The sequence below is a fragment of the Muricauda brasiliensis genome, from assembly GCF_003057865.1.
GTDB lineage: Bacteria > Bacteroidota > Bacteroidia > Flavobacteriales > Flavobacteriaceae > Flagellimonas > Flagellimonas chongwuensis.
This window is the reverse complement of the sequence record NZ_QBTW01000001.1, coordinates 1-115,343: the sequence shown is the minus strand read 5'-3', so window position 1 is coordinate 115,343 and position 115,343 is coordinate 1. Positions and strand designations below refer to the sequence as shown.

Genomic DNA, 115,343 nt, shown 5'->3' with positions numbered 1-115,343 from the left:
GAAAGGTGTTAGTAATAAGCCTACAATATTGGTTAGTATTATACTAGTATAGTTAAGAGCAGCCCCCTTTTTGATTTGGCTCATATGCTTTTAATTATTTGGTTGGGCTTAGTTATTATAACCTAGCCTCTACAGCTTCCTTAATAATGCCCTTCACGTCATAGAGTACACCATCTTGTTTGAGCAATGGCCTTAACTCCATTTCCAAAAACTTTTGATGGGCGACGGTGAGCACAACGGCATCAAACTTTTCATCAGGAAGGTTTTTAGTGATGGATAAACCATACTCATGTTCCACCTCGGCAGGGTTGGCCCAAGGGTCATATACAGTGACATCGGTGCCATAATCCATCAATTGCTTGATTACATCTACTGCGCGCGTATTTCGTACATCCGGACAGTTCTCCTTAAAAGTAATCCCCAACACCAAAACCTTGGCCCCTTTGATGCGCAGGTCTTTTTTGACCATCAATTTGATAATCTCGGAGGCAACGTAGCCTCCCATACTATCATTCAATCGTCTACCTGCCAATATAATTTCCGGATGGTAACCAAATTCCTGTGCGCGCTGTGCCAAGTAATACGGGTCTACACCGATACAGTGTCCACCGACTAACCCTGGTTTAAAGGGCAAAAAGTTCCATTTGGTACCAGCTGCCTCCAAAACAGCATGAGTATCAATGTCCATGAGATTGAAAATTTTGGCAAGCTCGTTCACAAAGGCAATATTGATGTCCCTTTGGGAATTCTCAATAACCTTGGCTGCTTCGGCAACTTTTATGGTCGGCGCCAAATGTGTGCCAGCGGTTATGACAGAGGAGTAAAGCTCATCCACAACTTTTCCGATTTCTGGGGTGGAGCCAGAGGTTACCTTTAATATTTTTTCAACCGTATGTAATTTATCCCCCGGATTGATTCTTTCCGGAGAATATCCTGCATAAAAGTCCTCATTGAACGTTAATCCACTTATGCTTTCGAGTACAGGAATACATTCCTCTTCGGTTGCCCCAGGGTATACGGTAGATTCATAAATAACAACATCTCCCTTTTTCAATACCTTGCCCACGGTTTCACTGGATTTTTTCAATGGAGTCAAATCGGGCCTATTGTTTTTATCAACAGGGGTGGGGACGGTAATTACATATATATTGGCATTGGCAATATCATTGATTTTATTGCTGCAGTAGAGCCCGTTGGTTTCCAATGGTTTGTCTGTCAATACAGATTGCAACACCTCGTTTTCCACTTCCAGTGTGGAGTCCACTCCGGTCTGTAGTTCTTTAATCCGGGATTCGTTGATATCGAAACCGACAACAGGATACTTTGTGGCAAACAATCGTGCCAAAGGAAGGCCTACATATCCTAATCCTATTACAGCTATTTTATTGTTGTTCATGTTAGTGTTTTTGTTATACTGCGATGCTTTTGGACAGCGTATCTTGTTTTTCTTTGAATCCTATTTTTTTCCGATTTGATAATACTTGATTCCAATATTTTCCATTCGTTCCCCATCATACTGGTTACGACCATCAAAAATTAAAGGGTTCTTAAGGTTATTCTTGATTGCCATAAAATCTGGTGATCTAAACTCCTTCCATTCTGTCAAAAGCAACAACGCATCGGCATTTTCCAATGCTTCGTACCTAGAGTCGGCGTACTCAATATTTTTGTTGTCCTTTAAATAAAATTCTTTGGCTTCGTGAACCGCTTTGGGATCATAGGCCTGTATTTTAGCCCCGAGTTCTGTAAGTTTATTTATGATATAAATTGAGGGGGCTTCCCGCATGTCATCAGTTCCTGGTTTAAAGGATAGACCCCATACAGCAAATGTTTTACCAGATAAATCGTTCCCAAAATGTTCGATTACCTTGTCTGCAATGACCAACTTCTGTCTATCGTTAACATCCTCTACGGCATTGAGCAATTGTGCTTGATAACCGTGTTGTTGAGCTGTCTTCTTAAGTGCCTTAACATCTTTTGGAAAGCAGGATCCCCCATAGCCACTACCGGGATAGATAAAGCTGTAACCAATTCGGCTGTCGGACCCAATTCCAATTCTCACTTTGTTTACATCGGCGCCCACCAGTTCGCAAATGTTCGCCACCTCGTTCATGAACGATATTTTTGTGGCAAGCATGGCATTGGCAACATATTTGGTCATTTCTGCAGAACGCACATCCATGACCAACATCCGGTCCATGCTACTTCTAAAGAATGGAGCGTAGAGCTGGCGCATTTTCTCTGCAGTAGCTTTATCCTCGGTACCTACAACAACCCTGTCCGGTTTCATAAAGTCACCAATGGCGTCCCCTTCTTTTAGGAATTCAGGGTTTGAAACCACATGAAAATCGATGTTGGCATTTCTTTTGTTCAATTCATCTTGGATAACATCCTTTACTTTATCGGCCGTCCCAACGGGTACAGTGGATTTGTCTACAATGATGAGAGGTTGGCTCATGTGCTTTCCAATTTCGGAAGCAACATTGAGTACGTATTTCAAATCCGCAGAACCATCTTCCCCCATCGGAGTGCCAACGGCGATAAAGGCCATGTCGCAATCTGCCAAACAATCCTTCAGCTGGGTGTTGAAGAATAAGGTTTTATTGTCAACATTGCGTTGTACCATAGCCTCAAGACCAGGTTCGTATATGGGGATAATTCCTTTTTTTAGGTTCTCTATTTTCTTTTCATCAATATCGACACAGGTAACTTTGTTTCCCATTTCGGCAAAACAAGTTCCTGTTACCAATCCAACGTATCCAGTTCCTATTATCGTTAAGTTCATTTTGTTCTCGTATTTTATTTAAGATTCTTCCAGTACCAATTCACGGCTTCTTTGAGACCTGATCTCATATCGTATTTGGGACTGTAGTTAAGTAGGGTTTTTGCCTTTTCAATAGAGGCTAGGGAATGGGGCACATCTCCTTGTCTGTTAGGACCATATTTTGGTTCGATTTGTTTTATCTGGGCATCAAACTCCCCTAAAAACTCCTTTAGAAGCCCAACAAGTTCATTTAGGTCGGTCCGCTCTCCAAAGGCTACATTGTATACTGTGTTTACAGCTTCTTCATTGGTACTTGTCAATGCCCTTACATTCATTTCGATGACATTATCAATATAGGTGAAATCCCTTGAAAAAGAACCATCTCCATTAATGACCGGTGACTCGTGCTGCATTAAATGCATAACAAACTTTGGGATTACCGCGGCATAGGCCCCATTTGGGTCTTGCTTTCTTCCAAATACGTTGAAATAACGTAGTCCTATGGTTTGAAGCCCATAGGTTTTGGAAAAGATATCCGCATAGAGCTCATTTACATATTTAGTAATCGCATAAGGGGATAGGGGTTTTCCTATTTTGTCCTCAACCTTTGGCAGTGACTCGGAATCGCCATAAGTTGAAGAGCTGGCAGCATATACAAAACGCTTCACCTTGGCATCGCGCGCTGCAACCAACATGTTCAAAAAGCCAGAAACATTCACCTCATTACTTGTAATAGGGTCGTTTATAGATCTAGGGACCGATCCCAAAGCGGCTTCATGTAAAATGTAATCAACGCCCTCACATGCCTTTTGACAATCGGCAAGGTTTCTGATATCTCCTTCTATCAATTTAAAATTGGGATTGGATTGTAAGTGGGAGATGTTTTCTCTTTTACCTGTGGAAAAATTGTCCAGACAGGTTACTTTGTTTCCATTGTCCAACAATGCTTCACATAGGTTGGAGCCAATAAATCCAGCTCCTCCCGTAACTAAAATAGTATGTTCTTTGTTTAGGTTAAGGTGTGATATATCCATGGGTGTTTAAGAAAATTTCGAGCAAATATGAAGAAAAGTAATTAGAACCACGCTGGTTTTAGGTGAACTTTTGATAAAACGGATAAAATACATGTTTAGTGTTAAAATGAGTGTCTAATTAAGGAAAGAGGTGTTTTGGAGATCAAACCATTTATAGGGTAACGAGCTTATAATTCCATATTATTCATTTGAATTGCCATAATACGTTTTGTACCAGGCAACAAATTTTTTTACGCCGGATTTGATGGGTGTGTTTGGCCGGTAATTGTAATCTCTTTCCAGTCCTGATACATCGGCCCACGTTTTTTCCACATCCCCTGGTTGCATGGGCATCATTTCTTTAGATGCTTTCAAGCCAATTTCATCTTCAATAGCTTCGATAAAGTCTAGCAATTTGACACTTTTACTGTTTCCGATGTTATACAGATGATAAAGGTTGTTGGAATTATAGGCAGCCGTATGCCTGTTTTCCACTATTTGAGTGATTCCTTGTACAATATCATCTATATAAGTAAAGTCCCTTTCAAGTTTTCCATGGTTGAAGACTTTTATTGGTTTATGCTTTAGGATGGCGTCCGTAAACAAAAACATAGCCATATCAGGTCGCCCCCAAGGACCATATACGGTAAAAAATCGCAACCCGGTGGTTCTTATCCCATAAAGATGACTGTACGTATGGGCCATTAACTCGTTGCTTTTTTTGGAAGCAGCGTAGAGACTTATGGGTTGATCCACCGAATCGGTAGTGTTAAAGGGAACTTTTTTGTTCATTCCATATACACTGGAACTGCTGGCATACACCAAATGTTCGATGTTATGGTTCTTACAACATTCCAAAACATTCAAAAACCCTACAATATTACTATCCACATAAGCTTCCGGGTTTTCAAGACTGTAACGTACCCCGGCTTGCGCGGCCAAATTGCAAACGACATCAAAATGATTGTGATCGAACAATTGTGGCAAATTTTCACGGTCTTCAATGGACATTCTAACAAATTTGAAGCCTTTAAAAGAATCACTTGCCACGGTCTTATTTTGATGAAGTGCATTATCCGAATCGATTCCGAGCTCTTTTAAACGGTCCAATTTTAATCTGACATCATAGTAGTCATTGAGATTGTCGATACCCATCACATTATGGCCATTTTCAATCAGCTTTAGGGTTAGATGATATCCTATAAATCCTGCACACCCGGTTACCAGAATTCTCATAGTTGAAAAGTTTATACAAAAATGGGGAATTAATGGAATTCGCAGACTACTTTTTAGTAAAACTAATTTGTGTTCTTATTTTAGATAGTATGGAGGGTTCTGTATACACTGTAAAAAGTACAGTGCCGTAAACCGAGATTTTCACGTTTCACCGGATTGTAATTCTTTCAACTTACCATCATTCCAACACTTAATCGATTATTTTTTGTGTTTGGCGAATAGTAAAGCGAAATGGATTCCAGCCCCAATTTTACTATTACATTTACTTTCGAGAAGAAATTCTTGTCCTACTTATATCAACCCAAAACTGATAATGGAAACCACAGTATTAAAAAAAATTTGGTTGTCACCGCCACACATGGGCGGAAATGAGGAAACCTATGTAAAGGAAGCCTTTGAAACCAATTGGATAGCCCCTTTGGGCCCCAACGTACAACAGTTTGAAAAATCAATTGAAGATTTTATAGGTAACAATGTCCACGCAGCCTGCTTGAGTTCTGGAACGGCAGCTATACATTTAGGTCTTGAGCTTTTAGGTATAGGCCATGGTGATGAGGTAATTTGTCAGAGCTTTACTTTTGCCGCCTCTGCAAATCCGATTACCTATTTGGGTGGCACGCCTATATTTGTGGACAGTGAAGAAGAAACCTGGAATATTTCCCCTGCCTTATTAAAGGAAGCCATTGAGGATAGATTGGCAAATGGTGAAAAACCCAAAGCCATTGTAGCGGTACATTTATACGGTATGCCCTATAAGGTGGATGAAGTCCACGCCATAGCAAAGGAATATGACATTCCTGTGATAGAGGACAGTGCCGAGGCCCTGGGAAGTTCATATCAAGGATTTAACTGCGGAAGTTTTGGTGACATAGGAATCCTATCTTTCAATGGAAACAAAATTATTACCACATCAGGTGGAGGTGCCCTACTTTGCAAAGACCAAAAGACAAAGGAGAAGGCAGTTTTCTTGGCCACACAGGCGAGAGATAATGCTCCCCATTACGAACACTCCCACATAGGTTACAATTACAGAATGAGCAATGTGCTAGCTGGTATTGGGCGAGGGCAAATGGAGGTTTTGGGAGATAGAGTGGCCGCAAGAAGAAAAAATTATGAATACTACAGGGAACACCTGTCTGACCAGTCCAAAATCACTTTTTTGGAAGAACCTAAGGGTAGTATATCCAACCGATGGCTCACATGTATTTTAACCCCTTCTTTTGAGGACAGGGAGGGTATACGCATTGCCCTTGAACACGAGAACATAGAATCAAGGCCCTTGTGGAAGCCAATGCATTTACAACCAGTATTCAAGAATAACAATTCGTATGTAAACGGTGTCAGCGAAGACCTGTTTAACCGTGGACTATGTTTGCCAAGTGGGTCTAGTTTGGAGACCAGTGATTTGGAAAGAATTTGTGGAATTATCAAAAGTGAACTAAAATGATAAAGGAATTCTTTTTTAGGACCGGACAGCGATACGCATCAAAGTGGACCGTACTTTTGATAGACCTTTGTATAGTTTCATTTTCCTTTATTCTTGCCTACTTTATAAGGTTTAACCTGAGCTTCGATTTTGATGTGGAGCAGTTGTGGATGCAATTGCCGGTGGTAGTAGTATTATTCTTTTTGGCATTTCTTATTTCCGGTAGTTATAAGGGTGTGGTAAGGCACACGGGTATAAAGGATGTTTACGCTATTTTTAATGCTGTATGTTTGGCAAGTATAGGTGCCATCGGGGTGGTAATGTTTAATAGGTATATGGTGTTCTTTGAAAAATTCACCATCCCTTTGTCCATAATAATCATTAACAGTTTGCTTACATTCATAGCATTGTCTGCATCTCGAATGGTATTTAAGATTGCATTTGAAAGTTTGATGAAAGGTAATCAAGTACCTACAAAGAACTTGATTATTTATGGTGCCGGGGAATCAGGAATCATTACTTACAATACATTGACCAATCACTCTAAAATGGGAGCTAAGGTCATTGGTTTTGTGGACAATAACTTGCAAAAAGTAGGAAAACAGATCAATGGGGTCAAGGTATATGACAAGTCGATTTTGACCGAGGACTTTGTCAAGTTCCACAATATTTCCGAAGTAATTTTCTCCATACAGAGCATCAACCCCAAACAATTGAGAATCCTTGTCAATGAGATTGTAGATCTTCCAGTAAAGGTAAAGATTGTACCTCCCGTAGAGGATTGGATCAATGGAGAGCTCAAGGTTTCGCAAATCAAGCGTGTACAGATTGAGGATTTATTGGACCGTCCACCTATTGAGATCAAGAACAGTAAGGTGATGAAGGATTTTGATGACAAGGTGATCATGGTGACCGGGGGCGCTGGTTCTATAGGAAGTGAATTGGTAAGGCAGATTTGCAAATACAACTATCGCTCTTTGATTGTAATCGATCAAGCGGAATCTGCACTGTATGATTTGCAGCAAGAGTTGAAACAGGCCGGCTTTTTCAATTATGTTCCAATTGTAAGCGATATTAGGGATAAGAACAAGATGCGTGTGCTTTTCGAGCAATATCAACCAGATAGGATTTTCCATGCTGCGGCTTATAAACACGTGCCCCTTATGGAGCAAAACCCATATGAGGCGATCAAGATCAATGTTGCCGGTACCAAGACTATTGTTGACCTTGCCTGCGAATATGAAGTGGAGAAGTTTGTGTTCGTATCAACCGATAAAGCGGTAAACCCTACCAACATTATGGGGGCTACCAAGCGAATTGCGGAAATGTACATCAGCTGCAGACAGCAAGAGGGCAAAACAAAATTTATTACAACAAGGTTCGGAAATGTACTCGGGTCAAATGGCTCGGTAATTCCTTTGTTCAGAAAGCAAATCGAGAAAGGTGGCCCATTGACCGTTACCCACAAAGATATTACCAGGTATTTTATGACCATTCCGGAAGCCTCGCAATTGGTATTGGAGGCCGGAGCCATGGGCAAAGGTGGTGAAATCTTTATTTTTGATATGGGAGAATCCGTTAAGATTATGGATTTGGCCAAGAATATGATACGACTCTCAGGTCTCCATTATCCGGATGATATTGATATAAAGGTAACAGGACTCAGGCCAGGAGAAAAGCTTTATGAAGAACTTTTGGCAAATGGAGAAAATACGCTTCCGACCTATCATGATAAGATTATGATCAGTAAGGTGCGTGAAATCGATTATGTGGGAACTCGAACCATGATAGACGAACTTTGTATTTCCAATTTGTTCTTTAAGGACAATGTGGTAAAATTAATGAAGGACATAGTTCCGGAATATATATCCAACAATTCAGATTTTTGTAAATTGGACAAGAAAACACCAATAAAGGAAACACCGAAAACCTCTAAGATTGGATATCCTCAATTCAATAACTAAACACTTTCCCGATGTATCAAAAAATTAAACACGCCATAATACTGCTTGCCATAGCCTGTGTTGTAGTCTCCTGCACATCATCAAAAAAAGTTGTGTATTTTCAAGATTCACAGGATTTTGAAACAATTGTTACCGAAAACAGATTTGAACCCAAGTTTAAGGTGGATGATGTGATTAGTATTTATGTGGCGACCCTAAACCCTGAGGCTAGTGCTCCTTTTAATCTAACCATAGGGGTTGCGGCCAACGGACAATCGGAATCATTGGACTATATCGTCGATAAAAACGGGGATATCGAATTCCCTGTGATTGGAAAAGTAAATGTACTGGGATTGTCCCCAGAGGAACTTAAGGTTGATCTTAAGGAAAGGCTTTCATCTTACTTAAAGGATCCAATTATTAATGTAAGATTAAGAAACTTCACCGTAACTGTATTGGGTGAGGTACGTAGTCCGGGAACATACCCGATTATTGGAGAACAAGTGACCATATTGGAAGCGCTTGGATTGGCTGGAGATTTAACCATTAAAGGTAGAAGAGAAAATGTGATGGTGATTCGGGATTTTGATGGCGTAAAGGTGTATAATAGGTTGGACTTGACTTCCAAGAATGTAATGAACTCTCCTGCCTATTACCTCACACAAAATGATGTGGTCTATGTAGAACCAAACAAATCGGCTGCTGTCTCTTCTTCATTGGACAATAGAACAACGATAGCACTTTCAATACTTTCTTTAATCGTAACAACTACGTTGTTTTTGACACGTAATTAATTTACAATACCATTTCTAAATCTTAAATAGTAATCTTTGGAAAACAAGTTTTCATTTAAAAGTATTGATTTCAAGGAAATAATTAGACAGTATACGAGCAAGTGGTATTTGTTTTTGCTCGCAGTTATATTTTGTTTGGGTATAGCTTTCCTTTACAATCGCTATACGGCACCGCTTTATGATGCCCAGGCTCGAATCAAAATAGAGATGGAGGGAAACAATAACCCCGAACTTGCGGTTTTTCAGGATTTGGGTGCTTTTCAGGGACAGATGAATCCGATTATCGATGAGATTGAAATCATCAAATCTCGGTCTAATTTTGTAGAAGTTGTAAAAAAGCTTCAGCTGAACACACAAATTTTTAGATTGGGTAATATTCTAGATTCTGAGATATACAAAGACTCTCCTTTCAATTTGAATTTTAAAGAGTCGGATTCCATAGTAAGTCAATCTGGATTCAGCTTTTATTTAAACGTGATGTCAGATGCGACATTTGGTTATAAGAGGCAAGAAGATGAGCCCTATAAACAAAACACTTTTGGATCTAATATTTCAACTCCCTTGGGAGATATGATTATAACACCAAGTGTTGAAAACATAAAGATTTACAAGGATAATGAATTTAGAATTGTAATCAGACCTGCTACCGTGGTTGCTGATAGTTATCGAGGCCGTGTTCAAATAACTCCATTGGAACGGTCCTCTAATATTTTGTCCCTTTACCTTCAGGACAGGATTCAGCAAAGGGCACAGGACATTATCAATGCACTTATAGCAGTTTATAACGAAAATGCAATTGAGGATAAAAAGATTGCAGCGGACAAAACCTCCAATTTTATTGATGCCCGTATTACAGAGATTTACTCTAATCTTTACAGTGTGGATCAATCCGCGGAAGAGTTCAAGACCAATCGTGGAATTACGGATATTTCATCCGAATCCAATATCAACTTAAGTGTGGGTATGGAGAACCGGCAACAGTTGGAAAGTGCTTCTTTGCAATTGAATATGGCATCTTCCATGAAAGATATGGTCGAAAACCAAGACGGTTATGAAATTTTGCCATCAAACCTTGGCCTCTCCGACCAAACGATTACAGGAACTACCGCACGGTACAATCAATTGGTTGCAGAAAGAAACAGGTTGTTGGAAAGTTCCAGTAATCTGAATCCAGTGGTTCAAAATTTGGACAAGGAACTTAATACCTTAAAAAGTAGTTTGCTTTCAAGTTTGAACAATACCACAGGAAACCTGGAACTGCAGATCAATAGTTTGGCTCGGCAACAATCCCGAATCAACAGTAGGATTTATTCAGCTCCCGGAAATGAACGCGAACTACGTGATATTACACGGAAATTGGAGACCACGGAGTCTTTATACCTATATCTTCTGGAAAAGCGGGAGGAGGCTCAAATAGCCTTTGCCTCAGCTTCTCCACCATCATCCATTGTGGATGCTGCTTATAGCACCAGTTCTGCCCCCGTAGCACCTAACAAGATGATCAATTATGTGGCGGCCTTGTTCCTTGGGTTTGTACTTCCGTTCATGTTTATTTATGTGTCTGGGTTATTGGACAACACCTTAAATAGCAAACAGGATTTGGAAAGTGTCATAGGGAATAATATCCCAGTTATTGCCGAACTCCCTAAAATTGGAAAAAAAGACAGAAAGATTGTAAAGAAGGACGACCGTTCAGTGTTGGCGGAGTCCTTGAGGATTTTAAGGACCAATCTCAACTATATTCAAAAGAGCCAGAAATCGAAGCCGGACAATCTTATATTTATAACTTCCAGCGTTCCTGGGGAGGGTAAAACATTTATTTCATCCAATCTGGCCAAGATTTATGCCGATACTGGAAAGAAGGTCTTATTGGTGGGAGCTGATATCCGTAACCCTAAGCTTTATGATTTCTTTTCCAGTGACGAAAATGTGGAAGTGGGAAAGAATGTTCAACCCAGAAGAAGTACAAAGGCAGGACTAACAGAGTTTCTTGTCAATTCTGACTTAAAGGTCCAGGACATCACCGTTCCGGCACACATCAATGAAAACGAAATAGACCTTATATTTTCTGGAAAAATACCGCCAAACCCAACAGAGCTACTGATGAATCCTAGAATGGGCGAATTATTTGAGAAGGTATCCAAAATGTACGATTACGTTATTGTGGACACTGCACCATTGATGGTAGTAACCGACACGTTGCTTATTAGTGAGTACGCCAGCCAAATCCTATATGTGGTCAAAGCAGGTGCTACTGAACTTAAGGTCATCGATTTTCCGTTAAAGCTTAAAGAGGAAGGTAAGTTAAAAGGACTATCCTTTGTGGTCAATAATGTAAAGCAATCCGAATTGGGCTATGGTGGAAAATATGGGTATGGTTACGGAAAGTCCGTTAAGAAATGGTGGAGCTTCTCCTAATGATTAATAAAACGTCTGAATGGTATTTTCAATAATCGGGAAGAGATGATCTAATGTCTTTTTTGATATTTTGGTTTCTTTCAGCAGCTTCAGTTGTCTGATGTTGTGGACATCACTTCCAACAAAATCGATCATACCATCGTTCAATAACCTTTCAGTTGTTTTATGCACCGCCTTTCCATAGGATTTAGGGGCCAACGACAGTAGATTGAGCTGGAACAATACTCCTTCAGATTTTAAGGACGCATACTTCCCATATTTACCGTGATAGTACATATACCTTTCCGGGTGTGCCAATATTGGAAAATATTTGTGCTTGGCGATTTGGTCAACAGCCACATCAAAATTAAAGGATGGCTGTAAATAGGACATTTCAATAAGTAAATAGTCTTTGCTCAAGGGCATTACCTTGTTGGCTTCTAAGATATTTTCAAAATTATCATCGATCATGTGTTCTGCTGCATACTCAAGATTGACTTGCCATCCATCATTTTTTTGCAATTCATCAGAAAGTTGGCCATATGCCTTTTTGATTGTACTAGGGGTGTTGTCATAGTAATTGTGCATGATATGGGGCGTGCATATAAAATTAGTCACACCGAAATGAGAAAATCCTTTGATTAACTCCAACGAATCCCCAATAGTTTTGGCGCCATCGTCAATACCAGGTAAAATGTGGTTGTGGATATCCACAAGGCCGCTCAAATAATCGACCAAGTAAATTTTCTTCTGAAAAATACTTATCATGCATAAAATTTGGAATCCAAAGATAAAGTATATAAAAGCTTAATCCATAGCGGAAAATGAAATTAGAGCTTCCAGTTGCATTAAAATAAAAAAAACCGACCTAGAATAGGTCGGTTTGAAGATTTGCTACTTTATATGTCTTAACTAAACTCAATGCTAATATAAACTATGTGTTTAAGCACAGGAACTAATGAAAGATCAAAAAGGTTAATGAAAGACTAATAGGGTTAACCATTGGGTAATTAGCTGGTATATTTTTGTTTATTTAGCGGTATGCTGACCAAAAGGAACCTCTATGTTATTTTTTTTATAATCGCAGTTGTCGGTTTGTTGGTGGTGCAATACCAATATCTGAGAGTGGGACTAGGTCTGGCCCGTGTCCAATTTTCTGATAAAATGGATAGGGCCAGGGACAATATCAACAGTGAACTATCAGCGGTAAACTCATTGACCTATACACTAGGGAACACTATCAGAAAAGATACTTCCGAGGTTAAGATTGGGTTGGATAGCCTAGAGAAGGCCTCCCAATATTACCTGAATGACTATATATCTTACCAATTAAACCTTTCCGGAATTGATGCCCCTTTTACCTATAAACTGTATTCCCGCGATTCCACAACGTATTTGAGTTCCGTTCGCCCTCACATCAAAGCGCAAGAAGACCTTACTTACCCAATTAAAGTGAAGGGATATTTACCAGAATTGCTCGAAAAGGAAATTATTCTTGAGATTGGTTTTGAAGATTTGAACAGGTACTTTTTGGGCCAATTGCGAGGACTGATTGTTCCAGGACTATTATTCTTATTGATGATAATCATAGTGGTAATCTGGGTCCTTAGATCATTTTATTTGCAACGAAGCATCAATACTACCACGAACGATTTTATCAATAACCTGACACATGAATTAAAAACACCTGTATTCTCCATAGGATTGGCAAGTAAGATCTTGGAAGAAGATGTGCCTGAGAATAAAAAAGCCGTGGTGGAATTGATCAGGGCCGAATCGAACAGGCTTAAAAAACATATCGATAAAGTGTTGGAGCTGGCCAGCATGGAGTCCGGAAATAAACTGTTACAGTTTCAGGAAATCGATTTTAAACCAGAATTAGAGCGAATTTGCGAAGGTTTTAGTTTGTTGGCTAAGCACGAAGAAATCCAGTTTGAGTTCGAACTCGAAGAAGGTCCATACATTATTAGGGCTGAAAAGTTCCATCTGGAAAATGTGGTGGGCAACCTATTGGAAAATGCAAAGAAGTATTCGGACAATCCCCAAATAAAATTGACCGCAAGCAAACAAAAGGGACGATTGTTTATCAGGATTATCGATAATGGACAAGGTATTGCCAAGGAGGATATGCCCAAGATCTTCAAAAAATATTATCGGGTTAAAAATGGAGATGTCCACAAGGTAAAAGGATACGGATTAGGACTGTATTATGTGCAAAAAATAATCAAAATACACCGTGGAAAAATTACGGTGCAAAGCGAACCGGGACATGGAACCACATTTACCATGTCCTTTAAATTGACCAAAAATGGATAAAAAGTATAAGTTGATATTGGTTGAGGATGATAATTCCCTAGGGTATCTATTATCAGAATATTTAGGAATGAAGGGTTTTGTGGTCACTTGGGCCAAAGATGCTTCGGAAGCTGTGCTAAAAACCAAGACCAATGTTTTTGACTTGGCTATTTTAGACGTGATGCTCCCCGATATGGATGGATTTGAACTGTCTCAAAAGATAAAAGGAATCAATCCCGAACTGCCCTTTATTTTTTTAACCGCAAGGTCACTCAAAATAGATGTTCTCAAAGGATTTTCATTGGGTGCTGTGGACTATCTTAAAAAGCCCATAGATGAAGAAGAACTCGTTGTGCGTATCAATGCATTATTGGCCAGGTTGGTAAAGGATGAGGAACAAGAAGTTCAAGTGTCCGAATATGAGATTGGTGATTACGTTCTCAACATGGACAATTTTGAACTCAAACACAACGGGAAGCCTATCAAATTGACAGGAAAGGAATTTGACCTTTTGGCATTATTGGCAAAGAACAAAAATCAATTGTGTACTCATAAAGAAATCTTGACCACGGTTTGGGACAAGAATGATTATTTCAACAAAAAAAGTCTCAATGTTTTTATATCGCATTTACGTAAACATCTGGCGCACGACCCCAAACTGAGCATAGTAAATGTAAGCCGTCGTGGATTTATGCTGAGGGTGGAGGGCGAGTAGCAAAATACTGTGGCTTGATTTTTGTGACAGTATTGTGTGACGAGATTATCTGTTTGATTTATGTTGAAGATTTTTAAAAATAGTGCCCCGACCCCTTCCTTGAGCCAATTGGACAATTTATACGGCCAGACCATCTGTAAATGTCCTTTGCAAGAACAAATTTCCTATTGTCAAAGAGTTATAGAAAGCTCCGAATATCATCTGGGACAATCTTGCCCCAAAAAGGATTCCAATCGATTAAAACAGCTTAAACAGGCAGCCAGAGATGAACTTAAGCGATTACGTTCACAAATTGGTTCGTAGCAATTGAATTGGGATAAAAATCGGATTTCCTCCCTGAGAACTTTTCAAAAGCCTTAATTTTAGGATTGAAAAATCAACCAAAATGAAGAAATCAATTTTATCCCTAACATTACTTCTTATCTGTTTAAATGGTTTTGCCACCGAGACAAAACTCATGGTACGTGCCAAGGCAAAGGATGCCAAGTTCGTTGGAAGTTCCATTGGAGGAGCCCACATAATCGTCCGTAACAGTTTGAACGGTGAGATCATGGCCGAGGGCAATACTACAGGCGCTACGGGAAACACGGATTTGATCATGAAAAGTGCCCATGAACGTTACACGAAACTTAGCGATGATAAAACTGCCGGGTTTATGGCAATTTTGGATATTGCCGAACCCACTTTTGTAAGCGTAGAGGTGATTTCACCAATCAATAAGAAAAATGCGCGTGTACAGGCCAGTACGGAACTTTGGTTGATTCCAGGCAAACACATTTTAGGAGATGGTATAGTATTGGAAATACCCGGTTTTGTGGTGGACATTTTGAAGCCGAACACCCATCAATATATTGATTTGAAATCCATACCAACCTCTGGGTTGCCCATAGAGGCCCATATCGTTATGATGTGCGGTTGCCCAATAGAAGTAGATGGAATTTGGGATTCCAAATTAATGGAAGTCAAAGCCATGGTCAAAAAAGATGGAGAAATTATAGGGGAGGTCAAATTGGAAAATCCGTCCCAAAACAGCTTTCAAGGCCACTTTGGAATCAAGGAAGCTGGATATTATCAAATCACTGTTTATGCCTACAACCCAAAAACAGGGAATACGGGAGTAGATATAGTCAACTACGTTATAAGAGATTAAGTATTTGCTTTTTAATGCTTTATCACCATGATTTTAGCTACCTTGATGGGCAAAAGGGAACGAAACCAACCAAGTTTTATGAAAAGAAGCATTCTGGCCTGTGCGAGTTTATTGATAATTTCAACCTCCTGTGAGTCAACAAAAAAAGAAGATTTATTGGCAGAGGGTATTCCGCTGCAACTGGCAGAGTACCGAGTTGGCCAGGTGTCCAATGTGGTCTATGGACTTTCTTTTGATATCCCAGCGGATAAAAATCGTCCAATAGCCTCAAAATTAAAGTTGGATGTGGACCTTAATGATCTTTCGCAACCCCTATATCTTGATTTTAATGCAGCCGCTTCATTGTTAAAAACCATTCAAGTAAATGGTCAAGAGCAAGACGTTGTTCATCAACAAGAACATATTATTATTTCGGAAAACCTTGAGGAAGGGCCCAATACGATTGAAATTACCTTTAATGCGGGGGAACTGTCCTTGAACCGGAATGAAAACTATTTATACACCCTTTTGGTACCAGATCGTGCCAGTACATTGTTCCCTTGTTTTGATCAGCCCAACATCAAGGGACGTTATGTGGTGGATGTTATGGCACCTGCCGATTGGAAAGTTCTTTGCGGAGCACCATTAAAGGAAGCGGAGCTAAAAGGCGAAACGGTACATTACTCATTTGAGGAAAGCGATTTTATGAGCACTTATCTGTTTTCTTTGGTTGCAGGGAAGTTTGAATCGATTACCGAAAACCCAGGTGTGTTTGATATGACAATGCTTTATCGTGAAACAGATTCCGCAAAAATTGCTTACAGTGTTGCCAAGATTTTTGACTTGCATCAGCGATCAATCGATTTTTTAAAAGATTACACCCAGCATGAGTTTCCCTTTAAGAAATTGGATTTTGCAGCCATTCCGGGGTTTCAATACGGAGGAATGGAGCATGTAGGAGCTATTCAATACCGTCAATCTTCTATCTTTTTGGATGAAAGTGCTACGGAACGCCGTCGTATGGGCAGTGCCAAGCTTATAGCACATGAAACATCACATATGTGGTTTGGGGATATGGTCACCATGGATTGGTTCAACGATGTATGGATGAAAGAGGTGTTTGCCAATTTTATGGCCGATAAGATCATGAACCCGACCTTTCCCGAAATCAACCATAAGCTCCAGTTTATGATTTCCCATTACCGTGGTGCCTACGGTGAGGACAGGACGCGTGGTACCAATCCTATACGGCAACATTTGGATAACCTAAAAAATGCCGGTAGTCTTTACGGGGGCATCATATATAACAAAGCACCAATTATGATGCGACAATTGGAGGCTGCAATAGGGGAGAAGGCTTTCCGAGATGGTATACGCGAATACATACAGACCTATGCCTATGGGAATGCTACGTGGAACGATTTGGTGGAGATTTTGGATGAAAGGACGACCATAAACCTAAAAGATTGGAGTGAAGTATGGGTAAATCAATCGGGCAGACCGATCATAACAGAAGAGATTGAGTATGAAAATGAGAAAATAGCAAGATTTACACTTTCTCAAAAAGCAGAAGATGGAAGCGATAAATTATGGCCGCAATCCTTTGAGATAACCTTGGTATATCCGGATAGCATCAGAGTCATCCCAGTGACGATATCAGATAGTGTTGTAAATGTGAAGTTAGCGGAGGGACTCCCACGACCCGAGACGATAATTTATAACTCCGATGCCTTTGGCTATGGAATTTTTCCTTTGGATTCGTCCAAATTGAACGTAATCCCAACGCTAAAAGATGAGGTCGCACGTGGATATGCCTATCTCAATGCCTATGAGAACGTTCTATCTGGGCAAATCCCTCCTCTTCAGGTTTTTGATCTATACATCGATGTAATCCTACAAGAGGACAACGAATTTGTTCATGGTATGGTCAGTGGTGAAGCTTCACAATTGTTTTGGAGTTACTTTACCGAAGAACAGAGAGCGGAAAAACAGCCATTGGTTGAAAACTTGCTATGGAACGAACTGCTTAAGGATACATATGGGCCCAATATCAAGAAGAATATTTTTGGACTTTGGAAAGGTTTAGCATATTCCGAAAAAGCTAAAGAAAAACTGTACTCGGTTTGGACCAAGCAAGTGAAAATTCCAGAATTAAAGCTCAATCAAGATGACTACACCGATATGGCCATGTCACTTGCCCTATATGATCACCAACAGGCTCCAGCAATTTTGGAGACGGCCAAGACCGAATTGGACAACCCGGATAAGATAAAACGTTTTGAATTTTTGTTGCCGGCATTATCTTCCGATGTTGCCGTAAGAGAGACCCTCTTTAAATCTTTCAAGGATGCCAAAAACAGAGAAAAAGAATCTTGGGTAGGTACTGCCTGTGGATATCTGCACCATCCGTTAAGACAAAAAACCGCAATACAACAACTTCCGTTGGCATTGGACTTATTGGAGGAGATTCAAAGGACAGGAGACATTTTCTTTCCCAAAAGGTGGTTGTCCGCTACGGTTGGACAATATCAGTCCAAGGAAGCTTATCAAATGGTAGAAGAATACCTGAAGAGTCACCCGGACCTTGAACCTTCATTAAAAGGAAAACTCTTGCAAGCTTCCGATGATCTCTATCGATTTGTAAATATGTAGCCGATTATCTGAACCTCAAAACGGACGATATTCTTATGTTTTTGAAATTTTGAGTATGGACAAAATAGATGATTTGTGGATATTTGTATCACAAGGTCGGGAATTGATTTCACCACCTAATCTTTAATAAACAAAATCATAATGAAGAAAGCTTTTTTTGGCGTTTTGGCCATCGTGCTATTATGTAGTCACGATATGTTCCTAAAAATGGACAATTATTTCCTTGAGCCTGATACACAGGCAGTAATCCAACTATTTAACGGCACTTTTGAGAAGAGTGAAAATGTTATCGACAGGAACCGTATGCTCGATATGAGCTTGGTTGGGAATGGTCGGCGTATCCAAGTAGATTCAACTCAATGGACCGAAAAGGACAGTATTACATTTTTGAATTTTAAGACAGGTGCTCCAGGTACTTGGGTGGCAGGTGTTTCAACTGCAGCAAATAATATCGCATTGGATGCAAAATCGTTCAACGATTATTTAGAGCACGATGGAGTTGTAGACATGTTGGAATGGAGAAAAGAGAACAACGCTTTGGACCAGGATGCGGTTGAGAAATATTCCAAGCACGTGAAGACCATTTTTCAAGTAGGAGAGGAGTTGTCCAACGATTGGGGAACTGTTTTAGGATACCCTATTGAATTTGTTCCAAAGGAAAATCCCTATGATATTCACCCAGGCCATTCTTTAAAGGTTCAATTGCTATACAAAGGAGAACCATTGGTCAACCAGTTGGTCATTATTGGTACGGATGTATCTGGAGAAAGCAGTATGGTTGAGCATAGCCATGATGGAGGGGAACCGCATACGCATAAAAGTGGGGAAACCCCGGACCATGACCATAATTCTGGTTTGCAACTTCGTACTGATGACACTGGTATTTTAGAGTTTGAAATAACCAATGCAGGAGTATGGCATATGAGAACCATTTATATGGTACAGTCGGAGGAAGAGGGTCTCACCCACGAGTCCAATTGGGCCACACTTACCTTCGCGATAGGTTCTGGGCATAGTGCAGCACATGGTAGCGGTACCAAAGATGACCATCACGCACATGAAGAAGAAAGTTTTCCTAGCTACATTTTTCTTCTTGTTAGTTTGATCATTGTTGCTGGTCTTTTCTTCTACTTTAAAAAGAAGAAATAATGCCTATAAAAGCCATAAGGACTAAAACATTTATTTTAACCACACTGTTTTTTCCAACCCTTTTGATGGCTCACGATGTGAGCTCCAGCGACCAACTACTATTGGATAACGGAGGGCTTTGGTCCTACATTTGGGTAGGAGCTAAACACATGGTCACTGGGTACGACCATTTGCTTTTCTTGGCAGGGGTTATCTTTTTTCTGAAAGGATTTCGGGATATTATCAAGTTCATAACTGTTTTTACACTAGGACATAGCATTACGTTATTGGGTGGCACCTATTTGGGTATTCAGGTAAATGAATATCTAATTGATGCAATAATTGCATTGAGTGTACTGTATAAGGGTTTTGAAAATTTGGAAGGCTTTAACAAATTGGGAGTTAAAGTACCTAATTTGTTATTCATGGTATTTTTATTTGGACTTATACATGGTCTGGGACTTTCCACACGATTACAGACCTTTGATATGGGACAAGATCAATTTTTGTTGAAAATCATTAGTTTCAATGTTGGTGTAGAGTTAGGACAAATCGTCGCTTTGATTCCAATTATTCTTCTGATTAATATATGGAAAGGTAAGTCTAGCTATGAAGCATTTTATAAAGCATCCAATGTCTATCTGATCATTGCGGGATTCGGTTTGTTTGCTTATCAGGTTTATGGCTATTTTAATGGGCATTGATATAATCTATGTACCAATTTATTATATAAAAAGCCCCTCGCGAGAGGGGCTTTTAAGATTATAATCAATCATCGTCTTAGTTTTGGTCAGACGGTGACAAGTTTGGATTCGCATCGAGCTCGGCCTGTGGAATTTTAAATATCCAATCATCATTTACCGATGGGCGTTCCACTTGAAAAACATTTTGATATAGCACCTCGGATGCTCCCGAACCTCCATCTGCAGCGTGGTCTATACCTTCATCCCATCTGATATGGTCGGTATAACCAAAACCTTCTCCCCAAAGCTCCAATCTTCTTTGGAACTTAATATGTTCCATCAAAGCTTCTTGGGTGTTGTATACAGATACATCGTAGGCACTGTCACGCTCTGAACCTAAAGGCTCTAAAGCTTCTTGAGCTCCGGAAATATCATTTAACATGGTCAATGCTTCAGCCTCTATGAGATACATTTCCGAAGATCGCATGTAGATAATATCATCGGGATCTGTAGATCCTGGGTTCGCATTTTTCAATTTAAAGTGCATGTACGGGTGCAAATTAAACGAGTTTGTAATGCCATAAGTTGAATTTATTTCTTCAATTCTATCATTGTAGGCATCCAAATCATCATCATAATTAGGATCCCTAGGCAAACCGGTATCCCCATCAATACCACCTTGGTTGTTGGCAGCTGAGCTGTTAGTATTGGGAGCATCAATAATGAACACATCTTTTCTATAATCCGTGTCAGGAGTTGCATCAATCAACCTTCTGTCAGCAATCTTAGGGTTATTTCTAATTTGGCTACCATTAAATGTGTTGCTTGCCAAATAGAAATAAGACCGGAAGAAAGTGGTCTCTGCAGCAATTACGTTACTTCCCCAGATAACCTCTGAAAGGGTGGTGGTGTTAAATCCAGACTTCCAATCATCTTCGCCCATTAAAGGATAGTTTTGGCGAGCCATAACCGCTGCATCCGCAGCTGTCTGCCAATCTCCTTTTGATAATGCGGTACGAGCCAATAGGCCGTATGCAGTATCAATATTCAATTGGGATTTTGTTTCGGCACCTCCACTTGGTCTACCTGTTCCATTTTCGAAAGCGGCTATTGCAGCTTCAAGGTCGGCCTCAATTTGGTCATAAACTTCCTGAACTGTAGACCTTGGCTCACTAGTAAATGGTGACTCTGAGGAAAACAACAATGGAACACCTGGGTCGGTTGCTGGCTCACCAATAAGATAACCCTTTGCATAGTGCTGAATCAATGAAAGGTAAGCGTATGCCCTATAGGTATAGGCCTGACCCAAAATTTCATTGAGTGTTGGCGATTCCACCAAAGTGCCATCCGTAGCTCTATTGATGAGCAAGTTAGCTCCCAATATAATGTTGTAGCGGTGGTACCAAAGGAGTTCAGTGGTCAATGATGTTTGATCTGTATGTGAATTCCATTGCATTTCGTCCCTCCATCCCAAGTTGTTCGCATTGGCTGAATGGATAAGGTCTCCCGTAAGGTTGTCTCCCATAGGTATCCAATAATGGTTACCGGCCCTGTTGCTACTACCACCTGGTAAAATGGTCTGTAACTGTGCGTATAAACCACGGTGCAATCCATTCAATACCAGTTGCATGTTCTCTTCGTTGGCCAGCGCATCTGATGCGGAAATCGCATCTGTAGGCGTTGTTTCCAAAAAATCGTCGTCACAAGAAGTTATGGTAATCCCTAGGAATACCAATAACAATAAATTTATTTTTCTTAACATAATATTTTTTTAAAAAGTTACGTTCAATCCCAAAGAGATGATTCTTGCTGGGTTAAAGTCGTTACCTGAACCTGTTCCAGCTAGATTAAACTGTGGGTTAAGTCCTTTTCTTTCACTTTTGGTATATAGATTTTCTCCAGATACGGAAACTCTTAATTGATCTAGGCCGAGCTGATTGGCAATTCGAGTATCGAATGTATATCCAAGATTTACGTTTCTAAGTGACCAGAAAGACGCATCTGTCAAGAAACGTTCAGATTCTGTTCTTACCAAACCATTATTCCCGCTTTCCAACCTAGGCACATTGGTGATGTCTCCGGGTTGTCTCCAAGCATTCAATATGTCCGGATGAAAGGATCTACCATAAGTACCACTGTGCATCATAGCAGAATACCCATTGTCCAAAACAGAACCTCCTATTCCGTAATTGATTAAGAAATCGAAAGAAAATCCTTTGTAGCTGATGCTGTTTGCAACAGACCCCAAAAGATCAGGAATGGAGCTGTCACCTGTATAGGCACGTACTGTTTCCTGCCAATCATTGGTTGTGGCTATTTCACCATTCTCATCTAGTACGGGAACACTATTACCATCCTCGTCAAATTCGTACTGGAGGTATAATTGATCCCCAGTTTGTGGGTCGACCCCAGCAGTCCTTAAAATGTAGAAATCAAATCTAGAACGACCTTCTTCCCATCTTTTGGTATCATTTACAAATGGATCGGGTAAACTGGTAATCTCGTTTTTAAACGTTGAGGCCTGTAAAGTAACATTCCATTTAAAATCAGGTTTATTGATAAAATTGGCAGTCAATGCCATTTCCCAACCTGAGTTGAACATGTCACCCACGTTTACCGGCACTTCGTTTAGACCATTACTTGGAGCAATGGGCAAGTTGTACAATAGGTCGGATGAGTTCTTTTTATAGTATTCTATGGAACCGTCCAAGAAATTGTTGAACAAAGCAAACTCCAATGCTACATCAAAATTCTCGATAGTTTCCCATTGCAGGTCGGCATTACCTATATCGGTGTAAATAATTGCTGGGTCAGCAGCATTTGAAGTAATGGAAAATCTTGGTTGAGAAAGGAAAAAGTCCAAAAGGTCATCGTTACCGACTTCACCGTAAGAGGCTCTTAACTTCAATGAATTGATTACGGATGAATTTTCAAGAAAAGCTTCTTGGTCGATTCTCCAAGAACCGCCAATGGAGTAAAAAGTACCCCATCTTGTATCTGTGTCAAATACTGAAGAACCATCTCGTCGTACTGAACCACTTATATAATATTTGTTCTTATAGTTGTAATTAACCCTTGAGAAATATCCTTCAAGAGATTTTCTCGTTGATGCTCCCCCTAGGCTTACAAGATTCGAGAAGTTATCAAACTCGTATATACCATTAGCAGCTTGAATCGTGGCCGTACCACTGTTTTCTGAATATGTTCTGTCGAAACTTTCATGACCAGCAGTAATATCCAAATTGTGGTCACCAAAACTTTTGGTATAGGTCAAGAGCTGGGTAAAGTTCTCAACTTGTCTTCTGGCGCGTTCTTCGCTATACCTTCCGTCAGGCTGAGCATCCCCAATTACGGCATTCTCATATTCTTTGGTAAGTATCTCGTTGATATCCCTACCGTAGTTCAATCTTACACTTAAACCATCAAAGATTTCTTGCTCAGCAAAAAATCGAAATCCATAGGTATTGTTTCTATTGCGCTCATCGTTCAATAGAAGTTCTTGTAGTGCATGACGCCCTTGGTTAACAGGTCTTGACCCTATGTTGTACTCAGGGAATCCTTCACCGCTATCAAAAACCGGGTTGCCAAAAACATCTGTCACAATATTCCCTTGTAAATCGTTAACATACACGGGATAAATGGAGCCTATGCCTTTAGCAAAGCTAAATGGGTTTACAATACTTCCCGACCCTGCAGAACTTGGAGCGGCAGCTTCTGTAATGGCAATATTTGCGCTACCACCAATGGTCAGTTTATCATTGACATCAAACTCTGCGTTCAACCTTGTTGTTAAACGATCGAAGTTAGAGGTTATAACATAGCTTTCTTCATCCAAATATGATGCAGAGAAAAATACCTTATGATTGTCCCCGCCACCGGAAACATTCACATTGTAATTTTGTCGAACCCCGGTTCGTGATAAGAAGTCGTACCAATCAAGGCTATCATATATTACGTTTGCATTTGGATTCAATCTTCCGTTTGTCCCTACAATTTGATCGTTGGGTACATCGAACGGATTATAGCCCAAAGTATTATAAATGTTTGCGGAAGCATATGCAGGGTCTCCACCTGCTGCACTCGTATTTCTCAAGGCTTCCCACATAGTTTCATAATACTGTCCTGGTGTAAGTTCCGGATAGAAAGGTATAGATTCGGATACAAGACCATATTGCATGGAAGCATTTACCTGTATTCCTCCTTTTCTACCACTTTTAGTTGTTATAATCACCACACCATTTGCAGCCCTTGAACCATACAAAGAGGTAGAAGCTGCATCCTTAAGAATAGTAAAGGATTCAATATCCTCTTGGTTGATTGTGTTCAAGGAACCTTCGTATTGAATACCGTCCACAATAAATAATGGGTCGGTATCCCCATTTAGTGTTCCCACACCACGGATAACGATTCCTGGTGATGAACCCGGCCCTTGTGCAGAAGTAAACTGAACCCCTGTTGCACGACCTTCAATGGCAGCTATGGGAGAAGTTACGTTCCTTATGGCCAAATCCTCGGCGCCAACTACACTAGCGGAACCTGTAAACGCCTCTTTGGTACTTGTACCGTAAGCAGTAACGATTACCTCTTCAAGAGCTTGGGCATCTTCTTCCAATGTTACGTTAATAACAGATTGCGAACCAACAGAGATTTCCTTGGTTTTAAGTCCCAGATATGAAAAAACCAATGTTTGTCCATTACTGGCGGAAATAGAGTAATTTCCATCAAAATCTGTCTGTACACCATTCGTGGTGCCTTTTACGATAACATTGGCGCCTGGAAGCGGCAGACCATCTGAAGCGGAGGTAACCGTCCCCGTAATTGTCCTACTTTGTGCAAACGAAACTTGCACAAATAGCATTAACAGCAGTATAAAAACCGCATTTGTTTTTGTCTTCATTAGAATGAATTTTGAATTAGTCAAAAACGAAAGTCCCCTTTTTTGGGATTAATTCCAATAAAAACGTATTAAACTTTTTGTTGTTATTATTGTTGATAAGTAAAATATTTACTTAATTTTTTATTTTAAATTTAAAAATTTTACATTTTTAACGTAAAAAAATAAAAAAAATACAAAGTAATTTTTTGAATATAACAATACTTCTTTTGTCCTAAAACGATGTGAACAAGTCGTAAATCAGGAAGAAAATATAAAGGCTTAAAATGCACCCAAAAATGGGTGTTTGACTTTAAATATAGAAATGACAAAACAAAAAAAGACCACCTTTATAAGTGGTCTTTTTTGTAGCGAGAGGGGGACTTGAACCCCCGGCCTCCGGGTTATGAATCCGACGCTCTAACCAGCTGAGCTACCTCGCCGTCATTTCGCTAAGCGGGTGCAAATATATGTTTAAATTTTCGCTGAATCAAAATTCATTATTAATTTATTATTTGATATTTATTTTTATATCTTCCCAAATTATACAAAAGTTGAAGAACGATTAAAGAACACGACAATGAGTGATAAGGTTAAATTTGAACTGGAGTTTGTTATTCAAGCTTCACCTCAGTTGCTTTACCAATATATTTCCACTCCTTCGGGACTGTCTGAATGGTATGCCGATAACGTTAATTCCCGTGGAGAAATATTCACCTTTATTTGGGATGGTGCAGAAGAAAGGGCAAAACTCCTCAAAAGAAAGAGCGAGGAGTTTGTAAAGTTGGCATGGGAAGAAAATGAAGATGGTTCATTTTTTGAAATGCGGATAATAGTTGATGAGATAACAAAGGATGTTTCATTATTTATAACAGACTTTGCTGAGGATAACGAAGTTGACGAGGCAAGAATGCTTTGGGAAAACCAGATTTCCGACCTAAAACAGGTTCTGGGTTCAACCTAGTCCTTTTCTCAGGTAAACCGTATCTTTGGTCCCGATTTTAATCGGGACTTTTTTATGGTCAATTACAACGGAGAACTTTTAGCAACGGATAAGTCAATTTTTACAGGAAGCAACAGAGCTTTTAAATACGGCGATGCCCTTTTTGAATCGGTTAGGTACGTTAACGGTACCCTATTTTTTTGGGAAGACCATTATTTTAGGTTAATGGCGTCCATGCGCATTTTGCGTATGGAAATCCCGATGGAATTCACCATGGAATTTTTAGAGGAGGAAATCAAAAAGACCATAACCTCCAATGCTCAGGATAGCGGCGCTGTTCGTGTACGGTTGACTGTTTTTAGAAACGAAGGCGGCTTGTATACCCCGACTACCAATCAGATTTCCTATGTAATCGAGACCAATACCATGGAATCTCCTTTTTTTACTATTGAAGAAGGAAATTATGAAGTAGAATTGTTCAAAGATTACTATGTCAATAAGGATATGCTTTCCAATCTCAAGTCTACCAACAGGATACTTAATGTGGTAGCAGGAGTCTATGCCCAAGAAAATGGCTATGCCAACTGCTTATTGGTCAACACCGACAAAAAGGTGGTCGAGGCCATAAATGGAAACCTGTTTTTGGTAAAAGGCAACGAAATCAAGACCCCACCGCTAAGTGATGGTTGTCTGGATGGCATCATTAGAAAAAATTTGATGAAACTCATTGCAGGCTCTGAAGAGTACGATTTGGTCGAGGGTTCCATTTCACCTTTTGAGCTTCAAAAAGTGGACGAACTGTTTATTACCAATTCCATTGCTGGTATTCAACCCATCAGTAAATACAGGAAAAAAGAGTTCGATAAAAAGGTGGCAAAAAGCCTTGTGGGAAAATTAAATGCAAAGGCCCGTATCGGTTAATTGAGCGAAGGGTTTTCGGGGGCATTCGACCATAAAACATAATCCCCGCCAAGTTCCATCATTTTTTCTTTCCAGAAGGCATTGGGCCCCTTTTCCAAAATGCTGCTTTCGTATTCATTGGGCAGCACTACCCACGATTTGGATGAAAGTTCTTGGTCCAGTTGGCTGATTCCCCAACCGGAATACCCCAAAAAGAAACGGATGTCCTGTTCGGTAATGGTTCCGTTATTGATGAGGTCTACGGTCATTTCAAAATTACCGCCCCAAAAAATACCATCGGAAATTTCAATACTATTTTCAATCAGTTCTGGAACCTTGTGTATAAAATAAAGATTGTCCTGTTCCACGGGACCACCATTAAAAACCTGAAAAGGTATGGTAATATCGGAAACAAGGTCGCAAATGGTATAGTCCAAAGGTTTATTTAAAATAAAGCCTACCGAACCTTCGTGATTATGTTCAGCAATAAGTACAACGGACCTATTGAAAGAAACGTCACCAGTAAGTGAAGGTTCCGCAACAAGTAAATTCCCTTTTTTAGGCTTTTGACTTACCATTTACAATTTTTCTTGTACTTAAATTTAACATATTATTCAATATATGCAAAAAACACAACGCATATAAACTAAAAAAGCACTCCTAAAGGAGTGCTTTCGTATATTAAATAAAAAATTGATTAGTTAACTGCACCGCTCAATTCAGCACCTGCTTTGAACTTTACAACGTTCTTAGCGGCAATCTTAATAGTAGCTCCAGTTTGTGGATTTCTACCTTCTCTAGCGCTTCTTTTAGAAACTGACCAAGAACCAAAACCTACCAAGGAAACTCTGTCTCCTTTTTTAAGCGTTCCTTCTACATTTCCCAAGAAAGATTCCAATGCTTTTTTTGCTGCTGCTTTAGTGATGCCAGCATCAGCTGCCATAGCATCGATTAATTCTGTTTTGTTCATAATGGAATTAAATTAATTGTTGTTAATATAATTTTAATGCTGAACAAATTTATATGGATTTGCGTCTCACGCAAGTAAAACCAAGGGAAATCGGGTTTTTTGTTGATAACTTGAAACGTTTGTTGATAAAGTGGGAAAAAAACGACAAATTTTCGCAGCCCAATCACAGTAAGGGCTTAGCGAAGATGAGCGTCATTTTCCAGATTTAACCCATTTAAAACCTCGGTGACCTGCATTCTTCGTTTCCCGGGAAGCTGTAATTCCAAGAGCGAAATGTAGCCTCCTTCTACGGCAACCTTTAATGATTTCTTCTCTACAAGAATTTTTCCAATACTATGGTTATGTTCCGCCTGAAGCTTTTCTGTTTTGAAGATCTTTATTTGGTCTTCTTTGCCGTCGTTTATCAACATGGTCCATGCGCCAGGGTAAGGACTCAATCCCCGAATATGGTTATAAATAGTTTTCATGGAAGCGCTCCAATCGATGCGGCAGGTATCCTTATGGATTTTTGGAGCGGGTTTAAGAGCCTTGCTCTCGTTCTGGGGCTGTCGGGTGGCCGTTCCAGCTTCAATCTGTTTGCAGGTTTCCACAACAAGGTCAGCTCCAATGACCATCAATCGGTCGTGCAAATCGCCTACGCTATCGGTGGGTAATATCTTTTCTGTTTGTTGAAGGACAATATTTCCGGTGTCAATTTTTTCATCAATAAAAAATGTGGTAACACCTGTTTCTGTTTCTCCATTTATTATTGCCCAGTTGATGGGTGCCGCCCCACGATACTGGGGCAGGAGGGAAGCGTGAAGGTTAAAGGTCCCAAATTCCGGCATTTGCCAAACTGCTTTGGGCAGCATTCTAAAGGCGACCACTACCTGCAAGTTGGCATTTAGCGCTTTTAATTCTTCTAGAAAGCCTTCGTCCTTTAAATTGGTAGGTTGCAATACCCTTAAATTATGCTGTACCGCAAATTGCTTCACGGCAGATTCTTGCACCTTACGGCCACGTCCAGCAGGCCTGTCGGGAGCTGTTATTACGCCTACCACATTAAAATCGGCTTCCAGTATATTTTTTAAGGTCCCCACGGCAAAGTCGGGCGTACCCATAAATACAATACGAAGGGGATTATTTTTTGATGTACTCATTCTTAAAATTTAGGGAGACCCGGTCATCTTCCAGTAACCGCTCCAATGTTCTTAAAAGTTCTTTTTCATTTGCCCCAATGGCCTTTTCAAGCTGTCGGGAGGTGTGCGGACGGATTTCCAAGAGCTCCATCACCCGGTTCTCCAAATCGTGTGGAGAAGCCACTACCTTTTTCTTGGTGCAAATATCGCACGTACCGCACTTTTCACTGGTCTTTTCACCAAAATAATTAAGTAAGTATAGGCTGCGGCATAGCTTTTTATTGGAAACGTACCCCAACATCGCCGCCATATTATTCTGTTTGACCTGATTAAAATCTTTAATTTTCTTGGCGAACAGGTTAATTGTATGGTCGTCTTCACGTGGTACCAAAAACGTAATTTCCAGATCAGAAGTATTGTTCACGTATTCTGCAATGCTATCGTCTGCAAGCTGTTGCAAGAGTTGTTTCAAACGCCCCTCGGTCATACCTGTTTTTTTGGACAACATGTGTAGGTTGATCTTGGTCTCGTATTCTGTAATACCACCATAGGTGCGCAGAATGGTCTGTATGATTGGAGCGGTCTTCCTGTTTTTGTCCAAATAATCGAATATCTCATTCTTGGACGCGACAAACTGAAGTGTGGTTTTCTCCTTAAAATTCTCCGATAGCGATAAAACCGAGTTTTGATCTAATATGCGGATGGCATTAAAGGTCATGTTGGGGTTAAAGTCGTAACGTTTACAAAATTCGTTGAACTTGAAGGACAAAGGTTCCGAAACCAATTCCCCGTAAGATATCTGGAAAAAGTTGTTGAGTTTGGAATACACCTGCTTCACAAAGGAAACATCGGGCAATGTGGACAAAAATTGTTGTTTGGCCTTATCCTCATCTTCTTTGGATGTGATAATAATGGCCGTTGATGGCTCCCCGTCGCGACCAGCTCTTCCTGCTTCCTGAAAATAACTTTCCAAACTATCCGGTATTTGATAGTGAATAACCAAACGAACATCCGGTTTATCAACCCCCATACCAAAGGCATTTGTGGCCACCATCACCCGTACCTTACCGTTTAACCAGAGGTTGAGCTTATCTTCTTTATCGGATTTAGGAATCCCTCCGTGAAAAAAAGATGCCGATATACCATTTTTGATCAAAAAGTTGGCCAATGAAATGGACATTTTTCTCGAACGTACGTACACAATGGCGCTACCGGAAATCCGCTCCATATATTTTTTGAGCTGGTACAGCTTGTCCTCAGAGTGTTTTACCCTAAATTCTATATTGGAGCGAGAAAAGGAATCTTTAAAAATCGCCACATTTTCCAATTCCAAATTCGCCACAATGTCATCTACAACGCGCGGCGTAGCGGTAGCCGTAAGGGCCATCATGGGAATACCGGGAACCAATTCTTTTAAAATGGAACAATCCAGATATGCTGGCCTAAAATCGTTTCCCCATTGGGATATGCAGTGTGCCTCATCAATAGCGATAAGGTTGATGTTCATTTGCTGGATACGTTCCTGGATAATGGATTGCTGTAGCCGCTCTGGGGAGAGATACAAGAACTTATAGCTACCATAGACGCAATTGTCCAGAAGGTCGTTCAATTCGGTGGGCGGAATGCCACCTGTTAAAGCAATGGCCTTGATTCCTCTCTTTTTTAATTGTGATACCTGGTCTTGGATAAGTGCCACCAAAGGTGAGACTACAATACAAATACCTTCTTTGGCGAGTGCGGGTACCTGATAGCAAAGCGATTTTCCGCCCCCGGTGGGCATTAATGCGAGAACATCTTGCCCGGATAAAACGGTGTTGATAATGTTCTTTTGGGATCCCCTGAAATCATCATAACCCCAAAATTGTTTTAAAATGCCTGTGGTGTCCTTATGCACTATAATTTTTTAAGTGTTTCCAAAATAAAATCAATCCGGTTTGGGACTTCATCTTTTGGCACTTCGATGGGGTTATAGCCAAATTCTGTATATACTTTCATCAAGGAGTTATGAATGCTTTCAGCCTCCTCAAAGGTTTCCATGCGCTCATTGTCCGAAACATAGATTTCTTTCCATGGCGGAACAATAAAAATGGAATCGTATCTATGGTCATTGCAATGGGAAGTAAAAAAATCATCATACTCTTGTCCAAAAAAGTCCATGTAGGCCAATACGTCCGGTATACCACGGTCAAAAAAACTGATGGGAACATCTATTTTGAGGGACTCCCGGTAGTGGGAGGTTCTTCCTTCCAACAAATCTTTATTGAACTGCAATGCATCATCCACAAAAACCAAGGGGTTGGAGATATAATGTTCCGTTTGTCCCTCTTCTTTGGCTTTTGAGGTCATATCACGGATAATCTCATGAAAGCAATGGTAACCCATGCCTTCCAATCCATTAACAATGGAAGTCTTACCGGTTCCCGGCGCTCCCGTGATGACTATTTTCTTCTTTCCCAAAGACCTTGAATTTATGTTACAAAGTAATGAAATCGACTTAAGGAAAAAAAATTGACGGGTAAGCCATATATTTGTATAAAAATGCGGTATGGATAATAAGGATACGGAGGAGTTTTATGCAAAGTTAAAGGACCAGTTACTGGAAAGCACTAGTTGGCCGTCTACCTACCTTTACAAATTTATAGTCCCGACAGATGAGCACCGAATTTCACAGATACAGGATATTTTTGACAACACCGGTGCCGTAATCGAGTCAAAAAAGTCCAAAAAAGGGACGTATACCAGTTTGTCCATTACAGTAAATTTGAAAGATCCCGATGCTGTAATAGAAAAATATAAGGAAGTATCGGTGGTAGAAGGCGTAATTTCTTTGTAGGCCCTTTATTTGCTATAATTTTATTACTTTGCGAACGTTATCGGATTACTTTCCAAGTATCAAATCTCTAAACACATTACTTTGAACGAAATATTTAATTTAGAATACAACACGGAGCGTCCACATCTTTTTATCCCGGAGTACGGTCGTCATTTCCAAAAAATGGTAGATCATGCGGTGTCCATTGAAGACCGTGACGAACGTAACAGAGTGGCCAAATCCATTATTAGTGTAATGGGAAATTTACAGCCCCATTTAAGGGATGTTCCCGATTTTCAGCATAAGCTTTGGGACCAATTGTTTATTATGGCCGATTTTAAGTTGGATGTGGATTCACCATTCCCGATTACTTCCAAAGAGATGTTGCAACAACGTCCGGAACCATTGGATTACCCACAAAACCATCCAAAATACCGTTTTTACGGAAACAACATCAAAAGAATGATAGATGTTGCGGTAAGCTGGGACAAAGGTGATATGCGCTCAGGTTTGGAGTATGCGATTGCCAACCACATGAAAAAGTGCTACTTGGTATGGAACAAGGATACGGTGGAAGATAGCGTCATCTTTAATCACCTTAAAGAGCTTAGTGATGGACAGATTGATTTGGAAAAAAGTGACGAGAGCCTTACCGAAAGTGGACAGTTTCTTAAAAATAAACCAAGCAGGTCCAACAATAACAACAATAACAGAGGAAAAAAAGGACAGAGAGGCCGTAAAAAAAGATATTAAACTCCAAAGGAATACATGGGTACATTTCGAATAGAAGGTGGGCACCAATTGCATGGTGAAATTACACCTCAAGGGGCAAAGAACGAAGCACTACAGATTCTTTGCGCTGTTTTACTTTCAGAAGAAAAAATTACCATAAATAACATACCCGACATTGTAGATGTCAATAAACTTATTGCCCTTTTAGAAGATTTAGGTGTAAAGATTCAAAAGAAAGGCAAGGGGTCGTATACTTTCAAGGCAGACGATGTAAACCTGGATTATCTACAATCTGCAAAGTTTAAAGAAGATGGAAGGGGACTAAGAGGGTCCATAATGTTGGTTGGTCCACTTTTGGCAAGATTCGGAAAGGGATATATTCCAAAACCAGGAGGAGATAAAATAGGAAGAAGAAGACTGGATACCCATTTTGAAGGTTTCATTAAATTGGGAGCACAGTTCCGTTACAATAAAGAAGACCATTTTTATGGGGTAGAGGCCGATAAACTAAAAGGGACCTATATGCTTTTGGATGAAGCATCGGTCACGGGAACGGCCAATATTGTAATGGCCGCAGTTTTGGCCGAAGGTACTACTACCATTTATAATGCCGCTTGCGAACCTTATCTGCAGCAATTATGCAAGATGCTGAACCGCATGGGAGCTAAAATCTCTGGTATCGGTTCCAACTTGTTGACCATTGAGGGCGTGGATTCTTTGGGAGGTACTGAACATACCATGTTGCCCGATATGATAGAAATTGGTAGCTGGATAGGTTTGGCCGCCATGACCCAGAGTGAACTTACCATTAAGAATGTGAGCTGGGACGATTTGGGCGTAATTCCCAATGTGTTCCGTAAGCTGGGAATAACCGTGGAAAGAAAAGGAGATGATATTTTTATCCCAAAACATGAAGACGGTTACGAGATTCAAAACTTTATCGATGGCTCAATTCTGACCATCGCGGATGCTCCTTGGCCCGGACTTACCCCGGATTTGTTGAGTATCATTTTGGTTGTGGCAACACAGGCCAAGGGAGAGGTGCTTATCCATCAAAAAATGTTCGAAAGCCGTTTGTTCTTTGTGGACAAACTTATTGATATGGGAGCAAAGATTATTCTTTGTGACCCTCACCGGGCAACAGTGATAGGGCATGATTTCAAATCCACATTAAAATCCACCACCATGGTATCGCCAGATATTAGGGCAGGAGTGTCCCTTTTGATCGCGGCCCTTTCCGCCAAGGGAACTTCCACCATACATAATATCGAACAGATTGATCGTGGTTACGAAAACATAGATGAACGCTTGCGTGCCATTGGGGCCAATATAGTAAGGGTTTAGAATGGGGTATTTTACCTACCTGAATTTTTAATAAAATCCACAATAGCTGTAATTAACCCATCCTTTAGAGGAAGGTCTGGATTTGAATAGGTTTCAATGTTTTTCATTCTGTCCATCTCGGCCTCTTTCAGAATATGGTTCATTCCCTCCAGAATCACCTTTTCTGATTTTGGATTTGAGGCATGAAGTTGCTCAACGTTCTGCATGTCCACTTGTATATCCGTGGTTCCTTGAATGAGCAATACGGGTTTGTCCAACTTGGCCAGTTCTGTTTGTGGATTATATTCGAACCAAGAAATAAGATAGGGTTGAACACTGGGTCTAAAAAGTGCATACAGCATTTGTGGAACAGAGTCCACCTTTTTGCCCATTTCTAAATTCTGAAGAATAGGTTCGGATTGTTCCCATACAAATGAGGGTTGTGCCTTTAACTGTCGTTCCAATTGTTTGGCGGCGGGTTCCCCCACACCGGCAACTGATATAAATCGGTCCACCGTTGGGTCTTGGGACGCAATCATTCCGATTAAAGAGCCCTCACTGTGGCCTAACACTACAATTTCAGAAAAGCTATCATTTTCTTTGAGTAGATCTATCCAATCCCTGGCATCTTCAATATAGGTTTCAAATTTGAGGCTACTTTCTTCAATACCAGCTTCCGTACTTTCGGCTATACCGCGTTTATCAAACCTGACCGATGCAATACCATGATTTCCCAATCCTTCTGCAAGCATTTTCAAAGAATTGTTCTTCATCATAGGGTTGTTCCCGTTCCTGTCCGTGGGGCCAGACCCTGCTATAATCAATACCACAGGAATCTTATCGGAATGCCGTGGCAAGAGCATGGTCCCTTGAATGTTTCCGGTCTCCGTGGTCAAGGTAACCGGTTTTTCCTCCAATTGTGCACTTAGTAGTCCGGTCATGAACAAAACGGCCAACCCAAATATATTTTTTAGGACCATATCTTGAATATTTTATTTCTCCACCAATTTCCCATCAGGGTATAAGGCGAAACGACCCCTGTCCTTATCGTGGACATTGTCAGGATGTGGCCAAGGCCATCCTCCAAACTGTGTAAGGCGGTATTCCTCCATCACTTTTTGAATTTCTTCCTGTGTGTTCATCACAAAAGGACCGTATTTGGCAACAGGTTCTCCAATCGGTTTTCCTTGCAGCATCATAAAATGAGCTGTTTCAGAACCTATTTTGATGTTGACATCTTGTGTCGGGTCCAAAACAACTCCAAAGTTTGGATTAATTTTTTTGTCCCCGATAAAAATTTCATCACCCTCATAAAAGTATAGCACACGGTTTACTTCAGAGGAATTGGCCTTTGGTAGCTTATATTCTGCATCTGCATCCACATGAATATTCCAAACCGCTACTTCGTTTTCGGGATTAGCTGCCCATGAATCGGGAGCGGGGTCAATCGGGTTCACATTTTTGTAAGTGCCTGCCACAACTTTGATTTTAGCATTATCTTCTTCAATCATCGGAATATCTTCGTTCCATAGCATTTTAAAGTGTGGATCCACGAACTTTCCGGCTTTAGGAAGGTTCAACCAGATTTGAAACAGTTCGAGTGTGTTTTCCTCATCATCTTTTAAAAGGGGAAACATTTCTGAGTGTTGTACACCTCTACCCGCTGTCATCCATTGTACATCGCCCTTTCCAAATCTACCGGCGGCACCCAAGGAATCGGAATGATCGCAGAAACCCTTATTGACAATGGTGATGGTTTCAAAACCACAGTGAGGATGGAAAGGAAACCCTGGAATGGTCTGACCGTGGTACATACGCCATTCGGCATTGGGGTTAAAATCACTCCCCAGATTTCTACCTTTTAGTAAGGATTCGTCCGGTCCCATATCACCATTTCCTTTTGGAAAATGGTCCAAATGATACACACTGAACAAAAATGGGTCTAAGGTTTGCCAAGGTGAACTTAACGGAAAGGTTTGTATTATGGGATTTTTCATAGCGTAGTTTTTATTTTTAAGATCAAAAGCCTGCGGGGGCGCAGGCTTTTCAAATAAATTATAATTTAATTATTTACCAGGGATAGGTGGTGGGCCATCGATCATGGCCTCATATTTAACATCACCTTTTCTGGTTTTGTATTCTTCTTTTACTTTTTCTACCAATTTAGGATCATCAAATAGATCTAGCATGGTCATGCCCATTGCTTTGGAAGCATAAATCATTCCTTTATGCCCAATGCTCATTCCTCCACAGGCAACGACGGCCCAAGAGTGCCAAGGCGTATCTTTTGGAGCAACGGTAACACCAAGATTAATGTTCGGTACGTTCCAGCTTACATCACCCACATCGGTAGAACCTCCACCGGGCAGTTCCTGTGTTTCTTTTAGCGGGTGGACCTCTCCATCCATGCCCACTTGTGGTTTTCCGGTTGCCTCTTGAATGGCTTTACCATAGGTAATCTCTTCCTCGGTATACGTAATTGGGCCCAAAAGTTCTAAGTTGTTCTGCATGATTTTTCCACCTTCACGGTTCACCAAAGTTTCGTAAATACCCGAAATCAATGAGTATTTGTACTCGACATTGGCCATGATGGCAGCACCTTCAGCCATGGCTTTAACACGCTCAAAAGTGGGTAACATTACATCCCTCTTTGGATCACGAACACGTACCCATAACCTTGAGTAATCGGGAACCACATTTACCACTTGCCCGCCATCCTGAATGTGATAGTGGATGCGCGATGTAGGTTTAATATGCTCTCTGTAGTAATTGATTCCTGTAGTGTATAATTCCAAGGCATCGGAAGCACTACGGCCATTCCATGGGTCTGCGGAAGCGTGAGCGGCTTGTCCATAAAATTCTACCATAAAATCTACCAAAGCCAAACCACTCTGTACATCGGCTTCGATTTCGGCGGAGGGGTGCCAGCTTACATTTACATCAACATCGTCCCAAAGTCCGGCCTCTACCATCCAAACTTTTCCGAAAAACTTTTCTTCCGCGGGAGTTCCAAAGAATTTTACGGTTCCCTTAATTGTACCCGCTTCGATTTGTTCCTTAATGGCAATGGCCGCTCCCAAACTGGCGGCACCGAACATGTTATGTCCGCAACCATGCCCAGGTTCGCCCTCGATTCTGGGGTCTTTAGAGGGAACGGTGTTTTGTGAAAGTCCAGGGAGGGCATCAAACTCGCCCAACACACTGATTACAGGCGAACCGGAACCGTAAGTGGCGATAAATGCCGTTGGAATGTCCGCAACACCACGGGTAACGGTCATTCCATTTTCTTCGGCATAATCGGCAAGCAATTCGGCAGAAATGGATTCTTCAAAAGCAGTTTCGGCTAAGGCCCAAATGGAATCACTGATTTTAATCAAGTTTTCTTTGTGTTTTTCCACGGAAGCAACAACGGCTTTTTTGTCCTTGGACATCTTCTGGGCGGATAGGTTAAGCGACACCAATCCCAAAAGGAGTAAGGTTGAAAGTTTTTTCATTTTTAAGGTTTTGAGTTAGTTATGTCCTGTTGATTTGACCTAGTTTTTTTGAGATAAAACAAAATCGTCCCAACAGAGAACTAAAATTAACGAAAAAGCTTCAACTTACCGCTTCTTTATACGTTTTTAGGCATCGCTCGCGGGCCATTTTATGGTCGACAATAGGGTCGGGATAATTCATTTCTTGAAGGTCTGGCACCCATTTATTGATGTATTTCTTGTCCTTGTCGAATTTCTTTATCTGTGTGGTAGGATTGAATATCCGGAAATAGGGTGCAGCATCCACACCGCTTCCCGCTGCCCATTGCCAGTTACCCACGTTACTGGCCATTTCATAATCGAGAAGTTTTTCGGCAAAATAAGCTTCGCCCCATCGCCAATCGATTAAAAGATGTTTGCATAGAAAGCTAGCAACAAGCATGCGCACCCGATTGTGCATATAACCGGTTTTATTCAGCTCCCGCATTCCTGCATCTACCAATGGGTATCCTGTTTTTCCATTTTTCCATTTTTTGAATTCATCCTCGTTGTTGCGCCATTCGATTCTGTCGTATTTGGCCCGGAATGCTTCATTAACTGTATGTGGATAATGCCAGAGAATCTGCATAAAAAACTCTCGCCAAATCAGTTCGTTCCAAAAGGTCTCGTTTTTTTCATCTATTGCTTTTTTGACCATTTTACGGATGGAAACAGTTCCAAACCGCAAGTGTGGTCCCAATCGGGAGGTTCCTTTTTCCTTTGCGGGATAGTCCCGTGTATCTTCATATTTCTGAATCAAATCGGAAGTGACCGTGAAATCGGGGACTTTAATGGAGGATTCCTTAAACCCTATATCTTCCAATGAAAGTTGGGGCAAGTTCTTGGACTGATGTAATTTTTTGTTAAGGTCGTTCAAGGTATCGTACTCTACCAAGTGTATGGACGGATTAAAATTTTCTTTCCACTTCTTCATGAATGGGGTGTACACCACATAGGGGTCTCCATCATCTTTTACCACTTCGTCCTTTTCAAAAATTACCTGATCTTTAAACGTGTTGAACTGGACATCGTTTTTCTCCAAAAAGGATTTTATTTCCTTATCGCGCTCTTTAGCATAAGGCTCATAATCATGGTTGGTGTAAACGGCTTCAATGTTATAGTCTTCCAATAATTGTTTGAAAACTTTTTTGGGTGTATCGTGAAACTGTGCTATTCCGCCATCGTGGTTAACACCTAATTGATTACTTATTTTTTGGAGTTGTTCGTGTATAAAGGTTACCCTTGCATCATCTTTTGGGAGGCTTTCCAGTATTTCGGAATCAAAAATGAATATAGGCAATACGGGGACATCATCTTGAAGTGCTTGATATAATCCAACGTTATCATCCAGACGCAAATCTCGCCTAAACCAAAAAATATTGATTTTATCTTTCATGAATTTACGTTTAAGCTGGACATTCCGCCATCAACTCCGATAACCTGTCCTGTTATCCATGAATTATCGGAGTCTAATAAAAAGGTGGCCATATTAGCTATATCCGTTGTGCTGCCGACTCTTTTCAAGGGGTGTCTTTCCGACATCATCTCTTTTTTCTTTTCGTTGTTCAACAATCGTTCCGATAAAGGCGTGTCTACTAAAGAAGGAGCTATAACATTCACTCTGATTTTAGGAGCATATTCCGCCGCCAAGGCTCGGGAAAAACCTTCGATAGCTCCTTTGGCTGCCGAAACACTGGTATGAAAAGGCATTCCAGTACCAACTGCTACGGTGCTAAAGAATACCATGCTGGAACCTTCGTTCATTCTATTGATGATGGATTTGACTGTTTTGGCCAAGGAGATAAAGTTGATTTCCATATCCTTTTGAATGGTATCGACCCCCATGGTTTTGAACGGCTTCAGGTTGATGCTGCCAGGACAGTAGACAAAGCCGTCGAGCTTTTCGGGAATAGATTTTTCGGAGATATCTTCGTTTAGAACATCAAAAGGAATGTGGGTAACGTCCACGCTTGAAAGTTGCTCATTAGTTCTACTGGCGACAAATACTTGGTTTTCTTTGGAAAGCTTTTTTGCCATCTCCAAACCTATGCCATAGGATCCGCCAATCAATAATATATTCTTTTTCATCTTATACTTTTCTAATGCTTAAAAAGTTCTCTTTTCCATCCACCTCACCGAATAGTTCAGCAAGCTTTTTCTCTCGAAATTCAAAAATCGTTTGAAGTTGTTTCTTTACTAGTAAAGGGTGTGCAAGTTGTCCCAAAATGCCGAAAGGCAATTTGTAATCGATAATATCCTCCATTTCCACCCCTTCGGGAACTTCTTTTAAAAAGTGTTTGTGATGCCAAAGGGAGTAGGGGCCAAAACGTTGCTCGTCTACAAAGTATTCGCCATCCTTCACATGGGTAATCTCGGTAACCCATTTAGTGGAAATAAATGGAAGTGGTTTTACTATATATTGAATAACTTGACCTTGGAACATGGGTTTATCCGCACCGGCCAAAATATGAAAACCCATGTGTTGTGGAGTTATTACTGCCAGGTTTTTTGGGTCGGATAAAAAGTCCCAAGCCTTGTTTTTGCTTATAGGAAATACTTGCCTAGATTTCAATTGATACAGTTGCATCCTAACGAGTTTATACAAAGATAACAGTAAAATGTTCAATAAAAACAATAAATAGTTAAACAAAAATTAAATTCAAAGGGTTAATTTTCTATTTTTGTTTTAAGGTTTAATTAACAAATAGAGTACGGGTTTGTCTTAATTTTGCCTTGCTGAACATTTAAAACATACAACAACTATGAAAAAATTTACACTCTTATTGTTTGCGGTGTCCATGTGTTTTTCGCTACAAGCACAGATACAGACACCAGCGCCCAGTCCTGCTTCAACTTTGGAGCAAAAAGTGGGATTGACCGATGTTACCGTTAAATATTCCCGCCCCGCAATGAAAGGAAGAAAAATATTTGGCGATTTGGTTCCTTTTGGAGCTATCTGGAGAACAGGAGCCAACGAGAACACCACCATTACTTTTAGTGATGATGTAATTGTTGAAGGCAAAGAATTGAAAGCTGGAACTTACGCTGTTTACACTAGACCCGACGAGGCGGTTTGGGAAGTTTTCTTTTACACTGCAACTGACAATTGGGGGACTCCACAGGAATGGGATGCCTCTAAAGTTGCTGCTACAGTAAAAGTTGAAACATTTGACATTCCAATGCCCATTGAAACTTTCACCATTACTTTTGATGACCTTCACAATAACGGAGGAACTCTTGGAATTATGTGGGAGAATACCTATGTAGGGGTAAAATTTGTTGTTCCAACTGTGGATAAGGCGATTAAAAGCATCGAGGCGACCATGGGGAACAAAGAGGACCTGACCGCCAATGATTATTTTGCCGCAGGTTCCTATTATTTTGCCGAGGGCATGAATATGGAACAGGCAAAAGAATGGGTTGATAAGGCCGTTGAAATGGGTGATGGCAAGGCATTTTGGATGATGCGCACACAATCGTTGATTTACGCAAAAATGGGCGATAAAAAGGCTGCTATCGAAGCTGCTAAAAAATCCATGGCTGCAGCTCAGGCCGCTGGCAACCAAGATTATGTAAAAATGAACAAGGACTCTTTAAAGGAGTGGGCCGAAATGTAATTAGATCCTATTTTTAAATAATAAAAAGCCCACTTTTTAGTGGGTTTTTTTATTGTTCAATGGGAGAATTGCCCAAGAAGTTATCGAACAATTGTGTGATCATTGCCAACAGAATTACCAAGACGCATCCGAAAGCATTTAACCATAGATAGGACATCCAGTCCAAATACCAACCGATAATTACGATGACCTGTGTAACTATGGCCGCTACAAAAACTGCATTTCCCTTAACAAACTTGAGGAAAAAGGCCAGCAAAAATATGCCCAGCACATTTCCATAAAAAATGGAACCAATAATATTTACCAATTGAATCAAATTATCGAACAAGCTGGCCACATTCGCAATTATGATAGCAATTATTCCCCATAATAGGGTAAAAGCTTTGGTTGCCTTTAAATAATGTTCTTGATCATGCTCTTTTCTTACGTTCCTTTTGTATAGGTCCAATGCGGTAATGGTGCCAAGCGCATTCAACTCAGAAGCTGTTGATGACATGGCGGCTGAGAGTATAACGGCCAAAAGAAGACCAATTAGTCCCACAGGTAGGTTATTCAGTATAAAATGGATAAAAACATAATCTTTGTCGTTGGTCTCAACTGTGGCATCAGCCTTGGCAATCAGATCCTTGGCAGTTTCTCTATTTGCTGTTTCTTTTTCATTGATTTTTATGATATCCTGTTTGGCCTGCTCAATGGCATTGTACTCCTTTAATTCTAGTGCAGCTGAAAAGGAATGTTGAGCCATGCGTTTTTCCTTTTCCAATTCTTTATGGTCGCTCTCTAGGGCTTGATAATCATTGGCGTAATCTGACTGCATGATAGCTTCGGTGGCAGCAGGGTTAAAGTTCAATGGCGAAGAATTATACTGGTAGAAGACAAAAACCATAGCACCCACCAAAAGGATGAAAAACTGCATTGGAATTTTAAAAATTCCATTAAAAATCAATGCCCATTGACTTTCTTTTACGCTCCTACCGGACAAATAGCGTTGTACTTGGCTTTGATCTGTCCCAAAATAGGCCAAGGCCAAAAAGAAACCACCTGTGATTCCACTCCAAAATGTGTATCTATTGTTGGTGTCAAAAGAAAAATCAAGAATGTTGAGTTTGTTGTTCGCCCCGGCTATTTTTAAAGCTTTATCAAAAGAAATATCGGTGGGAAGAGCTCCCAAAATAAAGAAAAACGCAAAAAACATTCCCAGCATTATGATGAACATCTGTTGCTTTTGTGTAACACTTACCGCTTTGGTACCTCCCGAAACAGTATAGATAATCACCGAAATACCTATGATTATGTTCAAAGTTCTCAAGTCCCACCCCAAAACGGCGGAGAGGATTATTGAAGGCGCAAAAATAGTAATCCCTGCTGCCAAACCGCGTTGTACCAGAAATAGTAAGGCTGTCAACGTACGGGTCTTGAGGTCAAAACGACCTTCGAGCATCTCGTAAGCGGTGAATACCTTCAGCTTTTTATAAATGGGGATAAATACCAAACAAATGACAATCATGGCCAAGGGAAGTCCAAAATAGAATTGAACAAATCCCATACCGTCGTGGAAGGCTTGGCCGGGAGTGGACAAAAATGTGATGGCACTTGCTTGTGTTGCCATTACGGATAAACCAATGGTCCACCATTTTACATCGTCACCTCCGCGAACATAATCGTCTACACTATTGTTGCCACGGGTTTTCCAAACACCGTAAGCAACGATAAAAATCAGGGTACTACCAAGAATAATCCAATCGAGTAATGCCATTCAGGGTTTAATTGTTTAATATCATTATGAGGTAAAACACTAAAATATATATGGCATTCAAAAGAATAACAATGCTGTATTCTTTCTTCCATTCGAATTTGGTATCCATATTATCCTTTGACATTATTGTCGCTTTTTACTTCATCTTTTCCTATGGAAAGCATATTTGCAAACAGTTTATATGCTCCCGAAACCCCAACAGGCAATTCCCTGAAAAAGCTCAGTCCTGTGTAAATATAGTGACCTTCTCCATATGGTGCTACTATGAGGCTGCCTTGTTTCTCAGTCTCGCCTTCATCTTGCATGGAGAGGATAGGCGTAAACTCTGAGCTCCATTGGCTTGGGTAATACAGTCCCCGTTCCTGCACCCATCCATCAAAATCTTTTTCCGTGATGGTGTTTGGAAAGTTTACCAATGAATTGTTGGGTGCCAATATTTTTACCTCTGCATTCTCGTCAGTAACCCTGTCACGGGAAAGGGTGACCTCGTAAGGTGCAATATTTTCAAATTGACTTGCCCATCTTCCTGCTGTGTTATATTGAACGATCATGGTGCCACCATTCTTGACATAGTCAAACAAAACGGGTTGCTTGAACTTTAGGGCGTCCACAACATTGTAGGCCCTGATGCCCACAACTACAGCATCATACTTGTCCAAATCTCCATTTTGGATGTCGTTTGGGTCCACTACATGCACTTGGTAACCGATTTGTTCCAAACTTTCGGGAACATTGTCTCCCGCACCCATGATATAGGCAATGTGCTCACCAGATTTTCTTATATCCATACGAACCACTTTGGCCTCTGATGGAAGCAGAATGGATTGTTTTGGAATATGATTGTAATCAATTTCTACAAGTTCATCTCCATAAATTTTACTGCCGACACTTACTTTAGGTTCAATTTTTCCTTCACTTTCATTACTTGGAGGGGTAACCTCAAATATTACTGAAATTTCCTCACCTTTCTGGGCTATGGAGAATGGAATGCTGTTTGGAGAAACTGCCCAGCCAGAAGGATGATTCAATTCCACTGTACCTGACACATCATTTTTTCCGGCTCTGATTTTTATCTGTACGCTTTTTGTCTCGGAATTGGCGAATATCAAGACTTTCTCATCAATTTTGGAGGTAACCTCGGGCAAAATAGCAAATGGCTCATACAATTCTCCTCTATCGGGCTTAGAGTAGCGGTGGACGACTGATTTCTCGAATGGAATTTCCACACCATCGATTTCCAGATTGAAAATGGCCTTAAAGGCACTTGGGGTTTCGGGTTTGCCAATTAGGCTTTGGTTATTTACCGTATAGGTCCCCAAAGTTCCAGATTCGTTCAACCAATATGGACTAGTGTAAGGTGTGTTTGCGGGTAAGGTAAAGTTGACCTCGAAATTCTCCTTTTGATTGTCTCCCAAAACCTTATTAGGTGTTAGTTTGGCACCGGTCCCAACAATTTGAATATCTTTTAAAGTGACATTTTGCGATGATCTATTGATAGTTTCAATATTGATTGTTGCTTTGCTGCCCGGAGTAGTGGAAGCACTTGCTGAACTGGCCTCCAAATATAATCCTGCAGCGGCCGAAATTATATTTTTTAACTCTTCCAATTTAAGGGTTCTCCAGTGCTTATCCTCAACTTTTTGAAGTAATTGATAGGCCTTGACAAGTTCGGGAATGTGCTTGGATGGGTCCTGAAAATCAAAATTGGCCTCTACCTCATACAAAATATCCCCTACGGCTTCGCCTCCTTTTACTCGGGACCAGGTTGTGTTGATACCCTCAAAAACGTCATTGTTTTTAGGCATATCGCCTTTTAAAAGCTCAATGTATTCCATATCGGAACCCCTATCGGTCAATCTACCAAACCCTTGACAGAGGTGTTGACTTCTCGCCATTGAAGCTATTTCGTTATTGGAAAGCCCTAGTTCTGGATAGTAGGTGCCAACATCCAAACTTACCATACCTGATTTATCCACCTTTTCAAATGCTTCTTGACTTCCATATTGCCACCAAGATGTGTTGTAGAAAATGCGCTTTGGCTGCCATGTGGTTGTCTGTTCCAATTGCTCGGAATAAACATTGGGGTCATTAGCCAAATCAAATGCCTCCATACTTAAAATGGCAGAGGATGTATGGTGTCCATGGGTTGAGCCCGGGGTCCTGTGATCAAAACGATTGATGATAACATCGGGTTTAATTTGTCTGATTGTCCAGACCACATCGGCCAAGACTTTATCCTTGTCCCAAATTTTCAATGTTTCTTTTGGATGTTTGGAAAAACCAAAATCGTTGGCGCGAGTAAAGCGTTGTTCTCCGCCATCCATATGTCTTGCCGCCAAAAGTTCTTGGGTTCGCAACACTCCCAAAAGTTCACGCAATTCAGGGCCTATCAAGTTTTGCCCGCCATCTCCACGTGTCATGGAAAGATATACTGTTCTTGCCTTTTCATGGTTGGCCATATAAGAAATAAGGCTAGTATTTTCATCATCCGGATGCGCGGCAACATAGAGTGCCGTTCCCAAAAAATTCAATTTTTGGATTTCATGAAAAAGCTCAGCAGAGGTAGGCTTATCGGGCTTTTGGGCAAAGGAGTTTGTGACTAGTAATGTGGTTAAAGAAAGGAGTACCCAAAAATGCTTCATAGTTGGTCGTTTAGCGGTTAAATCAAATATAGGTAGTTTGTATTCAGTTATTGGTTTGTTTAGAAGAGTTTTAACGCTCTCCGAGTGATATTAAAGGGACTTAAAGCCCCAAACTATCCCTTAAAACTAGATTTTTATTTTCATTTTGTTTCCAATAGGCCGTTTTCAATGTCTTGATTTTGGATGCGGACGAAGTCAATGTTTTTGCGTTTGAACCAAATCCACTTTTAAATTCTTCCTCCCAACTTATGATGGAATACGGGAAGTTTGTCGTGAAATTTATCATCAAATTTCGTTCCAAATTTGGATAGGAAATAGTGTAGGTTGTAATTCCCTCTTTTGATGAAATTTGGGCAATGGCATTATATGCTTTCACTTCTTGATGCCTTAACCTTAAATACTCCAGAGAAGGTATTATTGAAATTTCACCGGTAGGAAGATTTTCTGGGTTTATTCTGATTTTGGTCCAAATTTCATTTTCGAGGATTGCTTTTTCCATGGAAAAATTTTGGTCTGCCTCACCTTCAAAATAAGAATGCGAAGTAAACTCTAATTGATTCCGATTGTTCAACTGGGAATACACGTGTCCACACCATTCCTGTACAGATAAACTTGTTTTAAGTGCATGCTGATTATCATAAACGGGGTAAAATGTGCTGCTCATAATAGAGTAGGGGTAAATACCTGTCAAAAACTTTTTGGTGGCATTCAATTTTAAGACCGATATGTTTTCGGGATTGTTGTTGTTAGCTTTTACCTGTTCTTGGGGCAGAAAGGGCTCGGTCACATAAATTAAAACAGCTTTGCCATCCCTGAGCTCGCCATATCTCGCTTGTTCCAGTTTATAGGATGTGATTTCTGCTTCGCCGGCATACCAATATGCTTTGAACTCGTCAGAAAGCGTGGCCCTTGGTTTTAGCGTGTCTTCTTTTGGTGAGGTAGAAGATGTGGAATTATCAGTTTTTTTTCTGTTGTAATTGCATGATCCCAATAGGGAAAAAGCCACTAAACTGACTAATATCTTGGCTGAATCTGAAGGTTTCATAGAACAGGATTTACGTAAAGTTACGCATCCAAACTCAAGAAACCAGATTTATCAAGGTCTCATAGACCATATCGGTAGGAAGTCCTACCACATTATTGTAAGACCCTTGGATTTCCGAGATGCCTATCATTCCTATCCACTCTTGAATACCGTAGGCTCCAGCTTTATCGAACGGTTGGCAAGTTTCAATATAGTAGTTGATTTCTTCATCCGATAAATCTTTCAATTTTACCCTAGTGATTCCACTAACAGTTTTTTGAAAATCCTTTGAAGTAAAACATACCGATGAAATTACTTCGTGCCAATCGCCAGATAGGGTACGCAGCATTTTAAATGCCTCGGCATGGTCTGCAGCTTTGGCCAAAGAAACACCGTTGTGCCAGACTACGGTATCCGAAGTAATCACGATGTCATGATTTTCTAGATTTTCTATAAAAGGGGTGGCCTTGAGTTTTGCTAAATACTCGGATATCTCTTTTCCCTGTAATTCTTTGGGATAAATTTCTTCTACAGATTTGGGTCGTACCTCAAAGTCAATTCCCAATTCTTCCAAAAACATTTTTCGTCTTGGTGAACCGGAGCCTAAAATGATTTTTTTGTCCTTGAGCTTCTCTTTGAGCGGATTTTTAGTCATTCTTGGCGCTAAAATTATCGTTCCAGTCCCCACGAACCTTTAAAACCTGTTCAATAATGTCTCGAACGCAGCCATCGCCACCATTTTTATGGGACACATAATCCGAAATTGCCTTTACCTCCGGCACCGCATTTTGTGGAGAAGTTGCAAGTGCGACCATTTTCATAGGAGGAATATCTGGCATGTCATCTCCCATGTAAACAACGGTTTGTGGGTCGATTCCATGAATCTCCATGTATTCTTCCAATGGCTCTTGCTTGTGGTGGGCACCCATATAAAAATCGGTAACCCCAAGACCTTTTAAGCGTTCTTTTACCCCTTGGTTGGTCCCGCCTGTAATTATGCAGACGTTGTATCCTTTTTGTATTGCAGTTTTTAGCGCATAGCCATCTTTAACACTCATTTTACGGAGCAATTCCCCATCAGTGGTGATCAAAACTGTTCCATCGGTAAATACGCCATCTACGTCAAATACAAAGGTGGTTATATTGCTCAATAGCTCTTTATAATTCTTTTTCATGCGCTTGTTTTATGGCTTGGCTCAATAATTTATAGAGTGTAATGTGTTCCTCTTTGTCCAAAAGCATCAGATGACTTTCCATACTCTTGATGTCGTTACGGCGTGCCGGACCTGTCTGTGCTTCTTTGGGCGACATAGTCTGGATTTTGCTCGCCGTTTCCATGATCAAAGGTTTCAATAAATCAAAAGAAAGGCCTTCTTCCAAACAAAGTTCTTCGCCAACACTGTAAAGGTAATTGGTGAAGTTGTTCACAAAAACGGCTGCAAGGTGCAATTTTTTTCGCTGTTCTGAGTCAATCTGATACACGTTTTCGGAAATGGATGTCGCCAAAGTCTTCAATGTTTTCAATGATTTTTCATCATTAGCTTCAACACAGAAGGGAACGGTCGAAAAATCAACTGCTTTATCTTTGGTAAAGGTCTGTAGCGGATAAAAAACACCTTTGTTGGTAGCTTTTATGGCATTCAAACCGATGGCTCCCGAAGTATGGGCTACGATTCTATTTGTATCCATCAAATATTGTGATACTTCCGAAATGGCATCGTCCTTAACCGCTATCACGTAGACATCTGCATCAGTTATGGCACCAAAATCATTGGAAATAGTGGAATACTCAGAAAATTGCTGTAATTCTTTCATATTGCGGCCCACAACCTGCACCACATCAACACTATCGGCTTTAGAAAAAGTCGTGTACAATTGTTTGGCGAGGTTTCCGGTCCCCAAAATCACAATCTTTAGCATGCCCAAAACTACAAATTTAGGGTAGATGGTTTATAGTGAGAATTAACAAATATGTGCGATTTTTATTGTTTTATGCAACAAGGAAGTTCTAAAAAGGCCGTATTTTTGCAAGCCGAAAGTAGACCGAATTTCCATGATCGATATTCTTAAGAAAACACTTTTTTCCACAAGACTTATGGCTGTTCTATTTTTGGTCTTTGCAGCAGCATTGGCCATGGGAACCTTTGTGGAAACCTGGTACAGTACCGAAACCGCTCGAATTTATATTTACAATACCACTTGGTTCGAGGCCATTATGGTCTTTTTTGTAATCAACTTTTTTGGAAATATCTACAGGTACCGATTGTTGCAATGGAAAAAGTGGCCAGTACTGATTCTTCACCTTTCGTGGATTCTGATTATTATTGGTGCTTTTGTAACGCGATATATCAGTTACGAGGGTATGATGCCCATTAGGGAAGGTGCTACTGAAAAAGTTTTTTATTCAGATAAAACCTATTTGACTGCTTTTGTTGATGGGGATATCAATGGAGAAACCAAACGAAGGGTTTTGGAAGATGATATTTTAGTGACTCCTGAGGGGAAACGTACCAGTCTGCCATGGAAATCCGATTTTAATGGACAACCATTTTCTATCTCTTATGTTGATTTTATACAGGGAGCGGAAGAAGGCTTGGTGCCCGATGAAAATGGAGCGGAATATTTACAAATTGTAGAAGCGGGCGACGGACAAAGACATGAACATTATTTAGAAAACGGGAAAATTGCCAGCATACATAACATCCTTTTCGCACTGAACAACGAAACCGACGGCGCCATCAATATTTTTTATGATGAAGCGAACGGTTATCAAATCAAATCTCCTTTTGAAGGGGATTTTATGCGCATGGCGGACCAGTTTAAGGGAACAGTAACCAGTGATAGCATTCAGCAATTACAACTACGTTCGCTCTACAACATGGGAGGTATGCAGTTTGTGGTACCCGAGCCATTGATCAAAGGTAGGTATGGAGTCGTCAAAGTTCCCGAGGAAGAAATTACCCCTGCAACACAAGACGCATTGGTGGTATCCATCTCTGCAAATGGGGAGACCAAAGAAGTGAAATTATTGGGAAGCAAAGGGACTGCCAACTTTTCCGATAAGATTAACGTTGGTGGCTTGGATTTTTCATTGAGCTATGGATCAAAAGTATACGAACTCCCTTTCTCCATTGAATTGAACGATTTTATAGCGGAAAAATATCCCGGAACAGAAGCGGGCTATGCTTCCTTTATGAGCAAGGTTACCGTGCACGACGATCGTCCTTTTGACTACGATATTTACATGAACCACGTGTTGGACCATAAGGGCTACCGTTTTTTTCAGGCAAATTTTGATCCGGACGAAAAAGGAACCGGGCTATCCGTAAACCACGACTGGTGGGGTACATGGATAACTTATATTGGATATTTTCTATTGTATATAGGTTTGATGGGTATTATGTTTTTTGGCAAAACCCGTTTCAGGGATTTACAGATCATGCTAAAAAAAATAAAGGAAAAGAAGGCTGCGTTGACCACAATTGCACTATTATTTGCCTTTGTATCTGTAAATGCACAAGATGCGCACGAACATTCAACCATACCCACTCAAAAACAAATAGATTCTGTAATCACCGCAACCACGGTGGCCAAAGAACATGCCGAAAAGTTTGGTGCCTTAGTAATACAGGATAATGAAGGACGTATGAAGCCCGTTAATACCTTCGCTTCCGAACTTTTACGAAAATTAAGTGGGGACGACAAGTACAAAGACCTTTCTGCAAATCAAGTCTTTTTGTCCATGATGTTGAACCCCGGCGTTTGGTACACTGCGGATTTTATTAAAGTGGGTAAATGGCAAAACGATAGCATTCGAAAAGTAATCGGAGTGCCTAAGGGCACGGATTTTGTAAAGGCCACTGATTTTTTCGATGAGAAAGGGGCTTATAAGTTGAGGCCTTATTTGGAAGAGGCTACTTCTAAAAACAACCCTTCAAATTTTGAACAAGACATCAAGAAAGTTGGGGAGCGGTTAAGTTTATTGGATGTCGCCTTGAGTGGTCAAATGGTGAAAATATTCCCATTGTTGAACGATGAGAACAACAAATGGATTTCTGCAATCGAGTATCGTGGTGGGGAATATCAGGTTCAGGATTCGCTTTATGCTAACTTTATCAGGAACGCAATGCCCTATTATCTGAATTCATTGCAGCAGTCGATTGTAACGGGTGACTATTCCCAACCAGATAAATTGTTGGAGGCCTTTAAGCAGAATCAAACCAACCACGGGGAGGAAATATTGCCATCGGATAACAAGATAAAAGTTGAGATCATCTACAATAAGTTAGATCTCTTTAACCGTCTGTACAAGTACTATGCAATGGTGGGATTGCTGTTGTTCTTTGTTTTGATAGCCAAGATTTTTAAGGAACGTAAAATTCTTGATGCTACGGCTTATGTGCTCAAGGGTACCATTATCATATTTTTTATCTGGCACACCATTGGATTGATTTTGCGTTGGTACATATCCGGTCACGCTCCATGGAGCGATGCTTATGAAAGCATACTTTACGTAGCATGGGCAACTATGGGAATTGGATTGGCATTGGGTAGAAAGAGTGAGTTGACCATAGCTTCCAGCGCATTTGTCACCTGTATGTTATTATGGGTAGCGCACCAAAGCTGGGTTGATCCCGCTATTGCCAATCTACAACCTGTTCTCGATAGTTATTGGTTAATGATCCACGTAGCTGTAATTGTGGGTAGTTATGGGCCGTTGACCGTAGGAATGATCTTGGGTGTTGTTGCCTTATTGTTGATGGTGCTTACCACCAAAAAGAACAAAAAGCGAATGGACATCAACATCAAGGAGCTTACCGTAATCAATGAACTCGCACTTACCGCAGGTTTAGTAATGCTAACCATAGGTAACTTTTTGGGAGGTCAGTGGGCCAATGAAAGTTGGGGCCGTTATTGGGGCTGGGACCCCAAGGAAACTTGGGCTTTGGTATCTATCATGATCTACGCCTTTGTTCTACATATGCGCCTTGTTCCGGGACTACGCGGAAAATGGATTTATAATTTTGCCAGTATTGTTGCCTATGCAAGTATTATGATGACCTACTTTGGGGTAAACTTCTATTTAGTAGGGCTGCACAGTTATGCCAGTGGTGACCAAGTAATAACCCCAAGCTTTGTGTGGTACACAGTACTCGGGGTCTTTATTTTGGGAGGTATCAGTTTTTGGCGGTACAAGGTACATTATGCCAAAAAATAGTTTATTGCTCCATTAAAAGCTTCATGATCTCTTCTGCAGCCACATTGCCTTTTTCTTTTAGGAAAGGCCTAGAGGTATTGTCTCCCAGCTCAAATACAATGGCGGGCATTCCGTGGTGTACATAAAAATACTTGCTGGAAACCATCGTCGGGTCGATTTCATCAGATGCGCTTACATTGGTCTTCTTTTGTGGTAGTCTTTGGCTGATGTTCTCTATCCAGTCGAAAATGATTTTTCCTTTTTTACCGGTTACCGTAGTATCAATAGGGTAGTAGATGTCGTCCCAAGTGGAGTGGAAGTCTGCTCCGAAAACAAAATCATACTCTTTATCCTTTTCTACGAGAAAATCTCGAACGTTTCTGGTCTCAGGCTGATTAAAGTTTTGCCAGTCCCTGTTCAAATCAATACCACCCATATTGTGTCTCCAATGTCCGTTATCGGCTCCGTCGGGATTCATTAAGGGCACCACAAAAACCGTGTGCTCTTGTCTAAACCCTTTGGCCAGTTCCGAATCGCCGGAAATGGTTTCGATGAAGGACTTCATAGCCAAGAAGCCTGTTACTTCAGGTGGGTGTTGTCTGGAAATAATCATAATTGCCTTTTTGGAATCCTTACTCTCATTGATTTCCATTAAGTACATGGTACGTTTCTCTTTTGAAAGACCGATTGGATAGTTCTCAATAAACGGTTTTTGGCTCAAGGAGTCCACCCATTCCTGCACTACAGATGATGTGTAAAGCTCTTGTGCGGTTATCCAAGTTGGATTTTCGGTCACACTGATGGTCAATTCCGCTGATTCTGGGGCCGCTTCGATACCAAATTCACCCTCGCCGGGATTGATGGCCTTAAATCTTGTGCTGTCCAGTGGAGTAAAGTTTCTTCCGTCGGTACTGATTTTTGGATAATATCTGCTTCTCGAATCTTGATAATTCAACTGAACCGTAATGTCGCGTGGTTTTTCTGACCAGACCTGAAAGGCGTACCATGGACTCACGTTGATCGGGGTATTTTCGGCGGTCACCCAAATAGTGTAGTGGTCGTTGCCATCATTGGCTACACCGTTCAATCGGGCACCATCAAACTTATTGGAAAAAAAAATGGTACTATCGTTGAAGGCCCAAACACCTCTCCATTGTTTTTGGATAGGTTTGTCAACCGTAGGTACAACTGGACTTTTTCCTTGCCCTTGGTACCCCGTTTTTTTTTCTGTTTTTGTGGTTTCTGAACTTTTTTTACAAGATGTAACGAGTGCCATGGAAGATAGCATTCCAATGACAATCAAACTTTTAATACGCATGGTTTTTGAACTATTTGAGTTGGTTTGGTTACGAAGGTAACGACATGAGTCGGAGTTCTAAATAAAAAATTTTTAATAATATATCGGATTTTTTTGCATATTTGCATCATCATGAAGCTATAAGAATTATGTACGCGATAGATGTCACCATTGGGGAAACCCGATTTATGTAACCGAACACTTTTCGGAAACTTGACATTTCACTTCTTTTTTTTACACGTAATTCTTAGATAATGACACATCAACATACAAATTCATTTAAAAAATTTATTCAGTATTTCTGGATAGCTATTTCTGGTAAAGAAACTGAGTTTACCACTGGAAGCATCCGAAAGGCCATTTTTATGCTTTCCATTCCCATGATCTTGGAAATGCTCATGGAATCAATCTTCGCACTGGTAGATATTGCCTATGTCTCCAAAGTGAGCGTTAATGCTGTTGCAACCATCGGTTTAACGGAATCCGTGATTACATTGGTCTACGCGCTTGCCATTGGCCTTAGTATGGCCGCCACGGCTGTTGTTGCCCGTAGGATTGGCGAAAAAGATGTTGACGGTGCACGTATTGCGGCCGTACAGGCTATTAGTCTAGGTGTGGTAATTTCCATTATCATTGGTATTGTCGGAATCATGTTTGCCAAGGATATTTTAGCATTAATGGGGGCAGAGCCCGATTTAATTGACGAAGGATATGGTTACACCCAATTTTTAATTGGAGGTAACATAACCGTGGTGCTATTGTTCTTGATCAATGCGATATTCCGTGGTGCAGGCAATGCATCCATTGCCATGTGGGCTTTAGTGCTCTCTAACGGACTCAACATTATTTTGGACCCCATGTTCATCTTTGGGTTTGGTCCAATTCCGGAAATGGGTGTAAAAGGTGCGGCCGTAGCTACTAATATCGGTAGGGGAACCGCGGTACTTTTTCAATTGGGGATTTTGTTCTTTGGTTGGGGCAAAATCAAACTAATGGCCAAGGACTTGGTTTTGAACTTTAAGGTGATGCTTAATTTGATTAAAGTTTCCTTGGGAGGTATCGCTCAATTCTTGATAGGAACCTCCAGTTGGATTTTCTTGATGCGCATTATGTCGGAGTTTGGAAGCGAAGTACTGGCAGGGTACACCATTGCCATTCGTGTAATGATGTTCACGTTGATGCCATCTTGGGGTATGAGCAATGCCGCTGCCACTTTGGTCGGTCAAAACCTCGGGGCAAAACAGCCGGATAGGGCCGAGCAGTCCGTTTGGAAAACAGGAAAGTACAACGCTTACTTTATGGGAACGGTTTCTTTGGTCTATCTAATTTTTGCCAATACCATAATATCGTGGTTCAATACAACGCCAGAAGTTGTAAAAAGCGGAGCGCTTTGTCTTCAGGTACTTGCGTTGGGATATGTATTTTATGCTTACGGTATGGTTATGACACAAGCTTTTAATGGAGCGGGGGATACAGGAACTCCCACCAAGATAAACTTGATTGCATTTTGGGTTTTCCAATTGCCATTGGCCTACATATCGGCTCTGGTTTTGGGATGGGGTGCGACCGGTGTTTTTGTCGCCATCACCGCGGCGGAAGTACTTATTGCGGTTTTGGCCATGGTATGGTTTAAAAAAGGGAATTGGAAGAAAGTCCAAGTATGATGGGTTTCGTATCTTTATCCTAAAGAAAACCAACATGAAAAACGATAAAAAAGGACTCAATACCATCTGCACCCACGTTGGGGAGTTGGAGGACAAGGAGTTCAAAGGAGCTGTTTCCCCTTTATATATGAGTACATCCTATCAATTTGAGGATGTAGACATCAAAAGATACCCAAGATATTACAACACGCCCAATCAAGAGGCATTGTGCAAAAAACTGGCAGCCTTGGAGCATACCGAGGCTGCTTTGATTTTTGGTAGTGGAATGGCCGCAATCAGTACCGCTCTGATGGCTTTTCTTCAAGCTGGGGACCATGTTGTGCTTCAGCAGACCATTTATGGCGGTACGTATCATTTTGCCGTTAGCCAATTCGAGAGATTTGGCATTGAGTACTCATTTACCACAGGTTGGGAAGTAGAAGATTTTGAGAAAGAAATCAAACCCAATACCAAAGTATTGTATTTAGAAACCCCATCAAACCCCTTATTGACCATTACTGATGTGAAAGGCGTGGCGGATTTGGCCAAGAAAAAAGGAATCTTATCAATGATCGACAATACCTTTGCCAGTCCCATCAACCAAAATCCAGTTGATTTTGGAATTGATGTAGTGGTGCACAGTGCCACCAAATATATGGGCGGACATTCCGATATCTGTGCCGGTGTTGTTGCGGCATCACAAGAAAACATGGACAAGGTTTGGCAAACTGCGATTTGTTTTGGAGGAAGCCTGAGCGATTATACCGTATGGTTATTGGATCGTAGTTTGAAAACCATGGCCATCCGGGTAAAGGCCCAAAATGAAAATGCCATGAAGATGGCCGAATACCTTCAGCATAACAATGATGTGGACAATGTATATTATCCGGGACTAAAAGACCATCCCGGGCACGAATTGGCCAAATCACAGATGAAAGGTTTTGGAGGCATGCTCTCTTTTGAATTGAACCCAGAAATAGATGCGTCCAGATTCTTTAAGGAGTTAAAATTGATCAAACCATCTATGAGTTTGGCAGGAATCGAAAGTACTGTGCTTTCGCCGACACAAACTTCACATGCATTGATGAGTCTGGAGGACAGAGCAAAACAGGGGATAAAGGATTCTTTGATTCGTTTTTCCCTTGGAATTGAGGAAACGGAAGATTTAATAGCGGATATTGAACAGGCAATAGCCAAGGTAAAATCCATGACCGTTACGGCTTAAGATTCTTATGAAGTTAGATATTTTAGTATTCGGAGCGCATCCAGATGATGCCGAACTGGGGGCAGGTGCCACCATAGCAAAGGAAGTTTCCAAAGGAAAAAAAGTAGGTATCGTGGATTTGACCCGTGGCGAACTCGGAACCCGGGGCTCTGCAGAGATCAGAGGCAAAGAAGCGACCAAGGCTGCAGAAATTTTAGGGGTGACCGTGCGTGAAAACATGGAATTTGCCGATGGTTTTTTTATGAACGATAAGTGGCATCAATTGGAATTGATCAAGATTATTAGAAAATATAGGCCGGAAATAGTGCTTTGCAATGCTATCGAGGACCGTCATATTGATCATGGCAAAGGAAGTAAACTGGTAAGCGATGCCTGCTTTTTAAGCGGTTTGATGAAAATTGAGACCAAAATGGACGGAGACGACCAGTGGCAAAAAGCTTGGAGACCGAAGTTGGTCTATCATTTTATCCAGTGGAAAAACCTGGAACCGGACTTTGTGGTTGATGTTTCTGGATTTATTGATACAAAGACCAAGGCCATAATGGCCTACGGGTCCCAATTTTATGATCCAGACAGCGAAGAACCGGAAACACCGATTAGTAGCAAAAACTTTACCGATAGTGTAAATTACCGTGCTAGAGATTTAGGTAGAATAATTGGTGTGGAATACGCGGAAGGCTTCACAGTGGAACGCTACATAGGTGTGGACAGCCTAGATGATTTGATCTAAGAGGCTTTTTGATATCTGTTTTGGGCCTTTGGAAGGGTAAAATAGAAGGTTGTGCCTTTACGGGGTATACTTTCTACCCAAATTTCACCATTGTTTTTGTGTACCATCTCCTTACATAGGGAAAGACCAAGTCCTGTCCCTTTTTCATTATTGGTACCATACGTCGTAATGTTGGAAGAATCCCGGAAAATGGTCCTTTGCACTTCAGCGGTCATACCAACACCGGTATCCCTAATGGAAATTTGCCACATATCGCCCTTCTCCTCGGCTTCAATAGTAATAAGCCCATTCTCTGGGGTGAATTTTATTGCGTTGCTTAAAATATTTCTTATTACAATATCAATTTGGTTGTTATCGGCCCAAATTCGTGGATTTTCAGGAAGTTGATTGATTATTTTTATGGATTTGCTCTGGGAAATCTCTGAAAGTAATTTAATATTATTGTTCACCAAATAGGACAAGGAAACCCTTTTTGGTTTGGTAACCACACCGTTAAGCTGGTTAAGCCCCCAAGAAAGAAGGTTGTTCAATGTAAAGGATATATTGTCCACATCCGTTTTTAGTTTAGGAATGAAGGAGACCAGTTCCTTTGTGGAGATATCTCCTTCCGTAAACATTTTCAAAATACCCTGTAGACCTCCGATGGGGCCGCGCAGGTCATGACCAATTATAGAGAAGAGCTTGGTGTTGGTTTTATTGATTTCATGCAACTGGGCTTCACGCTGGGTCACTGCCTGCGATTTGTCCTTAAGCTCTTTGTTCAGTTTTTTCTGAATATTTTCACTCCTTCTGATCACAAAAGTGATGATACTCAAAATCAAAAGTATGATAACGGAGAAATAGATGTAATTCCGTTGCTTGGCAAGAGCTTCTTCGTTGGCCTCGATTAATTCCTTTTTCTCTTGTTCGTACCCTAACTTGGTTTCCAACAGTGATAAACTTTGCTTGTTCTTGTCCATAAACAATGAATCGGACAAGGTCTTGAAAGATTCAAGATAGGACAGAGCTTCTGTATTGTCACCCTTTTTTTTGTAGACTTTGTACAACGTTTCAGAACAGTCTATTTGACCTTGCAAGGATTTGATCTTGTTGGACATGGCCAATCCTTTTTTCGCATATACCAAGGATAGGCTATCGTTTTCCAATCCAAAATATACTTTTGCCATACCATTCATCAACTGAATTTGAATACGGTCATCCTCAATCTGGTGTTTAAAGAGCATATCGCTTTGATCATACCAATAGAGGGCCCATTTGTATTTTTTTTGATCTAGATAAATATCTCCTTTCACTTGATAGGCATATGCAAGCCAGTCATAAATTTTATGCTTTTCAAACGTGACAATGCTTCTGTTGATATTGAACATTGCATTTTTATAGTCCTTGGCATCTTTATAAAGAGAAGCCATGTTACTCTGTGTTTCTGCATCCACGACCTCATTGCCCAAGTTTCTATTGAATTTTTGCACGGTGTCATAAAACATCAGTGCATTTTTAAAATCCTTTTGGTCAGCGTATAAGCCGGCGATGTTTTCGTTGAGTACAGATAGTGTTGATTGATCGTTGATTTCCCTGGCCAAATCTATTCCCTTAAGGTTAAGATTCAAGGCTTCCGCATAGTTTCCTTCAAAGCTATAGTTTTGGGCCATGGTATTAATGATGGACAATTCGGAATCTATGTCACCTATGTACTTGGCAAGTTCAAGTGCCTCTTTGAACATTGGAATGGCCTTGTCTCTGTTCCCCTTATTGTAATGGTAGGATCCCAGTGCGTTGAGTCCCCTGATAATGCCGTGGGGGTAGTTGATTTCCCTACTGTATTCCAGTGCTTTATTGGCGATGGAATATAAACTATCGCTGTCCAAATATTGATAAGAGAAAGCAAGGTCGGCCACAAGCTTGATATGGGTCGTATCCTTAGGGTTGAACCTATTGGTCGATTTGAGACTTTGTAGCTTGTAGGCCAAGCTATCTCTTTCGTTGGAAGATTGTGCTTGAACTGAGGACGAGGTACAGAGCAAAAGGGTGCAAACCACTATGGAATATAGTGTCTTTTTACGGTTGATTATGAGGTTTTTTTCTGACAGCACCCAGTTAAAAATATATGTGGCAAAAATAATTTGACAACACGATTTTGGAAATTAATTGTTGTGAAATGTTCAAAAATGTGTGTTTGGTCTTAAAAACGTGCTTTTTATCGGAAAATTATACCTCAAGGGATTTATAATTGACCATCACATTTTCAGAAGGTTGGAATGGCAAGAGATATGGATTGAAATAATAAATCACTGGAATTTTAAAAATATTTTGGTTGAATCATAACAAAAAAGTATTTTTGCATCCGCTTTAAATGGTGGTTGTAGCTCAGCTGGTTAGAGCGCTGGATTGTGGTTCCAGAGGTCGCCGGTTCGAACCCGGTCTTCCACCCTTTAGTTTGTAAAATCCCAAACCATTTTGGTTTGGGATTTTTTTTGTTTTTATCCTTAGATAATAAAAAAGCCCTCTATTTTGAGGGCTTTTATTCTTTTAAGCTTTCGGAGTTTAATCGGCAGCTTTATCCACCACCAATCTTAATGGCCTGTTGGCGATTTCCCAAGCCGTATGGAAAATAAGACGTGCCCGGTTTTCCAAAAGATCATAGTTTATCTTGTCCGGTGTATCGCTAGGGCGGTGGTAATCCGCGTGCGTACCATTAAAATAGAAAATGATCGGAATATTGTTCTTGGCAAAATTGTAGTGATCGCTTCGGTAATAAAAACGGTTGGGGTCGTTCTCATCATTATACGTGTAATCAAACTCAATATTGCTGTATTTTTTATTGACCTCTTCGGACAGATTGTGCAATTCTGTACTCAATTTATCCGAACCTATCAAATACAGGTAGTTTCTGGCTCCCTCATAGTTAGGATCAATTCTCCCTATCATATCAATATTTAGGTCTGCAACAGTATTCTCCAATGGAAAAACTGGGTCAACATCGGTATAATATCTAGAACCTAACAGACCTTTTTCCTCGCCTGTAACATGCAAGAATACTAGAGAACGTTTTGGGCCATTGCCCTCATCGGCAGCTTTTTTAAAGGCTTCGGCAATCTCAAGCAATGCAACGGTTCCAGAACCGTCATCATCGGCACCATTATTAATTTGTCCATCACCTGTTATTCCTATATGGTCCAAGTGTGAAGAAATAATCACATATTCATCAGGTTTTTCCGTTCCTTCAATAAAGGCGACAACGTTTTCCGAGTCTATTTGATCATTTCCGCTGGTGATATCCATTTCTATATCGGCAGAAATGGATTTGGGAACATTGTCCTCCTCAATATCACTTTTCAAGGCCTTTATGGCATCCTCATTTAAATAAATAAGGATTTCATCGGTACCATCGGCTGCCAGTTGCATTCTGCCACTATTGTTGTTTTTCATAAACTGAAAATAGCCTTGGAATCGAGGAAAGCTCAACATATCGTAATACAGTACACCGATTGCCCCTTTTTCTTTTGCAATGTCACGTTTTTTTCCAATCGCTTCGGAGGCGTTGCTCCAAACGGACTTTTCCATATTCCCTGTAATCACATAGTTTCCGCTATCATCTACAGGTTCGCCGGCTTTGATCAAAACAAACTTTCCTTTCACATCAATTCCACTATAGTCAGAATAGTCACCATCTTCTATACCATACCCGGCATAAACTACTGAATTATAGTTTCCTTTAGCTTGTGCAAAGGTCAATACATCTTCACCAACCTCAAAGGATGTACCGTTGATGCTTAAACTGCCTTCGGGAACTTTTGACACTTCCAAAGGGACCTTTTGAAAATAGTCGCCGCTGGATTGTGCAGCTGGAACATTTAAGGATTGGTAGTGTGCTTTAATGTATTCCACCGCTTTCTTTTGGCCGGGTGTACCAGTTTCCCTGCCTTCGAACTCGTCCGAAGCATAGGTGTATAAGTGCTCTTTGAGGTCGTCTTGAGTTATCGTTTCCGCATAGGGAACAGGGTCAACAACTGGTTTCGGAGCCTCTGAAACTGTTTTTTGTGAAGAATTGCAGGCTAAGGCCAAGCCCAAAACCAGTAAGGATAATTTTTTCATTCGTCTGTATTTTTCAAAATCTTCCAAAAATAGTCAAAAGTTTGATAAAGAAATCCCTTTGTTCCGATTAACATTTTCAAGGCCTTTATGTATCTTGGCTGCTCTTTTGATGAATACCTTAAAGTTTGGTGATGGGCAAGAACAAAAGTGTTGTTGTGGTCGGTGGTGGAATCGTGGGACTTTCCACCGCATACTATTTACATAAGGCAGGACACGTGGTAACCGTTTTGGACAAATCGGATATTACTTCCGGGGCTTCCTTCGTAAATGCAGGATACCTTACCCCGAGCCATATTGTTTCCTTGGCTTCACCGGGGATGATTACGCAGGGGTTGAAATATATGTTCAATTCTTCCAGTCCTTTTTATATGAAGCCGCGGTTAGACTTGGATTTTTTACGATGGACCTTATATTTCAAAAAATCGTCAACCAAGGCCAAGGTAGAAAAGGCAATGCCCGTTATTAGGGATATCAACCTTTTGAGCAGGGAGTTATATGAGGGCATTCGGGCTTCCGGTGATCTAGGGGATTTTAACATTGGAGCTCAAGGTTTGATGATGGTCTACCAGACCAATAAGGCGTTCGACCATGAAATGGAAGTTGTAAAAAAAGGAGCTGAAATGGGTTTAGTTGGAAAGCATCTTTCAAAAGAGGAACTTAAAAAGATAGAACCAGGGGTTGATTTTAATGCGGAGGGTGCCATACTTTGGGAATGTGACAGGCACACCACACCACCTTTGATCATGAAAAGGATGGTGGAATATTTGCAAAGGTCCGGTGTGGCTATCCATAAAAATGAAGAGGTTACAGATATATCTGTATCAGAAGGAAAAGTTTCCGAGGTAAAGACAGCAAGCACATCCTATAAAGCTGATGAAGTTGTTTTTGCCGCGGGGTCTTGGACATCAGAACTTTCGAGAAAATTAAATCTGAAATTGCCGTTGCAGGCCGGGAAGGGATATCGAATCAATGTAGAAGAACCTACAAACATTACAATGCCCGCCATATTAATGGAGAAAAAGATTGCTGTAACCCCAATGGAGGGCTTTACCCGTTTTGCGGGGACCATGGAGTTTTCCGGTATCAATCATACTATCCGAAAAGAGAGGGTAGAGGCCATTGCTAAGGGCGTTGAACATTATTACAAGGGACTTCAAATTCCGGAAAAGGCAAAAAAGAATGCAAAATGTGGACTTCGTCCCGTATCACCTGATGGTCTTCCCTACATTGGAAAGCCAAAGAATTTAAGTAACCTTACTGTTGCTACAGGCCATGCCATGATGGGATGGAGCCTTGGACCTGCCACAGGCAAATTGGTTACCGAAATTATATCTGGGATCAAAACTTCTATGGATATTTCCCCATTTAATCCCCTGCGTAAATTTTAAGAAATTTCTTGTTGATTCTGGCAGGATATATGCGGTTCAGATTTTTCAGTTGAATTTTTTACAAGTAATTTTACAGCATGAAAAAACACTACACCATCTTTTCCCTTTTTTCATTGATACAGGTGCTTGGACTTTGGTCCCAAGAAATCCAAATTTTCAAAGTAGAGGATTTTGACCTTAAAGGCCCTGTAAAGTCATGCTTGGTAACCACGGACTACGGCAAGGAACTTTTCGAGTTCAATCGTGATGGCACATTGACAAGGACCATAACCCAGTACAACGACACCGACCAGGATATTACCTATTATAAATATGATAATGGAGAGTTAATGGAGAAGCGAATGGAAAGTTATAAGGGCAAGGTTTTGGACGAGTCTACTTCCATGGCCAATTTCTATGAGATTGATACCGTTCCCAACAGAAAGGTTATCGAAAAAATCATCTCATACGACAAACAGTTCTTGGAGCAGCAACAATACCATTATGATGACGAAGGGAAATTGATAAAAATGATTTCCTCAAACGATGAAGGGGTTGATGAGACTACTTTCGAATACTCCCAGGTAAAGAACGAGCAAACAGTGAGCACTTTTACCAATGGAATTTTGCAGAAAACCGTGAGAACCTCTACCAAAAAGGGACCAAATGGTACCCAAAAGGTTGTGTTGACCAAAGAATATATCGACGGTGGGCCCAATACTGCCTTGGAAGAAGTTTTTAATGCAGACGGAAAAGTGGTGACCAGCGAAGACTTTTTATACGACGTAGCAGGGAAAGAATTTGTATCGCAGAAAAAGAGATTTTACTATTATACTGATGGTAAGTTGAGCAGAATGGTGAAAAAAACAGTGAACACAGAATCTACCGATAAATACATTTTTCAGTTCGATAATCACACACCGAGCAATTGGGTAAAACAAATTGTAACGCCCAATAACACATATATTACAAGGAATATCGAATATTATGAAGAAGAAACGGCAAACCAAGAGACAAATAATTAAACTTATTTCGTCAGTCCTTCAATAATTTCAGGCTTCACTTCGTGTCCACCCTCAAAAACCAAGGTTTGTGCTTTGTTTTGAAACAGTCTGTCAATTTTCACTTTTTCACCTTTTAATCTATCCGGTGTCAAAAACTCATCTTGATTGCCATAAACTATCTTAATCTTTGTGGCGTCGAAATCCATAAAATCAAAATCCTCGGGCTTTAATTCATTAGGAATGCCCCCGGCATATAATGCAACTAATTTACAATTCGCCTTTTTGCTGGCTAGCCATCGGGTAGCTACGGAAACTCCTTGCGAAAATCCAAAGAGAATAAGGTTTACATCTTTTGGTATGCTCTCGGCTTCAAGCACTGCATCAATATAATTAAGGACATTTTTTACTTCTGCAGCCGTGTTTTCTTTGGTCAACCAACTGGCACCAACATATTTGTACTCATTTTTCAGATAGTATTTGGACGGTGCTTGGGGAACGATAATGTAGTTTTCATCAGTATTTAATCCCTTAAAATATTTCACAAAATAGCGGCTCAAATAGCCTATTCCATGAAAAACCAACCATACATTCTTGGTTTTGGAGGTTAAATCGTTCTGGGTCAGGTATGTGTTTTCGGCAGTGTAAGTAACAGTCTTCTCGGTATTGGACATGTTTAAAATTGCTTATTTAGATATTGGCAAAGCTTTATGTAATTTTACAAAAAAGTAGAAGGATGAACGAGCATAAAGAGAAGATTCTGTCTGTTTGCAACGAAATTTGCAAGGGCACATTAATGGAAACATTGGATATTACCTATATTGATGTTGGGGAAAACTTTCTCTTGGCCAAAATGCCGGTCACGCCCAAAGTTCACCAACCCGATGGCGTTCTACATGGAGGAGCATCGGTGGCTTTGGCTGAAAGCGTGGGAAGCGCCGCATCCTATATTTTCTTGGACGGACAAAAGTTTTTTGTTCGTGGAATCGAAATTGCGGCAAACCATGTCCGTTCCATAAAGGAAGGCTTTGTATATGCCAAGGCATCCATTCTTCACAAAGGGCGAACCACTCAACTGTGGGAGATAAGAATCACCGACGAGGAGGACCGTTTGATTTCCAACTGTAAATTGACCACCATTGCGCTACCCAAAAACTAAGGATTATCAGGAGATATGGGATAGGGCAGAGGCCAGTCTCGAAGAAGGCTTGCCTTTTGCGTTGTACAGAAAACCTGATGAAATTGAAATTCACGGCGTTTTTCAGTCGAATAATACACTACATCACTCCAAAGATTTTACAGAGAAAGGCTTCGTTTTTGCACCGTTCAATTCAGAAAGCAACGCAGTCCTTATCCAGCCGGATAATGTGTTGGAGGGAAGTTTCAGAACCGAAAACGAACCATCCACAAAGACTATTTCTCTGGATGAATCAGGGAAAGGAGCCCATATGGATTTGGTAAGGAATGGCATCAAGGAAATTGAAAAAGGAAGGTTGCAAAAAGTAGTGCTCTCAAGAAAAATCGAGGTGCCCATTTCCAAGTCACCTCTGGAAATATTCGAAACACTTCTCAATACCTACCCAAACGCATTTGGGTATCTTTTTTACCACCCCAAAGTTGGAACGTGGTGCGGGGCAACTCCAGAAACATTGGTGAAGATAAAAGATAAGAAATTACAGACCATGTCGTTGGCCGCTACCTTACCCTATGTCGATAACAAAAAGCCCGATTGGGGTGACAAAGAAATCGAGGAACAACAGATGGTCTCCGAGTATATTGGCGATAAATTGGCCCATACCATGGAACGTTTGGAAATAGATGAAGCAGAGTCCGTACGAGCCGGTAACTTATGGCATTTGCGCTCGGAGGTAAGCGGAACCATGCTGCCTAACCTAAAGGTTAAGGAAGTAATCAAGGCTTTACATCCAACCCCTGCCGTATGCGGAATTCCAACCAAAGAGGCACAGCAATTTATACAGGCCAACGAAAATTACCAAAGAACCTTCTACACGGGCTTTTTGGGAGAGTTGAATCTACGGGCTCAAGGAGAGCTGTCCCTATTCGTCAACCTACGGTGTATGCAGTTGGAGACTGATATTGCTTCTATTTTTGTTGGTGGCGGAATCACGGAAGCATCTGATCCTGAAAGCGAATGGATAGAGACCCAGAACAAGAGCAAGACTATGCTGGGTGTTCTGTAAATTGATGCTGGTTATTTAGGCTTTTTACCATCCAGATGATGTATTTTTGTAGTCCATGATGTACTCAGATATACCCGCTGCACAGACCTTGGTTTTTTATTTTAAATCAAAGGGTGTTAAAAATATTGTTATCTCTCCAGGTTCCAGAAATGCCCCATTGACCATAAGTTTTACCAAAAACTCATTCTTCAACTGTTTTAGCATTGTAGATGAACGCTGTGCCGCTTTTTTTGCGATGGGCATGGCGCAGCACATACAAGAACCCGTTGCCGTGATTTGCTCTTCGGGTAGTGCCATGTTGAATTTTTACCCTGCCGTTGCGGAAGCCTATTACAGTGATATTCCATTGGTCGTGGTATCTGCCGACAGACCCAGTTACAGAATTGATATTGGTGATGGACAGACCATACGACAGGAAAACGTGCTGGAAAGGCATATTGGCTATTCTGCTAATTTGAAGCAGGACGTTTCCCATGCAACCAAGACCATTTCAAAATATGGAGAATCCTTGTTGGAAAATAGTCAGGAAGAGGTGCAGACGCATAACGAGAAAGAGATTGCCAAAGCATTGGCAGTTGCTTTTGGTGAAAAGTACCCCGTTCATATCAATATTCCATTTGAAGAGCCTTTGTATGGAAGGGTAGAAGAGCCTTCTATCCAGATACAAAGAATTGAAATTAAGACAGGCTTAGGCACCTCTACGGAAGAAAATTGGGATGAGTTGTCCAAAATTTGGAGCAACAGTTCTAAAAAAATGATTTTGGTTGGCGTTAATCGCCACAGTGTCATTGAAGCAGAGGTCTTGGAAATGTTGGCAAACGACCCAAACACCGTGTTGTTCACCGAGACTACATCCAACCTGCATCATCCAGATTTTTTTGAGAGCATAGACAGTATTATCGCACCGATTGAAAAATCAGAAAGCAGGGAAGAGCTTTTCCAAAAGTTGCAACCCGAACTCTTGGTAACCTTTGGAGGGTTGATCGTTTCCAAAAAAATAAAGGCATTTTTGAGGGAGTACAAACCCGAGCAGCATTGGCATATTGATACCAAGAAAGCCAACGACACTTTTTATTGTTTGACAAAGCACATCAAAGCCAATCCCAATCAATTTTTTAAAAGAATGGGGGCAAATGGTTCTGATGAGAGCAATTTTAAAACGTTTTGGGAACATAGAAAAGATAACTACGAGAAAAAGCGCAAGGATTATTTGAAGGAAATTCCATTTTCCGATTTTATGGCTTTTGACCGTATCATTAAAACCATACCCAAAGGGTATCAGGTACATTTGGCCAATAGCTCCACGGTAAGGTATGCACAACTTTTTGCCATGGACCCTTCCTTGCAAGTGTTCTGCAATCGTGGAACAAGTGGAATTGATGGCACAACTTCCACAGCTATAGGCAGTTCCATTTACAGTAACATGCCAACCGTTTTACTCACAGGCGACCTTAGTTTTTTTTATGATAGTAATGCGCTGTGGAACAAGTATTTGAGACCTGATTTCAGAATCGTACTCATCAACAATTCGGGAGGTGGCATTTTTAGGATCTTACCGGGCCAGGAGGATACCGAAGAGTTTGAGACCTTTTTTGAGACCAGCCACCAACTATCTGCAAAGCATCTAGCAGAAATGTATGGTTTTGACCACATCACAGCAAAAAACGAGAATGAATTAGAGGTTGGATTGGAGGAATTTTATTCAAGCTCGGAAAGGCCAAAAATCCTAGAAGTCGCAACACCACGGGTTTTGAACAATAAAATTTTGCTTGGGTACTTCGATTTTATATCTTAGAAGCCTAGCTATAAAATCCATTAAGAACACTAACACACTATGAGTAAAAGAGACGAATTAATTGAAAAGTACGCCGAGGACATCAAAAGTAAATTTGGACAAACCCCAGATATGGATTTGTTGACAAAAGTTGCCATAGGTTTGGGACCAGCTATTTATAATTTGGATGCTTCCAAAGTTTCTGGGTCTGACGAAAAGGAACTGGAAACGGTAAAGAACAATTTCTTGATCAAGAAATTGGGATTGGCGGAGACACCAGCTTTAATGGAATCCGTTAACAGCGTTATTGATGCGTATGGAAAATCGGAAAAAAATAAACATCGTGCTGTCATCTATTATATGTTGACAAAACACTTTGGAAAAGAATCGGTTTATAATTAAGATTACGAACCATGTAAAGAAGCTGTCCAAATTAGGGCAGCTTCTTTTATACCCATAATTTACAGCTACCTTTGCCTTATGATAGAATTGGGAAACTACAACACCCTTAAGGTGCTCAGGAGCACTAGTATAGGACTTTTTTTGGGAGATGATGAAGGCACGGAAATACTTTTGCCGAACAAATATGTGCCCGAGGATTTTGAAATTGACCAAGAAATGGAGGTGTTCTGTTATCTGGACAATGCGGAACGTCCGATTTCGACCACTTTGAAGCCCAAAATCATTCGAAACGGATTCGCCCATTTAAAAGTAGTAGAAGTGGGGGCATATGGTGCCTTTATGGACTGGGGGTTGGAGAAACATTTACTTGTCCCCTTTAGGGAACAGTCCCAACGCATGGAGGAAGGCAATACATATATTGTTCATTGTTATATGGACGAAGAGAGTATGCGCTTGACCGGTTCGAGCAGGGTAGATAAGTTTTTATCCAATGAAAATGTAGCGTACCAACAAAATGATGAAGTCGACCTTTTAGTGCATCGAAAGACTCCATTGGGTTGGGAAGTAATCGTGGATAATCGTCACAAAGGACTCATATTTGATAGCGACATTTTTAAGCCGGTCAATGTTGGTGATTACCTAAAGGGCTTTATCAAAAATGTAAGGGACGATAAAAAACTGGATATTTCCTTACAGCCTATTGGTGCAAAAATGCTTGAACCCACGGCCAAAATGATTTTGGATAAGCTTGTACAGAACGAAGGATTTTTACCCTTGCATGATAAATCATCACCTGATGAAATCATGAGCACCCTTCACATGAGCAAAAAAGCTTTCAAAAAAGGAGCGGGCATTTTATATCGACAGCGAAAAATAAACATTCAAGAAGATGGCATCTATTTATTGTAATAAAAGTCCTGGAGAGCAGATTATTGCAAGCTTTAGAGCCATAAAGTTTTTTTCTTTGAACAAATATTTTATTTTTGTAACAATTCAGATTAACTTATTGGTTGTTATGCTTTTAGCGTAGCGCATAATTATAACTCCCTATACAATATGCCTTTTATTGAAGAAAGCGATTTGTTGGACCTTCATAAGGATATAGACAAGGCCCAGATTATCAACGAGAGACTCCTCGATCAAATAAAATTCAAAAATAAAGATTTAAAAAAGATTAAACTACAGCGAAACATTTTGTTGGGTTTTGTAGGTCTCTTTGTAATCGGAACCTTGGCCATTACATCGTTTACGGCCGGACTGAGCAGTAAGCAGTCCTTCGAAAACCAAAGCAACGTCTTGGTATCATTGGATAGTTTGGATGTCATAAAGGCAAGAATAAACAATCTGAAATCCCAGAACGAAGAGTTGAGCTTGGTAAAGGAATTTTACTTGGCCAAAGAGTTTTTGAACAAAGAAAAAATCTATTCAGTCCAAGTAAAATCATTTGTCGAAAACAATGTGACCTTGGCCTCCGAAGCGTTGACAAATACACTTTTTGTAAAGACCAATCCTTTTTATGCCTATTCACTGGGAAATTTTGAGACTTTGGAAGAAGCTCAGAAATTTAGAAAACAATTGGTGCAAATGGGTTTCCAAGATGCATTCGTAGCATCTTATAAGGATGGCCAAAGAGTTAAAATAGAAGATCCGTATTAATCTTGGGAAACACTAAGGCTTGGGTACAAGCTGCTAGACTGCGCACACTCCCTCTTTCTTTTTCGGGAATCATTGTAGGCACCGGATTGGCCGTAATGGAAGGCCAGTTCGATGGTACTATATTTATTTTGGCCCTCTTGACCACTGTTGGCTTTCAGGTTACCTCAAATTTTGCCAATGATTATGGTGATGGGGTAAAGGGAACCGATAACGAAGATAGGATAGGGCCTGTTAGGGCCATCCAAAGTGGTTCAATAACCAGGGACTCCCTCAAAAAAGGGATAATCATTTCCATTGTTATAAGTATGCTAATCGCCATAGCACTTATTTATTTGGCTTTTGGCTTTGAGAATTTCTTTTACATACTGATTTTTTTTGTACTTGGTCTTTTAAGCGTTTGGGCCGCTATAAAGTATACTGTTGGTTCCAATGCTTATGGTTATAGAGGGATGGGGGATTTGTTCGTATTCCTGTTTTTTGGATTGCTCGGGGTATTGGGCAGCATGTTTCTCTATACAAAATCCTTAGATTGGAATGATGTATTACCAGCTGTTGCCATTGGTTTTTTATGTGTTGCGGTATTGAACCTGAATAATCTTCGAGATGCCGTATCGGACAAAAAACACGGTAAGATAACAATGGTTGTAAAAATGGGGTTCGATAATGGGAAGCGTTATCACTTTTTCTTGATATTGATGGCCTTGTGCTGTTTCGCATTGTATATTTGGATAGAAGACTTAAGTTGGAAAACGTCTTTTTTTATGTTGGCATTTGTTCCCCTTTTGATACATTTACGTAAAGTGAAGCTGACACAAAATCCTGGAGATTTGGATCCAGAATTGAAAAAAGTGGCCCTGAGTACCTTTCTTTTAGCTATTTTATTCTTAATATCTGTTAATATTTTTTTGTAAATTTGAATACAACCAAATAAACTTGTAGGAACTTGGAACATCCGATAAAAATTTTAATCGTAGAGGATAATGTCATCATCGCAGATGACATGCAATCCATGTTGGAGGAAATCGGCTATGAAATTGTGGACAATGTAATTGTTTATGAGCAGGCCGTGGACGTATTGAAAAACAATCATGTGGACCTTGTCCTTATCGATATTATTTTGGCCTCGGACAAAACAGGTATCGACCTTGGAAAGCATATCCGCAATACCTATAACATCCCGTTCATATTTGTTACCTCCAACTCAGACCGCGCCACGGTAGAGAACGCCAAGACAGTAAAACCAGATGGCTATTTGGTAAAACCTTTTGAACAACAAGATCTTTATACCTCGATAGAAATAGCACTTTCCAATTTTAACTACGAAAAAAAAGGTAATCAGAAGATAGCGGATGACGATGCAGCAGACGAGATAACATCCAATTCCATATTGAAAGATTCTATTTTTGTCAAGAAGCAACATCTTTATTACAGAATCCAGTTTAGTGATATTCAATTTATTAAGGCCGATAACGTTTATTTGGAAGTAAATACGGCTGATAAAAAGTTTTTGGTACGTTCCCCCTTAAAGGATTATTTAGAGAAATTACCGAAGAATAAGTTTTATAGGGCGCATAAGTCATATATCGTTAACGTAGATCACATAGATGCCATCAACTCAAAAGATATTATGATCAATAATAACTTGATACCTATTTCAAAAGACTTTAAGGAGTTTATCCTTTCTTCGATGAATAGCTGATGTCAAAGAGATTTAACAAAATATATAAGCGCTCCATTAGGGCGCTTTTTTTATACTACAACACTTTTAAAAGAGAAAGACCACAACTTTTTAGGAGTTCGCAACAATATTTTTCTTGATAGGTGAATCGGTCATATTTTAGCAGTGTTAATAATTCAGAAAGTAATTTTTTCATTTTCATATAGTGTTCTCGTAAAAGGGTCTTGTTGTAAAAAGCAGGGCCTTTTTCAATTTCACAAGTGTCCTATTTTTCAGGAAGATTCCATAAAAAGCAGAAAACACCGATAAACTGCAACTTCACATACTGTTTGGATTGTTTCACAACATAAAACAACACTTTCACAACAATAACGGTCAAGTCTATAGCTTGCAATTTAATTTTGTAGTCAAACTAGCGTTCTTTATATACCCCATACCTTTTAATTTCACATAATGTTCAATTTTGGCATTGATTTAGGATATCGGGTACAATAAAGGAAAAAAGGGCACGATAATAATATAGGGCTTACGGAATATTTCGGCGGTCACTGTATCAATTAAATTAATGGGACGTTACGTAAGATATTTATTTACCATAGTATATTTTGTTTTTCTTTTTACCGCTTCGGCTCAAATAACCACCGGAGAGGAACAAAGTGTACTTACCGAATTTGAGGATAAAGACAATGCTGATCAACGGTTTGAAGTATTTTTCAACTCTCTAGATCGATACAATGTAAACTCCGCGTACGATTGGTTGGATACCATCAAGATTTACCTCTCCAATGCCGAAAAAACCTCCGATACCACTGCTTCACAACTTTATAAGGTGATGCAGGCACAGGTTTACAACGACTTGGGTGAATACGACAAGAGTACTGCCTTGGCAAAGGAACTTTATGATGTCAAAGATTCATTGGACTCAAATTCTCAGAAAATTGTTTTGGATGTGCTCGACGATAACTACGCGAATCTTCAATTGTTCGATAAACAAATCGAAATAAGAAAACAAAAACGAGAGTTGGGCCTCACCAATAACGTTTCCTTTTACGACATCTACAGTAATCTTGGTTTGTACAGAAAGGCCAGGAACCAATATATAATGGAGGTAAAGCCAACCATTGCCGACAACGAAAGCTTTAAGCTGGCCCAATACCATAGCAAGGTCGGCAATTATTTACGTCTCGATGATTCTGCACCTACGGCTTTGAGCGAGCTTAAAAAAGCGAACTCCTACCTTGGAGTGTACATGAACGATATCTCCACTCAAAAGAGTGAATCGGACATATTCGAAAGTGAACTGCTAAAAGCAGAAATAGAGGGGAATATTGCTAAATGCCATGTAATGCTGGGAGAATATGAGGAGGCTATACCTCTATTGGAAACGAGCATTGAAACCTTAAAGAAATCACCGAACAATAATGATCAGAGTGAGGTGGTGGAGAACACCATGTTCTTGGCCGAGGCCAATCTGCAATTGGAACGCTTTACCGAAGCAAAAAAGCACTTGGATACCGAGTTTGACAATATTACCGTGCTTCAAATCATTAAAAGGAACAGTCTTTTAGCGGCTTTTTATGATAAGGTGGAAAATTACAAGAATGCTTCCATCTACTACAAACGCAACGAAAGAATAAAGGATTCGTTGGCAAAAAAACAATCGGCATTGATCAAACAACAATTGGTGACCATTGTGGCCAATGAAGATTTAGAGAATTCCCAAAGGCTTATCGACGAGCAAAAGCGTATCAACGAGCTGGCACGTAGCGAAATGAAAGCCAAGGATGAGCGGATCAACCTAGTATTTATTTCATTGATATTTACCTTGTTGGGTTTTGCTGGACTGGTTTATGCCTATCTAAAAAGTATAAAAAATCAGCGATTGATCGCCGAACAAAAACATATTATCGAAAACTCTCTGGTAGAAAAGGATTCATTGTTGAAAGAAATCCACCATAGGGTTAAGAACAACCTTCAAATGGTGAGCAGCCTATTGAGTTTACAGACGAAGAACACCCGTAGCAAAGCAGCAATAGTTGCTTTGGAAGAAGGGAAGAGCAGGGTGAAGGCCATGGCATTGATTCATCAAAAATTGTATCAGAATGATGACCTCTCCGTAATTGAGATGCAAGGATATATTGAAAGTTTGATCAATAGCGTGCAATCCGTTTACAAGAAGGGCGGACACAATATCAGTATCACCATTGATGCGGAAGGTACCGAGCTTGATATTGACCGCGCGATTCCATTTGGATTGATCTTGAACGAGCTTGTGTCGAATTCATTTAAATATGCCTTTCCCGAAAACGATGACAACGGGAAAATCTATATTCACCTTCGTAAAAACGGGGACCAGGGCTATTTTGAGTATACCGACAATGGCGTAGGACTTCCGGATGATACCGATGAACGATCAAACTCCTCAATGGGTATTCGTTTGATCAACAGATTGGTAAATCAGCTTCAATCCAAATTAAATGTGGACAGGCAGGTTGAAGGAGTCCGTTTTTGGTTCAACTTTAGTTGATTTGGCCCTATCCGGTCTTGTAGGATTCAAAAAAAACTTAAATTTGAATCCACTCCATGAAAGCAACCTATAAAAAGTATACCCTCAATTTTAAAGTTCCCAGCGGTACTTCGCGCGGGGTTATGACGCAAAAGGAAACCTGGTTCATTATCATAAAAAGTGAAAAAGGATTTGGTATAGGAGAATGTGGTATTTTACGTGGATTGAGCGTGGATGACCGACCTGATTACCAAGAAAAATTGCAGTGGACCTGTGCCAACATCCATTTGGATAAGGAAGAGTTGTTGAATCAACTTAAAGAGTTTCCCTCCATCCAGTTTGGACTTGAACAGGCATTGTTGTCCTTACAATCCACCGATCCATTTGAATTATTCGCTTCAGATTTCACCCAAAAGCAATCGCCGATTCCAATCAATGGCCTCATTTGGATGGGGAACACAGACTATATGCTCAAACAATTGGAACAAAAACTAAAGGATGGTTTCGGTTGCATCAAAATGAAAATAGGAGCCATAGATTTTGAAAAGGAAATATCCATACTAAAATCCATTCGAGAAAGATTTTCCCCTGCAGACATCGAACTAAGGGTGGATGCCAATGGCGCTTTTGAACCCAAAAAAGCACAGGAAAAGTTGGAAAGGCTGTCGCATTTCAAGATACATTCCATTGAACAGCCTATAAAAGCTGGCCAATGGCAAGAAATGGCCAATCTTTGTGAAAGTACTCCACTTCCTATTGCTTTGGACGAGGAATTAATCGGTGTTTTTGATGTAACGGAAAAGAAGAAACTGTTACAAACCATACAACCACAATACATTATTTTAAAGCCAAGTTTAGTGGGGGGTATTGGTGGCAGTAATGAATGGATAGCTTTGGTAGAAGAAAACAACATAGGATGGTGGATAACCAGTGCATTGGAAAGTAACATTGGATTAAACGCAATAGCACAGTTCACGTATTCTTTGAACACTAAAATGCCACAAGGATTAGGAACTGGAAGTCTGTTCACCAATAATATTGATAGTCCTTTGGAAGTTTCCGAAGGCAAACTTTTTTACAGGCAAATGAGGACCTGGAATATGGATTTAATACAGGAAATATGTACATAGAACAAGCATATAAAGGTTTAACCGAGCGTTGGAGATATTTTGTTGGATTTTTGATCATTATCATTGGGTGGCAATTTTTGGGAGGTATACCCTTAATTGCGGCAATGATCTTAAAGGCGGAGTCAATCAATTCAATATCCACGGATTATGGGGATATGGCCGATACCTTGGGCCTCAACTTTTTCTTTTTATTGGTGTTGCTCACCTTTTTTGCGGCCATGGTAAGTTTATGGGTGGCTGTTAAATTCATACATAGACTTTCGTTTAAGGACTTTACCACATCAAGAAGACGAATCGATTGGAAAAGAATCACATTTTCATTCGTTTTATGGGGAGTGGTGTCGTCTGCACTTGTGTTTTTGGATATTTACTTATCACCGGAAAACTACCAGTTTTCCTTTGAAGCAGGTCCATTTTTAGTGCTATTGTTGATTTCCATCATCTTTATACCTATCCAGACTAGCTTCGAGGAATATTTTACAAGAGGCTACCTTATGCAGTCTATCGGTATTGCATCAAAAAATAAATGGTTGCCTTTTGTGGTGAGTTCGTCCTTGTTCGGATTGTTACATATTCTCAATCCAGAGGTTGATAAATTGGGGTATGGCATCTTAATCTACTACATAGGAACAGGTTTCTTTTTGGGTATTTTGACATTAATGGACGAAGGATTGGAATTGCCCTTGGGTTTTCATGCGGCCAACAACTTCTTTACGGCGCTCCTTGTCACCGCTGATTGGACAGCATTCCGAACCCATTCCATTTACAGGGATGTTTCCGAACCGGTTTTAGGATGGGATGTATTAATTCCGGTGTTTGTAATTTATCCAATTTTACTGTTTATTTTCTCTAAAAAGTATGGTTGGAAAAACTGGAAGGAGAAACTTTTTGGAAGAGTTATGTCCAGAGAAGAATATATGGTACTAAATGATGGAAAATCCGACTTGGCATAAGATACACTCTGACTTTCAATTAAATAATGTTTCCTATTCGACTGAAGGGCTTGCAAAGTTCGCTCAAGAATTAAAAGAAGGCCTACCTTTTCAAAAGTCTATAGGTGATTTTTTGTTGGATTGGACTTCCAAAGAGTCTACCGTCCAAGTTAAAACTTCGGGGTCAACAGGAAAACCAAAGATCATAGTCCTTAAAAAAGAGCATATGGTCAATTCGGCCTTGGCCACAGGTACATATTTTGGGCTAGGACCAAAACAGAGAGCTCTTTTATGTCTGCCCTGCACGGGTATTGCTGGCAAAATGATGTTGGTCCGTACCATGATTCTCGGGCTGCATTTAGATATGGTAAAACCTTCTTCAAGCCCACTAAACGATACTGATAACATCTATAATTTTGTGGCCATGGTACCTTTGCAGGTCCAAAATTCGATGCATCAAATGGATAGGGTAGGCCAAATTATAATCGGTGGTGCCCCTGTGGATTCGAATTTAAGAAACGAGCTATCCAAATTGCCTGTCCGTGCTTATGAAACCTATGGGATGACGGAAACCATCACCCACATTGCGGTAAAAAAGATAGATGGAAAGAAAGTGAATCCATTTGAAACTCTTCCAGATGTTTCTGTCTCACAAGATGACAGAGGATGCCTTGTGATTGAGGCACCGAAAATTTCAGACAGTAATATCATCACCAATGATGTGGTTGAGCTTATCAACAAAAATCAATTCCTTTGGTTGGGCCGTTATGATTCCATAATCAATTCAGGGGGAATCAAAATCATTCCTGAAAAAATAGAGCAAAAGCTTTCAATCCTAATAGAGCCACGATTCTTTGTAGCGGGCTTACCAGATGACCGATTGGGTGAAAAATTGGTGCTTGTAATGGAATGTGAACCAATGAATAAAGCAGGACTACTAAAAGCTATTAAGGCTTTGCAAGGGGTATCAAAATATGAAGTTCCCAAACAAGTGTATTTTATGAAATCCTTTGTGGAAACCTCAACAAGAAAGGTGGATAGAAAAAAAACCTTGGAACAAATAGGCTAAGTTTTGTACATTCAAAACTTTAAAAATCAACCATGCGAAAAACCATCAACCTAGTACTTCTGCTCTTACCTTTTATTGCTATTTCCCAACAAATCCTTCCCGAAGTGGAACGGGCACGGGTTGTGGACGAAATACTCGATGAAAGATTCAATAACGTACTTCCTAAACTAATGGACGATGCAGGTTTGGACATGTGGGTATTGATTTCCCGAGAATACAATGAAGATCCTGTACTACGAACCATGTTGCCAGCAACTTGGCTAAATGCCAGGAGAAGAACGATAATTCTGTTTTATAGGGATAAAGAAAAGAATACCATTGACAAACTGGCCGTTGCCCGTTACAATATTGGAAAAAGCATTATTTCCGCTTGGGATAAGGAAAAAGAGCCCAATCAATGGAAACGTTTGATGGAATTGATCGTTGAACGGAACCCGCAGAAAATTGGACTTAATTTTTCTAATGACCATAATATTGCGGATGGATTGGATAAGACGGATTACGATGAGTTTATGGCCAATTTGCCTAAAAAACACCATTCCAAGGTAGTATCTGCAGAACAGTTGGCGGTACGCTGGATAGAGACCAGGACACCACGGGAAATGACTATTTTCAACCAGTTGACGGACATTACCCATGATATTATTGCCGAGGCTTTTTCAGAAAAAGTAATCACTCCAGGAATAACCACAACAACCGAAGTGGAGTGGTGGATGCGTCAAAAAGTTACTGATTTGGGATTGGAAACATGGTTTCACCCTACAGTTGATGTACAACGGACAAGTGAGGAGCTAGTGGGACATCTCTATTCATTTTCAGGAAGACCGGACGATGAAGTTATTCAACGTGGAGATTTGTTGCATTGCGATTTTGGTATCACCTACTTGCGTTTGAACACGGATTGTCAAGAATTGGCCTATGTTCTAAAACCAGAGGAAACCGAAGCCCCGTCGTTTTTGGTGAATGCCTTATATGATGGGAATCGTGTACAGGATTTCTTGACCCAGAATATGGTCAAGGGCAAAGTGGGGAACGAGATTTTGGCGAAAGCTCTTAAAGATGCCAAGGCCGCAGGTCTGCAACCATCCATTTATACCCATCCATTGGGCATGTATGGCCATTCTGCCGGTACAACTATTGGTATGTGGGATTCCCAAGGGGGAGTCATGAAGGATGATGGCGAAAATTACCCATTGAACCCGAACACCGCCTACGCCATTGAATTGAATGCAACGGTCAACATCCCGGAATGGAACAGGGATATCCGAATTATGTTGGAGGAGCCCGGTTTTTTTGGTGAAGATGGCTTCCGCTATATTAATGGTAGACAAACGGAATTACTGCTTATTCCAAGGCCAAAATCGCACTTGGGCAACTGATTATATGTAAATCTGGCAATCCTCTGATTTTTGCAAGAATGTTCATTCAGCTTCCCAGTTTGATTTATGGTAAATCTATAAAGAAGGTCGATTCCCCAATGGCAAATTGGCTTTGGCCAATGGTCAGATTTACATCATTCCATAGTGAAGAAAAACCATCTTTGCAGTTGAGGAAAAACTAATCCATCAATTCATATCGCTGTTTCATCAATTGAAAAGGCGCATTCATAAATCAACACGTACAACATGCCTATAAATATTTAGCTTAGAAAATATTTTAAACTTAATTTATGGATAAATTTAAAGGTATGAGCATGGACGAGATTTGCATGCATGCCAAAACGCTTCGAGAGCAAGCTAAATCAACAAAGTATTGGGAGCTTAATATTAAAGCCCTTCTAGAAAGCAATAATGAGATTTATGAAGGACCTATTTCCAATGAGGATATGGAAGCTTGCTTTAATTATGTTTTAGATTTTTATGACCCTAATAAATTGATAGAGGAAAGTGAACTTCCCAAAGAAGAATATGATTTTTATATAGATGAATATACAGGCAACCCATTTTGGTCTTTATTTGATGTAAATGAAGAAGGCCAAGTAGTGGATGTTTTTTTATATGAAACTGATGATTGTGAAGCAGTAGGCGATTTTCTTGACAAGAAATATAAGCTACGCCCTTAAACCTACTTGTTTCAATTAAACTTGTAGCACTCCCATATTGAATTTTTTCTCGATAGGGGAATGGTTGGCGGCCTCAATGCCCATGGAAACCCATTTACGGGTATCCAACGGATTGATGATGGCATCCGTCCAAAGTCTAGCAGCAGCGTAATACGGTGATATTTGGTCATCGTAACGCTGCTTTATTTCATCAAAAAGTTGCTTTTCCTTTTCCGCATCAACAGGCTTGCCACTTTTCTCCAAACTGGCCTTTTCAATCTGTAAAAGTACCTTGGCGGCAGAGTTTCCGCTCATCACGGCAAGTTCAGCACTTGGCCAGGCCACGATTAACCGGGGGTCATAAGCTTTTCCGCACATGGCATAATTTCCGGCTCCGTAGCTATTCCCAATGACAATGGTAAATTTAGGAACCACCGAATTGCTAACAGCATTCACCATTTTGGCACCATCTTTTATAATTCCACCGTGCTCACTTTTGCTGCCCACCATAAATCCGGTCACATCCTGTAAAAACACCAAGGGAATTTTCTTCTGGTTACAATTGGCGATAAAACGGGTGGCCTTGTCCGCAGAATCGGAATAGATGACACCTCCAAACTGCATTTCACCCTTTTTGGTCTTTACCACTTTGCGCTGATTGGCAACTATGCCTACGGCCCAACCATCGATACGTGCGTATCCGGTTAAAATGGTCTGTCCGTAGCCTTCTTTATATTGTTCAAACTCGGAGTCGTCCACCAATCGCTTGATGATCTCTACCATATCGTATTGGTCGCTTCGGGATGCTGGTAAAATTCCAAAAATGTCATCGGGTTCTTCAGTGGGTTTTTTAGGTTCAACCCTGTTAAAACCTGCTTTGTCGAAGTCACCTATCTTGTCAACAATATTTTTGATTTTGTCCAAGGCATCTTTATCGTCTTTGGCCTTGTAATCGGTTACGCCGCTAATCTCAGAATGGGTTGTAGCACCGCCCAAAGTTTCGTTGTCAATGCTTTCACCGATTGCAGCCTTTACCAAATAACTTCCGGCCAAAAAAATGCTACCTGTTTTGTCCACAATCAAGGCTTCGTCGCTCATAATCGGCAAATAGGCACCGCCGGCAACACAGCTTCCCATAACCGCAGCAATTTGGGTAATTCCCATACTGCTCATTACAGCATTGTTCCTAAAAATGCGACCAAAATGCTCTTTATCCGGAAATATTTCATCTTGCATAGGCAGGTATACCCCCGCACTGTCTACCAGGTAAATGATGGGCAATTTGTTTTCTATTGAAATTTCTTGGGCCCGTAAATTTTTCTTTCCTGTAATAGGGAACCAAGCACCGGCTTTTACCGTGGCATCGTTTGCAACAACCACACACTGCTTGCCTTTGACGTAACCAACTTTAACCACCACTCCACCAGAAGGACATCCTCCGTGTTCCTCATACATATCCTCTCCTGCAAAGGCTCCAATTTCAATGGATGGGGTTTCTTCATCGAGAAGATAATCGATTCGTTCCCGTGCGGTCATTTTAGCTTTGGCATGGTGCTTCTCGATACGGCTCTTGCCGCCACCGAGCTTCACTTTCGCCAATCTGCGCTTCAGGTCGGACAGTTTTAATTTATTATGGTCTTCGTTCTTATTGAAGTTTATATCCATTCTACTATAAATTCATTTAGCTGGTTAAAGATAAGGAGTTATAATTATTACTTTTGAAGATATGGAAACCAAAATAAGATGGGGCATTGTTGGCCCGGGAAAAATAGCTAGAAAATTTGTTTCGGACCTTTTGCTCGTAGAGGATGCAAAGGTGACTGCCGTAGCATCAAGGTCAATGGAAAGAGCTCAAGAATTTGCCGAAGAGTACGATGTAAAACATACTTTTGGAAGTTACGATGAATTGTTCCGATCGGGAACAGTGGATGTTGTTTACATAGCCACGCCCCATAATTTCCATAAAGATTTGTCCATTAAGGCGCTTGAGAATGGCATAGGAGTTTTATGTGAAAAGCCGATGGGTGTCAATAGGAACGAAGTGGTAGAGCAGGTAAATGCCTCAAAGAAGCACAATGCCTTTTTGATGGAAGCTATGTGGTCCCGTTTTAATCCATCCATCAAAAAAGTAAAAGAATTGGTCGATGCTGGTGAGATAGGGGCGCTAAAATATCTTTATGCGGATTTTGCATTTTATGCGCTCGACAGGGATGAAGATTCCCGATTGTTGAACCCTAACCTGGCTTCGGGAACCATTTTGGATATTGGTATTTATCCTATTTTTCTATCCTACCTATTACTGGGCATGCCCGAAAATGTTATGGCAAGTTCAAAATTTCACAGTAACGGAACGGAACTCCAGACCAGCATGATTTTTGATTATCCTGATGCTCAGGCTATTTTGTACAGTGGTTTTACGAGTCGCTCGCGAATGGAAGCCGAGATTTCTGGTAACAAGGGACAATTATTTTTAAAATCTAGATGGCACGAAGCAGACGAATATACGATGGTGAAGGAAGACGAAACCAAAAAGTTCAGTCTACCCTTGAAAGGTATTGGTTACTATTATGAAATTCTAGAGGTTCATGAATGTTTAAGAAACAATAAAATTGAGAGTGATATATGGTCGCATCAAAATAGCCTTGATTTGTCAGAGTTATTGGACACTGTCAGAAAAAAGTGCGGTGTTAGCTTTCCTTTTGAAACATAATCCTTAATAATGACTTTACATTATCTCGATTTTTACGATATTTGAAATTCTTCAGAAACTAACAGAATGGGAATGAATAAAAACACAGTGCTAGCTTGGGCCACATGGATTATGATTTTTGTGGGAGTCGGTATGATCGCACTTGGAGCTTTTAAATATGATGAAGTAGCGGGCTGGGGCTTTGCTGCTGTTGGAATCGGTTTTTTTGCCGTAGCTTGGGTGTTCAATGCCCTAAAAGGTAGAGTGTAGGCTCTTTTTCTTAACAATTTAATTCAGTAATAGATGTCAGACGATAAGAAAGTCATTTTTTCAATGTCTGGGGTTACCAAGACCTATAAAACGGCCAATACCCCAGTGCTTAAAAATATATACCTAAGCTTTTTCTATGGAGCCAAAATTGGGATTTTGGGTCTTAATGGATCAGGTAAATCCACTTTGCTCAAAATTATTGCAGGGGTCGATAAAAATTATCAAGGAGATGTGGTGTTTTCACCAGGGTATTCCGTGGGCTATTTGGAACAAGAGCCACAGCTGGACGAGAACAAGACCGTTCTTGAAGTAGTAAAAGAAGGTGTTGCCGAAACTGTCGCCATTTTGGATGAGTACAATAAGATCAATGATATGTTCGGTCTTCCAGAAGTGTATGAGGATGCAGACAAGATGCAGAAATTGATGGATAAGCAAGCAGCGCTCCAAGATCAGATTGATGCGTCAAATGCTTGGGAGTTGGATACAAAATTGGAGATTGCGATGGATGCGCTTCGCACGCCTGAATCCGATAAGAAAATAGGGGTGCTCTCTGGTGGAGAAAGAAGAAGAGTGGCCTTGTGCCGACTATTGTTAAAGGAACCTGACGTTTTATTGTTGGATGAGCCTACCAACCACTTGGACGCCGAATCCGTGCACTGGTTGGAGCACCATTTGGCTCAGTATAAAGGGACGGTTATCGCTGTAACACACGACCGTTATTTCTTGGATAATGTTGCAGGCTGGATTTTGGAACTGGACCGCGGAGAGGGAATTCCATGGAAAGGGAATTACTCTAGCTGGTTGGACCAAAAGGCAAAACGATTGGAACAAGAAAGCAAACAGGCCTCCAAACGGCAAAAAACATTGGAACGCGAGCTGGATTGGGTGCGTCAAGGTGCAAAAGGAAGACAGGCCAAGCAAAAGGCACGTCTAAAAAATTATGACAAACTCCTAAGCCAAGACCAAAAACAAATAGAGGAGAAGTTGGAGATTTATATTCCAAATGGGCCTCGATTGGGAACCAATGTAATCGAGGCAAAAGGTGTTAGCAAGGCCTTTGGAGATAAATTGTTGTACGAGGAACTTAATTTTAATCTTCCACAAGCGGGTATCGTAGGTATAATTGGTCCGAACGGTGCAGGTAAGACCACCATATTCAAAATGATTATGGGCGAGGAAAATCCCGATAAAGGAGAATTTATTGTTGGGGATACGGCCAAGTTGGCCTATGTGGATCAATCACACTCAAACATTGACCCGGAGAAAACCATTTGGGAAAACTTTAGTGATAGCCAAGAATTGATCATGATGGGAGGAAAGCAAGTAAATTCCCGTGCCTATTTGAGTCGATTTAATTTTTCAGGAAGCGAGCAGAACAAAAAAGTGAATATGCTATCCGGAGGTGAAAGAAACCGCTTGCATTTGGCGATGACCTTGAAGGAAGAGGGCAACGTGCTGCTATTGGATGAGCCAACCAACGATTTGGATGTAAATACACTACGCGCGTTGGAAGAAGGTTTGGAGAACTTTGCGGGTTGTGCGGTGATCATATCTCACGATAGATGGTTCTTGGATAGAATCTGTACCCACATTTTAGCATTCGAGGGCGATTCACAAGTATACTTCTTTGAAGGTTCTTTCTCTGATTATGAGGAGAACAAAAAGAAACGCTTGGGAACGGATATCATGCCCAAGCGTATCAAGTACAAAAAATTGATTCGTTAATAAAAGGGGAGGAATTATTCTTCTCCACCGAGATTTTTGATTCCTTCCTCCAATAATTTTTTCGCTTTTTCCAAATAAGCTTTTTGGTGGGCAGCTAAGCTATTGGCATCTTGACCATTTCCAGAAGTAGACCCAATGGAATTTGAAAGTTCTACCAATTGTTGAATGGCTTGTTCCGCGGAATGGAGTTTATCACCCGCATGTTTTTCAAAAACTTTTATCATTTCCAGTTCCATGGATTGCACGGAAGCGGTCTCCGAAACTATTTCTTCAGTTTCATCATCGGTATAAATTTCTTCAGAAACGACCGATGGGGACGTTCCAAGAGTGCACTCATCTATAATGGTTATAAGTTCGTTAATTTCATTAATGGCCTTTTTGGTAAAAAACCTTCCAGCTTCCCAGTCAGCGGGCTCTATAGCCTTGTCTAGGGTCTCCATTGCATCCAAGGTCTTGTTTTTGGCCTTCTCACAGCTACATTCTTCCATAAAGCTTTGTCCGCTTTCCAAAGCGGTAAGGGCTCTTTCGGCGTAGTACATTTGGTGCTCAAAGTTAGTGGCTTCCATGGCTTTTTTTCCATGACTTAGCGCATAGGTAACTTTAGCATAAAAATTATCACATTGATTGGAGTAGGTAGTTTGTATGGCAAATAGAAGTGCCAACACTACAAAAACATGGGATTTGGGAGCCATATTCGAGTATTTGATTTAGGTTACTAAGTTTGTTTTCTAACGGCTAAACTACAACATTATTTCATTTTTTAGTAATCTTCTGTTGGATACCAATCCAATTGTACTACCTCAATGTTAGAATCACCCTCGTTCACCAAGGTTTTAAACTTGTCCACATCACTTACATCAGGTCTACCTCTAAAGTGGTATGGATAAACTTGGGCAGGTTTAAATTCCAATACGGCATCGGCTGCACTTTCCACTGTCATGGTATATGGAAGGTTCATGCAGATGAATGCTTTATCAATATTTTCCAAAGCACGCATTTCAGGTATGTCTTCAGTATCTCCAGAGAAATAAATGCGTTCATCACCAAAAGTGAACACATAGCCATTTCCTCTTCCTTTTACATGAAAGTCTTTAGCTTCTTCCCGTAAATTGTACATAGGTATGGCTTTTACTTGAAAACCAGCAATCTCTTTGCTTTCCCCATTTTTCATAGTGGTTGTTTTGGAGGAAAGATTTTCTTCCATTTGTAAAACCACCGCATCGGGAGCAATTATTTTGCCCCCTTCCAAATCCAATTCGTTCAAGGTTTCAGGATTAAAATGGTCGCCATGTATATCCGTAATAAAAATGATATCAGGTGACTTTTGACCTTCAAAAGCTGCCTTCCCGCCAACAGGATCTATATATATGGTATGGTCGTCCCATTCGATTACGGCGGTGGCATGTTCAATGGGAATAATCATGGCAGCAGCTGGTGCTTCAGCCTCGATTGCGGTTTCCTCAACATCCGCTGTATCTTCCTGTTGTTTCTCCTTTTCCTTGCAAGAAACCATCAACAATGCTAATACGCTAATGGTTACGAATATATTTTTTCTCATAATGGATTCTTTTTTATCCTTTTAAAAATAAGGGATTATAGGCAGAATTGTAATTTTTTGTGAAGATTATTTTCATCCAAATAATCCAAACATAAATCTGATGCGTATATAAACCAAACACGATTGATTAAAAAACCTTAAACGTAGAATCAATTAAAACAAAAAGTTATGACTGAAACAAAAAATAACAATAACGGATTGAAAGTAATAGCAGGTCTGTTAGGGGTAGTTCTTTTGGGAACCATTATTTACACGGTTAGTCTTTATCAAGATAAAAAAGCTACATCAGAAGCACTTACTCAAGAAAAAGAATTGGTTGTAGAGGATTTGAACAATTTGAAGTCCGAGTACGACAAAGCTATTTTGGAAAGCAATGCTACCAATGAAGAATTGGTTGCCGCTAGAGACAACATCGCAAAATACATTGATTCTGTAAGTAGCATGAAAGCTGATATCGCTACACTTTCCCGTTACAGAAGACAAGTAAGCGTACTTAAAGCTGAAAGAGAAGAATTATTGAAACAAGTTGATTCCTTGACGCAATCCAACAGCTTGTTGGCTATGCAAAGAGACAGCACTTTTGCTGAATTGGAACAACAAACTGTATTCAACGATTCTTTGATTATCCAGAACACTCAATTGGCAGATGCCGTTGAAAAAGGTTCTGCACTTAACCTTAGCACTATAAGCGTTGATGCTATTAAAGAGAGAAACAGTGGTAAATTGGTATCTACTTCCAGAGCTAGAGCCACTGATAAATTCAAAGTTTGTTTTACCATTGCCGATAACGTAATCGCTGAAGCTGGTGACAGAGAATTTTATATCGAAGTTCTTGGGCCACAAGGAAATGTATTGGGTGAAGGTTTGACAAAAACCACAGAAGAAGGTAATTCTCTTACCTATAGTAAAGGAACCAACTTCTACTACGAGAACGATGCTTTGGATGTTTGTGATTATATAAACAAGCCTAGTGGTGATTTCCAAGATGGAAACTACATGGTAAATGTTTATGATAACAAATTGAAACTGTTGGGTACTTCCAGCTTTGAATTGAAATAGTAACACACACTATCACCATAACTAAAAATGCCCGTCCAATTTTGGATGGGCATTTTTTATTGCTATTGGTTTGAAACTTATTTTAAACTTCCCACCATATTTTCCGGTTTTACCCATTCATCATAATCTTCTGCGGAAACATACCCTAGATTAATCGCCTCTTCTCGCAAGGTAGTACCATTCTTATGTGCAGTATTGGCAATCTCGGCAGCTTTGTAGTATCCGATTTTGGTATTCAAAGCGGTAACCAGCATCAAAGAATTGTTCAGTAAAGTTTTAATGGTCTCGTGGTTTGGTTCAATTCCAGCAGCACAGTTTTCATCAAAACTTACACATGCATCTCCGATAAGTTGAGCAGATTGCAAAATATTCACCGCCATAACCGGTTTAAATACATTGAGCTCGTAATGCCCCTGTGTTCCACCAACGCTAATGGCAACATCATTGCCCATAACCTGTGCACACACCATAGTAATGGCCTCACACTGGGTCGGGTTCACCTTACCTGGCATTATGGAACTTCCCGGTTCGTTGGCAGGGATTATAATCTCCCCGATACCAGAACGAGGGCCAGACGCCATCATACGGATATCGTTCGCAATCTTGTTCAAAGAAACCGCTAATTGTTTAAGTGCACCGTGGCTTTCAACAATGGCATCGTGCGCTGCAAGTGCCTCAAACTTGTTTTCTGCAGTAACAAAAGGTTTTCCAGTAAACTCGGCAATATATTTAGCCACAAGAACATCATAACCCTTTGGCGTATTCAGTCCGGTACCTACGGCAGTTCCTCCAAGGGCAAGCTCGCCAAGGTGTGGCAAGGTGTTCTTCAATGCTTTTAAACCATGATTCAATTGTGAAACGTAGCCGGAAAATTCCTGACCCAAGGTTAGGGGAGTGGCATCCATAAGGTGAGTCCTACCTATCTTCACAACATCCTTGAATTCTTTGGATTTTTTCTCCAAAGTATCCCTCAGTTGCTCCACACCGGGAATGGTAACCTCCACAATCTTTTTATAGGCAGCAATGTGCATTCCCGTAGGGAAAGTATCGTTGGAGGACTGACTTTTGTTCACATCATCGTTGGGTTGAATGGTTTTTTCGCCCTCTCCGATTTTTTTACCGGCAATTTCGTGTGCACGGTTTGCAATCACCTCGTTCACGTTCATGTTGCTCTGAGTTCCCGAGCCTGTTTGCCATATGACCAAGGGAAACTGGTCATCGTGCTTTCCTTCAAGAATTTCATCACAAACTTGAGCGATCAAATCTCTTTTTTCTTGGCTTAGCACTCCCAATTCGTGGTTTGTATAGGCCGCGGCCTTTTTTAAATAGGCAAATCCGTATACCACATCCAAAGGCATAGATGCAGGCGCACCAATTTTAAAGTTGTTTCGGGAACGTTCGGTTTGGGCGCCCCAATATTTATCGGCGGGTACTTTTACCTCGCCCATGGTGTCTTTTTCAATCCTGAAACTCATAGTTTAAAATTTTGTCACACAAAGGTAGGATATAGGGCATTTATATGGTAATTGATCTAGATAAATACACTTTTTTTTGCCTATCTATTTGCATTTTTTGATAAGAAGAAAGTATCTTTGTTAAAACAAAAGGAATAAAGATGTTTGATTTTGACCAATATTTAGGTTTTCTAGCTTTTCTAACAATTTTGACAATCGGTTTTTGGTTGATGATATTCTTGTTGACCTTTGTAGTACCTTACTGGTTGATTGGCAACCTAAGGGAAATGTATAAAGAAAGAAAAGAGGCCAAACGCGCCCAGCTCGAAGAATAAGATATACGAAAAGAAGCCTACTCGGCTTCTTTTTTGTTTTTAACTGATGTACAAAATTGGTTGTCATGGATTTGATGACTAATTTTTTTTGCTATAATTTTTCTGTTCAAGATAACACAAAAAAAAAAGCAGCCAACTGGCTGCTTTTTTAATTTAAGTCCCGGGGGAACGTATTCGTTTTTTTAAAACTGTCCTTCTTCGAAATCTTCACCACCTTGTCTTTCCGGTCTGCCTCGTTTTTTCTGTTCGTTGATACGATAGATGAACGAAACCCTTATCTGACGCTGTCTCCATTGGAATTCACTATCCTGCTCGAAAAAGTCTGTCGTAGTGAACGAGCTTCTCTTTCTTGAGTTCAAAAGGTCTTGAACGTTCAAGGAAATAGTGGCATTATCATTTAAAAGATCTTTACTGAACGCTAGGTCGATTGACAAGATACCATCAGAACGCCCTTGAATATCATCGGATGCACCTCGGTAGAACGCATTGGTCTGCCAGTCAATTTTCCAGGGCAATGTAACCTTGGAACTAAAGCGCCCAAACCAACTATTGTTGGATTGGCTATAATCGACACCATTGAATTCTCCATCAAGACTGAACCTAAAGAAGTTGACACTACCGTTCAATCTAAGCCATTTGGTAGGATTGTAAAGCATACCAACTTCAGCACCTGTTCTATCATTTGTTGCCAAGTTAAATGGGATGTTCCTGATTACTTCCACTTGCGAACCACCTGGCCCCGTAATGAAAACTTGCTCCTGAACCCTTTGAAATGCATCGGTCTCTCTTTGATAGTAGACAGAGGAAGTCAAGGTAAGTTTATCCCATCGCTTTAAGTACCCCAAATCAAATGCATTTGAAAATGCAGGTCGAAGGTTAGGGTTACCCTGAAAAATATTGGTCCTACTGCTTCTTGATGGGAATGGATTCAAAAACCAGCTCCAAGGACGATTGATTCGTCTGTTATAGCCCAAAGAAACATTCTCTCTTTCAGTGAATTCATAAATCAGGTTTACCGTGGGGAAGAGACCTGTATAGTTATTATCAAAATCTGTGTCTATAGGGAACGAAAATTCTTCCTGTAGTTCCTCTTCTGTAAGTTCTGACTCGATTTTACCCTTTAGTTGGGTACTCTCCATCCTAAGACCTAAGAGAAAATTAAAGTCACCGAATTTTGAACCGTATTGCGAATATAGTGCATGTACATTCTGAGTGAAATCAAAGAGATTTGTTTGATTTACGTTAACTTCAAGAACTCCGCCTGAGTTTTCTTGTAGCAATCGGTAATCTGTAACCTCATTTTCAAAAGTTCCACGATAACCGGCTTCGAACTGAGAACCTTTACCAAATGGAAGCACATAATCGGTTTGTACCAAGTATTCTGTTTGATCTTGTATAGAAGAAATTTCTTCCATAGGAATGGTTATATCCGTATTGGCTGTATTGTTGTAACGAACAGGTTCGGATATATATCCATTTTGAACTTCTTCATCGACAGAGAACTGTACATCAGCCGTCAACACTTGTCCATCTTCATCAAATCTATTAATATAATTAAGAGAAACTTGGTGAGTATTATCCTTTTCTGTTTCCAACTCGCTTCTTGTGGTGCCAACCTGTGGATTATTGTTTAAAAAATAATCGTTCACGTTGGTAGTAAGATCTTCATCGCTACCTGTTCTGTAAAAATAGGAACCAGTTATGGATGATTGTTCATTAAAGAAATATTCCATTCCAAAATTTGCATTCACCCCGCGATTAATTCTGCTGATATCCCTATCTTCAACATTTCTATCGTAAGCGATACTGTCCAAAAAGGCGTCTTGTCTTGGGTCGAAATATCTAGTATCAAAAAATCCGTTCCCAGGCCCTTCTCTATATCGGTAACCAACTGTGGTAAAAAAATTGAACTTGTTTGTTCTAAGGTTGGCATTGGCGGTGATTCCACCATTGGTCGGGTGCCCCCCGTACAAATTAACGGATCCGTTAAAACCTAGCGTTTTCTCTCTTTTTAAAACAATATTTAGGATACCGGCAGTACCTTCGGCATCATATCTTGCAGATGGACTGGTGATAACCTCAACTTTTTCAATAGCATCTGCAGGTAATTGTTGAAGCGCTTCGGTAGACCCAAAACCAGCAAGGGCAGACGGTTTTCCATTGATCAGGATACGAACGTTTTCGTTCCCGCGAAGACTAATGGCACCATCAATATCAACATTTACGGAAGGAACATTGCTTAGTGCATCACTAATCGTTGCGCCACTAGTGGTCAGGTCTTTTCCGATATTATAGATTTTTTTGTCCAGCCTAACTTCCACAGTAGTTTTTTCTCCTACAACTTCAACTTCGGCTAATTGGGCTACGTCCGGGGATAAGGTAATTGAACCTAAATCGGTATCGGAATTAAAGGTTTGTCCTTGTCGAGAATACGTTTTATAAGAAATAAACTCGACCCTGATGTTGTAAGTTCCGGGAGCAGTCTCTATTTCAAAGTTTCCATCGAGGTCCGTAATTCCTCCGGTTACCTGATCTGGACTATCTGCTTTTTGCAGCACGAAAGTCGCATATTCCAAAGGTTGGCCTGATTCTGAATCGGTTACCTTTCCTGAAATTGTAATGGGTTTTTGGTTTTGCTGGGCTAATCCCTGAAATGCAGTCAATAAGATTAGTAGCAATGGGATAAATATCCTTTGCATAGTTTGATTTTTACGCTGCAAAAATTGAAGGAAAAAAAGTGGATGCGAAATATAAATCCCCCAACAACGTAATTGAACCTGCGAATGACCTTAAAGAATTGTTAACCCTTGTTCTTTTTCTTCTTTTTCTTCTTGGCCTTGAATTGGTTTTCTTGTAGTTCCATAAAGGCTTCAAACTTGTCTTCGGGAAGGCCTGCTTTTAGTTCGGCATCTTGGCGCCGCTTTATTTTTTCGACCTCTTCTTTCATCTTTAGGGGTTCCAAACCAAGAATTTGAAGTTCTATTCGTTGTTGAACTGATGTGACCAATGAGGTCCGAACAACGGCCTGCTCAAAAGGATCTAAATCTATGGCCTCGGTAATGGATGGCATTTGTTCGTCCACAAGTTCTTCGGCTGTAGGTGGTGTCTCCTCTTTTTGACTTTCAACAGGGCCTGCTTGGGGGACATAACTTCGTCCTCTCCCGTATCTGCCATAACCATAAGGGGAGCCGTAGCCGTATTGGGCGACAACATCGTTCATGGCCAGTAGGCCAATAAATAAGGTTATTAGGAAGAGTGTTTGTTTACTTTTCATGGAGGTAAAGATACTATTTAGGTTGTATTTATTTGTGCAACCTGTGTTAAATATAATTGGTTATCAGAATTATAGCAGACCCGATATATTCTCGGGAGGTCTTCCTACAACTGCTTTTTTTCCATTAACCACAATCGGGCGCTCTATTAATTTTGGGTTTTCGGCCATGGCTGCGATCACTTCATCATCGGTAAGGGGTTTTCCTTTAAATTTTTCCTTCCAGATGGCTTCCGTCTTCCGAACCAAATCAATTGGGGCAATACCTAAATACTCTATCAATGATTTAAGTTCTTCTTTGCTAAGAACGTCATCCAAATATTTTACAACTTCAAATTCCTTTCCCGATTTTTCCAAGATGGCCAATCCCTCTCGAGATTTCCTACATCTTGGATTATGGTATATTTTAATCATGATTATCTATTAATCTTGTTCTTCTTTCTGCCCCATCATCATTAAATAGGCCTTTAAAAATGCATCAAGATCACCGTCCATAACGGCATCCACATTTCCTGTTTCCTCACCTGTTCGTACATCCTTCACCAATTTGTAAGGATGCATCACGTAGTTACGGATTTGGGACCCCCATTCAATCTTCATTTTGGATGATTCAATTTCGGCCCGGGCCTCTTGTTTTTTGCGAAGCTCTATTTCGTACAACTGCGATTTCAACATTTTCATTGCCGTGGCCCTGTTATCGTGTTGTGATCGGGAATCCGAACAAGAAATTTGGATGCCGGTAGGTTTGTGTACCAATTGTACCTTGGTTTCCACCTTGTTCACGTTTTGCCCACCAGCTCCACTGGAACGTGCGGTGGTTATCTCGATCTCTGAAGGGTTCACTTCGATTTCAATGCTATCGTCCACCAATGGATATACATAAACCGAGGCAAAGGATGTATGCCTTTTAGCATTGCTATCGAAGGGGGAGATGCGCACCAGACGGTGTACACCATTCTCGCCCTTGAGCCAACCAAAGGCATATTCTCCTTCAATTTCCAAGGTTACGGTCTTTATACCGGCAACGTCGCCATCTTGGTAGTTAAGTTCTTTGATTTTGTAACCGTTCTTTTCGGCCCACATCATATACATGCGCATAAGCATGGATGCCCAATCACAACTTTCCGTACCTCCCGCACCAGCAGTAATCTGAAGAACTGCGGTAAGCTCATCGCCCTCATCGGAGAGCATATTCCGGAACTCCAATTTTTCAATGGACGAGATGGATTTTTCAAACTGTTGGGTAACCTCGTCTTCGGATACCTCACCAGCCTGCTGAAATTCCATAAGAACCTCAAGGTCGCCTACCAATGTTTTGGCTTCCTCAAAATCCTCTACCCATTTCTTTTTGGATTTTATCGACTGCATCTGTAATTGGGCCTCTTGTGGATTGTCCCAAAAGCCCGGAGCAAGGGTTTTCTCTTCCTCGTTCTCTATTTCAATAAGTTTGGCATCGATGTCAAAGATACCTCCTTAACGCACCAAGGCGCTCAATAAGATCTTTTTGCTGATCTGTAGTTACCATCTAATATATTTTGGGGTAAAAATAAGTTTCTTTCTTCACATGACCTTACCGAATATGGAATACTGTAATTAAAATCTCAACAGCAAACAATGGATACTAAAATGGAAATATGTAAAATTCTGTACTCAATTTTATGAATTTCTATTTTACGGTCAGTTAAAGATTTATGGGAGCGTTTTTTAAAAAGGATTTCCATATTTTTAAGCAATATTTCAACCAAATTATGAAGAACACAACTACTCTAATCGCTTTATTTTACTTTACTTGCCTTTCTTTGGGAGCACAGACGTTCGAAAAGACAAAGGATTTTCAAAAATTCAGTGGATATTTCAATTTTTTCTATGATGATTCTACTGATAAAATCTATCTGCAAGTAGATAATTTGGAAAAAGATTTTCTATACGTCTATTCATTGAGCAGTGGTATAGGCAGCAACGATATTGGTCTGGACCGCGGGCAGTTGGGCAACGAACAAGTGGTGTTCTTCCGCAAAGCGGGCAAAAAACTGTTATTGGTTCAGCCCAACTTGGAATATCGGGCCATAACCGATAACGAATTGGAACGTAAATCCGTGGAGCAAGCCTTTGCAAAGTCCATTTTGGAAGGTTTTGAGATAGTTGAGGAGTCCAAAGGCAGTTATTTGATAGACATTACCGATTTCTTAATGCGAGACGCTCACGGGGTTTCCAACCGATTGAAACGCTCCAAGCAAGGTTCATATAGTTTGGATAAGGGCAAAAGCGCTTGGGCCTTTGATCGTACCAAGGCGTTCCCTAAAAATGTTGAGTTTGATGTTGCCCTAACTTTTAAGGGAGAACCCGAAGGAGCTTGGATTCGTTCCGTGACCCCTACGCCGAGCCTGGTTACCGTAGCCCAGCATCATTCGCTGATTGAACTACCTGATGAAAATTATGAAAAGAGATTGTACGACCCTCGAAGTGGCGGATATCCATTCTCTTATTATGATTATGCCACTCCTGTACAAGAATCATTGGTAAAGCGATTTATCAGAAGACATCGTTTGCAAAAGAAAGACCCTAATGCTGAAGTAAGCGAAGCAGTGGAGCCAATCATCTATTATTTGGACAATGGCACCCCGGAACCCATCCGTTCTGCATTGATGGACGGTGGTAAATGGTGGAATCAAGCTTTTGAAGCAGCAGGTTACAAGAATGCCTTTCAAATGAAAATATTACCGGATGATGCAGACCCGCTGGACATCAGATATAATGTAGTGCAATGGGTACATCGCTCAACCAGGGGATGGAGCTATGGGGCTAGTGTTGTAGACCCGCGAACCGGGGAAATATTAAAGGGACATGTGAGTTTGGGCAGTTTGCGAATCCGTCAAGATTTTATGATAGCTCAGGCCTTAATGAACCGACCTTTCGAAGAAAGGGACGACAATTACCAGCCCATGTTGGAACTGGCCTTGGCCAGAATACGCCAACTTTCTGCACATGAAATAGGACATACGTTAGGGTTTACCCACAACTTTGCAGCCAGCACCAATGATAGAGCCTCGGTTATGGACTATCCACACCCGCAATTTGAGTTGGAAGGAGGTGAAATCAGTTTTAAAAATGCTTACGATACAGGAATAGGAGAATGGGATAAGGTTATTGTCGCCTATGCCTACTCGGATTTTCCAAGCGGTACAAACGAACAAGAAGCATTGAATTTTATTTTAAAGAAAGCCCAAGACGATGGTCTTCGCTACATATCCGATAGTGATGCGCGCCCAAAGGGAGGAGCACATGCACTGGCACATTTATGGGACAACGGTAAAAGCGCCAGCCAGGAATTGGAAAGTATGTTGGAGATCCGTGAAAAGGCCATCAAGAACTTTTCAGTGGACAATATAAGAACAGGTGAAGCCTATTCCGTTTTGGAAGATGTTTTTGTACCAATATATTTCTTCCATAGATATCAGACCGAGGCAGTTTCAAAGGTTATCGGGGGGTTGGACTATAATTATGCTGTAAAAGATGGCGGACAAATACCAGTGAAACCCGTTAATGAAACAGTACAAGAAAAGGCAATGGAATCCATTTTGAAGACATTGGATGCTGAAGTTATTGCAGTTCCTAAGAAAAAGCTAGATCTTTTTCCACCAAGAGCTATTGGTTTCGGTCGTTCAAGGGAATCCTTCAAAGGTAGGACCGGCGTAAGTTTTGATGCTCTTTCCGTTGCTGAAACCGCTGCTGATATGACCTTGGAACTATTGCTCCATCCCGAGCGAGCTTCCCGTTTGATCCAGCAAAAAAGTTTGGATAAAAATCAAATGGGGCTTAAAGAGGTTTTGGACGAAGCCATAAAAGGGACATTCGACCTTTCCCATCGTGATGATTACGAAGCTGAAGTTCAGAATACCATCAACTTTAGAGTGCTTTACCATATCATGAACCTTGCCGCCCATAATGATGTACATCCACAAGTGAACGCCATCGCCAATGAAGTGCTCAATAATTTAAAAACCCAATTGTTGACAGATGGTAAAAACACAACCTCTGCTGAAATGGTAAAAAGAATTGATGCGTTTATGGAAAAGCCGTCGGAATTCAAACTTGTTCCAGTTTCTACAATTCCAGATGGTTCACCTATCGGAATGGATTGTATGGACTAAATTATTATATGGAAATAAACTTAATAAGTGATACGGTCACTAGACCTTCGGCCGGGATGTTGGAGGCCATGATGAATGCAAAAGTAGGGGACGATGTTTTCAAAAACGATCCTACGGTAAATGAATTGGAAGCCAAAGTGGCCGAGTACTTTGGTATGGAAGCTGCACTATTTTTCCCTAGCGGTACAATGACCAATCAAACGGCGATAAAAATCCACACCCAACCCGGGGACCAGTTGATATGTGATAAATACGCCCATGTCTACAATTATGAGGGTGGGGGAGTGAGCTTTAATAGTGGGGTTTCCTGTAGATTGGTAGATGGTAACCGTGGCATGATGACCGCTGAACAGGTGGAAGCCTCCATAAACCCACCAGATTTTTACCACAGTCCTTTGACCACATTGGTCTGTATAGAAAACACCACGAACAAAGGTGGTGGTGCCTGTTGGGATTTTGAGGAATTGAAAAAGATTCGAAAAGTCTGTGATGCCCACAATCTAAAATATCACTTGGACGGTGCCCGACTTTGGAACGCTCTGGTGAAAAAAGGTGAAGACCCAAAAACATACGGGAAGTTGTTCGATACCATAAGTGTATGTTTGAGCAAGGGTATGGGATGCCCCATAGGTTCCGTTTTAGTGGGAAGCAAAGCCGATATAGATAAGGCCATACGAATCCGAAAAGTGTTCGGTGGAGGAATGCGTCAATCCGGTTTTTTGGCCGCAGCAGGAATCTATGCTTTGGAAAATAATGTAAATCGATTAGCTGAAGACCATCAAAAGGCTGAACAAATAGGGGATGTGCTTCAATCGTTGGATTTCATCAAAAAAGTGGAACCCATTGAGACCAACATCATCATTTTTGAAATCAATGAAGCCAAGGTGTCATCGGAGGCATTTTTGGGTCAATTGAACAAAAATCAAGTGTCCATTATCGGCATGGGGCAGGGCAAATTGCGCATCGTAACCCATTTGGATTATACCGATGCCATGCACCAGCATTTTTTAAACGTTTTGAAAAGTATAGGGTAAAAGTGTGTCACTTCTAGCGCAGTCAAAAAGGTCTCGACTGTGCTCGACCTGACAAATTACTTCATAAAAGCATCCATACCAGGAATATTTGGCATGCCCTCTTTGGCCACGGCCGCCAACTCAGCTTCGTTTACTTTAGTGGCTTTTTCTATGGCTTTGTTCAAGGTAAGCACCAAATAATCCTCTAATTGGTCTTTGTCTTCCAAAAGGGAATCATCTATTGTAATGGATTTTATTTCACGGTTGGCCGTTAAAGTGACTTTGAGCAAATCGTCCGATGAGGCCTCATCAATCATTACGGTGTTCAATCGTTCCTTGGTAGCTTCTACTTTCTTCTGGGTCTCTTTTATTTTTCCCATCATGCCCATTAAATCTCCAAACATATCTTTAATTTTTAAAAGTATTTGTGGTTTTGGCTTGTTCTGGATTATGAAATCAGATACAAACTTGTACTATTTGTTCAATGTAAGCTCAAAAGTAGTAAATTGGTGAAAACACTGACCCATGAAACAATCCTATCTAACAATACCTTTTCTGGTATTATGCCTTATTTTTGCATCCGCTTGCAAAAACAACAAAGACGAATCAATGAACATTACGCCCCCTGTTGCCCCTAAACATCCGACCCAACTTGAAAAGCACGGAGATGTTAGAATCGATGATTATTATTGGATGAACAATAGGGAAGACCAACAGGTGCTCGACTATTTGAACGCTGAGAACGAGTACTTCCATAAGATGACCGCCCATACCGAGAAATTCCAAGAGGAACTTTTTAAGGAAATGAAGGGTAGGATCAAAGAAGATGACTCTTCTGTTCCCTATAAATTAGATGGGTACTGGTACATTACCCGATATGAAGAAGGCAAAGAGTACCCCATTTATTCACGAAAGAAGGAAACCTTGGAGGCAGAGGAGGAATTGTTGTTCGATTGTAACGAAATGGCCAAGAGTCATGAATACTTTGATCTAAGAGGAGTTTCCATCAGCCCTGATAACACCATGGCAACTTTTGGAACGGATACTGTTTCCAGAAGGCAGTACAACATTCAGATAAAAAACCTTAAATCAGGGGAAATTTACCCTGATATCATTGAAAATACAACCGGAAGCTCTGTTTGGGCCAATGATAACAAAACACTTTTTTATACCAAAAAAGACCCGGTAACCTTACGTTCCGATAGAATTTTTAAACACATATTGGGAACTTCTTCCGATGAAGACGAATTGGTTTTTCACGAAAAGGATTCAACCTATAACACGTTTGTGTACAAGACCAAATCCAGAAAGTATATTGTAATCGGCTCCAGCAGCACACTTACATCAGAATATAGAATTTTGCCAGCAGATGATTCCAAAGGTGAGTTCAAGGTGTTCTCACCCAGAAAAAAAGGAGTGGAGTATTCCATCTCTCATTTTGAAGGAGATTTTTATGTATTGACCAACAAGGACGGCGCCACCAACTTTAAGTTGATGAAAACCAATGAAAATGATACATCATCGGAACATTGGGAGGAATTTATTCTCCATCAAGAAGATGTTTTGTTGGAAGATGTAGAAATTTTTCGTGACTATTATGTAGTAACCGAGCGTAACAATGGGCTCAACCAAATGAAAATTGCCAAATGGGATGGTTCTGATAGTTATTACCTTCCCTTTGATAGTGAGACCTATGTTGCCGGGCCATCAGTCAATTTGGATTTTGATACCAAAGTACTACGCTACTACTACAACGAAATGGGCGAACCCTATGCCATTATTGATTTTGACATGGAGAGCCAAACCAAAACCGTTATGAAGCAGCAAGAGGTTTTGGGAGGAAAGTTTGATAAGGGCAACTACAAAACAGAACGTTTGTGGGCGACCGCAAGGGACGGAAAAAAAGTTCCCATTTCCATAATCTATCACAAAGATACGCCATTGGATGGCACCAGTCCGTTGTTACAATATGGCTATGGATCATATGGTGCTACCATTGACCCTTATTTTTCTTCGATTCGATTGAGTTTATTGGATAGAGGATTTATTTATGCCATAGCGCATATAAGAGGAGGTGAATATTTGGGAAGACCTTGGTACGAAGATGGCAAATTGTTGCACAAAAAGAACACCTTTACGGATTTTATTGATGTTTCCAAGTTTTTGATAGACCAAAAATATACCAGTTCAGAGCATTTATACGCTATGGGAGGCTCCGCGGGTGGATTGCTGATGGGTGCCATCATTAATATGGAACCTGAACTCTACCATGGTGTAATTGCTTCCGTACCCTTTGTGGATGTGGTTACAACGATGCTGGATGATACCATTCCGTTGACAACAGGTGAGTATGATGAATGGGGCAATCCGAACGAAAAGGAATACTATGATTACATTAAGTCTTACTCCCCATATGACAATGTAGAGGCCAAAAATTATCCACATTTATATGTATCCACAGGCTTGCACGACTCCCAGGTGCAATATTGGGAGCCAGCCAAGTGGGTAGCTAAATTAAGAGAGTATAAAACAGGGGATAACCTTTTGTTCTTGGACACCAATATGGATGCAGGACACGGTGGAGCTTCTGGAAGATTTGAAGCCTTAAAGGAAACAGCAAAGGAATATGCCTTCATTTTAGATCTCGAAGGAAAAGCCCTTTAAAAATAAAATGTTACATTTGCACGGAACAATTACTTATTTTAAATAAGAATTGTTCCCCTACCTAATACCAGTTATGAAGAAACAGATAAATGCGCACAGCAATATTCTAGACTTAATTGGAAGTACCCCCTTAGTCAAGCTTAACAAAATTACCGCCCCGCTTACAGGAAATTTTTATGCTAAACTGGAATGCTTTAACCCTGGACACTCTTCAAAAGATAGAATCGCAATTCATATTATAGAGGAGGCCGAACGAAAAGGTATTCTTAAACCGGGTAGCACCATTATAGAAACAACATCGGGCAACACAGGTTTTAGTATTGCCATGGTGAGTATTGTTAAAGGATACAAATGTATTTTGGCCGTAAGTTCAAAATCATCACCGGATAAAATAGATATGTTGCGTTCCATGGGAGCAAACGTATATGTTTGTCCAGCACATGTTAGTGCAGACGACCCACGTTCCTATTACGAAGTGGCCAAGCGCTTGCATAGCGAAACACCAAATTCTATCTATATCAACCAATATTTTAACGAGTTGAACATAGATGCCCATTATTCCAGTACAGGACCTGAGATTTGGGAGCAGACCAATGGTCAGATTACCCATTTGGTGGCATGTAGCGGAACAGGCGGAACAATTTCAGGTATTGCGCGTTATCTTAAAGAGCAAAATCCAAAAATCAAGGTTTTGGGTGTTGATGCTTACGGTTCTGTATTGAAAAAATATCATGAGACCGGAGAGTTCGATCACAATGAAGTATACCCTTACCGAATTGAAGGTTTGGGCAAGAACTTGATTCCGGCGGCTACCGATTTCAATGCCATTGATAGATACGTGAAGGTTACCGATGGCGAAAGTGCCCACATGGCCCGTAAATTGGCCCATACTGAAGGTATTTTTGCAGGATATACCAGTGGCGCCGCCACTCAAGCATTGTATCAATTAAATACAGAAGGAGAATTCACGGAGGACAGCAATGTTGTAGTAGTTTTCCCTGACCACGGTTCAAGATATATGAGCAAGGTATATAGCAACGAATGGATGGAAAATCAAGGGTTTTTCGATATCCAAAATGCCGAAGTACCTGAAGAAATCAAGTATATTAAATAAACCAGTACCACATAAACACCTCAGAACGGCAATGTATTTCATTGCCGTTTTTTTATGTTCATAATTCTTTATGGAAGGTTCGTAAAAATATATACTTTTGCAGATGAATTAATATTAAGGTAGATGAGAGATTTATTCGATAGAATCATTGAGAACAAAGGGCCTTTAGGAAAATGGGCTTCACAAGCAGAAGGCTATTTTGTTTTCCCCAAACTGGAAGGACCCATTTCCAACAGAATGAAGTTTCAAGGTAAGGACGTGATAACGTGGAGTATCAATGACTATCTCGGCCTGGCCAATCTACCTGAAATCAAAAAAGTGGATGGGGAAGCTGCCATGGAACATGGAGCTGCTTACCCAATGGGTGCCCGAATGATGAGTGGTCACACCGATCTACATGAACAATTACAGAACGAATTGGCCGAATTCGTCAACAAAGATGCCGCTTACTTATTGAATTTTGGCTACCAAGGTTTTATGTCGGTAATCGACGCTTTGGTCTCCAAGGATGATATCATTGTATACGATGTGGATTGTCACGCTTGTATTATAGATGGTGTTCGTTTACATATGGGCAAGCGTTTTACCTTTAAGCACAACGATCCCGACAGTTTGGAAAAAAACTTAGAGCGTGCCACCAAATTGGCCAATGAAACCGGAGGTGGAATCTTGGTGATTTCCGAAGGTGTGTTCGGTATGCGTGGAGAGCAAGGAATTTTGAAAGAAATCGTTGCCCTAAAGAAAAAGTTCCAATTTAGGTTGTTGGTAGATGACGCCCACGGATTTGGAACCCTCGGTAAAACTGGAGCAGGAGCAGGAGAGGAGCAAGGCGTACAGGATGAAATCGATGTATACTTGGCCACTTTTGCCAAGTCCATGGCCAGTATCGGAGCTTTTGTGGCAGCAGATAAGGAAATTATCGAATATTTAAAGTACAACCTAAGGTCTCAAATGTTCGCCAAATCGTTGCCTATGCTATACGTGAAAGGAGCATTGAAAAGACTGGATATGTTGCGTACCATGCCGGAACTTAAAGCTAAGCTTTGGGAAAACGTAAACGCTCTTCAAAATGGATTGAAAGAAAGAGGTTTTGATATTGGTACCACCACCAGTTGTGTAACTCCAGTTTACTTGAACGGAAGTATTCCAGAAGCAATGGCCTTAGTGAAGGATTTGCGTGAAAACCATGGAATTTTCTGTTCCATAGTGGTATATCCAGTAATTCCGAAAGGTTTGATTTTACTCCGTTTGATTCCAACGGCAACCCACACTATGAAGGATATCGAGGAAACGCTTGATGCTTTCTCTTCAATTAGGGAGCGTTTACAGAACGGAACTTACAAAAGACTTTCAGCAGCTGTAGCTGCGGCAATGGGCGAATAATTGTCCCATTACTACAATATTTCGAATATATATATTTTAATTGCAGCGGACTTTGTTCCGCTGCAATGCGTATTGGGTGTTGCCACGTTGCCATCTTCCTTGCCGGACTTCGTTTTCGTTAAAAGGATTTAAGCTGGTATCACCATTATAATATTGCAGATAAATTGCGGGCTGACCTTGGTATGATACCAGTTGCCAAGTTCCTGAACTGTTTCCGCCGGAAACTCCTTGGGAATTTCCGCCATAATCACCTTCCATAATGAATGAACCATCCATGTTCATGGAAAAAGTGCCATTGTTACAAAGATTTACATAGGTAATGGAACTGGCCATGCTATCGTTTACATTGGAGGTTCGCTGATAAAACACTAACTGACTTCCAGAAATTATGTTCAGTAAACCTTGATTGTCCAATTCTGGATATTGGTCATTTACAATCTCAGTTGGTGACATTTCGGTTAATTGAGTGTTGATAGTATTAACAGGCTTACTGTTGTCCTTCATGTAAGATGTCAAATCAAAACCACCTAGATTGTGTAGGTCCGAATATTTATAAAATGGCCCGTTATATCCAGTTGCGCGGACTTTCATCTTGGTTCCGGTCAATGTGGCCTCGAAACCCATGGGCCCTTCCAATCCATATATTTCACCATTTATTTTATTGAACGACCCTGTGGCCCTAATGGCAAAGCTGGCACCTACTGCAGCAAGCAAACCATGGTACTCATCACCAACACGTTTAAACTGAATTGAAATGCTATTTGACCCATTAACGAAAGTCCCGACGAAATCTGAACTTTGTCCAAAACAACTAAATATCGATAGCATTGTAACGGTTAAGGTCAGCGTAAACTTTTTCATAGCTAGTGGGTTGATACATTAAATCTATCAAAAAGAGGGCTGACCCACAATATTATTAGATGTCTGGCACTATTTGAGGCAACATTTAGGTTTATGGATTCAATCTTTCAATAATCAAGGACGAAAAAAGATTGACACCGGTCTTGATACAGCTCTCATCAACGGCAAAATTCGGTGAGTGTGTTTGGGCTATAATCCCTTTTTCATAATTGGAGCCACCCATAAAAAAGTATACACTTGGTACTTTGGGTTGAAAAAATGCAAAGTCATCACTACGACCGTCAGCTACAACCCCATGTAAACGAAGCACTCTGTTCTCCCCGTAGATATCCGACAATTGTTCCAAACTCTCATTGACCAATCTTTCATTGTTGTCAAGGGTAGGGAAGACGTTTATAAGTTCGGCGGTACTAAAATCTTCCGCAAATTCAGAATCTGCTATCTTCTTTTTTAGAGAAGGAATGGCGGCATCTCGTTGTTTTTTGTCACTGAAACTTATAAAACCACTGATTTTTACACCATTATTGGCTTCCTTAATTGAAAAATTATTTTTGTCTACCGTAGTATAATTTTTGTAAATGGACTTTGTTCCAGCGATTCCTATTTCTGGGTCGCCCATGTTTTGCATGTTCCAGAATTTGCTTTTGGGAGAGACATTTTCAAGGGATAGGATTGCTTGCTTTGCAAATTCGTACAATGCATCCTTATTATTACCTTTCTTAAAAAAAAGGTCCACTTTTTTGTAATCTGAAAACATTTCCTCAGGTTTAGCGGCAATAGTGCCTGCGGGGAATGGCGTAACGTGCATGGCGTACATTTCCTCGGGCTGAATCATATCGAACAAGCCATCGTCCATCATGGCCAGAGCCCCTTTTATGTTCTCTTCGGATGGCTGAAATACAAAATATATTGTTCCCTCTAAATCCTCTTTTTGCTGTACCATGGTATTTGCAATGCCGAGAGCTACCGCTGTGTGTACATCGTGGCCACAAATGTGCCTTACTCCTTCATGTTTTGATGGAAAGTCAACTACGTCGGGAGCTTTGGATGGCATTGCATCAATATCGGCCCGCCAAGCAATCTTTTTACCAGGTTTTGCACCTTTTAATATGCCAACAACGCCATAACCGCCAATTCCTGTTTTTACCTCCAGTCCAAGTTCCGTTAAGTATGCGGCTATTTTTGTCGATGTTCTTTTTTCCTCTCCGCCCACTTCGGGGTACATGTGAAGATCCCTTCTTATTTTGACCAAACTATCAAAAATTTGTTCGGTATGTTGTTGAATTTCCGTGTGAATAGGTTTAATACCATTTTGGCCAAACGATGAAATGGTTACCAAAAGGAAAAAGAATATAGTTAATGTGTTAGATGGTGTCTTCAGCATGATTATTAATTTTGTTTGATGAAACAAAGATGCAGACTAATATTTGGTGCTACCTGACACATATGTGACAATCTTATTTTTTTGCGATTTTACTTCGTATTCTGCTCAAGGATTGTCTTTCAATACCCAAATAGGAAGACAAATGCGTTAGGCTTATGCGGTTGATCAACCCAGGGTTGTCTTTTATAAAGTTTAAATAGCGCTGTTCAGCAGTATCAAAAAGGAAGCTTTCCACTCGGTCCGTTTGAATTGTCAGCACCTTTTCGGCAATAAGCCGCCCATACCTTTCGTGGCTTTTGAAGTTGGTATACCCTACTTGGATATCGTCATAGGCAAGTTCTATTATAATGCAGGGTTCCAGACATTCCATATAATATTTACTGGGACGTTGCTGTATAAAGGCCGGATAGTCAGTGGCATATTCATTTTCTTTTACAAACCCTGTGGTAATGGTCTTTCCTTTTTCGTTAATGTAGTATCGCCTTAACAATCCCTTGCAAACGAACCCCATTTTTTTTTGAATTTCCCCGCTCTCAAAAAAGAAATCCTTTTTCGCATACTCCCTTATGGATAGTTGTGAGCGAAAGAGCGTTAGTTCTTCGGAGGATAAGTTTACAAATGATTGGAGGTAGTCTTCGAGGTATTGTTGATAGGATTTTTCCAAGGATTGAATAGGCTTATATTTAAGTGTTTTTGGGATTGCTCAGAACCCTGTTTCACTTTTCAACTTTTTATTCAAGGTAACTAAAAAATCTTTTTTTTGCCCAATATCTTTAAGGTTTGCCTCGAACGTTATGGTCCTGTTTATTTTGGGGAACGATAGTTTTCCTTTAGCAATGGAATAGGTGACCAGTACATTTAAATAATTGTAAGTGAGAATAAATTTTTGGATGTAGTCTGTAGGCATTACTTCGAAACCTACTCGTTGTGCTGTTCTTTTATTGATGATATAGCTTGTTCCCTGCAGCTTGGTAGTTGACCCCATGTCAGTGTTGTTAATAAGATTAAGCAATCCCTCAACATATTGCTGAATAATAAAGGTTCTCCGCTGATTCCCGTTCATTTTTTTATCTATTACAAAGGCATAGTCGAACAATGTGCCTCCATGAATTTTGATAATACCGTCTTTAGGTTTTTCCGAGAGCATCAATAATGAATGATAACGAAGTTTACCGCTTTTTTTCATGGACGGGACATCAATGAAAGGAGCTACCAGCGTGAGCACGCCCAAAATGACGATAATACCAAAAAAATAAAATTGGTAAACCCAAGCCAACCAACAGGATAGAATTATGACAAACAGGGCCAACAGAAGAATCCAAATCAGGATTCGGCTTTGCTCTTTTTTGGTTTTGCTGTAGAATCTATGCGTCAATTAATTACCTGTCCTAAGAATTTTTTCCATCTTTTTACCCTTGGCGAGCTCATCTACCAATTTATCCAAATATCTGACTTGCCTAGTGATGGGGTTTTCAATTTCCTCAATGCGATAGCCGCAAATCACACCTTTTATCAGTTCTGCATTAGGGTTCAATTCCGCTAAATTAAAAAAGGTTTCAAATGTGGCCTTTTCAGCAATCAGTTCTTCCATTTTTTTCTTGTCAAAACCAGTTAACCATGTTATTACTTCGTCGAGCTCTTCTACGGTTCTTCCTTTCTTTACGACCTTGGTAACATAGTGCGGATATACCGATGCAAAAGTCAGTTTTGCCACTCGCTGATCATGTTCCGGTGTTGTTTTCATATTACTTAAGTCTTTCCAATTTTCCTTTTCGTTTCACAATATTTTTGTAATCCCATTGTACTTCCTCGGATTTCGATAACCAACGTTTAAGGTCTTCAGTATTGACTTCTGCAGCATCATTGTAGAAAATGGAGGCATCCTTGAATTTTTTCCCCCGAACAGACAATTCATCTTCGTTAAAGTCAGCCCCGCTCCAAAACATTAAACGTATTCCTTTTTTCTGTTTGCTATAACCCGCTATAGGGTTCCCCTCCAAGAACCAGACGGGATGGCCGTGCCAAATTTTATTTTCGGCATGGGGAAGTTCACGTTCAATAGTGGCTTGGAGTAGGTCGCAAATATCTTTTTCCGAAGGATTTAGCCCATTGTTATATGCTTGGATTTCTTCTTTCATAAGCATGCTTGTATGATTAAACCTGTATTACGTATGAAGTTATGGATTTTATTTTGGCGCCTTTGGCCCCTTTGAAGACATAAAAATCTGAGAAGGCATATTTTTGGTTGTTCTCTGTGGTAATAATTCCATTTACGGCCCCTTCTTTACCGTGGGACATTACTTGATGAAGAATTAATTCAGAAGTTTTCTCTTCTTTCATTTTTTCCAGTTCAAAGATAAACTGTTGTTGACCTTCAATTTTTTTATCTCCAATTATGTTCCAAACAATATCCTCCGTTACGCTCTTTTCAAGAAACGCTACATCCCCTTTGGCAAATGCAATATTGAAATTTTTTAAAAACTCCATTTTTGGGGAATTTCCACAATTGGGGGTCGATACAATTTTTGTCATACTATCGGTTTGGGCTTTTCGCGGAGGTTCAGGTCCTCATAAGTTGTTGGATTAAAGTTAACAAGAAAGTTGCAATGGATGATAACCCATGTTTTCAGCGCAGAGGCTTTTACTTATCCAGTGCAAAATTTACAATGCGTTCAACGTGGATTTTTGTTGTGTCGAATACAGGGAATTCAAAATCGGTTTGTCCGATTAGCATAGGTATCTCTGTGCATCCCAAAATAAGTCCTTCAGCTCCTCTTTCTCTCAATTCATTGGTATACCGCACAAATTTTTGTTTGGATGTTTTACTTATAATTCCTTTTCCAAGTTCATTTTTTACAATATCCTGTATATCTTCAATATCCTTTTTTTCTGATGGAACTATAGCTTCAATATGATATTCCCTCAGTTTATTTCGGTAAAAATCCATCTCCATTGTAAATTTTGTACCTAATAATCCAACCTTTAGTAGTTTATGTCGTCGTATTTCTTCTGCTGTGGCAGATGCTATATGAACAATGGGAATTCCGAGTGTTGATTGGATTTCGTCAGCAAACAAATGTGCCGTATTGGCACAAAGCACAATAAAATCTACATTGTTTGATTTTAAACTCTTGCAAGCATTAAGGATCAAATCGCAAGAATTTGTCCATCCTCTATCTTGTATATCAGAAAAATTCAGGGAATATAGTATGCATTCAGCAGAGTTTAGTCCTCCTAATTTTTTGTTGATGCTTTGGTTTATATATTTATAATAGTCCAACGTGGAAGTCCAACTCATCCCACCAACCAATCCTATTTTTTTCATTTCAGTACCGTCCTGTTCTTTATTTTTTTCTAAACATTGTGCCCAAAGCTATTTTTTTAGTGTTCTATAGTATAAGTTCCAAGTTCCGGAATTCGATTCTACAATGTCTGGAAAACCATCGCCGTTCAAATCCCCTGTTTCTATGTTATAGGTATCATCCATTAAATCTTCCCTCAAACCAATTTCTTTAAACGTTCCATTTTTTTGTCCCAAATGAACATAGTTTCTTTCTTCCGAGTTTCCCTCAATGATGTCCAAATATCCATCTTGATTTAAATCAGATATCTTAATCGAGGAAGTATTACGTTCTGATTTAAAATCAAAAACGCGATTGAAAGCCAAGCTTTTATCACCGAAGTAGATACTGTTCTTAGAACCTAAGTTTCCAGTTACGATATCCAAGAACCCGTCTTTATCAAAATCTCCAATATCGATTGAACGAGTTTGATCCTCTTCATTGCCAAATGCTATGATCTTTATAAAATTCTGTTCCCCGTCATTTATATAAACTCGATTTTTGCTCTGTCTTTCCGCTGTTATCAAGTCCAAAAAGCCATCTTTATTAATGTCTACCGCTTTAGTTTGTATTGTCTGGTCGGATTTATTCCCGAAAGCGATTGTATTTTCAAAATTTCCCTTTCCATCATTTAAGCAAATTTCGTTTTCAGCTTTTCGATTCGATAGGATTAAGTCAAAATCTCCATCATTGTCAATATCTACTATTTCAAGATTTCTCGAAGCCGATATTGAACCAAAAGAGGTTGCATGATCAAAGTTTTGATTGGGCGAACCAAAATAAATTTTATTGGGAATGTTGTCATTGGCGACAGCAATGTCCATAAACCCATCATTGTTGAAGTCGGCACTTTTGATGGCATAGGAAGCATCAAGAAATTTTCCGATGGGTTGAGCTACTTTAAAGCCTCCTTTTCCATCATTGTAATAAATATAGTTCTGTTCTGCCCAATGCCTACCATTTGCAACGAGTGCATCCAAATCCCCATCTTTGTCAATGTCAAATAAGGTTATTGATGCGGTTCGGTTTGATTGTGTTCCTATTGAAAAGAATCCGTCTGCATTGAAGAACGTTGTTTCTTGAGCTGATCCGCTTATTGTTATTGTGAGCAGAATAAGGAATGTTAGCGGTATTCTCTTTTTTTTCATAATCATGGGTAACCATATCGCGTATTGGTCGTAGCTGATTTTACACGCCAATGTTTAGGTCTTAAATATATGAAAAAGCCAAAGAGAAGGATTTATTCCTATGGCTTAAAGCTAAACGTCACTTTTTTACCTCTCTCCGACCCAATGTGGATAAATTGGTGTTTGCTCTGAAATGTTGTTGAGTAGGTCTAGGTGTTCTTTGGAGAGGCTCCATCCAACAGAATCGATGTTCGAGAGCAGTTGTTTTTCATTTCTCGCCCCGATGACGATATTGGAAACCGTTTTGTTTTGAAGTAACCAGTTAATGGCAATCTGTGGAATGGATTTTCCAATTTCGTTACTGATTTTTTCCAAAACATCTACCACATTCAGAAGAAATTCGTTTTCGACCGGTGGTGCGCCAATATCTCCGCCCGATTTTATTCTACCGTTCTTCATTTCCATTCCTCTTTTTATTTTTCCCGTCAATCGTCCCCAACCCAAAGGACTCCAAACCATCAGCCCCATTTTTTGGTTTTCCAAAAGAGGCATCAGTTCCTGTTCGTAATCACGACCAATTAGAGAATAGTAGCCTTGATAAACAATATATTTTTCCAAATTGAGCTTTTCCGAAATTGATAATGATTTCATCAGCTGCCAAGAAGCAAAATTTGAACAGCCGATATATCGTACCTTGCCACTTTTTATCATATTATCAAGTGTGCGTAAGGTTTCTTCAATTGGTGTATTTTGGTCAAAACCGTGCATTAGATACAAATCGATATAATCGGTATCCAATCGTCTTAAGCTGTCCTCGAGCGCATTCATCAAGTGGAATCTTGACGACCCTCTTTCGTTGGGATGTTCTCCCATTTGGAATGTGGCTTTGGTAGAAATGATGCTTTTCTCCCTTTTTCCTTTTAACGCTTTTCCCAAAACAATTTCCGAATCACCTATTGAATAGACATTTGCTGTGTCAAAAAAATTAATACCCCTTTCAAGGCAAATGTCAGTAAGCCGTGTGGCTTCGCTTACATCAGTTTGTCCCCAACGTTGGAAAAATTCATTGGTTCCGCCAAAAGTGCCTGTTCCAAGACTCAACACAGGTACTTTTAAGCCTGATTTTCCTAGATTTCTGTATTCCATTTTATCTGTTTTTATATTAAAATTATTTTTCTCTTTTTATACTGATGATGGTCATTATGATAGCGATGACCAAGAAGGTCGCACTCATCAATGTGATTGAGGATAATCCCAATGCGGTTGAGATGAGCGTTCCACCAATGGCAGAACCCAATGCGATACCAATATTGAAGGCGGAAATATTTAAGACAGAAGAAACGTCTTCGGTGCTCGGTAGATATTTTTCTGAAAGTTGGATGACATACAACTGCATCCCGGGAACGGTTGCAAAGCCAATAAAACCCATTGCTGCGACCAAAAGGAGTGCAGGAATTTTATAAGGCAATAAGGTAAACATCACTCCAAACGTAATCAATAGTATTGTGAACAAGAGAAGGAGTTTTTGTGCCGGGTTTTTATTGGAGAACTTTCCACCCAGAAGGTTTCCAAATGCTACGGCAATCCCATAAAGTAACAATATTAGGGTAATTTGATTTTCCGAAAACCCTGAAATGGTTTCCAATAAAGGTGATAAATAGGTAAATGTTCCAAAAATTGCTGCAAACGAGAATAGTGTGATGGAAAAACCCAGTAGCATTGACTTGTTTCCCAAGACCTTGAATTGGTCTTTAAGCCGAATGGAATCGCTCTGTTTCATACCATTTGGTAACCAAAGCTGGTTTGCCAACAAACAAATAAATCCTATGGCGGCGATTCCACCAAAGGTATATCGCCATCCAAATTGCTGACCAATGTATGTTCCCAAAGGAACACCGGTTACCATACCAACGGTTAAGCCTGTGAACATAACCGCAATTGCTGAAGCTCTTTTTTCTTTGGAAACCATACTACTGGCAATATTCGCGCCAATGCCCATAAATACTCCATGTGCAACGCCCGACATAACCCTTGCAATAACCAAAAGGATAAAATTGAATGAAACGGAGGCTAAACCATTACTGACCACAAAGAGCAGTACTATGGAAAAAAGTAATTTTTTGCGGTCCACTTGATTGGTAAACACGGTAACAATAGGTCCGCCTATTGCTACACCAATGGCATAGGAAGTTACCAGCCAACCTGCCGAGGCTACACTTATTGAAAATTCTTTGGCAATGGTGGGTAAGAGGCCGATCATAACCACCTCGGTGGTTCCGATGGCAAAGACACTCAGTGTCAACGCCCAAATGGCAATGGGCATTCGGCTCTGTTCTGCAGCTAATGCACTGTTATTTTTCATACGACAAAGTTCCGATGGGCATGGCCGGCCCAACAGGACATTTGTCAAAGATTTGGTGTGAGAAATGTCACATTCTACGCTTCGGTTTTCGAGAGGCGGCTCAATGTTTCTCGGGTAACGCCAAGGTAGGAAGCTATCATTGCTTTAGGAACCCTCTGGATCAACCCTGGATATAAAGTAATGAGGTTGTGGTACCGATCGTTGGCGTTACTGCTTAAAAAGCAAAGGATTCGTTTTTGAAGGGCAATGTAGCCATTGGTTGTTTTTTTGAGGAAAAAGTCTCGCATTTTTGGGAGTTCGCTGCTCAATTTTTCTTTGTTTTCCAATGTAAGTGAAAGTGCTTCGGTATCTTCAAGGCAGTCAACGATCAGTGTCGATTTGGTTTTGTGGTGAAATGCTTCGGCATCGGTAATCCACCAATTTTCCATTCCAAATTGTAAGATATGTTCCTTTCCGTCAAAGTCAAGTCTTGAAACCCTCATTAATCCTTTAACCACGAAAAACTCAAAATGGGCATAGTCGCCCTCGTGCAAAACTATCTGATGTTTTTTGAACGATTTTTTTTGAAAATGCTCCAGTACAAAGTCAAATTCTGTATCGTTCAGTTTTACAATTTCTTCTATTTGCTTTCTTAAAGGATGCTCGTTCATTATTTTGATTGCGGATTCTTAGGGTTGCATACAATGGTCTTCCAACGGACCTGGTTGTGATAACGTGGTGGCTGGTGGGTCTTGGCTGCAGTACAAAATTAGTATTGTTGTTTAATTGAGGGCAGGAAGGGCAATGAATTATATTTACATTTCTTATTCGGATTCAACGTATTTTTTAAAATTCCCTAGTATAGCTTGCCAGCCTGCACGCTGCTGTTCGTCAGAATTCGTTCCCTCTGTATCAAAGGTTTCACTGACTTGAATTTCATTTCCGTTTTGAGTGAATTCAATGTCAACTTTTCTTCCGTCCGACATCTTATACGAAATCAATTTTTTTTCAACGATTTGGTTATATGTTCCCTCAAAATCAAATCCCATACTACCATCTTTAGCTTCCATTCGCCACGAAAATTTTTCATTCGGTCGAAGATTGTTCTCAACTTTTGGACAACACCATTCGTCCGTTGCAAAATTCCAATTCTTAATATGCTCCGGAGCTGTCCAATAATTCCAAACTTTGTCAATGTTAGCTTTAACAGAAACTTTGACCGCTATTCTATTCATATTTCTTCACGTATTTGTTGTCTTAAAAGTAGGGAATTTAGTTTAAGGCAGGAGGGAAGCAATGAATTATAGCCAGTGTGGCGTGAGTGTTAGGAGACGCAAATTTATAAGGATAACGTGATTTAATTTTTAAAAACGTTCTAAGATTTGATTGCCTGAATCTTCAAGAAATACAGAAATTGCTTTCATGGCAAGCCCTCTTCCGTTATCCCCATTGGTCATAACTATTAAACCCCTATTTGATTTTGGTAGAATAACCACTAAGGAGTTCACCCCTTGATCACTGCCTGCATTGAATAGGGCATATTCATCATTAGGTAGGTCTTGAAATACAATCCACCCCAACCCAAAATCAATACCTTCCCGAACCTTTGAGTGGGGTCGTCCCATTTCTTCAAACAGAGAACCGTTAAGGTAAGATTCGTTAAGCAATGATTTTGTCAGTTTGATAAAATCCGACAAATTAGTCAGTAAATTATCTGCTGCATTGGCTTTATATGATTTTTCATAATCATAAGCTTGGCCTTCGTTGTTGTGAGAGCCTGCAAAATCAAGGTTTTCCATTTTTTTATTCCAGACTAAAGTGCTGTTTTCCATTCCGATGGGTTTAAAAACAAGCGTGTCTACCAGCTCTTCAAATGAGGTCTCAAATTTATGTTCCAAGGCTCTTCGCAAGTATTCAAACCCTTCTCCAGAATACTTGAATTTCTCTCCGGGTTCAAAGTCAAAGGATAATTTTTCGTCTTCATACATGTACCTCCAGTTTTTGAACCCGCTTCTGTGGCTTAGAATAGTTCGTGGAGTCAACTTTTGATGTCTTATATCATTTTGGATATCCGGGTCAATCCAGAATTTGTATAAGGGTTCATCTAAATCCATTTGCTTCTGCTCTGCAAGCTTTAAAACCGCTAAAGTGGTGATTGTCTTGGTTAGCGATGCCACATCAAAAATGGTGGAAAATGTAATCTCATTGCCCTGGGCGTCCTCTCCCTTGAGAACGGTTTGGACCACTTTACCATTCTCAATTTGTGCAATGGCTATTCCGGGTACTTTTGTCTCTTCCAACCACGTGCTGACTTCTTGTTCAATCTTTTTATGGGATGGTTTTGTTTTTTGAGCCATTAGGTTGCTAAAAAACAATACTAGGGTACAGGTAATGTAAATAGATTTCATTTTACTTCTTCTAAATGAATTGACGGTTTGCTTTAAGACGAAGCAAACCTGAAGTTGTTACATTAGAAGGGGCGGTAGCAAATCCGAGTGGTTTGGAGCATAGTTCAATGCCTCGTATATGAGGTTATATATTGTTGAGTGTACTGTTTCTTAATATTCAAAAGTTTCATAGTGAGCTACCTTCTCCTCAAACTCTAAAAGATATTTTTTGTCCTCCTCGTAATACCTTGCTTTTTCGAAATCATCTCCGGCAAATTTTTTTATACTTTCATATGAGTCCCATTCGGTTACAGTCAGAAAGTGACATTTATCTTTATCTATTCGCCTCAATATTTTTGCAGATAAATTTCCGTCCACGTTCCTATAATCGGAAAGCCCAGTTTCTTCCACGTACTTTAAATATTCATCGGCATATTCCGAATTGGTTATTCCGTGCCAAATTCGCGTAATTTTCATTTTTTACATTCTTGTTTGGTTAATAAACATTCCGCATAGCGGTCGCGGATATGATTTTATTTTTGGTTAAACCGTTATTTTTATCTCTTTTGCAGATTGAAAACTGTTCCTGCCGGGTCTTGAATCCAGTGCATATCTTCTGGAAGCTTTTCAAGTTCATCACAGGTTTCTACTCCTTTCGATTTTAAATAACTTGTGGCTTGTTCTACATTCGGTACTGTAAGTTGTAACCAAGTTTCCGAATGTGTATAATTATCCACACAGTCCAACCAAATTACATTATTTCCAAATTTCACTTCATGGGTTTTTGATACAGTTGGATTGGTAATTGGTCTTTCTTCCACATCCAACTTTAAGATATCTCTGTAAAAGGCAACCGTTTTCTCATATTTACTTTTGGGAATCTTTATTGCTATGTTAATTCCTGCTTCAAATTGTGCATTCATAATGATTCTTTTGGTTTTTGTTGATAGTAATTTTAAATGACCGAGAACGGTCTTGTATATGAAAAGTAGCGGACTTTACTCACGGACTTTTTGGTTTGGTACTGACGATAAATTTATGTCAATCACTTCGATTTAAGCACTTAAACAGCTATTTTTATATACGTTGTTGTGTGCAGTTTTTTTAAAATTCCATTACACTATCAAGACCTCTTTTTAATCCTTTAAATATTCCAACTTTTTCGATTGCCAAAAGTCCGCCTTTTACATACGGTTCGGCACTCGCTCCCGAATCGTGTCTGATGGATAGTTTCTCGTCTTTTAGTCCGAAAATACTTTCTATGGAAATAACGTGTCCTGGAAGGCGGACCGAATGTACTTGAACCTCATTTAGATTTGCTCCGCGACTTGATTTTTCTCCAATCATTTCATCTTCGGTTACGAATTTGTTTGGTTTTTGAACTTTTGAAAGTCGGTACGCCAACTCTCTTGCTGTTCCACTTGGTGCGTCTATTTTATCTTCGTGAGTGTAATCAATGATTTCAAAATTGGGAATATATTTTGCCGCCATTTCTGAAAACTTTTGAAGCAGTACAACTGTTATTGCAAAATTCCCAACTGCCAAAACTGAAGAATTATTTTCATTGGCAACTTTTTCTATTTCGGCATAATCTGTTTCCATCAGCCCTGAAGTTCCGATAACAACTTTTTTTCCTTTTTTAAGTGCTGATATAATGTTTGTTTTGGCAATATTTGGTTTTGTATATTCTACAAGTACATCAAAGTCGGTTTCGTTCAGAGCCGTTTCTATATTGTCGTAAATTGGAATATTAGCCGAACCCAAATCAAGAATTTCAGCCAAGTTTTGTCCATTGTGTTTTCTTGACATAGCTCCAACAAGTTCCATGTTTTGGCTATTGAAAACGCCCTTGCCCAGTGCAGAACCTGCCCAACCTGTTCCGCCTGCTATAAATACTTTTATCATAGTACTTGTGTTTTGTTTTTAACGTTCATTTTCAATTTTCTCAAATGATATAGATGTATAATACAAAAAATGATACCTGCAATAATTAAAGGACTTGATTGCAATAAGAATCCATAAATGATGTAGAAAAAACTTGAAATGAGATGCCATAAACGAAAAGCACCCATTTCTTTTTTTGTAATGGCAAAAAATCCTGTCGCAATTGCCAAATACCCTAAAATTTCGGTTACTAAAGTCATAATTCATTAAAGTTTTTTAAACTTCTTTCCATGTAATTCTTATCAGCTACCAAGTTTTCAAATTCGGTCAATTCTTGCATAAAATTTGGACTTTGTTCAATGAGTTGTTCGGTTGTTTTTATGCAAGCGTCCCAATGTTTGCGAAATTCGGGAAGTTTTTTTTTGGCTTTGTCGGAAAGCTCCAAAAGTTGTTTTCGTGAGTCGTTTTCGTCCGTTTTAGTGTCGATATAATCCTGTTTCTTCATTTTGTTTATGATTTTCACGCAAGCAGGATGCGACATTCTTAATTCGTGAGATATTTCCGTAATCGTCAGTGATTTGTGTTTTTCCAATAACAGAAAAATTAGATGCCAATTTGGTTCAATGTCAAGTCCTGCGTTTTTATAGTAGTCTCTTGTACTGTACAATAGTTCATCGCTTAAACGCTTTATTCTACTGTTCAATCCGGCAAAACCTATCTGTTGTAAAAAGTCCATAGTCTAAATATTTGTAACTGGTTACGCAAATGTATGAAATATTATTGTAACTGGTTACGTTTATTTAAAATTTTTAGGAAAGTTTTAATAGGGAAGTGGTTGGTTTAAATTGCACTCAACGGTTCTCGGCTATGAGTAGTTGCGTGGGTTAGCACTTAACTTTGCAGGTACGCAACAAACTGAAAATCCGCGAGGATTTTCAGAAGTAGGCGAGAACAAGCAATTACTTATAGCCATCTTAAGTTTGATTCCGATTAA

At 40.2% G+C, this 115,343-nt stretch carries 103 protein-coding genes and 2 tRNA genes (1 of these 105 running past the window's edge); 47 read left to right on the top strand and 58 right to left on the bottom strand.

Annotation, left to right across the window (positions count from 1 at the left end):
* The 5 genes from DCK90_RS00525 to DCK90_RS00505 form a co-directional block, all read right to left on the bottom strand.
* On the bottom strand, positions 1-84 hold the 5' portion of the coding sequence (locus DCK90_RS00525; RefSeq protein WP_108244220.1) for an oligosaccharide flippase family protein. Its footprint begins 1,431 nt before the window's first position; 84 of the gene's 1,515 nt are visible here — the first part of the coding sequence; it begins with the start codon at positions 82-84; the stop codon falls past the left edge of the window.
* 31 nt (positions 85-115) lie between these two features.
* Entirely contained in the window at positions 116-1,396 is a 1,281-nt protein-coding gene (locus DCK90_RS00520) for a nucleotide sugar dehydrogenase (RefSeq protein WP_108244219.1), read from the bottom strand.
* A 60-nt stretch (positions 1,397-1,456) separates the two neighbouring features.
* Positions 1,457-2,785 (bottom strand): UDP-glucose dehydrogenase family protein, encoded by a 1,329-nt coding sequence (locus tag DCK90_RS00515; protein ID WP_108244218.1) that lies wholly within the window; start codon positions 2,783-2,785, stop codon positions 1,457-1,459.
* Positions 2,786-2,799: 14 nt separating this feature from the next.
* Positions 2,800-3,798, bottom strand: a complete 999-nt coding sequence (locus DCK90_RS00510; protein ID WP_108244217.1) for an SDR family oxidoreductase — start codon at positions 3,796-3,798, stop codon at positions 2,800-2,802.
* A 180-nt stretch (positions 3,799-3,978) separates the two neighbouring features.
* Positions 3,979-5,013 (bottom strand): NAD-dependent epimerase, encoded by a 1,035-nt coding sequence (locus DCK90_RS00505; RefSeq protein WP_108244216.1) that lies wholly within the window; start codon positions 5,011-5,013, stop codon positions 3,979-3,981.
* Between the two features lie 313 nt (positions 5,014-5,326).
* On the opposite strand from DCK90_RS00505, the gene DCK90_RS00500 reads away from it, so the two are divergent.
* The 4 genes from DCK90_RS00500 to DCK90_RS00485 are packed head-to-tail and all read left to right on the top strand — an operon-like array spanning position 5,327 to position 11,594.
* Positions 5,327-6,460 carry a DegT/DnrJ/EryC1/StrS family aminotransferase gene (locus DCK90_RS00500; protein ID WP_108244215.1) on the top strand — a complete coding sequence of 378 codons (1,134 nt, stop codon included), beginning with the start codon at positions 5,327-5,329 and terminating at the stop codon, positions 6,458-6,460.
* Entirely contained in the window at positions 6,457-8,403 is a 1,947-nt protein-coding gene (locus tag DCK90_RS00495) for a polysaccharide biosynthesis protein (RefSeq protein ID WP_108244214.1), read from the top strand. The genes DCK90_RS00500 and DCK90_RS00495 overlap by 4 nt, the downstream gene beginning before the upstream one ends.
* A gap of 11 nt (positions 8,404-8,414) precedes the next feature.
* Positions 8,415-9,176 carry a polysaccharide biosynthesis/export family protein gene (locus DCK90_RS00490; protein ID WP_108244213.1) on the top strand — a complete coding sequence of 254 codons (762 nt, stop codon included), beginning with the start codon at positions 8,415-8,417 and terminating at the stop codon, positions 9,174-9,176.
* A 36-nt stretch (positions 9,177-9,212) separates the two neighbouring features.
* Positions 9,213-11,594 (top strand): GumC family protein, encoded by a 2,382-nt coding sequence (locus tag DCK90_RS00485; protein WP_108244212.1) that lies wholly within the window; start codon positions 9,213-9,215, stop codon positions 11,592-11,594.
* A gap of 3 nt (positions 11,595-11,597) precedes the next feature.
* Here DCK90_RS00485 and DCK90_RS00480 read toward each other — a convergent pair whose 3' ends face one another.
* The gene (locus DCK90_RS00480) at positions 11,598-12,341 is read right to left on the bottom strand and encodes a tyrosine-protein phosphatase (RefSeq protein WP_108244211.1); all 744 of its coding nucleotides are present in this window, start codon (positions 12,339-12,341) and stop codon (positions 11,598-11,600) included.
* A gap of 273 nt (positions 12,342-12,614) precedes the next feature.
* Here DCK90_RS00480 and DCK90_RS00475 point away from each other — a divergent pair, with 273 nt between their 5' ends.
* From DCK90_RS00475 to DCK90_RS00445, 7 genes are all read left to right on the top strand, one after another.
* Complete coding sequence (locus DCK90_RS00475) at positions 12,615-13,889, top strand: sensor histidine kinase (protein WP_108244210.1); 1,275 nt, start codon at positions 12,615-12,617, stop codon at positions 13,887-13,889.
* A complete protein-coding gene (locus DCK90_RS00470) occupies positions 13,882-14,583 on the top strand; it encodes a response regulator transcription factor (RefSeq protein ID WP_108244209.1) in 702 nt (233 codons plus the stop codon). Before DCK90_RS00475 ends, DCK90_RS00470 begins: the two co-directional genes overlap by 8 nt.
* A gap of 60 nt (positions 14,584-14,643) precedes the next feature.
* Positions 14,644-14,886, top strand: coding sequence for a hypothetical protein (locus DCK90_RS00465; RefSeq protein WP_108244208.1), 243 nt, complete (start codon positions 14,644-14,646; stop codon positions 14,884-14,886).
* Between the two features lie 82 nt (positions 14,887-14,968).
* Complete coding sequence (locus DCK90_RS00460) at positions 14,969-15,733, top strand: hypothetical protein (RefSeq protein WP_108244207.1); 765 nt, start codon at positions 14,969-14,971, stop codon at positions 15,731-15,733.
* A 78-nt stretch (positions 15,734-15,811) separates the two neighbouring features.
* Entirely contained in the window at positions 15,812-18,364 is a 2,553-nt protein-coding gene (locus tag DCK90_RS00455; RefSeq protein ID WP_108244438.1) for a M1 family metallopeptidase, read from the top strand.
* A 141-nt stretch (positions 18,365-18,505) separates the two neighbouring features.
* Positions 18,506-19,513: a DUF4198 domain-containing protein gene (locus DCK90_RS00450; protein ID WP_108244206.1), complete on the top strand. Its 1,008-nt coding sequence runs from the start codon at positions 18,506-18,508 to the stop codon at positions 19,511-19,513.
* 65 nt (positions 19,514-19,578) lie between these two features.
* The gene (locus DCK90_RS00445; RefSeq protein ID WP_234414536.1) at positions 19,579-20,196 is read left to right on the top strand and encodes a HupE/UreJ family protein; all 618 of its coding nucleotides are present in this window, start codon (positions 19,579-19,581) and stop codon (positions 20,194-20,196) included.
* Positions 20,197-20,272: 76 nt separating this feature from the next.
* Here DCK90_RS00445 and DCK90_RS00440 read toward each other — a convergent pair whose 3' ends face one another.
* The 3 genes from DCK90_RS00440 to DCK90_RS00430 form a co-directional block, all read right to left on the bottom strand.
* Positions 20,273-21,937 carry a RagB/SusD family nutrient uptake outer membrane protein gene (locus tag DCK90_RS00440; RefSeq protein ID WP_108244204.1) on the bottom strand — a complete coding sequence of 555 codons (1,665 nt, stop codon included), beginning with the start codon at positions 21,935-21,937 and terminating at the stop codon, positions 20,273-20,275.
* Positions 21,938-21,946: 9 nt separating this feature from the next.
* Entirely contained in the window at positions 21,947-25,072 is a 3,126-nt protein-coding gene (locus DCK90_RS00435; RefSeq protein ID WP_108244203.1) for a SusC/RagA family TonB-linked outer membrane protein, read from the bottom strand.
* 345 nt (positions 25,073-25,417) lie between these two features.
* Positions 25,418-25,491: transfer RNA gene (locus DCK90_RS00430), tRNA-Met, on the bottom strand.
* Positions 25,492-25,628: 137 nt separating this feature from the next.
* Between DCK90_RS00430 and DCK90_RS00425 the strand changes: the two genes are divergently transcribed.
* Positions 25,629-26,012, top strand: coding sequence for an START-like domain-containing protein (locus tag DCK90_RS00425; RefSeq protein ID WP_108244202.1), 384 nt, complete (start codon positions 25,629-25,631; stop codon positions 26,010-26,012).
* Between the two features lie 54 nt (positions 26,013-26,066).
* The gene (locus DCK90_RS00420) at positions 26,067-26,912 is read left to right on the top strand and encodes an aminotransferase class IV (RefSeq protein WP_108244201.1); all 846 of its coding nucleotides are present in this window, start codon (positions 26,067-26,069) and stop codon (positions 26,910-26,912) included.
* Here the strand turns inward: DCK90_RS00420 and DCK90_RS00415 are convergent.
* The 5 genes from DCK90_RS00415 to DCK90_RS00395 form a co-directional block, all read right to left on the bottom strand.
* Positions 26,909-27,469, bottom strand: coding sequence for a YqgE/AlgH family protein (locus tag DCK90_RS00415; protein ID WP_108244200.1), 561 nt, complete (start codon positions 27,467-27,469; stop codon positions 26,909-26,911). The genes DCK90_RS00420 and DCK90_RS00415 overlap by 4 nt on opposite strands.
* Positions 27,470-27,588: 119 nt before the next feature.
* Positions 27,589-27,861 (bottom strand): HU family DNA-binding protein, encoded by a 273-nt coding sequence (locus DCK90_RS00410; RefSeq protein WP_014034238.1) that lies wholly within the window; start codon positions 27,859-27,861, stop codon positions 27,589-27,591.
* A 176-nt stretch (positions 27,862-28,037) separates the two neighbouring features.
* On the bottom strand, positions 28,038-29,000 hold the full coding sequence (gene fmt, locus DCK90_RS00405; RefSeq protein ID WP_108244199.1) for a methionyl-tRNA formyltransferase: 963 nt from the start codon (positions 28,998-29,000) through the stop codon (positions 28,038-28,040).
* Complete coding sequence (locus tag DCK90_RS00400; RefSeq protein ID WP_108244198.1) at positions 28,981-30,873, bottom strand: RecQ family ATP-dependent DNA helicase; 1,893 nt, start codon at positions 30,871-30,873, stop codon at positions 28,981-28,983. The genes fmt and DCK90_RS00400 overlap by 20 nt, the downstream gene beginning before the upstream one ends.
* The gene (locus DCK90_RS00395; RefSeq protein ID WP_108244197.1) at positions 30,873-31,436 is read right to left on the bottom strand and encodes an AAA family ATPase; all 564 of its coding nucleotides are present in this window, start codon (positions 31,434-31,436) and stop codon (positions 30,873-30,875) included. The genes DCK90_RS00400 and DCK90_RS00395 overlap by 1 nt, the downstream gene beginning before the upstream one ends.
* An 88-nt stretch (positions 31,437-31,524) precedes the next feature.
* Between DCK90_RS00395 and DCK90_RS00390 the strand changes: the two genes are divergently transcribed.
* The 3 genes from DCK90_RS00390 to murA all read left to right on the top strand — a co-directional run bounded on the left by DCK90_RS00390 (position 31,525) and on the right by murA (position 33,867).
* Positions 31,525-31,812: a DUF493 family protein gene (locus DCK90_RS00390; RefSeq protein WP_108244196.1), complete on the top strand. Its 288-nt coding sequence runs from the start codon at positions 31,525-31,527 to the stop codon at positions 31,810-31,812.
* Between the two features lie 81 nt (positions 31,813-31,893).
* Positions 31,894-32,544 (top strand): DUF4290 domain-containing protein, encoded by a 651-nt coding sequence (locus DCK90_RS00385; protein WP_108244195.1) that lies wholly within the window; start codon positions 31,894-31,896, stop codon positions 32,542-32,544.
* A gap of 15 nt (positions 32,545-32,559) precedes the next feature.
* The gene (murA, locus tag DCK90_RS00380) at positions 32,560-33,867 is read left to right on the top strand and encodes a UDP-N-acetylglucosamine 1-carboxyvinyltransferase (RefSeq protein ID WP_108244194.1); all 1,308 of its coding nucleotides are present in this window, start codon (positions 32,560-32,562) and stop codon (positions 33,865-33,867) included.
* Positions 33,868-33,878: 11 nt separating this feature from the next.
* On the opposite strand, the gene DCK90_RS00375 is transcribed toward murA, so the two are convergent.
* The 6 genes from DCK90_RS00375 to DCK90_RS00350 all read right to left on the bottom strand — a co-directional run bounded on the left by DCK90_RS00375 (position 33,879) and on the right by DCK90_RS00350 (position 39,945).
* A complete protein-coding gene (locus tag DCK90_RS00375) occupies positions 33,879-34,826 on the bottom strand; it encodes an alpha/beta hydrolase (protein WP_108244193.1) in 948 nt (315 codons plus the stop codon).
* A gap of 12 nt (positions 34,827-34,838) precedes the next feature.
* Complete coding sequence (locus DCK90_RS00370) at positions 34,839-35,843, bottom strand: pirin family protein (RefSeq protein ID WP_108244192.1); 1,005 nt, start codon at positions 35,841-35,843, stop codon at positions 34,839-34,841.
* A gap of 69 nt (positions 35,844-35,912) precedes the next feature.
* Positions 35,913-37,340: an amidohydrolase gene (locus tag DCK90_RS00365; RefSeq protein ID WP_108244191.1), complete on the bottom strand. Its 1,428-nt coding sequence runs from the start codon at positions 37,338-37,340 to the stop codon at positions 35,913-35,915.
* 100 nt (positions 37,341-37,440) lie between these two features.
* Positions 37,441-38,754, bottom strand: coding sequence for a cryptochrome/photolyase family protein (locus tag DCK90_RS00360; RefSeq protein ID WP_108244190.1), 1,314 nt, complete (start codon positions 38,752-38,754; stop codon positions 37,441-37,443).
* Entirely contained in the window at positions 38,751-39,446 is a 696-nt protein-coding gene (locus tag DCK90_RS00355; RefSeq protein WP_108244189.1) for an SDR family NAD(P)-dependent oxidoreductase, read from the bottom strand. The genes DCK90_RS00360 and DCK90_RS00355 overlap by 4 nt, the downstream gene beginning before the upstream one ends.
* Before the next feature lies 1 nt (position 39,447).
* Positions 39,448-39,945, bottom strand: coding sequence for an SRPBCC family protein (locus DCK90_RS00350; protein WP_108244188.1), 498 nt, complete (start codon positions 39,943-39,945; stop codon positions 39,448-39,450).
* A 175-nt stretch (positions 39,946-40,120) separates the two neighbouring features.
* Here DCK90_RS00350 and DCK90_RS00345 point away from each other — a divergent pair, with 175 nt between their 5' ends.
* Positions 40,121-40,975 carry a DUF2911 domain-containing protein gene (locus DCK90_RS00345; RefSeq protein WP_108244187.1) on the top strand — a complete coding sequence of 285 codons (855 nt, stop codon included), beginning with the start codon at positions 40,121-40,123 and terminating at the stop codon, positions 40,973-40,975.
* A 49-nt stretch (positions 40,976-41,024) separates the two neighbouring features.
* Here DCK90_RS00345 and DCK90_RS00340 read toward each other — a convergent pair whose 3' ends face one another.
* From DCK90_RS00340 to DCK90_RS00315, 6 genes are all read right to left on the bottom strand, one after another.
* Positions 41,025-42,731 carry a sodium:solute symporter family transporter gene (locus DCK90_RS00340; RefSeq protein ID WP_108244186.1) on the bottom strand — a complete coding sequence of 569 codons (1,707 nt, stop codon included), beginning with the start codon at positions 42,729-42,731 and terminating at the stop codon, positions 41,025-41,027.
* Positions 42,732-42,841: 110 nt separating this feature from the next.
* Complete coding sequence (locus tag DCK90_RS00335; RefSeq protein ID WP_108244185.1) at positions 42,842-45,373, bottom strand: PIG-L family deacetylase; 2,532 nt, start codon at positions 45,371-45,373, stop codon at positions 42,842-42,844.
* A gap of 100 nt (positions 45,374-45,473) precedes the next feature.
* Entirely contained in the window at positions 45,474-46,418 is a 945-nt protein-coding gene (locus DCK90_RS00330) for a septum formation inhibitor Maf (RefSeq protein ID WP_108244184.1), read from the bottom strand.
* A gap of 34 nt (positions 46,419-46,452) precedes the next feature.
* Positions 46,453-47,052, bottom strand: coding sequence for a Maf family nucleotide pyrophosphatase (locus DCK90_RS00325; RefSeq protein ID WP_199912628.1), 600 nt, complete (start codon positions 47,050-47,052; stop codon positions 46,453-46,455).
* The gene (locus DCK90_RS00320; protein WP_108244182.1) at positions 47,045-47,572 is read right to left on the bottom strand and encodes a KdsC family phosphatase; all 528 of its coding nucleotides are present in this window, start codon (positions 47,570-47,572) and stop codon (positions 47,045-47,047) included. Before DCK90_RS00320 ends, DCK90_RS00325 begins: the two co-directional genes overlap by 8 nt.
* On the bottom strand, positions 47,556-48,317 hold the full coding sequence (locus DCK90_RS00315; protein WP_108244181.1) for a Rossmann-like and DUF2520 domain-containing protein: 762 nt from the start codon (positions 48,315-48,317) through the stop codon (positions 47,556-47,558). The genes DCK90_RS00320 and DCK90_RS00315 overlap by 17 nt, the downstream gene beginning before the upstream one ends.
* Positions 48,318-48,450: 133 nt before the next feature.
* Between DCK90_RS00315 and ccsA the strand changes: the two genes are divergently transcribed.
* The gene (ccsA, locus tag DCK90_RS00310; protein ID WP_108244180.1) at positions 48,451-51,615 is read left to right on the top strand and encodes a cytochrome c biogenesis protein; all 3,165 of its coding nucleotides are present in this window, start codon (positions 48,451-48,453) and stop codon (positions 51,613-51,615) included.
* 1 nt (position 51,616) lies between these two features.
* Here the strand turns inward: ccsA and DCK90_RS00305 are convergent, their stop codons facing one another.
* Entirely contained in the window at positions 51,617-52,912 is a 1,296-nt protein-coding gene (locus DCK90_RS00305) for a M14 family metallopeptidase (RefSeq protein ID WP_108244179.1), read from the bottom strand.
* A 233-nt stretch (positions 52,913-53,145) separates the two neighbouring features.
* Here DCK90_RS00305 and DCK90_RS00300 point away from each other — a divergent pair, with 233 nt between their 5' ends.
* The 3 genes from DCK90_RS00300 to bshB1 are packed head-to-tail and all read left to right on the top strand — an operon-like array spanning position 53,146 to position 56,489.
* Positions 53,146-54,555, top strand: a complete 1,410-nt coding sequence (locus DCK90_RS00300; protein ID WP_108244178.1) for an MATE family efflux transporter — start codon at positions 53,146-53,148, stop codon at positions 54,553-54,555.
* Between the two features lie 34 nt (positions 54,556-54,589).
* Positions 54,590-55,759, top strand: a complete 1,170-nt coding sequence (locus DCK90_RS00295; protein ID WP_108244437.1) for a trans-sulfuration enzyme family protein — start codon at positions 54,590-54,592, stop codon at positions 55,757-55,759.
* Positions 55,760-55,766: 7 nt separating this feature from the next.
* On the top strand, positions 55,767-56,489 hold the full coding sequence (gene bshB1 / locus DCK90_RS00290) for a bacillithiol biosynthesis deacetylase BshB1 (RefSeq protein ID WP_108244177.1): 723 nt from the start codon (positions 55,767-55,769) through the stop codon (positions 56,487-56,489).
* Here the strand turns inward: bshB1 and DCK90_RS00285 are convergent.
* On the bottom strand, positions 56,486-58,579 hold the full coding sequence (locus DCK90_RS00285; protein ID WP_108244176.1) for an ATP-binding protein: 2,094 nt from the start codon (positions 58,577-58,579) through the stop codon (positions 56,486-56,488). The genes bshB1 and DCK90_RS00285 overlap by 4 nt on opposite strands.
* Before the next feature lie 262 nt (positions 58,580-58,841).
* On the opposite strand from DCK90_RS00285, the gene DCK90_RS00280 reads away from it, so the two are divergent.
* Positions 58,842-58,917, top strand: a tRNA-His gene (locus DCK90_RS00280).
* 113 nt (positions 58,918-59,030) lie between these two features.
* On the opposite strand, the gene DCK90_RS00275 is transcribed toward DCK90_RS00280, so the two are convergent.
* On the bottom strand, positions 59,031-60,581 hold the full coding sequence (locus DCK90_RS00275; RefSeq protein WP_108244175.1) for a M28 family peptidase: 1,551 nt from the start codon (positions 60,579-60,581) through the stop codon (positions 59,031-59,033).
* A gap of 131 nt (positions 60,582-60,712) precedes the next feature.
* Here DCK90_RS00275 and DCK90_RS00270 point away from each other — a divergent pair, with 131 nt between their 5' ends.
* Together DCK90_RS00270 and DCK90_RS00265 are read left to right on the top strand one after the other, a co-directional pair.
* The gene (locus DCK90_RS00270) at positions 60,713-61,969 is read left to right on the top strand and encodes an NAD(P)/FAD-dependent oxidoreductase (RefSeq protein ID WP_108244174.1); all 1,257 of its coding nucleotides are present in this window, start codon (positions 60,713-60,715) and stop codon (positions 61,967-61,969) included.
* A 77-nt stretch (positions 61,970-62,046) separates the two neighbouring features.
* A complete protein-coding gene (locus DCK90_RS00265) occupies positions 62,047-62,973 on the top strand; it encodes a hypothetical protein (RefSeq protein WP_108244173.1) in 927 nt (308 codons plus the stop codon).
* 2 nt (positions 62,974-62,975) lie between these two features.
* Here DCK90_RS00265 and DCK90_RS00260 read toward each other — a convergent pair whose 3' ends face one another.
* Positions 62,976-63,623 carry an alpha/beta hydrolase gene (locus DCK90_RS00260; RefSeq protein ID WP_108244172.1) on the bottom strand — a complete coding sequence of 216 codons (648 nt, stop codon included), beginning with the start codon at positions 63,621-63,623 and terminating at the stop codon, positions 62,976-62,978.
* Between the two features lie 62 nt (positions 63,624-63,685).
* Here DCK90_RS00260 and DCK90_RS00255 point away from each other — a divergent pair, with 62 nt between their 5' ends.
* From DCK90_RS00255 to DCK90_RS00190, 14 genes are all read left to right on the top strand, one after another.
* Entirely contained in the window at positions 63,686-64,108 is a 423-nt protein-coding gene (locus DCK90_RS00255; RefSeq protein WP_108244171.1) for a PaaI family thioesterase, read from the top strand.
* Positions 64,089-65,150 (top strand): chorismate-binding protein, encoded by a 1,062-nt coding sequence (locus DCK90_RS00250; protein ID WP_234414534.1) that lies wholly within the window; start codon positions 64,089-64,091, stop codon positions 65,148-65,150. Before DCK90_RS00255 ends, DCK90_RS00250 begins: the two co-directional genes overlap by 20 nt.
* Positions 65,151-65,205: 55 nt before the next feature.
* Positions 65,206-66,945 (top strand): 2-succinyl-5-enolpyruvyl-6-hydroxy-3-cyclohexene-1-carboxylic-acid synthase, encoded by a 1,740-nt coding sequence (gene menD, locus DCK90_RS00245; RefSeq protein WP_108244170.1) that lies wholly within the window; start codon positions 65,206-65,208, stop codon positions 66,943-66,945.
* Positions 66,946-66,984: 39 nt separating this feature from the next.
* Entirely contained in the window at positions 66,985-67,326 is a 342-nt protein-coding gene (locus DCK90_RS00240; RefSeq protein ID WP_108244169.1) for a DUF2853 family protein, read from the top strand.
* 78 nt (positions 67,327-67,404) lie between these two features.
* On the top strand, positions 67,405-68,235 hold the full coding sequence (locus DCK90_RS00235) for a CvfB family protein (protein WP_108244168.1): 831 nt from the start codon (positions 67,405-67,407) through the stop codon (positions 68,233-68,235).
* 147 nt (positions 68,236-68,382) lie between these two features.
* Positions 68,383-68,982 carry an SPOR domain-containing protein gene (locus tag DCK90_RS00230; protein WP_108244167.1) on the top strand — a complete coding sequence of 200 codons (600 nt, stop codon included), beginning with the start codon at positions 68,383-68,385 and terminating at the stop codon, positions 68,980-68,982.
* A gap of 2 nt (positions 68,983-68,984) precedes the next feature.
* On the top strand, positions 68,985-69,893 hold the full coding sequence (menA, locus tag DCK90_RS00225; RefSeq protein WP_108244166.1) for a 1,4-dihydroxy-2-naphthoate octaprenyltransferase: 909 nt from the start codon (positions 68,985-68,987) through the stop codon (positions 69,891-69,893).
* A gap of 32 nt (positions 69,894-69,925) precedes the next feature.
* Positions 69,926-70,681, top strand: coding sequence for a LytR/AlgR family response regulator transcription factor (locus tag DCK90_RS00220; RefSeq protein WP_108244165.1), 756 nt, complete (start codon positions 69,926-69,928; stop codon positions 70,679-70,681).
* Positions 70,682-71,225: 544 nt separating this feature from the next.
* A complete protein-coding gene (locus tag DCK90_RS00215) occupies positions 71,226-73,187 on the top strand; it encodes a sensor histidine kinase (RefSeq protein ID WP_108244164.1) in 1,962 nt (653 codons plus the stop codon).
* Between the two features lie 56 nt (positions 73,188-73,243).
* Positions 73,244-74,296, top strand: coding sequence for an o-succinylbenzoate synthase (locus DCK90_RS00210; RefSeq protein WP_108244163.1), 1,053 nt, complete (start codon positions 73,244-73,246; stop codon positions 74,294-74,296).
* Positions 74,287-75,249, top strand: coding sequence for a CPBP family intramembrane glutamic endopeptidase (locus DCK90_RS00205; protein ID WP_108244162.1), 963 nt, complete (start codon positions 74,287-74,289; stop codon positions 75,247-75,249). The genes DCK90_RS00210 and DCK90_RS00205 overlap by 10 nt, the downstream gene beginning before the upstream one ends.
* On the top strand, positions 75,224-76,297 hold the full coding sequence (locus DCK90_RS00200; RefSeq protein WP_317046392.1) for an AMP-binding protein: 1,074 nt from the start codon (positions 75,224-75,226) through the stop codon (positions 76,295-76,297). Before DCK90_RS00205 ends, DCK90_RS00200 begins: the two co-directional genes overlap by 26 nt.
* Positions 76,298-76,329: 32 nt before the next feature.
* On the top strand, positions 76,330-77,676 hold the full coding sequence (locus DCK90_RS00195) for a M24 family metallopeptidase (RefSeq protein ID WP_108244161.1): 1,347 nt from the start codon (positions 76,330-76,332) through the stop codon (positions 77,674-77,676).
* 290 nt (positions 77,677-77,966) lie between these two features.
* Positions 77,967-78,359: a hypothetical protein gene (locus DCK90_RS00190; RefSeq protein ID WP_108244160.1), complete on the top strand. Its 393-nt coding sequence runs from the start codon at positions 77,967-77,969 to the stop codon at positions 78,357-78,359.
* Positions 78,360-78,374: 15 nt separating this feature from the next.
* Here DCK90_RS00190 and DCK90_RS00185 read toward each other — a convergent pair whose 3' ends face one another.
* A complete protein-coding gene (locus tag DCK90_RS00185; RefSeq protein ID WP_108244159.1) occupies positions 78,375-80,003 on the bottom strand; it encodes an acyl-CoA carboxylase subunit beta in 1,629 nt (542 codons plus the stop codon).
* A 61-nt stretch (positions 80,004-80,064) separates the two neighbouring features.
* Here DCK90_RS00185 and DCK90_RS00180 point away from each other — a divergent pair, with 61 nt between their 5' ends.
* The 3 genes from DCK90_RS00180 (at position 80,065) to ettA (ending at position 83,022) form a co-directional block, all read left to right on the top strand.
* A complete protein-coding gene (locus DCK90_RS00180) occupies positions 80,065-81,048 on the top strand; it encodes a Gfo/Idh/MocA family protein (protein WP_108244158.1) in 984 nt (327 codons plus the stop codon).
* Between the two features lie 66 nt (positions 81,049-81,114).
* A complete protein-coding gene (locus tag DCK90_RS00175) occupies positions 81,115-81,297 on the top strand; it encodes a CAL67264 family membrane protein (protein WP_108244157.1) in 183 nt (60 codons plus the stop codon).
* Positions 81,298-81,330: 33 nt separating this feature from the next.
* Positions 81,331-83,022, top strand: a complete 1,692-nt coding sequence (gene ettA / locus DCK90_RS00170) for an energy-dependent translational throttle protein EttA (protein WP_108244156.1) — start codon at positions 81,331-81,333, stop codon at positions 83,020-83,022.
* 14 nt (positions 83,023-83,036) lie between these two features.
* Here the strand turns inward: ettA and DCK90_RS00165 are convergent, their stop codons facing one another.
* Both DCK90_RS00165 and DCK90_RS00160 read right to left on the bottom strand, forming a co-directional pair.
* On the bottom strand, positions 83,037-83,714 hold the full coding sequence (locus DCK90_RS00165; protein ID WP_108244155.1) for a hypothetical protein: 678 nt from the start codon (positions 83,712-83,714) through the stop codon (positions 83,037-83,039).
* A gap of 68 nt (positions 83,715-83,782) precedes the next feature.
* The gene (locus DCK90_RS00160; RefSeq protein ID WP_108244154.1) at positions 83,783-84,580 is read right to left on the bottom strand and encodes an MBL fold metallo-hydrolase; all 798 of its coding nucleotides are present in this window, start codon (positions 84,578-84,580) and stop codon (positions 83,783-83,785) included.
* A gap of 168 nt (positions 84,581-84,748) precedes the next feature.
* On the opposite strand from DCK90_RS00160, the gene DCK90_RS00155 reads away from it, so the two are divergent.
* Positions 84,749-85,639, top strand: a complete 891-nt coding sequence (locus DCK90_RS00155) for a hypothetical protein (protein ID WP_108244153.1) — start codon at positions 84,749-84,751, stop codon at positions 85,637-85,639.
* A gap of 77 nt (positions 85,640-85,716) precedes the next feature.
* On the opposite strand, the gene fumC is transcribed toward DCK90_RS00155, so the two are convergent.
* From fumC to prfB, 5 genes are all read right to left on the bottom strand, one after another.
* Positions 85,717-87,114: a class II fumarate hydratase gene (gene fumC, locus DCK90_RS00150; RefSeq protein ID WP_108244152.1), complete on the bottom strand. Its 1,398-nt coding sequence runs from the start codon at positions 87,112-87,114 to the stop codon at positions 85,717-85,719.
* Positions 87,115-87,610: 496 nt separating this feature from the next.
* Positions 87,611-90,127: a TonB-dependent receptor domain-containing protein gene (locus tag DCK90_RS00145; RefSeq protein ID WP_108244151.1), complete on the bottom strand. Its 2,517-nt coding sequence runs from the start codon at positions 90,125-90,127 to the stop codon at positions 87,611-87,613.
* Positions 90,128-90,228: 101 nt separating this feature from the next.
* Positions 90,229-90,702, bottom strand: coding sequence for a hypothetical protein (locus DCK90_RS00140; RefSeq protein ID WP_108244150.1), 474 nt, complete (start codon positions 90,700-90,702; stop codon positions 90,229-90,231).
* Between the two features lie 69 nt (positions 90,703-90,771).
* A complete protein-coding gene (gene arsC / locus DCK90_RS00135) occupies positions 90,772-91,113 on the bottom strand; it encodes an arsenate reductase (glutaredoxin) (protein ID WP_108244149.1) in 342 nt (113 codons plus the stop codon).
* Between the two features lie 9 nt (positions 91,114-91,122).
* A protein-coding gene (gene prfB, locus DCK90_RS00130; RefSeq protein ID WP_159075720.1) for a peptide chain release factor 2 occupies positions 91,123-92,224 on the bottom strand; the annotation gives its coding sequence in 2 pieces (ribosomal slippage) (positions 91,123-92,160 and positions 92,162-92,224; 1,101 coding nt in all).
* A 223-nt stretch (positions 92,225-92,447) separates the two neighbouring features.
* On the opposite strand from prfB, the gene DCK90_RS00125 reads away from it, so the two are divergent.
* Together DCK90_RS00125 and DCK90_RS00120 are read left to right on the top strand one after the other, a co-directional pair.
* Positions 92,448-94,850, top strand: coding sequence for a zinc-dependent metalloprotease (locus DCK90_RS00125; RefSeq protein ID WP_108244434.1), 2,403 nt, complete (start codon positions 92,448-92,450; stop codon positions 94,848-94,850).
* Between the two features lie 8 nt (positions 94,851-94,858).
* Entirely contained in the window at positions 94,859-95,884 is a 1,026-nt protein-coding gene (locus DCK90_RS00120; RefSeq protein ID WP_108244147.1) for a threonine aldolase family protein, read from the top strand.
* Between the two features lie 56 nt (positions 95,885-95,940).
* On the opposite strand, the gene DCK90_RS00115 is transcribed toward DCK90_RS00120, so the two are convergent.
* Positions 95,941-96,267, bottom strand: coding sequence for a YbaB/EbfC family nucleoid-associated protein (locus DCK90_RS00115; protein ID WP_108244146.1), 327 nt, complete (start codon positions 96,265-96,267; stop codon positions 95,941-95,943).
* 121 nt (positions 96,268-96,388) lie between these two features.
* On the opposite strand from DCK90_RS00115, the gene DCK90_RS00110 reads away from it, so the two are divergent.
* The 3 genes from DCK90_RS00110 to DCK90_RS00100 all read left to right on the top strand — a co-directional run bounded on the left by DCK90_RS00110 (position 96,389) and on the right by DCK90_RS00100 (position 101,024).
* Positions 96,389-98,527, top strand: coding sequence for a S9 family peptidase (locus DCK90_RS00110; RefSeq protein WP_108244145.1), 2,139 nt, complete (start codon positions 96,389-96,391; stop codon positions 98,525-98,527).
* A gap of 73 nt (positions 98,528-98,600) precedes the next feature.
* Positions 98,601-99,641, top strand: coding sequence for a PLP-dependent cysteine synthase family protein (locus tag DCK90_RS00105; protein WP_108244144.1), 1,041 nt, complete (start codon positions 98,601-98,603; stop codon positions 99,639-99,641).
* A gap of 123 nt (positions 99,642-99,764) precedes the next feature.
* A complete protein-coding gene (locus DCK90_RS00100; protein ID WP_108244143.1) occupies positions 99,765-101,024 on the top strand; it encodes an aminotransferase class I/II-fold pyridoxal phosphate-dependent enzyme in 1,260 nt (419 codons plus the stop codon).
* 36 nt (positions 101,025-101,060) lie between these two features.
* On the opposite strand, the gene DCK90_RS00095 is transcribed toward DCK90_RS00100, so the two are convergent.
* The 19 genes from DCK90_RS00095 to DCK90_RS00005 form a co-directional block, all read right to left on the bottom strand.
* Positions 101,061-101,885: a hypothetical protein gene (locus DCK90_RS00095; protein WP_108244142.1), complete on the bottom strand. Its 825-nt coding sequence runs from the start codon at positions 101,883-101,885 to the stop codon at positions 101,061-101,063.
* Between the two features lie 91 nt (positions 101,886-101,976).
* Entirely contained in the window at positions 101,977-103,269 is a 1,293-nt protein-coding gene (locus DCK90_RS00090) for a M20 metallopeptidase family protein (protein ID WP_108244141.1), read from the bottom strand.
* A 73-nt stretch (positions 103,270-103,342) separates the two neighbouring features.
* On the bottom strand, positions 103,343-103,933 hold the full coding sequence (locus DCK90_RS00085; protein ID WP_108244140.1) for a Crp/Fnr family transcriptional regulator: 591 nt from the start codon (positions 103,931-103,933) through the stop codon (positions 103,343-103,345).
* Positions 103,934-103,972: 39 nt separating this feature from the next.
* Complete coding sequence (locus DCK90_RS00080; RefSeq protein ID WP_234414532.1) at positions 103,973-104,455, bottom strand: hypothetical protein; 483 nt, start codon at positions 104,453-104,455, stop codon at positions 103,973-103,975.
* Between the two features lie 189 nt (positions 104,456-104,644).
* A complete protein-coding gene (locus DCK90_RS00075; RefSeq protein WP_108244138.1) occupies positions 104,645-105,013 on the bottom strand; it encodes a DUF2200 domain-containing protein in 369 nt (122 codons plus the stop codon).
* Position 105,014: 1 nt separating this feature from the next.
* A complete protein-coding gene (locus DCK90_RS00070) occupies positions 105,015-105,407 on the bottom strand; it encodes a DUF1801 domain-containing protein (protein ID WP_108244137.1) in 393 nt (130 codons plus the stop codon).
* Between the two features lie 16 nt (positions 105,408-105,423).
* On the bottom strand, positions 105,424-105,801 hold the full coding sequence (locus tag DCK90_RS00065) for a nuclear transport factor 2-like protein (RefSeq protein ID WP_108244136.1): 378 nt from the start codon (positions 105,799-105,801) through the stop codon (positions 105,424-105,426).
* A 109-nt stretch (positions 105,802-105,910) separates the two neighbouring features.
* Positions 105,911-106,594, bottom strand: coding sequence for an aspartate/glutamate racemase family protein (locus tag DCK90_RS00060; protein WP_108244135.1), 684 nt, complete (start codon positions 106,592-106,594; stop codon positions 105,911-105,913).
* Positions 106,595-106,642: 48 nt separating this feature from the next.
* Entirely contained in the window at positions 106,643-107,758 is a 1,116-nt protein-coding gene (locus DCK90_RS00055) for an FG-GAP repeat domain-containing protein (protein ID WP_159075719.1), read from the bottom strand.
* Positions 107,759-107,884: 126 nt separating this feature from the next.
* On the bottom strand, positions 107,885-108,883 hold the full coding sequence (locus DCK90_RS00050; RefSeq protein ID WP_108244133.1) for an aldo/keto reductase: 999 nt from the start codon (positions 108,881-108,883) through the stop codon (positions 107,885-107,887).
* A gap of 22 nt (positions 108,884-108,905) precedes the next feature.
* Positions 108,906-110,099 (bottom strand): MFS transporter, encoded by a 1,194-nt coding sequence (locus tag DCK90_RS00045; protein ID WP_108244132.1) that lies wholly within the window; start codon positions 110,097-110,099, stop codon positions 108,906-108,908.
* A gap of 74 nt (positions 110,100-110,173) precedes the next feature.
* Entirely contained in the window at positions 110,174-110,749 is a 576-nt protein-coding gene (locus DCK90_RS00040; protein ID WP_108244131.1) for a Crp/Fnr family transcriptional regulator, read from the bottom strand.
* Between the two features lie 153 nt (positions 110,750-110,902).
* Positions 110,903-111,313: an SRPBCC family protein gene (locus DCK90_RS00035; RefSeq protein WP_108244130.1), complete on the bottom strand. Its 411-nt coding sequence runs from the start codon at positions 111,311-111,313 to the stop codon at positions 110,903-110,905.
* Between the two features lie 129 nt (positions 111,314-111,442).
* A complete protein-coding gene (locus tag DCK90_RS00030; protein ID WP_108244129.1) occupies positions 111,443-112,486 on the bottom strand; it encodes a serine hydrolase domain-containing protein in 1,044 nt (347 codons plus the stop codon).
* 150 nt (positions 112,487-112,636) lie between these two features.
* Positions 112,637-112,942, bottom strand: a complete 306-nt coding sequence (locus tag DCK90_RS00025) for an antibiotic biosynthesis monooxygenase (protein WP_108244128.1) — start codon at positions 112,940-112,942, stop codon at positions 112,637-112,639.
* Between the two features lie 80 nt (positions 112,943-113,022).
* Complete coding sequence (locus tag DCK90_RS00020) at positions 113,023-113,388, bottom strand: VOC family protein (RefSeq protein ID WP_108244127.1); 366 nt, start codon at positions 113,386-113,388, stop codon at positions 113,023-113,025.
* Positions 113,389-113,569: 181 nt separating this feature from the next.
* Positions 113,570-114,370, bottom strand: a complete 801-nt coding sequence (dapB, locus tag DCK90_RS00015; RefSeq protein WP_108244126.1) for a 4-hydroxy-tetrahydrodipicolinate reductase — start codon at positions 114,368-114,370, stop codon at positions 113,570-113,572.
* Complete coding sequence (locus DCK90_RS00010) at positions 114,367-114,609, bottom strand: YgjV family protein (protein ID WP_108244125.1); 243 nt, start codon at positions 114,607-114,609, stop codon at positions 114,367-114,369. Before DCK90_RS00010 ends, dapB begins: the two co-directional genes overlap by 4 nt.
* Entirely contained in the window at positions 114,606-115,085 is a 480-nt protein-coding gene (locus DCK90_RS00005) for a MarR family winged helix-turn-helix transcriptional regulator (protein ID WP_108244124.1), read from the bottom strand. Before DCK90_RS00005 ends, DCK90_RS00010 begins: the two co-directional genes overlap by 4 nt.
* Positions 115,086-115,343 lie beyond the last annotated feature (258 nt).

Bases quoted from the DNA above. Each gene is read 5' to 3' on its own strand.
- DCK90_RS00375 (WP_108244193.1), bottom strand. From the start codon at position 34,826: ATGGTCCTAAAAAATATATTTGGGTTGGCCGTTTTGTTCATGACCGGA.
- DCK90_RS00520 (WP_108244219.1), bottom strand. From the start codon at position 1,396: ATGAACAACAATAAAATAGCTGTAATAGGATTAGGATATGTAGGCCTT.
- DCK90_RS00440 (WP_108244204.1), bottom strand. From the start codon at position 21,937: ATGTTAAGAAAAATAAATTTATTGTTATTGGTATTCCTAGGGATTACC.
- DCK90_RS00100 (WP_108244143.1), top strand. From the start codon at position 99,765: ATGAGAGATTTATTCGATAGAATCATTGAGAACAAAGGGCCTTTAGGA.
- DCK90_RS00145 (WP_108244151.1), bottom strand. From the start codon at position 90,127: ATGCAAAGGATATTTATCCCATTGCTACTAATCTTATTGACTGCATTT.
- DCK90_RS00175 (WP_108244157.1), top strand. From the start codon at position 81,115: ATGGGAATGAATAAAAACACAGTGCTAGCTTGGGCCACATGGATTATG.
- arsC (WP_108244149.1), bottom strand. From the start codon at position 91,113: ATGATTAAAATATACCATAATCCAAGATGTAGGAAATCTCGAGAGGGA.
- menD (WP_108244170.1), top strand. From the start codon at position 65,206: ATGATGTACTCAGATATACCCGCTGCACAGACCTTGGTTTTTTATTTT.
- DCK90_RS00020 (WP_108244127.1), bottom strand. From the start codon at position 113,388: ATGAATGCACAATTTGAAGCAGGAATTAACATAGCAATAAAGATTCCC.
- DCK90_RS00215 (WP_108244164.1), top strand. From the start codon at position 71,226: ATGGGACGTTACGTAAGATATTTATTTACCATAGTATATTTTGTTTTT.
- ccsA (WP_108244180.1), top strand. From the start codon at position 48,451: ATGATCGATATTCTTAAGAAAACACTTTTTTCCACAAGACTTATGGCT.
- DCK90_RS00320 (WP_108244182.1), bottom strand. From the start codon at position 47,572: ATGAAAAAGAATTATAAAGAGCTATTGAGCAATATAACCACCTTTGTA.
- DCK90_RS00060 (WP_108244135.1), bottom strand. From the start codon at position 106,594: ATGAAAAAAATAGGATTGGTTGGTGGGATGAGTTGGACTTCCACGTTG.
- DCK90_RS00470 (WP_108244209.1), top strand. From the start codon at position 13,882: ATGGATAAAAAGTATAAGTTGATATTGGTTGAGGATGATAATTCCCTA.
- DCK90_RS00410 (WP_014034238.1), bottom strand. From the start codon at position 27,861: ATGAACAAAACAGAATTAATCGATGCTATGGCAGCTGATGCTGGCATC.
- DCK90_RS00160 (WP_108244154.1), bottom strand. From the start codon at position 84,580: ATGAGAAAAAATATATTCGTAACCATTAGCGTATTAGCATTGTTGATG.
- DCK90_RS00335 (WP_108244185.1), bottom strand. From the start codon at position 45,373: ATGAAGCATTTTTGGGTACTCCTTTCTTTAACCACATTACTAGTCACA.
- DCK90_RS00355 (WP_108244189.1), bottom strand. From the start codon at position 39,446: ATGAAAAAGAATATATTATTGATTGGCGGATCCTATGGCATAGGTTTG.
- DCK90_RS00330 (WP_108244184.1), bottom strand. From the start codon at position 46,418: ATGAAACCTTCAGATTCAGCCAAGATATTAGTCAGTTTAGTGGCTTTT.
- DCK90_RS00115 (WP_108244146.1), bottom strand. From the start codon at position 96,267: ATGTTTGGAGATTTAATGGGCATGATGGGAAAAATAAAAGAGACCCAG.
- DCK90_RS00270 (WP_108244174.1), top strand. From the start codon at position 60,713: ATGGGCAAGAACAAAAGTGTTGTTGTGGTCGGTGGTGGAATCGTGGGA.
- DCK90_RS00040 (WP_108244131.1), bottom strand. From the start codon at position 110,749: ATGAACGAGCATCCTTTAAGAAAGCAAATAGAAGAAATTGTAAAACTG.
- DCK90_RS00275 (WP_108244175.1), bottom strand. From the start codon at position 60,581: ATGAAAAAATTATCCTTACTGGTTTTGGGCTTGGCCTTAGCCTGCAAT.
- DCK90_RS00445 (WP_234414536.1), top strand. From the start codon at position 19,579: ATGGCTCACGATGTGAGCTCCAGCGACCAACTACTATTGGATAACGGA.
- DCK90_RS00510 (WP_108244217.1), bottom strand. From the start codon at position 3,798: ATGGATATATCACACCTTAACCTAAACAAAGAACATACTATTTTAGTT.
- DCK90_RS00200 (WP_317046392.1), top strand. From the start codon at position 75,224: ATGATGGAAAATCCGACTTGGCATAAGATACACTCTGACTTTCAATTA.
- DCK90_RS00460 (WP_108244207.1), top strand. From the start codon at position 14,969: ATGAAGAAATCAATTTTATCCCTAACATTACTTCTTATCTGTTTAAAT.
- dapB (WP_108244126.1), bottom strand. From the start codon at position 114,370: ATGATAAAAGTATTTATAGCAGGCGGAACAGGTTGGGCAGGTTCTGCA.
- ettA (WP_108244156.1), top strand. From the start codon at position 81,331: ATGTCAGACGATAAGAAAGTCATTTTTTCAATGTCTGGGGTTACCAAG.
- DCK90_RS00265 (WP_108244173.1), top strand. From the start codon at position 62,047: ATGAAAAAACACTACACCATCTTTTCCCTTTTTTCATTGATACAGGTG.
- DCK90_RS00350 (WP_108244188.1), bottom strand. From the start codon at position 39,945: ATGCAACTGTATCAATTGAAATCTAGGCAAGTATTTCCTATAAGCAAA.
- DCK90_RS00155 (WP_108244153.1), top strand. From the start codon at position 84,749: ATGACTGAAACAAAAAATAACAATAACGGATTGAAAGTAATAGCAGGT.
- DCK90_RS00025 (WP_108244128.1), bottom strand. From the start codon at position 112,942: ATGAAAATTACGCGAATTTGGCACGGAATAACCAATTCGGAATATGCC.
- DCK90_RS00050 (WP_108244133.1), bottom strand. From the start codon at position 108,883: ATGGAATACAGAAATCTAGGAAAATCAGGCTTAAAAGTACCTGTGTTG.
- DCK90_RS00255 (WP_108244171.1), top strand. From the start codon at position 63,686: ATGAACGAGCATAAAGAGAAGATTCTGTCTGTTTGCAACGAAATTTGC.
- DCK90_RS00090 (WP_108244141.1), bottom strand. From the start codon at position 103,269: ATGCTGAAGACACCATCTAACACATTAACTATATTCTTTTTCCTTTTG.
- DCK90_RS00420 (WP_108244201.1), top strand. From the start codon at position 26,067: ATGGTCAATTACAACGGAGAACTTTTAGCAACGGATAAGTCAATTTTT.
- DCK90_RS00110 (WP_108244145.1), top strand. From the start codon at position 96,389: ATGAAACAATCCTATCTAACAATACCTTTTCTGGTATTATGCCTTATT.
- bshB1 (WP_108244177.1), top strand. From the start codon at position 55,767: ATGAAGTTAGATATTTTAGTATTCGGAGCGCATCCAGATGATGCCGAA.
- DCK90_RS00505 (WP_108244216.1), bottom strand. From the start codon at position 5,013: ATGAGAATTCTGGTAACCGGGTGTGCAGGATTTATAGGATATCATCTA.
- DCK90_RS00075 (WP_108244138.1), bottom strand. From the start codon at position 105,013: ATGAAAACAACACCGGAACATGATCAGCGAGTGGCAAAACTGACTTTT.
- DCK90_RS00210 (WP_108244163.1), top strand. From the start codon at position 73,244: ATGAAAGCAACCTATAAAAAGTATACCCTCAATTTTAAAGTTCCCAGC.
- DCK90_RS00185 (WP_108244159.1), bottom strand. From the start codon at position 80,003: ATGGATATAAACTTCAATAAGAACGAAGACCATAATAAATTAAAACTG.
- DCK90_RS00095 (WP_108244142.1), bottom strand. From the start codon at position 101,885: ATGAAAAAGTTTACGCTGACCTTAACCGTTACAATGCTATCGATATTT.
- DCK90_RS00240 (WP_108244169.1), top strand. From the start codon at position 66,985: ATGAGTAAAAGAGACGAATTAATTGAAAAGTACGCCGAGGACATCAAA.
- DCK90_RS00500 (WP_108244215.1), top strand. From the start codon at position 5,327: ATGGAAACCACAGTATTAAAAAAAATTTGGTTGTCACCGCCACACATG.
- DCK90_RS00325 (WP_199912628.1), bottom strand. From the start codon at position 47,052: ATGACTAAAAATCCGCTCAAAGAGAAGCTCAAGGACAAAAAAATCATT.
- DCK90_RS00295 (WP_108244437.1), top strand. From the start codon at position 54,590: ATGAAAAACGATAAAAAAGGACTCAATACCATCTGCACCCACGTTGGG.
- DCK90_RS00230 (WP_108244167.1), top strand. From the start codon at position 68,383: ATGCCTTTTATTGAAGAAAGCGATTTGTTGGACCTTCATAAGGATATA.
- DCK90_RS00465 (WP_108244208.1), top strand. From the start codon at position 14,644: ATGTTGAAGATTTTTAAAAATAGTGCCCCGACCCCTTCCTTGAGCCAA.
- DCK90_RS00435 (WP_108244203.1), bottom strand. From the start codon at position 25,072: ATGAAGACAAAAACAAATGCGGTTTTTATACTGCTGTTAATGCTATTT.
- DCK90_RS00475 (WP_108244210.1), top strand. From the start codon at position 12,615: ATGCTGACCAAAAGGAACCTCTATGTTATTTTTTTTATAATCGCAGTT.
- DCK90_RS00235 (WP_108244168.1), top strand. From the start codon at position 67,405: ATGATAGAATTGGGAAACTACAACACCCTTAAGGTGCTCAGGAGCACT.
- DCK90_RS00005 (WP_108244124.1), bottom strand. From the start codon at position 115,085: ATGGACTTTTTACAACAGATAGGTTTTGCCGGATTGAACAGTAGAATA.
- fumC (WP_108244152.1), bottom strand. From the start codon at position 87,114: ATGAGTTTCAGGATTGAAAAAGACACCATGGGCGAGGTAAAAGTACCC.
- fmt (WP_108244199.1), bottom strand. From the start codon at position 29,000: ATGAGTACATCAAAAAATAATCCCCTTCGTATTGTATTTATGGGTACG.
- DCK90_RS00035 (WP_108244130.1), bottom strand. From the start codon at position 111,313: ATGAATAGAATAGCGGTCAAAGTTTCTGTTAAAGCTAACATTGACAAA.
- DCK90_RS00120 (WP_108244147.1), top strand. From the start codon at position 94,859: ATGGAAATAAACTTAATAAGTGATACGGTCACTAGACCTTCGGCCGGG.
- DCK90_RS00010 (WP_108244125.1), bottom strand. From the start codon at position 114,609: ATGACTTTAGTAACCGAAATTTTAGGGTATTTGGCAATTGCGACAGGA.
- DCK90_RS00370 (WP_108244192.1), bottom strand. From the start codon at position 35,843: ATGAAAAATCCCATAATACAAACCTTTCCGTTAAGTTCACCTTGGCAA.
- DCK90_RS00455 (WP_108244438.1), top strand. From the start codon at position 15,812: ATGAAAAGAAGCATTCTGGCCTGTGCGAGTTTATTGATAATTTCAACC.
- DCK90_RS00415 (WP_108244200.1), bottom strand. From the start codon at position 27,469: ATGGTAAGTCAAAAGCCTAAAAAAGGGAATTTACTTGTTGCGGAACCT.
- DCK90_RS00140 (WP_108244150.1), bottom strand. From the start codon at position 90,702: ATGAAAAGTAAACAAACACTCTTCCTAATAACCTTATTTATTGGCCTA.
- DCK90_RS00305 (WP_108244179.1), bottom strand. From the start codon at position 52,912: ATGCGTATTAAAAGTTTGATTGTCATTGGAATGCTATCTTCCATGGCA.
- DCK90_RS00490 (WP_108244213.1), top strand. From the start codon at position 8,415: ATGTATCAAAAAATTAAACACGCCATAATACTGCTTGCCATAGCCTGT.
- DCK90_RS00070 (WP_108244137.1), bottom strand. From the start codon at position 105,407: ATGAAAGAAGAAATCCAAGCATATAACAATGGGCTAAATCCTTCGGAA.
- DCK90_RS00125 (WP_108244434.1), top strand. From the start codon at position 92,448: ATGAAGAACACAACTACTCTAATCGCTTTATTTTACTTTACTTGCCTT.
- DCK90_RS00165 (WP_108244155.1), bottom strand. From the start codon at position 83,714: ATGGCTCCCAAATCCCATGTTTTTGTAGTGTTGGCACTTCTATTTGCC.
- DCK90_RS00030 (WP_108244129.1), bottom strand. From the start codon at position 112,486: ATGAAATCTATTTACATTACCTGTACCCTAGTATTGTTTTTTAGCAAC.
- DCK90_RS00065 (WP_108244136.1), bottom strand. From the start codon at position 105,801: ATGACAAAAATTGTATCGACCCCCAATTGTGGAAATTCCCCAAAAATG.
- DCK90_RS00190 (WP_108244160.1), top strand. From the start codon at position 77,967: ATGGATAAATTTAAAGGTATGAGCATGGACGAGATTTGCATGCATGCC.
- DCK90_RS00080 (WP_234414532.1), bottom strand. From the start codon at position 104,455: ATGAAAAAAAGCGGTAAACTTCGTTATCATTCATTATTGATGCTCTCG.
- DCK90_RS00345 (WP_108244187.1), top strand. From the start codon at position 40,121: ATGAAAAAATTTACACTCTTATTGTTTGCGGTGTCCATGTGTTTTTCG.
- DCK90_RS00045 (WP_108244132.1), bottom strand. From the start codon at position 110,099: ATGAAAAATAACAGTGCATTAGCTGCAGAACAGAGCCGAATGCCCATT.
- DCK90_RS00315 (WP_108244181.1), bottom strand. From the start codon at position 48,317: ATGCTAAAGATTGTGATTTTGGGGACCGGAAACCTCGCCAAACAATTG.
- DCK90_RS00300 (WP_108244178.1), top strand. From the start codon at position 53,146: ATGACACATCAACATACAAATTCATTTAAAAAATTTATTCAGTATTTC.
- DCK90_RS00515 (WP_108244218.1), bottom strand. From the start codon at position 2,785: ATGAACTTAACGATAATAGGAACTGGATACGTTGGATTGGTAACAGGA.
- DCK90_RS00205 (WP_108244162.1), top strand. From the start codon at position 74,287: ATGTACATAGAACAAGCATATAAAGGTTTAACCGAGCGTTGGAGATAT.
- DCK90_RS00055 (WP_159075719.1), bottom strand. From the start codon at position 107,758: ATGAAAAAAAAGAGAATACCGCTAACATTCCTTATTCTGCTCACAATA.
- DCK90_RS00425 (WP_108244202.1), top strand. From the start codon at position 25,629: ATGAGTGATAAGGTTAAATTTGAACTGGAGTTTGTTATTCAAGCTTCA.
- DCK90_RS00450 (WP_108244206.1), top strand. From the start codon at position 18,506: ATGAAGAAAGCTTTTTTTGGCGTTTTGGCCATCGTGCTATTATGTAGT.
- DCK90_RS00105 (WP_108244144.1), top strand. From the start codon at position 98,601: ATGAAGAAACAGATAAATGCGCACAGCAATATTCTAGACTTAATTGGA.
- DCK90_RS00480 (WP_108244211.1), bottom strand. From the start codon at position 12,341: ATGATAAGTATTTTTCAGAAGAAAATTTACTTGGTCGATTATTTGAGC.
- DCK90_RS00390 (WP_108244196.1), top strand. From the start codon at position 31,525: ATGGATAATAAGGATACGGAGGAGTTTTATGCAAAGTTAAAGGACCAG.
- DCK90_RS00180 (WP_108244158.1), top strand. From the start codon at position 80,065: ATGGAAACCAAAATAAGATGGGGCATTGTTGGCCCGGGAAAAATAGCT.
- DCK90_RS00260 (WP_108244172.1), bottom strand. From the start codon at position 63,623: ATGTCCAATACCGAGAAGACTGTTACTTACACTGCCGAAAACACATAC.
- murA (WP_108244194.1), top strand. From the start codon at position 32,560: ATGGGTACATTTCGAATAGAAGGTGGGCACCAATTGCATGGTGAAATT.
- DCK90_RS00360 (WP_108244190.1), bottom strand. From the start codon at position 38,754: ATGAAAGATAAAATCAATATTTTTTGGTTTAGGCGAGATTTGCGTCTG.
- DCK90_RS00195 (WP_108244161.1), top strand. From the start codon at position 76,330: ATGCGAAAAACCATCAACCTAGTACTTCTGCTCTTACCTTTTATTGCT.
- DCK90_RS00495 (WP_108244214.1), top strand. From the start codon at position 6,457: ATGATAAAGGAATTCTTTTTTAGGACCGGACAGCGATACGCATCAAAG.
- DCK90_RS00365 (WP_108244191.1), bottom strand. From the start codon at position 37,340: ATGAAAAAACTTTCAACCTTACTCCTTTTGGGATTGGTGTCGCTTAAC.
- DCK90_RS00340 (WP_108244186.1), bottom strand. From the start codon at position 42,731: ATGGCATTACTCGATTGGATTATTCTTGGTAGTACCCTGATTTTTATC.